Origin of the sequence: Mycolicibacterium chlorophenolicum, from assembly GCF_001044235.1 — a bacterium.
GTDB classification, from domain to species: Bacteria; Actinomycetota; Actinomycetes; order Mycobacteriales; family Mycobacteriaceae; genus Mycobacterium; species Mycobacterium chlorophenolicum.
In genome coordinates this window covers 57265-170728 of sequence record NZ_JYNL01000001.1, presented here as the reverse complement: position 1 = coordinate 170728, position 113464 = coordinate 57265, and the positions used below count along the sequence as shown (strand labels likewise).

At 70.7% G+C, this 113464-nt stretch carries 101 protein-coding genes and 1 tRNA gene (2 of these 102 running past the window's edge); 36 read left to right on the top strand and 66 right to left on the bottom strand.

Features of this window, described 5'->3' with window-relative positions:
• A protein-coding gene (gene mbp1 / locus MCHLDSM_RS00745; RefSeq protein ID WP_048468400.1) for a microaggregate-binding protein 1 crosses the window boundary here: on the top strand, positions 1–221 show its 3' portion. 22 nt of this gene lie to the left of the window's left edge; the window shows 221 of its 243 coding nt (coding positions 23–243); the start codon falls outside the window, past its left edge; it ends in the stop codon at positions 219–221.
• 73 nt (positions 222–294) lie between these two features.
• Here the strand turns inward: mbp1 and MCHLDSM_RS00740 are convergent.
• Positions 295–367 (bottom strand) — tRNA-Asn (locus MCHLDSM_RS00740).
• Between the two features lie 176 nt (positions 368–543).
• On the opposite strand from MCHLDSM_RS00740, the gene MCHLDSM_RS00735 reads away from it, so the two are divergent.
• The gene (locus MCHLDSM_RS00735) at positions 544–813 is read left to right on the top strand and encodes a hypothetical protein (protein ID WP_048468399.1); all 270 of its coding nucleotides are present in this window, start codon (positions 544–546) and stop codon (positions 811–813) included.
• On the opposite strand, the gene MCHLDSM_RS00730 is transcribed toward MCHLDSM_RS00735, so the two are convergent.
• The 3 genes from MCHLDSM_RS00730 to MCHLDSM_RS00720 all read right to left on the bottom strand — a co-directional run bounded on the left by MCHLDSM_RS00730 (position 810) and on the right by MCHLDSM_RS00720 (position 4400).
• The gene (locus MCHLDSM_RS00730; protein WP_048468460.1) at positions 810–1088 is read right to left on the bottom strand and encodes a DUF7155 family protein; all 279 of its coding nucleotides are present in this window, start codon (positions 1086–1088) and stop codon (positions 810–812) included. The genes MCHLDSM_RS00735 and MCHLDSM_RS00730 overlap by 4 nt on opposite strands.
• A gap of 77 nt (positions 1089–1165) precedes the next feature.
• Complete coding sequence (gene dnaG, locus MCHLDSM_RS00725) at positions 1166–3109, bottom strand: DNA primase (protein ID WP_048468398.1); 1944 nt, start codon at positions 3107–3109, stop codon at positions 1166–1168.
• Positions 3110–3113: 4 nt separating this feature from the next.
• Entirely contained in the window at positions 3114–4400 is a 1287-nt protein-coding gene (locus tag MCHLDSM_RS00720) for a deoxyguanosinetriphosphate triphosphohydrolase (RefSeq protein WP_048468397.1), read from the bottom strand.
• A 78-nt stretch (positions 4401–4478) separates the two neighbouring features.
• Between MCHLDSM_RS00720 and MCHLDSM_RS00715 the strand changes: the two genes are divergently transcribed.
• Entirely contained in the window at positions 4479–6476 is a 1998-nt protein-coding gene (locus MCHLDSM_RS00715) for a TPM domain-containing protein (protein ID WP_048468396.1), read from the top strand.
• Between the two features lie 150 nt (positions 6477–6626).
• The gene (locus MCHLDSM_RS00710; protein ID WP_109788710.1) at positions 6627–7511 is read left to right on the top strand and encodes a type IV toxin-antitoxin system AbiEi family antitoxin domain-containing protein; all 885 of its coding nucleotides are present in this window, start codon (positions 6627–6629) and stop codon (positions 7509–7511) included.
• Positions 7512–7600: 89 nt separating this feature from the next.
• On the opposite strand, the gene MCHLDSM_RS00705 is transcribed toward MCHLDSM_RS00710, so the two are convergent.
• Positions 7601–8995 carry a glycine--tRNA ligase gene (locus MCHLDSM_RS00705; protein WP_048468394.1) on the bottom strand — a complete coding sequence of 465 codons (1395 nt, stop codon included), beginning with the start codon at positions 8993–8995 and terminating at the stop codon, positions 7601–7603.
• Between the two features lie 87 nt (positions 8996–9082).
• On the opposite strand from MCHLDSM_RS00705, the gene MCHLDSM_RS00700 reads away from it, so the two are divergent.
• Positions 9083–9448, top strand: a complete 366-nt coding sequence (locus MCHLDSM_RS00700) for an ArsR/SmtB family transcription factor (RefSeq protein WP_048468393.1) — start codon at positions 9083–9085, stop codon at positions 9446–9448.
• Positions 9445–9843 carry a Fur family transcriptional regulator gene (locus MCHLDSM_RS00695; RefSeq protein ID WP_048468392.1) on the top strand — a complete coding sequence of 133 codons (399 nt, stop codon included), beginning with the start codon at positions 9445–9447 and terminating at the stop codon, positions 9841–9843. Before MCHLDSM_RS00700 ends, MCHLDSM_RS00695 begins: the two co-directional genes overlap by 4 nt.
• Here MCHLDSM_RS00695 and MCHLDSM_RS00690 read toward each other — a convergent pair.
• The 4 genes from MCHLDSM_RS00690 to recO are packed head-to-tail and all read right to left on the bottom strand — an operon-like array spanning position 9840 to position 12111.
• Positions 9840–10025 (bottom strand): hypothetical protein, encoded by a 186-nt coding sequence (locus MCHLDSM_RS00690; protein WP_048468391.1) that lies wholly within the window; start codon positions 10023–10025, stop codon positions 9840–9842. The genes MCHLDSM_RS00695 and MCHLDSM_RS00690 overlap by 4 nt on opposite strands.
• A 10-nt stretch (positions 10026–10035) precedes the next feature.
• The gene (locus tag MCHLDSM_RS00685) at positions 10036–10446 is read right to left on the bottom strand and encodes a hypothetical protein (protein ID WP_048468390.1); all 411 of its coding nucleotides are present in this window, start codon (positions 10444–10446) and stop codon (positions 10036–10038) included.
• A complete protein-coding gene (locus tag MCHLDSM_RS00680; protein WP_048468389.1) occupies positions 10446–11342 on the bottom strand; it encodes a decaprenyl diphosphate synthase in 897 nt (298 codons plus the stop codon). The genes MCHLDSM_RS00685 and MCHLDSM_RS00680 overlap by 1 nt, the downstream gene beginning before the upstream one ends.
• Complete coding sequence (gene recO / locus MCHLDSM_RS00675) at positions 11275–12111, bottom strand: DNA repair protein RecO (RefSeq protein ID WP_048419236.1); 837 nt, start codon at positions 12109–12111, stop codon at positions 11275–11277. Before recO ends, MCHLDSM_RS00680 begins: the two co-directional genes overlap by 68 nt.
• A 63-nt stretch (positions 12112–12174) precedes the next feature.
• Here recO and MCHLDSM_RS00670 point away from each other — a divergent pair, with 63 nt between their 5' ends.
• Positions 12175–13677 (top strand): amidase, encoded by a 1503-nt coding sequence (locus MCHLDSM_RS00670; RefSeq protein WP_048468388.1) that lies wholly within the window; start codon positions 12175–12177, stop codon positions 13675–13677.
• Between the two features lie 10 nt (positions 13678–13687).
• Entirely contained in the window at positions 13688–14173 is a 486-nt protein-coding gene (locus MCHLDSM_RS00665) for a CAP domain-containing protein (protein WP_048468387.1), read from the top strand.
• Here the strand turns inward: MCHLDSM_RS00665 and era are convergent.
• The 10 genes from era to hrcA form a co-directional block, all read right to left on the bottom strand.
• Positions 14170–15072: a GTPase Era gene (gene era / locus MCHLDSM_RS00660; protein ID WP_048468386.1), complete on the bottom strand. Its 903-nt coding sequence runs from the start codon at positions 15070–15072 to the stop codon at positions 14170–14172. The two genes, MCHLDSM_RS00665 and era, sit on opposite strands and share 4 nt — an antisense overlap.
• Positions 15069–15386: a cytidine deaminase-like protein gene (locus MCHLDSM_RS00655; RefSeq protein WP_048468385.1), complete on the bottom strand. Its 318-nt coding sequence runs from the start codon at positions 15384–15386 to the stop codon at positions 15069–15071. Before MCHLDSM_RS00655 ends, era begins: the two co-directional genes overlap by 4 nt.
• Positions 15383–16693, bottom strand: coding sequence for a hemolysin family protein (locus MCHLDSM_RS00650; RefSeq protein ID WP_048468384.1), 1311 nt, complete (start codon positions 16691–16693; stop codon positions 15383–15385). Before MCHLDSM_RS00650 ends, MCHLDSM_RS00655 begins: the two co-directional genes overlap by 4 nt.
• Positions 16690–17244 carry an rRNA maturation RNase YbeY gene (gene ybeY / locus MCHLDSM_RS00645; RefSeq protein WP_048468383.1) on the bottom strand — a complete coding sequence of 185 codons (555 nt, stop codon included), beginning with the start codon at positions 17242–17244 and terminating at the stop codon, positions 16690–16692. Before ybeY ends, MCHLDSM_RS00650 begins: the two co-directional genes overlap by 4 nt.
• A gap of 8 nt (positions 17245–17252) precedes the next feature.
• Positions 17253–18308 carry a PhoH family protein gene (locus tag MCHLDSM_RS00640; protein ID WP_048468382.1) on the bottom strand — a complete coding sequence of 352 codons (1056 nt, stop codon included), beginning with the start codon at positions 18306–18308 and terminating at the stop codon, positions 17253–17255.
• 51 nt (positions 18309–18359) lie between these two features.
• Positions 18360–21176 carry an MMPL/RND family transporter gene (locus MCHLDSM_RS00635; RefSeq protein ID WP_048468381.1) on the bottom strand — a complete coding sequence of 939 codons (2817 nt, stop codon included), beginning with the start codon at positions 21174–21176 and terminating at the stop codon, positions 18360–18362.
• On the bottom strand, positions 21173–21592 hold the full coding sequence (locus MCHLDSM_RS00630) for an MmpS family transport accessory protein (RefSeq protein WP_082168613.1): 420 nt from the start codon (positions 21590–21592) through the stop codon (positions 21173–21175). Before MCHLDSM_RS00630 ends, MCHLDSM_RS00635 begins: the two co-directional genes overlap by 4 nt.
• A 105-nt stretch (positions 21593–21697) precedes the next feature.
• Positions 21698–22438, bottom strand: a complete 741-nt coding sequence (locus MCHLDSM_RS00625; RefSeq protein ID WP_048468379.1) for a 16S rRNA (uracil(1498)-N(3))-methyltransferase — start codon at positions 22436–22438, stop codon at positions 21698–21700.
• Positions 22439–22448: 10 nt separating this feature from the next.
• On the bottom strand, positions 22449–23594 hold the full coding sequence (dnaJ, locus tag MCHLDSM_RS00620; RefSeq protein ID WP_048468378.1) for a molecular chaperone DnaJ: 1146 nt from the start codon (positions 23592–23594) through the stop codon (positions 22449–22451).
• Between the two features lie 57 nt (positions 23595–23651).
• Positions 23652–24683: a heat-inducible transcriptional repressor HrcA gene (gene hrcA / locus MCHLDSM_RS00615; protein WP_048419247.1), complete on the bottom strand. Its 1032-nt coding sequence runs from the start codon at positions 24681–24683 to the stop codon at positions 23652–23654.
• A gap of 153 nt (positions 24684–24836) precedes the next feature.
• Between hrcA and MCHLDSM_RS00610 the strand changes: the two genes are divergently transcribed.
• A complete protein-coding gene (locus MCHLDSM_RS00610; protein WP_048468377.1) occupies positions 24837–25151 on the top strand; it encodes a type II toxin-antitoxin system VapB family antitoxin in 315 nt (104 codons plus the stop codon).
• Here the strand turns inward: MCHLDSM_RS00610 and mbtG are convergent.
• The 7 genes from mbtG to MCHLDSM_RS00575 are packed head-to-tail and all read right to left on the bottom strand — an operon-like array spanning position 25143 to position 44324.
• Positions 25143–26435 (bottom strand): NADPH-dependent L-lysine N(6)-monooxygenase MbtG, encoded by a 1293-nt coding sequence (mbtG, locus tag MCHLDSM_RS00605; RefSeq protein WP_048468376.1) that lies wholly within the window; start codon positions 26433–26435, stop codon positions 25143–25145. The genes MCHLDSM_RS00610 and mbtG overlap by 9 nt on opposite strands.
• Positions 26432–30892, bottom strand: a complete 4461-nt coding sequence (locus MCHLDSM_RS00600) for a non-ribosomal peptide synthetase (protein ID WP_048468375.1) — start codon at positions 30890–30892, stop codon at positions 26432–26434. The genes mbtG and MCHLDSM_RS00600 overlap by 4 nt, the downstream gene beginning before the upstream one ends.
• Positions 30889–35955, bottom strand: a complete 5067-nt coding sequence (locus MCHLDSM_RS00595; protein ID WP_048468459.1) for a non-ribosomal peptide synthetase — start codon at positions 35953–35955, stop codon at positions 30889–30891. The genes MCHLDSM_RS00600 and MCHLDSM_RS00595 overlap by 4 nt, the downstream gene beginning before the upstream one ends.
• Positions 35943–38837 carry a mycobactin polyketide synthase MbtD gene (mbtD, locus tag MCHLDSM_RS00590; RefSeq protein WP_048468374.1) on the bottom strand — a complete coding sequence of 965 codons (2895 nt, stop codon included), beginning with the start codon at positions 38835–38837 and terminating at the stop codon, positions 35943–35945. Before mbtD ends, MCHLDSM_RS00595 begins: the two co-directional genes overlap by 13 nt.
• Entirely contained in the window at positions 38837–40138 is a 1302-nt protein-coding gene (locus MCHLDSM_RS00585; protein WP_082168611.1) for a beta-ketoacyl [acyl carrier protein] synthase domain-containing protein, read from the bottom strand. Before MCHLDSM_RS00585 ends, mbtD begins: the two co-directional genes overlap by 1 nt.
• On the bottom strand, positions 40135–40878 hold the full coding sequence (locus MCHLDSM_RS00580; protein WP_048468457.1) for a thioesterase II family protein: 744 nt from the start codon (positions 40876–40878) through the stop codon (positions 40135–40137). Before MCHLDSM_RS00580 ends, MCHLDSM_RS00585 begins: the two co-directional genes overlap by 4 nt.
• Positions 40875–44324: a non-ribosomal peptide synthetase gene (locus tag MCHLDSM_RS00575; protein WP_048468373.1), complete on the bottom strand. Its 3450-nt coding sequence runs from the start codon at positions 44322–44324 to the stop codon at positions 40875–40877. The genes MCHLDSM_RS00580 and MCHLDSM_RS00575 overlap by 4 nt, the downstream gene beginning before the upstream one ends.
• A 97-nt stretch (positions 44325–44421) precedes the next feature.
• Between MCHLDSM_RS00575 and MCHLDSM_RS00570 the strand changes: the two genes are divergently transcribed.
• Positions 44422–46068, top strand: coding sequence for a (2,3-dihydroxybenzoyl)adenylate synthase (locus tag MCHLDSM_RS00570; RefSeq protein ID WP_048468372.1), 1647 nt, complete (start codon positions 44422–44424; stop codon positions 46066–46068).
• Here MCHLDSM_RS00570 and MCHLDSM_RS00565 read toward each other — a convergent pair whose 3' ends face one another.
• From MCHLDSM_RS00565 to MCHLDSM_RS00535, 7 genes are all read right to left on the bottom strand, one after another.
• On the bottom strand, positions 46069–47280 hold the full coding sequence (locus MCHLDSM_RS00565) for a cytochrome P450 (protein WP_244889770.1): 1212 nt from the start codon (positions 47278–47280) through the stop codon (positions 46069–46071). It lies immediately after the preceding gene.
• Complete coding sequence (gene mhpA / locus MCHLDSM_RS00560; protein ID WP_048468370.1) at positions 47277–48836, bottom strand: bifunctional 3-(3-hydroxy-phenyl)propionate/3-hydroxycinnamic acid hydroxylase MhpA; 1560 nt, start codon at positions 48834–48836, stop codon at positions 47277–47279. Before mhpA ends, MCHLDSM_RS00565 begins: the two co-directional genes overlap by 4 nt.
• Positions 48833–49774, bottom strand: a complete 942-nt coding sequence (locus tag MCHLDSM_RS00555) for a fumarylacetoacetate hydrolase family protein (RefSeq protein WP_048468369.1) — start codon at positions 49772–49774, stop codon at positions 48833–48835. The genes mhpA and MCHLDSM_RS00555 overlap by 4 nt, the downstream gene beginning before the upstream one ends.
• Positions 49771–50913 (bottom strand): VOC family protein, encoded by a 1143-nt coding sequence (locus MCHLDSM_RS00550; protein ID WP_234713800.1) that lies wholly within the window; start codon positions 50911–50913, stop codon positions 49771–49773. Before MCHLDSM_RS00550 ends, MCHLDSM_RS00555 begins: the two co-directional genes overlap by 4 nt.
• A gap of 103 nt (positions 50914–51016) precedes the next feature.
• Positions 51017–51895: a lysophospholipid acyltransferase family protein gene (locus MCHLDSM_RS00545; protein ID WP_234713799.1), complete on the bottom strand. Its 879-nt coding sequence runs from the start codon at positions 51893–51895 to the stop codon at positions 51017–51019.
• Positions 51896–51922: 27 nt separating this feature from the next.
• Positions 51923–57019 carry a type I polyketide synthase gene (locus tag MCHLDSM_RS00540; RefSeq protein WP_048468367.1) on the bottom strand — a complete coding sequence of 1699 codons (5097 nt, stop codon included), beginning with the start codon at positions 57017–57019 and terminating at the stop codon, positions 51923–51925.
• An 85-nt stretch (positions 57020–57104) separates the two neighbouring features.
• Positions 57105–57491, bottom strand: coding sequence for a nuclear transport factor 2 family protein (locus MCHLDSM_RS00535; RefSeq protein ID WP_048419259.1), 387 nt, complete (start codon positions 57489–57491; stop codon positions 57105–57107).
• A gap of 47 nt (positions 57492–57538) precedes the next feature.
• Here MCHLDSM_RS00535 and MCHLDSM_RS00530 point away from each other — a divergent pair, with 47 nt between their 5' ends.
• Positions 57539–58399, top strand: coding sequence for an LLM class F420-dependent oxidoreductase (locus MCHLDSM_RS00530; RefSeq protein WP_048468455.1), 861 nt, complete (start codon positions 57539–57541; stop codon positions 58397–58399).
• On the opposite strand, the gene hemW is transcribed toward MCHLDSM_RS00530, so the two are convergent.
• Complete coding sequence (gene hemW / locus MCHLDSM_RS00525) at positions 58400–59587, bottom strand: radical SAM family heme chaperone HemW (protein WP_048468366.1); 1188 nt, start codon at positions 59585–59587, stop codon at positions 58400–58402.
• 34 nt (positions 59588–59621) lie between these two features.
• Positions 59622–60392 carry a 7-alpha-hydroxysteroid dehydrogenase gene (gene hdhA / locus MCHLDSM_RS00520; RefSeq protein WP_048468365.1) on the bottom strand — a complete coding sequence of 257 codons (771 nt, stop codon included), beginning with the start codon at positions 60390–60392 and terminating at the stop codon, positions 59622–59624.
• A gap of 333 nt (positions 60393–60725) precedes the next feature.
• Between hdhA and MCHLDSM_RS00515 the strand changes: the two genes are divergently transcribed.
• From MCHLDSM_RS00515 to MCHLDSM_RS00490, 6 genes are all read left to right on the top strand, one after another.
• A complete protein-coding gene (locus MCHLDSM_RS00515; protein ID WP_048468364.1) occupies positions 60726–62408 on the top strand; it encodes a nitrite/sulfite reductase in 1683 nt (560 codons plus the stop codon).
• 18 nt (positions 62409–62426) lie between these two features.
• Positions 62427–63122 (top strand): phosphoadenylyl-sulfate reductase, encoded by a 696-nt coding sequence (locus tag MCHLDSM_RS00510; RefSeq protein ID WP_407661915.1) that lies wholly within the window; start codon positions 62427–62429, stop codon positions 63120–63122.
• Complete coding sequence (locus tag MCHLDSM_RS00505) at positions 63101–63835, top strand: sirohydrochlorin chelatase (RefSeq protein WP_048468362.1); 735 nt, start codon at positions 63101–63103, stop codon at positions 63833–63835. Before MCHLDSM_RS00510 ends, MCHLDSM_RS00505 begins: the two co-directional genes overlap by 22 nt.
• A gap of 94 nt (positions 63836–63929) precedes the next feature.
• Positions 63930–65318: an MBL fold metallo-hydrolase gene (locus MCHLDSM_RS00500; RefSeq protein WP_048468361.1), complete on the top strand. Its 1389-nt coding sequence runs from the start codon at positions 63930–63932 to the stop codon at positions 65316–65318.
• A 3-nt stretch (positions 65319–65321) separates the two neighbouring features.
• On the top strand, positions 65322–66170 hold the full coding sequence (locus tag MCHLDSM_RS00495) for a sulfite exporter TauE/SafE family protein (protein ID WP_048468360.1): 849 nt from the start codon (positions 65322–65324) through the stop codon (positions 66168–66170).
• Between the two features lie 41 nt (positions 66171–66211).
• Positions 66212–66484, top strand: coding sequence for a metal-sensitive transcriptional regulator (locus MCHLDSM_RS00490; RefSeq protein ID WP_048468359.1), 273 nt, complete (start codon positions 66212–66214; stop codon positions 66482–66484).
• 1 nt (position 66485) lies between these two features.
• On the opposite strand, the gene MCHLDSM_RS00485 is transcribed toward MCHLDSM_RS00490, so the two are convergent.
• From MCHLDSM_RS00485 to MCHLDSM_RS00465, 6 genes are all read right to left on the bottom strand, one after another.
• On the bottom strand, positions 66486–67541 hold the full coding sequence (locus tag MCHLDSM_RS00485; RefSeq protein WP_048468358.1) for a sulfate/molybdate ABC transporter ATP-binding protein: 1056 nt from the start codon (positions 67539–67541) through the stop codon (positions 66486–66488).
• Positions 67542–67572: 31 nt separating this feature from the next.
• A complete protein-coding gene (cysW, locus tag MCHLDSM_RS00480) occupies positions 67573–68385 on the bottom strand; it encodes a sulfate ABC transporter permease subunit CysW (RefSeq protein ID WP_048468357.1) in 813 nt (270 codons plus the stop codon).
• Positions 68382–69227, bottom strand: coding sequence for a sulfate ABC transporter permease subunit CysT (cysT, locus tag MCHLDSM_RS00475; protein ID WP_048468356.1), 846 nt, complete (start codon positions 69225–69227; stop codon positions 68382–68384). The genes cysW and cysT overlap by 4 nt, the downstream gene beginning before the upstream one ends.
• On the bottom strand, positions 69224–70258 hold the full coding sequence (locus MCHLDSM_RS00470) for a sulfate ABC transporter substrate-binding protein (protein WP_048468355.1): 1035 nt from the start codon (positions 70256–70258) through the stop codon (positions 69224–69226). Before MCHLDSM_RS00470 ends, cysT begins: the two co-directional genes overlap by 4 nt.
• Before the next feature lie 128 nt (positions 70259–70386).
• Entirely contained in the window at positions 70387–70479 is a 93-nt protein-coding gene (locus MCHLDSM_RS40275) for an Ms4533A family Cys-rich leader peptide (protein WP_407661913.1), read from the bottom strand.
• Between the two features lie 107 nt (positions 70480–70586).
• Entirely contained in the window at positions 70587–70814 is a 228-nt protein-coding gene (locus MCHLDSM_RS00465) for a hypothetical protein (RefSeq protein ID WP_234713798.1), read from the bottom strand.
• 79 nt (positions 70815–70893) lie between these two features.
• Here MCHLDSM_RS00465 and MCHLDSM_RS00460 point away from each other — a divergent pair, with 79 nt between their 5' ends.
• Both MCHLDSM_RS00460 and MCHLDSM_RS00455 read left to right on the top strand, forming a co-directional pair.
• Positions 70894–72903 (top strand): glycoside hydrolase family 15 protein, encoded by a 2010-nt coding sequence (locus tag MCHLDSM_RS00460; RefSeq protein ID WP_048468353.1) that lies wholly within the window; start codon positions 70894–70896, stop codon positions 72901–72903.
• Positions 72904–72978: 75 nt separating this feature from the next.
• Positions 72979–73248 carry an ANTAR domain-containing protein gene (locus MCHLDSM_RS00455; protein ID WP_048468352.1) on the top strand — a complete coding sequence of 90 codons (270 nt, stop codon included), beginning with the start codon at positions 72979–72981 and terminating at the stop codon, positions 73246–73248.
• A gap of 23 nt (positions 73249–73271) precedes the next feature.
• On the opposite strand, the gene MCHLDSM_RS00450 is transcribed toward MCHLDSM_RS00455, so the two are convergent.
• The 4 genes from MCHLDSM_RS00450 to lepA all read right to left on the bottom strand — a co-directional run bounded on the left by MCHLDSM_RS00450 (position 73272) and on the right by lepA (position 77465).
• Positions 73272–73979, bottom strand: a complete 708-nt coding sequence (locus MCHLDSM_RS00450) for a sensor domain-containing protein (protein WP_407661914.1) — start codon at positions 73977–73979, stop codon at positions 73272–73274.
• A gap of 21 nt (positions 73980–74000) precedes the next feature.
• The gene (locus MCHLDSM_RS00445; RefSeq protein ID WP_048468351.1) at positions 74001–74735 is read right to left on the bottom strand and encodes a sensor domain-containing protein; all 735 of its coding nucleotides are present in this window, start codon (positions 74733–74735) and stop codon (positions 74001–74003) included.
• Between the two features lie 161 nt (positions 74736–74896).
• The gene (locus tag MCHLDSM_RS00440; protein ID WP_060937640.1) at positions 74897–75547 is read right to left on the bottom strand and encodes a sensor domain-containing protein; all 651 of its coding nucleotides are present in this window, start codon (positions 75545–75547) and stop codon (positions 74897–74899) included.
• 7 nt (positions 75548–75554) lie between these two features.
• Positions 75555–77465 (bottom strand): translation elongation factor 4, encoded by a 1911-nt coding sequence (gene lepA, locus MCHLDSM_RS00435; RefSeq protein ID WP_048421496.1) that lies wholly within the window; start codon positions 77463–77465, stop codon positions 75555–75557.
• A gap of 44 nt (positions 77466–77509) precedes the next feature.
• Between lepA and MCHLDSM_RS00430 the strand changes: the two genes are divergently transcribed.
• Positions 77510–78097 carry a type II toxin-antitoxin system PemK/MazF family toxin gene (locus MCHLDSM_RS00430; RefSeq protein WP_048468349.1) on the top strand — a complete coding sequence of 196 codons (588 nt, stop codon included), beginning with the start codon at positions 77510–77512 and terminating at the stop codon, positions 78095–78097.
• A gap of 12 nt (positions 78098–78109) precedes the next feature.
• On the opposite strand, the gene MCHLDSM_RS00425 is transcribed toward MCHLDSM_RS00430, so the two are convergent.
• From MCHLDSM_RS00425 to MCHLDSM_RS00415, 3 genes are read right to left on the bottom strand one after another with little or no spacing between them, the layout of a single operon-like run.
• Entirely contained in the window at positions 78110–78715 is a 606-nt protein-coding gene (locus MCHLDSM_RS00425; protein ID WP_048468348.1) for a GNAT family N-acetyltransferase, read from the bottom strand.
• A gap of 11 nt (positions 78716–78726) precedes the next feature.
• Positions 78727–79827, bottom strand: coding sequence for an LLM class flavin-dependent oxidoreductase (locus tag MCHLDSM_RS00420; RefSeq protein ID WP_048468347.1), 1101 nt, complete (start codon positions 79825–79827; stop codon positions 78727–78729).
• Positions 79824–80906, bottom strand: coding sequence for an LLM class flavin-dependent oxidoreductase (locus tag MCHLDSM_RS00415; RefSeq protein ID WP_048468346.1), 1083 nt, complete (start codon positions 80904–80906; stop codon positions 79824–79826). The genes MCHLDSM_RS00420 and MCHLDSM_RS00415 overlap by 4 nt, the downstream gene beginning before the upstream one ends.
• Before the next feature lie 147 nt (positions 80907–81053).
• Between MCHLDSM_RS00415 and MCHLDSM_RS00410 the strand changes: the two genes are divergently transcribed.
• The 4 genes from MCHLDSM_RS00410 to MCHLDSM_RS00395 are packed head-to-tail and all read left to right on the top strand — an operon-like array spanning position 81054 to position 85057.
• Positions 81054–82055 carry a methionine ABC transporter ATP-binding protein gene (locus MCHLDSM_RS00410; RefSeq protein WP_048468345.1) on the top strand — a complete coding sequence of 334 codons (1002 nt, stop codon included), beginning with the start codon at positions 81054–81056 and terminating at the stop codon, positions 82053–82055.
• Entirely contained in the window at positions 82052–82741 is a 690-nt protein-coding gene (locus MCHLDSM_RS00405; protein ID WP_048468344.1) for a methionine ABC transporter permease, read from the top strand. Before MCHLDSM_RS00410 ends, MCHLDSM_RS00405 begins: the two co-directional genes overlap by 4 nt.
• 19 nt (positions 82742–82760) lie before the next feature.
• Positions 82761–83663, top strand: a complete 903-nt coding sequence (locus tag MCHLDSM_RS00400; protein ID WP_048468343.1) for a MetQ/NlpA family ABC transporter substrate-binding protein — start codon at positions 82761–82763, stop codon at positions 83661–83663.
• 35 nt (positions 83664–83698) lie between these two features.
• The gene (locus MCHLDSM_RS00395; RefSeq protein WP_048468453.1) at positions 83699–85057 is read left to right on the top strand and encodes an NtaA/DmoA family FMN-dependent monooxygenase; all 1359 of its coding nucleotides are present in this window, start codon (positions 83699–83701) and stop codon (positions 85055–85057) included.
• Here MCHLDSM_RS00395 and MCHLDSM_RS00390 read toward each other — a convergent pair.
• On the bottom strand, positions 85044–85472 hold the full coding sequence (locus MCHLDSM_RS00390; RefSeq protein ID WP_048468452.1) for a CBS domain-containing protein: 429 nt from the start codon (positions 85470–85472) through the stop codon (positions 85044–85046). The genes MCHLDSM_RS00395 and MCHLDSM_RS00390 overlap by 14 nt on opposite strands.
• 84 nt (positions 85473–85556) lie before the next feature.
• On the opposite strand from MCHLDSM_RS00390, the gene MCHLDSM_RS00385 reads away from it, so the two are divergent.
• Complete coding sequence (locus MCHLDSM_RS00385; protein WP_048468342.1) at positions 85557–86132, top strand: mycothiol transferase; 576 nt, start codon at positions 85557–85559, stop codon at positions 86130–86132.
• 36 nt (positions 86133–86168) lie between these two features.
• Positions 86169–87029, top strand: a complete 861-nt coding sequence (locus MCHLDSM_RS00380) for a ribonuclease Z (RefSeq protein WP_048468341.1) — start codon at positions 86169–86171, stop codon at positions 87027–87029.
• On the opposite strand, the gene MCHLDSM_RS00375 is transcribed toward MCHLDSM_RS00380, so the two are convergent.
• The 3 genes from MCHLDSM_RS00375 to MCHLDSM_RS00365 are packed head-to-tail and all read right to left on the bottom strand — an operon-like array spanning position 87013 to position 90534.
• Positions 87013–87852: a transglutaminase family protein gene (locus tag MCHLDSM_RS00375; protein WP_048421485.1), complete on the bottom strand. Its 840-nt coding sequence runs from the start codon at positions 87850–87852 to the stop codon at positions 87013–87015. The genes MCHLDSM_RS00380 and MCHLDSM_RS00375 overlap by 17 nt on opposite strands.
• Positions 87853–88827, bottom strand: coding sequence for an alpha-E domain-containing protein (locus tag MCHLDSM_RS00370; RefSeq protein WP_048468340.1), 975 nt, complete (start codon positions 88825–88827; stop codon positions 87853–87855).
• Positions 88828–88839: 12 nt separating this feature from the next.
• A complete protein-coding gene (locus MCHLDSM_RS00365; RefSeq protein WP_234713797.1) occupies positions 88840–90534 on the bottom strand; it encodes a circularly permuted type 2 ATP-grasp protein in 1695 nt (564 codons plus the stop codon).
• Positions 90535–90685: 151 nt separating this feature from the next.
• Between MCHLDSM_RS00365 and rpsT the strand changes: the two genes are divergently transcribed.
• Entirely contained in the window at positions 90686–90946 is a 261-nt protein-coding gene (rpsT, locus tag MCHLDSM_RS00360) for a 30S ribosomal protein S20 (RefSeq protein WP_048421483.1), read from the top strand.
• 7 nt (positions 90947–90953) lie between these two features.
• On the opposite strand, the gene holA is transcribed toward rpsT, so the two are convergent.
• Genes holA through MCHLDSM_RS00345 form a run of 3 tightly spaced genes read right to left on the bottom strand, consistent with a single transcriptional unit; the run spans position 90954 to position 94205 of the window.
• The gene (gene holA, locus MCHLDSM_RS00355; RefSeq protein ID WP_048468338.1) at positions 90954–91907 is read right to left on the bottom strand and encodes a DNA polymerase III subunit delta; all 954 of its coding nucleotides are present in this window, start codon (positions 91905–91907) and stop codon (positions 90954–90956) included.
• Positions 91876–93384 (bottom strand): ComEC/Rec2 family competence protein, encoded by a 1509-nt coding sequence (locus MCHLDSM_RS00350; RefSeq protein ID WP_174545841.1) that lies wholly within the window; start codon positions 93382–93384, stop codon positions 91876–91878. Before MCHLDSM_RS00350 ends, holA begins: the two co-directional genes overlap by 32 nt.
• Positions 93381–94205: a ComEA family DNA-binding protein gene (locus MCHLDSM_RS00345; protein ID WP_048468337.1), complete on the bottom strand. Its 825-nt coding sequence runs from the start codon at positions 94203–94205 to the stop codon at positions 93381–93383. The genes MCHLDSM_RS00350 and MCHLDSM_RS00345 overlap by 4 nt, the downstream gene beginning before the upstream one ends.
• 108 nt (positions 94206–94313) lie before the next feature.
• On the opposite strand from MCHLDSM_RS00345, the gene MCHLDSM_RS00340 reads away from it, so the two are divergent.
• From MCHLDSM_RS00340 to MCHLDSM_RS00330, 3 genes are read left to right on the top strand one after another with little or no spacing between them, the layout of a single operon-like run.
• Positions 94314–94967, top strand: a complete 654-nt coding sequence (locus tag MCHLDSM_RS00340) for a hypothetical protein (RefSeq protein ID WP_053082788.1) — start codon at positions 94314–94316, stop codon at positions 94965–94967.
• Positions 94967–96106 carry an acyl-CoA dehydrogenase family protein gene (locus MCHLDSM_RS00335; protein ID WP_048468335.1) on the top strand — a complete coding sequence of 380 codons (1140 nt, stop codon included), beginning with the start codon at positions 94967–94969 and terminating at the stop codon, positions 96104–96106. The genes MCHLDSM_RS00340 and MCHLDSM_RS00335 overlap by 1 nt, the downstream gene beginning before the upstream one ends.
• Positions 96103–97095 carry an acyl-CoA dehydrogenase family protein gene (locus MCHLDSM_RS00330; protein ID WP_048468334.1) on the top strand — a complete coding sequence of 331 codons (993 nt, stop codon included), beginning with the start codon at positions 96103–96105 and terminating at the stop codon, positions 97093–97095. Before MCHLDSM_RS00335 ends, MCHLDSM_RS00330 begins: the two co-directional genes overlap by 4 nt.
• Before the next feature lie 3 nt (positions 97096–97098).
• Here MCHLDSM_RS00330 and MCHLDSM_RS00325 read toward each other — a convergent pair whose 3' ends face one another.
• A complete protein-coding gene (locus MCHLDSM_RS00325; RefSeq protein ID WP_048468333.1) occupies positions 97099–97905 on the bottom strand; it encodes an SDR family NAD(P)-dependent oxidoreductase in 807 nt (268 codons plus the stop codon).
• Between the two features lie 31 nt (positions 97906–97936).
• Between MCHLDSM_RS00325 and MCHLDSM_RS00320 the strand changes: the two genes are divergently transcribed.
• Complete coding sequence (locus MCHLDSM_RS00320) at positions 97937–98986, top strand: NAD(P)H-dependent amine dehydrogenase family protein (RefSeq protein WP_048468332.1); 1050 nt, start codon at positions 97937–97939, stop codon at positions 98984–98986.
• A 2-nt stretch (positions 98987–98988) separates the two neighbouring features.
• Here MCHLDSM_RS00320 and MCHLDSM_RS00315 read toward each other — a convergent pair whose 3' ends face one another.
• Genes MCHLDSM_RS00315 through MCHLDSM_RS00290 form a run of 6 tightly spaced genes read right to left on the bottom strand, consistent with a single transcriptional unit; the run spans position 98989 to position 103021 of the window.
• Positions 98989–99828 carry a DegV family protein gene (locus tag MCHLDSM_RS00315; RefSeq protein WP_048468331.1) on the bottom strand — a complete coding sequence of 280 codons (840 nt, stop codon included), beginning with the start codon at positions 99826–99828 and terminating at the stop codon, positions 98989–98991.
• 1 nt (position 99829) lies between these two features.
• Entirely contained in the window at positions 99830–100576 is a 747-nt protein-coding gene (gene octT / locus MCHLDSM_RS00310; protein WP_048468330.1) for a diglucosylglycerate octanoyltransferase, read from the bottom strand.
• Entirely contained in the window at positions 100566–101243 is a 678-nt protein-coding gene (gene gpgP / locus MCHLDSM_RS00305; RefSeq protein WP_048468329.1) for a glucosyl-3-phosphoglycerate phosphatase, read from the bottom strand. The genes octT and gpgP overlap by 11 nt, the downstream gene beginning before the upstream one ends.
• Positions 101240–101620, bottom strand: coding sequence for a ribosome silencing factor (gene rsfS, locus MCHLDSM_RS00300; protein WP_048468451.1), 381 nt, complete (start codon positions 101618–101620; stop codon positions 101240–101242). Before rsfS ends, gpgP begins: the two co-directional genes overlap by 4 nt.
• Positions 101617–102249, bottom strand: a complete 633-nt coding sequence (nadD, locus tag MCHLDSM_RS00295; RefSeq protein WP_082168607.1) for a nicotinate-nucleotide adenylyltransferase — start codon at positions 102247–102249, stop codon at positions 101617–101619. Before nadD ends, rsfS begins: the two co-directional genes overlap by 4 nt.
• 43 nt (positions 102250–102292) lie before the next feature.
• Positions 102293–103021 carry a GntR family transcriptional regulator gene (locus tag MCHLDSM_RS00290; RefSeq protein ID WP_048468327.1) on the bottom strand — a complete coding sequence of 243 codons (729 nt, stop codon included), beginning with the start codon at positions 103019–103021 and terminating at the stop codon, positions 102293–102295.
• A gap of 140 nt (positions 103022–103161) precedes the next feature.
• Between MCHLDSM_RS00290 and MCHLDSM_RS00285 the strand changes: the two genes are divergently transcribed.
• From MCHLDSM_RS00285 to MCHLDSM_RS00270, 4 genes are read left to right on the top strand one after another with little or no spacing between them, the layout of a single operon-like run.
• The gene (locus MCHLDSM_RS00285; RefSeq protein WP_048468326.1) at positions 103162–104652 is read left to right on the top strand and encodes an amino acid permease; all 1491 of its coding nucleotides are present in this window, start codon (positions 103162–103164) and stop codon (positions 104650–104652) included.
• Positions 104649–106070, top strand: a complete 1422-nt coding sequence (locus tag MCHLDSM_RS00280) for an FGGY family carbohydrate kinase (RefSeq protein WP_048468325.1) — start codon at positions 104649–104651, stop codon at positions 106068–106070. The genes MCHLDSM_RS00285 and MCHLDSM_RS00280 overlap by 4 nt, the downstream gene beginning before the upstream one ends.
• Positions 106067–107452 carry an NAD(P)/FAD-dependent oxidoreductase gene (locus MCHLDSM_RS00275; protein WP_048468324.1) on the top strand — a complete coding sequence of 462 codons (1386 nt, stop codon included), beginning with the start codon at positions 106067–106069 and terminating at the stop codon, positions 107450–107452. The genes MCHLDSM_RS00280 and MCHLDSM_RS00275 overlap by 4 nt, the downstream gene beginning before the upstream one ends.
• Positions 107449–108687, top strand: a complete 1239-nt coding sequence (locus tag MCHLDSM_RS00270; protein ID WP_048468323.1) for an NAD(P)/FAD-dependent oxidoreductase — start codon at positions 107449–107451, stop codon at positions 108685–108687. The genes MCHLDSM_RS00275 and MCHLDSM_RS00270 overlap by 4 nt, the downstream gene beginning before the upstream one ends.
• Before the next feature lie 78 nt (positions 108688–108765).
• Here the strand turns inward: MCHLDSM_RS00270 and MCHLDSM_RS00265 are convergent, their stop codons facing one another.
• The 4 genes from MCHLDSM_RS00265 to MCHLDSM_RS00250 form a co-directional block, all read right to left on the bottom strand.
• Complete coding sequence (locus MCHLDSM_RS00265; protein ID WP_048468322.1) at positions 108766–109629, bottom strand: endonuclease domain-containing protein; 864 nt, start codon at positions 109627–109629, stop codon at positions 108766–108768.
• A 135-nt stretch (positions 109630–109764) separates the two neighbouring features.
• On the bottom strand, positions 109765–111198 hold the full coding sequence (locus tag MCHLDSM_RS00260; RefSeq protein ID WP_048468321.1) for a vWA domain-containing protein: 1434 nt from the start codon (positions 111196–111198) through the stop codon (positions 109765–109767).
• Positions 111198–112073: an AAA family ATPase gene (locus tag MCHLDSM_RS00255; RefSeq protein ID WP_048468320.1), complete on the bottom strand. Its 876-nt coding sequence runs from the start codon at positions 112071–112073 to the stop codon at positions 111198–111200. Before MCHLDSM_RS00255 ends, MCHLDSM_RS00260 begins: the two co-directional genes overlap by 1 nt.
• Positions 112074–112091: 18 nt before the next feature.
• A complete protein-coding gene (locus MCHLDSM_RS00250; RefSeq protein ID WP_048468319.1) occupies positions 112092–113351 on the bottom strand; it encodes a glutamate-5-semialdehyde dehydrogenase in 1260 nt (419 codons plus the stop codon).
• A gap of 23 nt (positions 113352–113374) precedes the next feature.
• Between MCHLDSM_RS00250 and MCHLDSM_RS00245 the strand changes: the two genes are divergently transcribed.
• On the top strand, positions 113375–113464 hold the 5' end (the start) of the coding sequence (locus tag MCHLDSM_RS00245; protein WP_048468318.1) for a PfkB family carbohydrate kinase. Its footprint extends 774 nt past the window's final position; 90 of the gene's 864 nt are visible here — the first part of the coding sequence; its start codon is at positions 113375–113377; its stop codon lies beyond the right edge, outside the window.

Here is a 113464-nt window from a genome sequence, read left to right as displayed (position 1 = left end):
CGCTGGCCGCGGTGAACAGCCTGATCAACGGCGCGGTGGGCATCGTCAAGCAGGTTCTCGGAATCGTTCTCAACCGCGACCGCCTCCAGGAGGAGGGCAAGGCGCAGCAGGACAAGGCCGAGGCCCAGAAGGATGTCGCCAAGAAAGAGGCCGAGGCCGAGAAGGCTCGCGCAGAAGCAAAGGCCCAGGAGACTCGGGAGAAGGCTGCCCGCAACAGCTAAGAGCCGCATGAAAAGGGGCCACACCTACACGAGGTGTGGCCCCTGTTTCATGTTCAGGCCGGATGTATCTCGGCTCCCCCGGCTGGACTCGAACCAGCAACCCTTCGGTTAACAGCCGAATGCTCTGCCAATTGAGCTACAGGGGATTGCCCTCCCGCGGGCGCTGTGCCGCGGGCCAGAGAGCACTCTAGCCTACGTCCGGCCGCGGTCGCCAATGCGTTCCCGGCCGGGCGCGCAGCCCCTTCCGTGAGGCAGGATGGGTGGAGATGGACGGCGTGGGATTCGGTTGCGCCGTCACGCGAGACAGTTCTGGAGGAGCCCTGTGATCGGGTATGTCGCCGTTGCGGCCGTCGGCTACGTGTTGGGCACCAAGGCTGGCAGGCAGCGCTACGAGCAGCTCGCCGGAACCTACCGCGCGGTGACGGGCAGCCCGGCGGCGCGGGCCGTCATCGACGCGAGCCGCCGCAAGATCGCCGAACGGGTATCGCCGGACCCGACGATGGTGCAGGTGACGCCGATCGACGCCGGTACCGACGTGTTCGAACCGGGCCAGCCGGAGAAGAAGAGGAAAGCCGCGGGCGAGAACCGCTAGCCCATGCCCCGATTGATCGTGGTGCCCGGGAACAGCGGGCCCGTGCTGAACTCAAGCCCGTTGCCGCCGAAACCGATCGACGGTGTCCCGATCTGCCCGCCGGTGCCGTTCGAGTAGCCCAGGCACTGGCCGTCGTCCTTGTTGCCGAACCAGGCAAGGCAGCGCGGACCGGCCTGCGCCGTGGCATCGGGGCTGCTCAGCGAGGCGTACAGCGGGACGGCGACGGCCGCGGCCGCGACGGCGCCGACGATCAGCCGGGCTGCGTGAGCCCGCATGGTGTGCACCAGCATCGACAACTCGCCTTCTCCCCGACTCCCATGACAGCAGACACACCATAACCCGGCGAGCCGGTTCACGCAGTCAGGTCGTCGCCACTGGCCTGTTCGAGCAGGCTGCGCCGGTAGGCCTCCATCGCCACAAGGTCGCCGAACAGCGCGTGGTACTCGTCGCCCTGCTCCACCGGCGACATCCGCTGCAGCTTCGACTTCACCTCGGCGATCTGCCGTCCGATCCAGACCTCCTGCAGCCGGGCCAGGACGCCGCCGATGTAGCGGGGCAGTTTGTCCTCGTCGGCGTTGATCGCCTCCGCGCTCAATTCGTTGACCAGGCCGGCGGCCGACGGGCTCGCCACCTGATCGCGGACCGCCTCGATCCACTGCGCCCCGGTCAGTCCGCCGGATGTGCCGCCGGCGGCCTCGATCGCCGACCGGACCGCCGCGTACCCGGGGTGGGTGAAACTCTCGGCGGCCAGCGAGTCGAATACCGGACCGGCCAGCGCCGGGTACTGCAGCGCGGACTTGAGCGCCTCCCGCTGCGGCCACAGCGTCGGGTCGGCCGGGTTCGGCCGGTCTGCGGTGGGCGCGGCCGGTCGGGACCGGGACGCGGGTGTGGGCTCCGCCGCCGCGCGACGTCGCGTCCGGTCCGGCATGCCCCGCTTGGCGGCCTCCTCGCGCACCCGGGTCAGCACCTGGGCCTCGTCGCGCCATCCGGTCCAGCCGGCCAGCCGGCGGGCGTACTCGTCACGCAGCGCGTAGTCCCGGATCCGGGCGACCAGCGGCACACACCGGCGCAGCGCATCCACCTGAGCCTGCGGGTCGTTGTCGAGGACGTCGCCGGCCGGGATCAGGCTGCGAATCGCGAACTCGAACATCGGGATCCGTCGCGCCACCAGGTCCCGCAGCGCTCCGTCACCCGACTTCAGCCGCAGATCGCACGGGTCCATGCCGTCGGCGGCCACCGCGACGAACGACTTCCCGGACACCTGCTGGTCACCGTCGAACGCCTTGAGCGCCGCCGCCTGCCCCGCGGCGTCGCCGTCGAACACGAAGATCAACTCGCCGCGATACCAGTTGTCGTCCATCATCAGCCGCCGCAGCAGCCCGAGGTGACCGTCGCCGAATGCGGTGCCGCACGACGCGACCGCGGTGGTCTCCCCCGCCAGGTGCATGGCCATCACGTCGGTGTAGCCCTCGACGACGACGGCGCGGTGCGCCTTGGCGATGTCGCGCTTGGCCAGGTCGAGGCCGAACAGCACCGCCGATTTCTTGTACAGCACCGTCTCGGGGGTGTTGACGTACTTGGCTTCCATCTGGTCGTCGTCGAAGATCCGCCGCGCCCCGAAACCGATCACCTCACCGCCGCTGGCCCGGATCGGCCACAGCAGCCGGCGGTGGAAACGGTCCATCGGCCCGCGGCGGCCTTCCCGCGACAGACCGGCGGCCTCCAGCTCCTTGAACTCGAAACCCTTACGCAGCAAGTGTTTTGTCAGCGAGTCCCAGCCCGACGGGGCGAACCCGCACCCGAACTTCGCTGCGGCGTCGGCGTCGAAGTTGCGGTCGATCAGATACTGGCGGGCCGGCGCGGCTTCCGGGCTCTGCAGGGCCTCGGCGTAGAACTCCTGCGCTGCGGCGTTGGCGGCCAACAGCCTGCTGCGGCTGCCGCGGTCGCGCTGCACGTTGGTGGTCGAGCCGCCGGTGTAGGTGACGGTGTAGCCGACGCGGTCGGCGAGCAGCTCGACGGCCTCGACGAAGCTGACGTGTTCGATCTTCTGCAGGAACGCGTAGACGTCGCCGCCCTCACCGCACCCGAAGCAGTGGAAGTGGCCGTGGTTGGGGCGGACGTGGAATGACGGGGACTTCTCATCGTGGAAGGGGCACAACCCCTTGAGGGAATCCGCGCCGGCGCGGCGCAACTGGACGTAGTCGCCGACGACGTCGTCGATGCTGACCCGTTCCCGGATGGCGGCGATGTCGCGGTCGGGGATCCTGCCCCGTGCCCTCGTCCCGTCGCCCGCCACGCGGTCAGTCTAGAGGCCGCGGGGTGCGTGCCTCGTGCACTCGTTCCAACCGGCCCTCGGTGTAGGAGGCGATCTGATCGACCACCACGCGCAGCCGGGCGCCGTCGTCGTCGGCGGCGACGAATTCGGCGGCGAACTGGGGATCCAAGCTGCCCGGCGCCTGGCCCCACAGCGCCAGCGCGACCTCCTGGATACGGATGCGCTGATCGGCCTGGATCTGCAGGTGCCGGTGGTCGGACATGATGAAGTGCAGCGCAAGCGTCTTGAGCACCGCGACCTCGGCGCGCACCAGGGTCGGCACCTCGAGATCGGCATCGAAGCGGCGCAACGGCCCCGGCCCCGCCGCGGCCCTGGTCGCGGTGACGGCCGCATTGGCGAACCGGCCGACCAGTTCGCTGGTGAGAGTCTTGAGCGCCACCGACGCCGCGAGCGTGCCGTCGAACTTTCCGACGGCCGCCACCACGGGGACCTGCGAGAGCCGTTCGGCGGCGGCCATCAGGTCCTCGGGCGTCAACGTCGGAAACGATCCCGCGCCGACGTGCCCGAGCGCCGCGGCCGCGTCCGCGTCGGCCAGCACCCGCAGGTCGATGCGCCCGGAGATGACGCCGTCCTCGACGTCGTGCACCGAGTAGGCGACGTCGTCGGCCCAGTCCATCACCTGGGCCTCCAGGCACGGCCGCTCGGCGGGCGCGCCCGCGCGCACCCAGTCCGCCGCGGCCATGTCGTCGCCCGGGAAGCCGCCGTAGAAGCCGAACTTGCGGCGTTCCCCGACCCGCGGCCACGGATACTTGGTGACCGCGTCCAGGGCGGCCCGAGTCAGGTTCAGGCCTGCGCTGCGCCCTTGTGCGTCAAGCACTTTGGGTTCCAGCCGGGTGAGGATCCGGAAGTTCTGCGCATTGCCCTCGAAACCGCCGTACGTCTTGGCGATCTCGTCGAGGGCGCGTTCACCGTTGTGGCCGTAGGGCGGGTGGCCGATGTCGTGAGCCAGCCCGGCCAGGTCCACGAGGTCGGGATCGCAGCCGAGCCCGATGGCCATGCCGCGGCCGATCTGGGCCACCTCCAGCGAGTGCGTCAGCCGGGTCCGGGGTGTCTCGCCCTCGCGCGGGCCCACCACCTGGGTCTTGTCGGCGAGCCGGCGCAGGGCCGCGCAGTGCAGCACGCGGGCACGGTCGCGGGCGAAGTCGGAGCGGTGCTCGGTGTCTGTCCCGGGCAGGGCGGCGCTCTTCGCCGGCTCGGCCACCAGCCGCTGGCGGTCGGACGCGTCGTAGCGGTCCTGCTGTCGTGGGTTCACCGAACCACAGTCTGCCAGCACGGCGCAGCGTTCCCGACGCACGCTCGCCTCCCGGTGCAGCCCACTACATTGACGTACATGCGCAATGCCCGATGGCTCGGCCTGCTCGGCGTCCTGTGGATCGCTGCGGGCCTGCTCGCCCCCGGCGCGGCGGCCGAGCCGCCGCTGCGGCTGCCGACCTACCTCACCGACCGGGCGGGGGCGCTCGACGCCGCCGGTACCGGTGAGGTTCAGGGGGCGATCGACCGGCTGTACAACGATCGGCGCATCCGGCTGTGGGTGGTCTACGTCGACGACTTCTCCGGCCAGGACGCGCAGGCCTGGGCGCAGAGCACCCGCCAGCGCAGCGATCTGGGTGACCAGGACGCGATCCTGGCGGTGGCGACCGTGGACCGGGCCTACGCCTTCCTCGCGCCGACCGATGCGCTGGGCGGCGTCGACATCGACAAGCTCCGCCGCACCGAGGTCGAACCCCTGTTGCGCGACGGCAACTGGGCCGGCGCCGCCGTCGCCGCCGCGAACGGCCTGAACAAGACGAGCGGTTCGGGCAGCTGGCTCGGGATGGTCATCGCACTGGGCGTCATCGTGGTGGCGCTCGTGGTGCTGGTGTTCTGGCAGCGCCGTCGACGGCGGCGCCGCCGGGAGGCCGAGATCGCCGCCGCCCAGCGGGTGGACCCGTCGGATCCGGCCGCGCTGGCCGGGGTGTCCCTCGAGGCGCTCGACGAGCTGTCCCGCCGGATCGTGGTCGAGGTGGACAACGAGGTGCGCACCAGCGAGAGCGAATTGGCGCTGGCGGTCGAGGAATTCGGCGAGCAGGACACCGCGGCGTTCAGCCGCGCGGTCGCGGGCGCCAAGACCACGCTGGCGCAGGCGCTCAACGTCCGGCACATCCTCGACGACGCGGTGCCCGAGACACCGCTGCAGCGCCGCGACCTGCTGACCCGTGTGGTGGTCGCCGCCGCGAAGGCCGACCAGGAACTCGAGGCCCAGCGTGAGGCGTTCGCCCAGCTGCGCGATCTGGTGATCAATGCCCCGAGTCGGCTCGACACGCTGACCCAGCAGGTGGTGGACCTGACCGCGCGGCTGGACCCCGCCGGGCAGACATTGGCACGGCTGAAGTCGCAGTTCGCCGAGACGGCTCTCGTGTCGGTCGCCGAGAACATCGACGAGGCCCGGCAGCGGCTGACCTTCGCCGAGCAGAACATCGACACCGCCCGCGACCTGGTGGCCCGACCGGCCGACCGGCAGGGCGGCCTCGTCGACGCCATTCACGGGGCCGAGGCCGCGCTGGGGCAGGCCCGCACGCTGCTCGACGCGGTGGACAGCGCGTCGACCGACATCAACCGGGCGGTGGCCGGGCTCCCGGCCGCGATCGCCGACGCGCAGAACGGCATCACCGCCGCGGGTGCCCAACTGGCGCAGGGCAGTATCGCCGTGGCGACCCAGCTCAGCGCGGCCCGCGACGCCGCCGTGCAGGCCGTCTCGCACGCTCAGAGCCTGGGCGCCGCCGATCCACTCGGCGCGTTCACCCGGCTGACGCAGGCCGACGCCGAACTCGACCGGCTGCTCCACGACGTCGCGCAGGAGCGCGAGACCACCGAGCGGCTGACGCGCACCTACGACCAGGCGTTGTTCACCGCGCAGTCGCGGGTGCGCGCGGTGTCGGACTACATCGACACCCGCCGCGGCGTCATCGGCCCCGAGGCGCGTACGCGACTGTCCGAGGCGGTGCGCCAGCTGCAGGCCGCGCAGGACAAGCGGGCGGCCAACCTGAACGAGGCGATCGCCCACGCCAACGGCGCCGCGATGCTCGCCGCGCAGGCGCAATCGCTGGCCAACGACGACGTCGTCGCCGCCCAGCGTCACTACAGCGGACCGTACGGCGGTGGCGGCGGGGGCCAGATGGGTGCCGTCATCGGCGGCATCATCCTCGGCAACGTGCTGTCCGGCGCGATGCGCGGCGGCTTCGGCGGCGGCGGGTTCGGCGGCGGTTTCGGCGGCGGCGGCTTCGGCGGCGGAGGCGGCGGGATGAGCGGCGGCGGCGGCGGGATGAGCGGCGGCGGCGGCCGCTTCTAACCTTGTGCGCGAGCGTGCGTGTCTGCGGCCAACACGCCGCGTGAATCCCTGACTTCACGCACGTTCGTCATCCCCAACCACTCGTAGTTATCCCCAGACGACCCCGCTGGTGTCATGCGGGCGCCCGCGGGTGTGCACACGATCGTGTCCATGACCGATCTCCCGGCACTGTTCGCCGCGCAAGGCGGCGTCGCGACCACCGCTCAGCTGCTCGAGCACCTCAGCCGGAGCCGGCTCGACCGCGACATCCTCAGCGGAGAATTGATCAAGGTGTGGCCCGGCGTCTACAGCCCGCACGTGCCCGACGCGATGACCAGATTGCGGGGCCTCGACCTGCGCGCCGGTGTCCCGGTCGCCATCTGTCTGGGCACCGCCGCGGCCGCATTCGGCTTCGACGTCCAGGACACGCACGATCTCCATGTGCTCACGCCGCCGGGCCATCAGCTGCGCGACGGCGACGGACTGGTCGTACACCGGCGCGACGGCGCCCCGCTCACACTCGTCGACGGGCGGCCCGCCACCGCGGCCGCGTGGACGGCGGTCGAAGTGGCGCGGTCGCTACGTCGCCCCCGGGCCCTGGCCACCCTCGATGCCGCGCTCCGCACGGGGACCTGCGACCGGCGGGAACTACTGGCCGCCGCGGCCAGGCAGGCCGGCAGACGCGGCATCGTCGCGGTACGGGAGTTGATCCCCCTCGCCGACGCACGAGCGGAATCACCCATGGAGAGCGAGACCCGCCTGGTGATGCACGACGGCGGTCTGCCCGCCCCGGAGCTGCAGTACGAAGTCGTCGATCGCAACGGGCGCACGTGGCGCCTCGACTTCGCGTGGCCGGACCTGAACGTTGCCGTCGAGTACGACGGCTTCGACTGGCACAGCGACCAGGAGCAGTTTCGGCGCGACCGCCAGAAGCGGGCGGCGCTCAACGAGGCGGGCTGGTGGCTGCTGTCGGTGGTATTCGACGACGTGCGCGTGCGCTCGTGGGACATGGTGCGCCGCATCGAGATTGCCCTCGAGCGCGCGCAGGCGGCGTGAGCGTGCGCGAAATCGCCGAAACTCGCGGCGTGTCGGCTGCAGACACGCACGCTCGCGTGCGGGAGGTACCCCCAGCTCTCGCGGGAGCCTCAGCAGCCCTTGAGTCGCGTCGCGAGGTAGTCGCTCGCCGCATCGATCGCGACGCGCTCCTGGGTCATCGCGTCGCGCTCGCGGATCGTCACCGCATGGTCTTCGAGGGAGTCGAAGTCCACGGTCACGCAGTACGGCGTGCCGATCTCGTCCTGGCGCCGGTAGCGCCGGCCGATCGCGCCGGCGTCGTCGAACTCGACGTTCCAGGAGCGGCGCAACTCGGCGGCCAGGTCGCGGGCCTTGGGCGACAGGTCGGCGTGCCGGGACAGCGGCAGCACCGCGACCTTCACCGGCGCCAGCCGCGGATCGAGACGCAGCACGGTGCGCTTGTCGACGCCGCCCTTGGCGTTGGGCGCCTCGTCCTCGTGGTAGGCATCGACGAGGAACGCCATCAGCGAGCGGGTCAGACCCGCTGCGGGCTCGATGACATACGGCACGTACCGGGTGTCGCTGGCCTGGTCGTAGAACGACAGGTCGACACCCGAATGCTTGGAGTGCGTGGACAAGTCGAAGTTCGTCCGGTTGGCCACACCTTCGAGCTCGCCCCACGGGTTGCCCGCGAAACCGAACTTGTACTCGATGTCGACGGTGCGGTCGGAGTAGTGCGACAACTTCTCCTTGGGGTGCTCGTAGAGCCGCAGGTTGTCCCGGTCGATACCGAGATCGACGTACCAGGCCAACCGGGTGTCGATCCAGTACTGGTGCCACTCCTTGGCGGTGTCCGGCTCGACGAAGAACTCCATCTCCATCTGCTCGAACTCGCGGGTGCGGAAGATGAAGTTGCCCGGGGTGATCTCGTTGCGGAAGCTCTTGCCGATCTGGCCGATACCGAACGGCGGCTTCTTGCGCGCCGTGGTGACGACGTTGGCGAAGTTGACGAAGATGCCCTGCGCGGTCTCGGGCCGCAGATAGTGCAGGCCTTCCTCGGTCTCGATCGGCCCGAGGTAGGTCTTGAGCATCATGTTGAAGTCGCGCGGCTCGGTCCACTGGCCCTTGGTGCCGCAGTCCGGGCAGACGATCTCGCTCATCGGCACCGAGTCCGGGTCATCGAGACCCTTCTTCTCGGCGTACGCCTCCTGCATGTGGTCCTGCCGGTGCCGCTTGTGGCAGTTCAGGCACTCCACCAGCGGATCGTTGAACACCTCGACGTGGCCGGAGGCGACCCACACCTCGCGCGGCAGGATGATGGCGCTGTCCAGGCCGACGACGTCGTCGCGGCTGGTGACCACCGACCGCCACCACTGCCGCTTGATGTTCTCCTTGAGCTCGACGCCGAGTGGCCCGTAGTCCCACGCCGACCTGGTGCCGCCGTAGATCTCGCCGGACTGGAACACCAGCCCGCGCCGCTTGGCCAGGTTTGCAACGGTGTCGATTATCGAGGAAGTTCGGGCCACGGCTCCACAGCGTAGTGGGGCCGATGCACCGCCCCGCGCCTCACATGCCGATTGACATGCACAGGCACGCATGTATCGTGAGTCCTAATGAAAATCGTTTCCAGTATCGGGGAGCAGCGGCACGATCATGCCGGCGCCCCGGCGCCCGCGCTCCCGCCGCGCGCAGTCCTCGACACCGCGGGCGACCTGCTGCGCGCGCTGGCCGCGCCGGTGCGCATCGCGATCGTGCTGCAGCTGCACCAGGAAGCCCGCTGCGTGCACGAGTTGGTCGACGCGCTCGATGTGCCGCAGCCCTTAGTGAGCCAGCATCTGAGGATCCTGAAGGCGGCCGGCGTGGTCGCCGGTGAGCGATCGGGCCGGGAAGTGGTGTACCGCCTGGTCGACGATCACCTCGCCGAGATCGTCGTCGCCGCGGTGACGCACTCGGCCGAGGACGAGGAGCCACGACCGTGACCGGGGCTATCCGCGCGACCCGGCAACGCGCCGCGCTGACCGCGCTGCTGGAGAACATCGACGACTTCCGCTCCGCCCAGGAACTGCACGACGAGCTGCGCAAGCGGGGCGAGGGCGTCGGACTGACCACGGTGTACCGCACGCTGCAGCAGATGGCCGCCGCCGGCGCCGTCGACACCCTGCGCACCGACACCGGCGAATCGGTGTACCGGCTCTGCTCGGAGCAGCATCACCATCACCTGGTGTGCCGCCAATGCGGGTCGACGGTCGAGATCTCCGGCGGTGAGGTCGAGACGTGGGCGGCCGAGATCGCCCGCAATCACGGCTTCTCCGACGTCAGCCACACCATAGAGATCTTCGGGATCTGCGGGAGCTGCGGCGCGGCGAGCCGCTAGCGCCGACGGCGCCAGCCGGCGACGGCGACGACCACCCCGACGATCGCGATGATCGGGCCCAGCACCGACCAGGTGGTGGTGTTGCTCATCGGGCTGCCGCCCACCGCTCCGACGCCCTGCAGCGTGAACAGCAGGCCGAACAGCGCGACCACGATCCCGACGACGACCAGACCAATACGCACCCCAACGACCCTAGGCCACCAGCGCGCGGCGCACATCGGCGCCGGTCGCCAGCACCATCAGCACCAGGGTGCGCAGCGCGTCGTCGGCCAGCCCCGCGGCCGGGAAGTTGTATCGCAGCAGCACATCGCCGGTCTTCTTCGGCCCGCCCGAGCCTTTGGCGCCGATCTTCTCCACCATCGACACCGTCCCCAGCAGGGTGTCCTGCGCGTGCTTGGCGACTTCGGCGCGCATCGCCGCGTTGAGCGGCAGATCCCAGGCCAGCACCTGCGTCAGGGACACCATCTCCAGACCCTCGGCGATCGTCACCACCCGCAGCGAGGCGAACGTCTGCTCGTGCTGGACGGTCAGCGCGCCGTCGTCCTCGCGCTGCACCGGCAGGATCTCGGCCAGCACCGCGGGCAGACGCTCGGCGAGCTCCATCACGCCCTGCCGAAGCGCCTGTTGCGGTGCACGTACTCCTCGCACGCCGCCCACAGGTCACGGCGGTCGTAGTCGGGCCACAGCTTGTCCTGGAAGACGTACTCGGCGTAGGCGGCCTGCCACAGCAGGAAGTTGCTCGCCCGCTGCTCCCCCGAGGTGCGGATGAACAGGTCCACATCGGGGATGTCGGCGCGGTGCAGGTGTTTGGCGAAGCTCGCCTCGCTGATGCGGGCGGGATTGATCTTGCCGTCGACCGCCTCCTGGGCCAGTTGACGTGCCGCCTCGACGATCTCGGTGCGGCCGCCGTAGTTGACGCAGTAGTTGATCGTGATGACATCGTTGTCGACGGTCATCTCCTCGGCGATGTCGAATTCCTTGATGACGCTGCGCCACATCCGGGGCCGCGACCCCACCCAGCGCATCCGCACGCCCATGTCGTTGAGGTTCTCCCGGCGGCGGCGCACCACCTCGCGGTTGAAGCCCATCAGGAAGCGGACCTCGTCGGTGCTGCGCTTCCAGTTCTCGGTCGAGAACGCGTACACCGTGAGGTGCTTGATGCCGAGCTCGATCGCTCCGCAGGTGATGTCGATGAGCACCGCCTCGCCCATCTTGTGACCCTCGGTGCGGCCGAGCCCGCGCTGGGTGGCCCACCGTCCGTTGCCGTCCATCACCACCGCGACGTGCTGGGGCACCTGGTCGGCCGGGATCTGCGGCGCCGCCGCCTTGGAGGTGTGCTGCGGCGGGCGGGCGAACTTGCCGTTGGTCTTGGGCGGCAACTCCGGGAAGATCACCGGCCAGGAGGACTTGTCCGGGAACGTCGGATAGTCGTCAGGCGCCGGGGGCAGCTGAGGGTAGCTGTTCTTGCCCTTCCGCCTCCCGGTCCGTTCCGTTGCCATGCGCCACATCCTGCCTGATGGTCTGCCCGCTCTTCCGGTCCACCCGCTCCACGAGGGGCAAAGTCCGCAACTGTCGTTCCAAATGCCACTGCAGGTGCGCGGCCACCAGTCCGCTGGCCTGGCTGCGATGCGACGCAGTGGACGTCTGGGCGTGCTCCCAGTCGCCCTCGTACAGCGCCGCCATCAGATCGACCACCCCCTGGGGCGGGGTCACCGAGCCCGACGGCCGGCAGTGCACGCACACGCTGCCGCCCGCGGCGACATGAAAAGCCCGGTGCGGGCCCGGGGCGGCGCACCGGGCACACTCCGTCAGCGCCGGCGCCCATCCGGCGATCCCCATCGCGCGCAGCAGGTAGGCGTCGAGCACGAGTTCGCGGGGGCGGGCACCGTCGGCCACCGCGCGCAGCGCGGCCACGGTGAGTCGGTGCAGGGCGGGCGCGGGCGCGTGTTCCTCCCCGGCGATCCGCTCGGCGGTCTCGAGCATCGCGCAGGCGCAGGTGTAGCGGCCGTAGTCGCTGACGATGTCGGAGGCGAACGCGTCGATCGCGGCCACCTGGGTGACGATGTCGAGATTGCGGCCGGGATAGAGCTGAACATCGATGTGCGCGAACGGTTCCAGCCGCGCCCCGAACTTGCTGCGGGTGCGCCGCACCCCCTTGGCCACCGCGCGCACCAGCCCGTGATCGCGAGTGAGCAGACTCACGATCCGATCGGCTTCACCGAGCTTGTGCTGACGCAGCACCACCGCCCGGTCGCGGTACAGACGCATCTGGACAGTCTTCCACTGTTCGCGGGTGAAACCGAGTTCGCAGCGCCGATACTCTGGACAGTGATGGCCGCAACTCCCGCTCCCCGCACCCGCTTCCCCACTCTGGGAAACCAGCTCTTCGCCCTCGCCAGCGGCAGTACGACGTCCGTCGACCTGGTCCGCCGGTCCCTCGACGCGATCGAGGCGAGCCAGCCGACCCTCAACGCCTTCCGCGTGGTGCTCCGCGAGTCCGCGCTCGCCGAGGCGGCCGCCGCTGACCGCAAACGCGCTGCCGGACACAGCAATTCGGCCCTCCCCCTGCTCGGCATCCCGATCGCGGTCAAGGACGACGTCGACGTCGCCGGCGTGCCGACCCGGTTCGGCGCCGACGGTGAGGTCACCGAGGCCGGCGCCGACGCCGAGGTGGTGCGGCGCCTGCGCGCGGCCGGCGCGGTGATCGTCGGCAAGACCAACACCTGCGAGCTGGGCCAGTGGCCGTTCACCAGCGGGCCGGCGTTCGGGCACACCCGCAACCCGTGGTCGCGTGAGCACACCCCGGGCGGATCGTCGGGCGGCAGCGCCGCGGCCGTCGCGGCGGGTCTGGTGGCCGCGGCGATCGGCTCCGACGGGGCGGGCAGCGTGCGCATCCCCGCCGCGTGGACGCACCTGGTCGGCATCAAACCGCAACGCGGACGGATCTCCACGTGGCCACTTGCCGAGGCGTTCAACGGGATCACGGTCAACGGGGTGCTCGCCCGCACGGTCTCCGATGCCGCGCTGGTGCTCGATGCGGCCTCGGGCAACGCCCCGGGTGATCTGCACACCCCGCCGCCGGTGCAGGTGTCCGACCACGTGTCGCGCGCCCCCGGTCCGCTGCGGGTCGCGCTGTCGACGAAGTTCCCGTACACCGTGTTCCGGGCGACGCTGCACCCGGAGATCCGCGCGGCGCTCGAGGCGGTCGCGCAGCAACTCGAACAGCTCGGCCACACGATCGTCGCCGCAGACCCCGACTACGACCTGCGCATGTCGTGGAACTTCCTGGCCCGCTCGACGGCGGGGATCCCGCACTGGGTGGACCGGTTGGGGCACCGGGTGGTCTGGGACAAGCGCACGGTGGCCAACGCCCGGATGGGGCGGCTGCTCTCCGAGCACGTCCTGCGCAAGGCCCGCGCCCACGAGGCGGTCACCCGGCAGCGGATCGGCTGGATCTTCAACCTCGCCGACGTGGTGCTCGCCCCGACCACCGCACTGCCCCCGCCCCGGGTCGACGCGTTCGACGGGCGCAGCGGCCTGGCCACCGACCGGGCGATGATCCGCGCCTGCCCGGCCACGTGGCCGTGGAATCTGCTGGGTTGGCCGTCCATCAACGTGCCGGCGGGGTTCACCTCCGACGGGTTGCCGATCGGTGTGCAACTGATGGGCCCGGCCCACAGCGAACCGCTGCTGGTCTCGTTGGCGGCCGCCCTGGAAGCCGTCAACGGCTGGGCGGTCCATCAGCCGGAGAACTGGTGGGACACCCGCGCCGCGGCCCCGCCGGCGGAGACGAATCTGCCCGCTCCGCACTCGGTCGCCGACGAGGTCGCGTAGTCTCCCGGCTGTGACCGCCTCCTCGATCCTGCGCGCGCTGCCTGCCGCGGTGCTGGTGGCGGGCGCGATCGTCGGGACTCCGGCCGCGCACGCCGACAACAAGCGCCTCAACGAGAGCGTCGTGGTCAACGTCTTCACGATTCAGAAGCAGCACGGCTGCCCGACCGAGATCAAGATCAACCCGCAGCTGCGGCTGGCCGCGCAGTGGCACACGAACGACGTGCTCAACAACCGCGCACTCGACGGTGACATCGGCTCCGACGGCTCGACCGCACAGGACCGTGCCAACAAGGCGGGCTTCGTCGGCACGGTCTCGGAGACGGTGGCGATCAATCCGGCGCTGGCCATCAGCGGCATCGAGATCCTGAACCAGTGGTACTACCGGCCCGACTACATGGCGATCATGAGCAATTGCGCCAACACCCAGATCGGCGTGTGGTCGGAGAACAGCCTGGACCGCAGTGTGGTGGTCGCGGTGTACGGGCAGCCGACCTAGAAGCCCAGCCGGCCGAGCTGCTTGGGATCGCGCTGCCAGTTCTTCGCGATCTTCACGCGCAGGTCGAGATAGACCTTGGTGCCGAGCAGCTTCTCGATCTGCGTGCGCGCGGCGGTGCCCACCTCGCGCAGCCGGGCGCCGCCCTTGCCGATCACGATGCCCTTCTGGGAGTCGCGTTCGACGTAGAGGATGGCGTGGACGTCGATCAGATCGTCTCGGCCCTCACGGGGTTCGACCTCGTCGATCACCACCGCCAGCGAGTGCGGCAGCTCGTCGCGCACACCTTCGAGCGCGGCCTCGCGGATCAGCTCGGCCATCAGCACTTCTTCGGGTTCGTCGGTGAGTTCCCCGTCGGGGTAGAACGCGGGGCCGGGCGGCAGCTGCGCGACGATCACGTCGGTGAGGACGTCGAGCTGCGTGCCCGACGTGGCCGAGACGGGCACGATCTCGGTGTCCGGGCCGACGAGCTCGCTGACCGCCATCAACTGTTGCGCCACAGCGTCTTTGGACACCTTGTCGATCTTCGTGACGATCGCGACGAGGGTGGTCTTCGGCGCGACGGCGCGGATCTGCTCGTAGATCCAGCGGTCCCCCGGACCGATCTTCTCATCGGCGGGGATGCACAGCCCGATCACGTCGACCTCGGAGTAGGTGTCCTTGACCAGATCGTTGAGCCGCTGCCCGAGCAGGGTGCGCGGCCGGTGCAGGCCCGGGGTGTCGACGAGCACGATCTGGAAGGTGTCGCGGTGCACGATGCCCCGGATCGTGTGCCGGGTGGTCTGCGGGCGATTCGACGTGATCGCGACCTTGGCGCCGACCAGTGCGTTGGTCAGCGTGGACTTGCCGGTGTTGGGCCGTCCGACGAAACAGGCGAAGCCGGAACGGAATTCGTCGCTCATCGCGGGTTGCCGGCCCTGTCGGTGACGATGACCGCCGCATCGGCGGACAGTTCGCGCACCGCGGCGAGGCCGGGATCGTCGTCCCCGCCGCCGACGAGCACGGCAGCCTCCAGACCCGTCGCGCCGCTGGACACCGCCGCCGCGACGGCGGCCTGCAATGCGGTCAGCTCCAGCGCGGCCAGCGTCACCGGCGCACCCGCGTAGGTGCGGCCGTCGGCGTCACGCACCGCCGCCCCGCTGGCGGCCTCGGCGCGGCCCATCGCGCCACGCGCCAGCACGACGAGTTTGGCGTCCTCGGTATCGAGTTCGGTCATTCCCGTCCTTCCTGTCCGTCGCCGTCCGGCTCGGATTCGGGTTCGGTGGGACTGACCAGCACGGTGCCGACACGGACGCGGCCGCGGGGGTCCGGTCCGCCCTCGGCGCGCAGCATCAGTCCGTCCCAGGTGATCTCGGCGCCCGGCAGCGGCACCCGGCCCAGTTCGAGGGCGAGCAGGCCGCCGACGGTGTCGACGTCGAGGTCCTCGTCCTCCTCCAGGTCGTAGAGCTCGCGCAGATCCTCGATGGGCAGCCGTGCCGACACCCGGTACTGCCGGTCGCCCAGCTCCTCGACCGGGGCGACCTCGTCGGTGTCGTACTCGTCGGCGATCTCGCCGACGATCTCCTCGAGCACGTCCTCGATCGTCACCAGCCCGGCGATCGCGCCGTACTCGTCGACCAGCAGCACCATGTGCACGCGGTCGAGTTGCATCTCGCGCAGCAGCGCGTCCAGCGGCTTGGAGTCGGGCACGAACGCCGGCTTGCGCATCACGTCGGACACCTTGGTGTCCCGGCCGCCGTTCCTCGAGGAGTAGGTGCGCTGCACGAGGTCCTTGAGGTAGACCACGCCGACGACGTCGTCGACGTTCTCCCCGATCACCGGGATGCGCGAATGCCCGCTGCGCACCGCCAACGACGTGGCTTGACCCGCTGTCTTGTCACTTTCGATCCACACCATCTCGGTGCGCGGCACCATCACCTCGCGGGCCGGGGTGTCACCGAGTTCGAACACCGACTGGATCATCCGGCGTTCGTCGTCGGCCACCACGCCGCGCTGCTGGGCCAGGTCGACGACCTCGCGCAGCTCGATCTCCGAGGCGAACGGTCCGTTGCGGAACCCGCGGCCCGGCGTCAGCGCGTTACCGATGAGCACCAGCAGCCGGCTCACCGGCGCCAGCACCACCGAGATGCCCTGCAGCGGAAGGGCCGACACCAACGCGATGGTGTACGCGTTCTGCCGGCCCACGGTACGCGGGCCCACACCGATGGCCACGAAGCTGATCACCGTCATGATCGCCGCGGCGGTCATCAGGCCGCCACTGACACCGAGGAAGTCGTCGAGGTAGGCCGCCAGCAGCACCGTCGCGCTGACTTCACACGCGATACGCAGCAGCACAACGAGATTGATGTATCTCGGCCGGTCGACCATCACCTGCGCCAGCCGGACGGCGCCGGGGCGCTCGTCGCGCACCAGCTCCTCGACCCGGGCGATCGACACCGTGCTGATGGCGGCGTCGATCGCGGCGAAGAGACCGGCGAAGCCGATCAGGAAGATCGCGCCGATCAGCTGTCCGAGCCCGGTCACAGAGTGTCGCCGTGGTTCAGATCATCGAAATATCGGGACTTGTCCAGCAGCCTGCGGTCCTTCTCGTTCTGCCTGTCCTGGTGGTAGGCCTCGACCTGCTCGGCCACCCACTCCTCGAGCAGCTGCCGCTGCAGCGCGAACATCTCTTTTTCCTCGTCGGGTTCGGCGTGGTCGTAGCCCAGCAGATGCAGCACGCCGTGCACGGTCAGCAAGGCCAGTTCCTGACCGAGGGTATGCCCGGCGTCGGCGGCCTGGCCGGCGGCGAACTCGGGACACAGCACGATGTCGCCGAGCATCTCCGGGCCCGGCTCGGGGGCGTCGGGCCGCCCGCCGGGTTCGAGCTCGTCCATCGGGAAGCTCATCACGTCGGTGGGGCCCGGCAGATCCATCCAGCGCATGTGCAGATCGGCCATGGCCGCGGAGTCGAGCAGCACCATGGACAGCTCGGCGGCGGGGTTGACGTCCATCTTCCGGATCACGAAGCGCGCGACGCTGACGAGTTCGGACTCGGAGACGTCGATGCCCGACTCGTTGGACACCTCGATGGTCATGGGTCGCGTTACCGCCTCGGCCGGTTCCCGTTGCCCGATGCGCGTCGCTGCGCCCGGTTCATCAGGCTCGGCTCCTCGGCCCGGGCATAGGCGTCCACGATCTCGGACACCAGCCGGTGCCGGACCACGTCGGCACTGGTGAGTTCGGCGAAGTGGATGTCGTCGATGCCGGCGAGAATGCGTGTCGCGGCGTTCAGCCCCGACGGCGCCCCACCGGGCAGGTCGACCTGCGTGATATCGCCTGTGACAACGATTTTCGAGTTGAAACCCAGCCGGGTGAGGAACATCTTCATCTGCTCGGCGGTGGTGTTCTGCGCCTCGTCGAGGATGATGAACGCATCGGAGATCGTGCGGCCGCGCATGTAGGCCAGCGGCGCGACCTCGATGACCCCGGCGCTCATCAGCTTCGGGATCAGCTCGGGGTCCATCATGTCGTGCAGCGCGTCGTACAGCGGGCGCAGGTACGGGTCGATCTTCTCGCTCAGCGTGCCGGGCAGGAAGCCGAGACGCTCCCCCGCTTCCACCGCGGGCCGGGTCAGGATGATGCGACTGACCTGCTTGGTCTGCAGGGCGCTGACCGCCTTGGCCATGGCCAGATACGTCTTGCCGGTGCCGGCGGGGCCGATGCCGAACACGATGGTGTGGTTGTCGATCGCGTCGACGTAGCGCTTCTGGTTGAGCGTCTTGGGCCGGATCGTCTTGCCGCGCCGGTTGAGGATGTCCAGCGTCAGCACCTCGGCCGGCGACTCGTCGACCGTGCCGTCCTGCATACCGGTGAGCATCGCGACGCTGTGGCGCACCGCGTCGGGCGTCAGCCGCTGGCCACTGCCGGCGATCTCGATCAGCTCGGAGATCGCCCGCTCGGCCAGCGCGACGTCGGCCGGTTCACCGGACAGGGTCACGGCGTTGCCGCGGGCATGGATGTCGGCGGAGAGCAGAGTCTCGAGTGCCCGCAGATTCTCGTCGGAGCGGCCCAGCAGGCCCACGACCAGGTCGGGCGGAACGGTGATGGTGCTGCGGACCTGTGATGCGTCCGAGCCTGCGTTCGTCTCGCGGGGCGTCACGTGGGCTTTTCTGCCTGCTTCCTGTGCTGATCGAGTCTTTGACGTCCCAGTTTAGCGCCGCGGCGAAACAGGTCCAGTCGATATGCGGGCCGGCCGGGAGCGGACCGGCACCGGCCACCAGAACCAGCGGCCCAGCAGGGTGGCGATCGCCGGCATCATGAAGGCCCGCACGACGAACGTGTCGAACAGCAGTCCCAGCCCGATCGTGGTCCCGACCTGCGCCATGATCCGCAGGTCGCTGACCACCATCGATGCCATGGTCAGCGCGAACACCACCCCGGCGACGGTGACCACCGAACCGGTCCCCCCGATGGCGCGGATGATGCCGGTCCTGATGCCCGCGCCGACCTCCTCCTTGAACCGGGACACCAGCAGCAGGTTGTAGTCCGATCCGACCGCGATCAGCGCGATGATCGACAGTGCGAGCACCATCCAGTGCAGCTCGATGCCGACGATGTGTTGCCAGATCAGGATCGAGATGCCGAACGACGCGCCCAGCGACAGCGTGACGGTGCCGACGATCACCAGAGCCGCGACCAGGCTGCGGGTGAGCACCAGCATGATCGTCAGCACCAGGCCCAGCGCCGAGACGACCGCGATCATCAGGTCGTACCGGGAGCCGTCCGACATGTCCTTGAACGTGGCCGCGGTGCCGCCGAGCTGGATCGTCGCGTCTTCGAGCGGGGTGCCCTTGAGCGCCTCGATCGCCGCGATCTTGATGGGTTCGACGCGGCGCAGCGCCTCCTCGGTGGTCGGGTTGCCGCGGTGCGCGACGAGCATCCGCACGGTCCTGCCGTCGGGTGAGAAGAAGCTCTCCATCGCCCGCTGGAAGTCCTTGTTGTCGAACACCTCGGGCGGCAGATAGAACGAGTCGTCATTGCGGGCGGCGTCGAACGCCTTGCCCATCTCGGTCGAGTTGCGGGTGAGTTCGTCCATCTGGTCGTAGAACCCACCCATCGTGGCGTAGGTGGTCAGCATCATCTGCCGCATGCTCTCCATGGTCTGGATCATCGGCGGGAACGTCGCGAGCATCTGCGGCAGCAGGGTTTTCATCTCGTCCATGTTCACCACGGCCTTGTCGAACGTGTCGGTCATCGTGCCGATGCCGTCCATCGAGTCGAACAGCGAGCGGAACGACCAGCACAGCGGGATGTTGTAGCATCGCGGTTCCCAGTAGAAGTAGTTGCGGATCGGCCGGAACTGATCGTCGAAATTCGCCACCATGTCCCTCAATTGGTGCACGGTGTCGCGCATCTCGGCCATGTCGTCGATCATCTCGGTGGTGATGCCGGAGAACCTCGACATCAGCCCGTACATCGTCTTCATCGTGTCGATCGTCTTCGCGATGTCGTCGGCCTGCGTGCGCATGTCGGTGATGCGGTCCTTCATCAGCTTCATGTTCTGCTGCTGACCGACGCCCTGCATGCTGATCAGGAAAGGGATCGACGTGTGCGCGATCGGGGCGCCGTCGGGCCGGCTCGGCGCCTGCACCCGGGCCACGCCCTCCACGGCGAAGACGCGCTTGGCCAGGCGGTCGAGGATCAGGAAGTCCGACGGGTTGCGCAGATCGCGGTCGGCCTCGACGATCAGGACCTCCGGGCTCATCCGGGACAGGGAGAAATGCTGCGTGGCGGCCTGCAATCCGGCGTTGGCGGGAATGGACGCCGGGATGTAGCGCGTGTCGTCATAGCTGGTCTGATAGCCCGGCAGCGCCACCAGTCCGATCAGCGCCAGCGCCAGCGAGGCGACCAGGATGGGGCCGGGCCAGCGGACCACCGTGGTGCCGACCCGCCGCCAGGCGCGGATCCGCAACGCGCGCTTGGGTTCCAGCATGCCGAAGCGGCTCGCCACGGTGATGATCGCCGGGCCGAGTGTCAGCGCGACCGCCACACCGGCGACGATGCCCACCGCACACGGGATGCCCATGCTCTGGAAGTACGGCATCCGGGTGAAGCTCAGGCAGAACATCGCCCCGGCGATGGTCAGCCCCGATCCGAGCACCACATGCGCTGTGCCGCCGAACATCTCGTCGTAGGCCTGCCCGGGGTCGGCGCCCGAGGCGCGCGCCTCCTGGTAGCGCCCGACCAGGAAGATCGCGTAGTCGGTGCCCGCAGCGACGGCCAGCGACACCAGCAGGTTCACCGCGAACGTGGACAGCCCGATGATCTGGGCGTTGCCCAACGCGGCGACGACGCCGCGCGCGACCGACATCTGGACCCCGACCATGATCAGCAGCAGCACGACGGTGGTGACGGAGCGGTAGAAGAACAGCAGCAGCACCACGATGACGGCGAACGTGACGGCCAGGATCCGCGCCATGCTGCTCTCGCCGGCGATGTTGACGTCGGCGGTCAGCGCCGCGGGCCCGGTGACGTGGATGCGCACGCCCGGCGGGGGCGCCAGGTCGCCGACGATGTCCCGCACCGCCTGCACCGATTCGTTGGACGCGGTCTCGCCCATGTTGCCGGCCAGATACAGCGTGACGTAGGCGGCCCGGCCGTCGGAGCTCTGGGCCGCGGCCTCGGTGAGCGGGTCGCCCCAGGTGTCCTGGACGTCGCGGACGTGGGTGCGGTCGGCTTCGAGCCGGTCGACGAGGGTGTCGTAGTAGGCGTGCGCGTCCTCGCCGAGCGGCTGGTCGGCGTCGAGCACGACCAGCGCGATCGAATCGGATTCGGACTCGCCGAACAGCCGACCCATGTCGGCCATCGCCTGCATCGACGGCGCATCGCTGGGGCTCATCGACACCGCGTTGCGCGCGGCCACCACCTCGAGCTGGGGCACCAGCAGCGTCAGCGCGACGACGACCAGCAGCCAGGCCAGGATGATCGGGACCGCCAGCCGGCGGATCCACCGCGCAGCGACCGTCATGCCGACTTGGTGAAGCAGTAGACGTAGGCGGTCACGTTCGACGCCGCGCGCTCGTCCTTGACGACGCCGTCGGCCAGGATGCGGCAGCCGAGGAAGTCGCTGTCACCCTGGGCGACAACGTTTCCCACCATCGCCGGGGACGTGGTCTGCACCTCGATGGCCCACGGCAGGGCGGCGCCGACGATCTGGTTCGGGTCGCCCTCGTCGTCGATGTAGTTGATGTCGGCCGTCGCGCCCGGGTTGCCGAAGATCTCGTAGCGCACGACCTTGGGGTCGGACCTGTTCGCATCGGAGGAGGCGCTGCCCGCGTACGTCGGCAGGGTGTGCGAGCCAAAGATGCCGCGGATGCGCCACACCGCCAACCCTGCGACGGCGACGACGATCACCAGCACGAGCGGGATCCACGCTCGGGTCAGACGGGTGAGAATCGGGAGTCCTTCGATCGGCGCCGCGGGCAGTCTGTTGTAGGGCAGGCTAACCTACCTCGACGGCCGGGTGGGGCCTACCTCGTCACTGACGGGTCACGCCCAGCGAGCCGTCAGCACCCCGAGTGCCCCGAGCGCGACCGCGGCCGCCGTCGACGTGCGCAGCACCGTCGGGCCCAACCGAACCACCACCGCGCCCGCGTCGGTCAACGTGGCCAGTTCGGCGTCGGTGAGGCCGCCCTCCGGTCCCACGACCAGCGTCACCGCGTCGGTGCCCGACAGCGGCACCTCGCTCAGCGGGCGGGTGGCCGACTCGTGCAGCACCAGCACGGTGCCCGGACGCGCCGCCCGCACCCGGTCGGCCAGTTCGGCGGTCGACACCACGCCGTCGACGGTGGGGATGTGGGGACGCCGCGACTGCCGCGCGGCCGCGCGTGCCACCGCGCTCCACCGGCGCAGACCCTTGTCGATCTTCGCGGCGCCGTCCCAGCGCGCCACACAGCGGGCGGCCTGCCACGCGACGAAGGCGTCGGCACCCACTTCGGTGGCCAGCTCGACGGCCAGTTCTGCGCGCTCGGACTTGGGCAGCGCCTGCACCACCGTCACCGTCGGCGTGGGGCGGTCGATGTGCCGGCGCTCCTGTACGCGTGCCGTCAGCCGGCCCTTGGCGACGTCCTCGACGACGCAGTGCGCGACGGTTCCCGCCCCGTCACCGAGGTCGAGTTCCTCGCCGGGACGGATGCGGCGCACGGTGGCGGCGTGGAAGCCCTCGTCTCCCTCGACGACGGCCACGTCACCGGCGCCGGGAACGATGTCGATGTAGAAGAGGGTCCGCACCCGTCGCGACCTAGCGGCCGGTGAACGTCTCGCGCAGCCGGGAGAACAGCCCGCCGCCGTTGTTCGACGCCGCGGCCGCCGAACTGCGCACCTGGGCGGTGTCGCGGTGGCGTTCCTTGTAGGCGCGCAGAAGTTCCACGTCATCGTGGTCGAGCCGGGACGGCACCACGACGTCGATGTGCGCGTGCAGGTCACCGCGTACGCCGGAGCGCAGGTGGGGCATGCCGTGGCCGCGCAGCGTGGTCACCGACCCGGGCTGCGTGCCCGCTCCGATGGTGATCTCGGTCGGACCGTCCAGGATCGCGTCGACGGTGACCGAGGTGCCCAGTGCGGCGTCGACCATCGGCACCGAGATCGTGAAGTGCAGGTCGTCGCCGTCGCGGACGAAGACGTCGTGGGGCTTCTCGTGCACCTCCACGTAGAGGTCGCCCGCCGGCCCGCCGCCGGGCCCGACCTCGCCCTGGGCCGCCAACCGCACCCGCATGCCCTCGCCGACACCGGCCGGGATCTTCACGCTGATCTCGCGACGGGCCCGGACGCGGCCGTCGCCGGCGCACCGGTTGCACGGGTCGGGGATCACCTCGCCGACGCCGCCGCACACCGGGCAGGGTCGCGACGTCATGACCTGGCCCAGCAGCGACCGCTGCACGGTCTGCACCTCACCGCGCCCGTGGCAGGTGTCGCAGGTGACCGGCGTCGAGTTGCCGTGGGTGCCCTTGCCGTGGCACAGGTCGCACAGCACCGCGGTGTCGACGGTGACCTGCTTGGTGACCCCGGTCGCGCACTCCTCGAGGTCGAGGCGCATCCGCAGCAGCGAGTCCGAGCCCGGCCGGACCCGGCCGATCGGGCCGCGTGACGTCGCGCCGCCGCCGAAGAACGCTTCGAAGACGTCGCCGAGGCCACCGAACCCGCCGAAGCCACCGCCGGCGGCGCCGGCGGATTCCAGCGGGTCGCCGCCGAGGTCCACGATCCGGCGCTTCTCCGGGTCGCTGAGCACCTCGTAGGCGGCGCTGACCTCCTTGAAGCGCGCCTGCGCCTCTTCGTCGGGGTTGACGTCGGGGTGCAGCTCGCGGGCGAGCTTGCGATAGGCGCGCTTGATCTCCGTCTCACTGGCGCCCTTGCTCACTCCGAGCAAGCCGTAATAGTCGCGTGCCACGCTCAACCTCTCCTACCCGTCGCTCCGCGCGGTATACCCCGATCGGGGCCGCACGGATCAGCGGTTACCTAGGACTTCGCCAATATAAAGAGCAACTGCGGCGACGTTGGCGATGGTTCCCGGATAGTCCATCCGTGTGGGACCCAACACACCCATGCCGCCGAAGACCTTGCCAGAACTACCGTAGGCGGTGCTCACCACCGAGGTGCCGGCCATCTGTTCGGCCTCGGTCTCGTGCCCGATGCGCACCGTCACCTTGCCCGCCTCCTGCTGTTTGGCCAGCAGTCGCAGCACCACCACCTGCTCCTCGAGCGCCTCGAGCACCGAGCGCAGCGAGCCGCCGAAGTCGGCGGTGTTGCGGGTCAGGTTCGCCGTCCCGCCGAGCAGCAGCCGCTCCTCGGTGTGCTCGACCAGGGTTTCGACCAGCACGGTCGCCGCCCTGCCGACCGCGTTGGCCAGGCCGCCCTGCCCGTTGAGGTGGGAGGCCAGGTCGGACACCGCGATCGAGGCCGCGGCCAGCGGCTTGCCTTCGAGTGCCTGCCCGAGCAGTTCGCGCAGCTGCGCGAGCTGACCGTCGTCGATGCCGTCGCCGAGTTCGACGATGCGCTGGTCGACCCGGCCCGAGTCGGTGATCACGACCAGCAGCAGCCGCGCAGGGGTCAGCGCGACGACCTCGAGCCGTCGCACCGACGAGGTGGACAGCGTCGGGTACTGCACGACCGCGACCTGGCGGGTCAGTTGGGCGAGCAGCCGGACCGCCCGGCGCAGCACGTCGTCGAGGTCGACACCGGATTCGAGGAACGTCAGGATCGCGCGCCGCTCCGCGCTCGACATCGGCTTGACGTCGTCGAGGCGGTCGACGAACTCCCGGTAGCCCTTCTCGGTGGGCACCCGGCCGGAGCTGGTGTGGGGCTGGGTGATGTAACCCTCGGCCTCCAGCACCGCCATGTCGTTGCGGACCGTCGCGCTGGACACCCCGAGGTTGTGCCGCTCCACCAGGGTCTTGGACCCGATGGGCTCCTTGGTCGCGACGAAATCGGCGACAATCGCGCGGAGAACTTCGAATCGACGCTCGTCGGCGCTGCCCATTGTTCACCCCACCTCATCGAGATCGTGACCGTCGGGTCCAGTTTACGGTGCTCAGCAGCGGTGTTCTCGACCGAGCGGCCCTGGGCGGGAGGCCGGGTTAACCTTGCAGGGCTGGGGGTGTGCGGGGGTACGGGGCAAAGCAAAGGCGCGTCGATGATCTTCAAGGGTGTCCGCGATGGCAGACCCTATCCTGACCACGGCTTGTCGCACCGCCAGTGGGCGCAGATCCCGCCGCGCCAGATCCGCCTCGACGAACTGGTGATGACGACGACGGTGCTCGCGCTGGACCGGCTGTTGTCGGAGGACTCGACGTTCTACGGCGACCTGTTCCCGCACGCGGTGAAGTGGCGCGGCAACATCTACCTCGAGGACGGGCTGCACCGCGCGGTGCGGGCCGCGCTGCGCAACCGCACGGTGCTGCACGCGCGGGTGTTCGACATGGACGAGCCGCTGACGCAATCAGGCTGACAGCCGTCCCGCGTGCTCGCCGGGGCTCGTCGAGGATCGGGGCGCGTAGCGGGCGGCGAGCACGCGGTCGGACAGCAGTCCCAGACAGCTCAGGTTCGGGAATCCGGGGCCCTGCATCAGACCGGAGAGGTTGGGCAGGAACAGTTTCGGGGCCAGACCGGTGACGGCCAGGTCGTGACCGACGGCCTCCTGCAGCACCCCTGCGGTCATCGGCGCGCCGAGGGCGAGCTCGATCAGGTCGCGCGCGTCCTGGCTCAGCAGCGAGGCGAACCACATCGGGTCCGCACCCGAGCCGTCGATCACCAGGTCGAAGCCGTGCACCGTCTCCAGCGCGGCACCGCCGCGGTTCGTGTTGAGCGTCAACCGGATTCGTTCGTCGCGGGCGACCGCGTGGGCGACCCTGCCCCGCAGGTGACGGATGCGGTCGTCGGCCAGCAGCGCGTCCTGCACGCGGGCGGAGAACACGCCGCGGTCGGTGCGGGCCAGCGCGTCGCGCCGTTCGGCGATCGTCAGCCCGGCCCAGTCGGTCGGGTCGGAGAACAGCGTGTTCTCGAAGAAGCTCTCGCCGCGGGTGAACAGCGTGACCTGCGGTGAGATCACGGTGATCGTCGAGACCCGGTGCCGGAACAGCTCGTTGAGCATCGACGCCGCGGTCTCTCCCCCGCCGATCACGGCGACGCGTTCCGCCACGATCAGCTGGTGGCGGGCGGCACGTTGCCAGAACTGCGCGATCGACAGCACCCGCGGATCCTGCGGCAGGATCGAGCGTCTTGCCTGCCCCGGGCCCGTGATCATCACCCCGTCGGCGGACACGGTCCCCGCGGACGTCCGCACCGCCCACCGGTGTTCGTCGACCGCGATCTGTTCGGCCTCGGCGGTGAGCACGGTCATCCCGACGGTGTCGGCGACCCAGCGCAGATAGCGGCTCCACCCGGTGTGGGTGGGGGCCGGACGGCCCCGGTCCACCCATTCGGCGAACTGCCCGGCGGCGATCAGGTGCGCCTGCCAGCTGTGCCGGGTCATCCGCTCGTCGAGTTCGGCGTTGCGGCGCGCGACGAGCGAGGACCGGTACGGGAAGCCGACGTCCTTCTCGGGACTCGTGCCCAGCCGCTGGGCGCCGTCGGTCCACCCGCCGATCGGCTGCCAGTTGGCGCCGACGCTCGCGCGTTCGATCGCCACCACCTCCGGCGCCGCCACCCCCATCGCCCGCAGCTCGGCGGCTTTGGCTGCGACCGCGACCGCCTTGGGGCCTGCACCGATGACGGCCAGCGTCGGGGTGCTCACAGTGCGCCACCCAGTGCGGTGACGGCCCGCGACCAGAGCGCGGTGAGCTGCTCGAGCTCGTCGGCGGTGGACAGCCGGTCGCTCCAGCGCCAGCTGGTCCGCAGCTGTGGTCCGTCGGGGCCCGGCAGGACGACCGCGATGACGTCGAAGGTGTAGCGCAGCGGCAGATCCGGTTCGGCGGCGACGGGCAGCTGCGCGTTGAGCGTCTCGTCGGTGACGAGCGTCCAGTCTGCGGCGGCCCGGTCGGGTTGCAGGTCGTAGCGGCCGACGTAGTTGAACTCCACCTGCGGGCCCGGGTGCGACGCGAGCGCGGGGTCCTTGCGCAGCCAGCGCAACAGCCCGTAGTCCAGGCCCCGGTTCGGCACGGCGGCAAGGGTTTCGGTGACTGCGCCCAGCAGTGTCCGGGCGGCGGCGGGATCGCCCGCGGCGGTGTCGACGTCGATCACGGCCGGGCCCGCCCCGAGGCGCACCGGGTAGACCGAGGTGAACCACCCGACCGTGGCGGAGGTGTCGACGGAAGCCTCGCCCACGAGTCCGTCCTCGCGACCGTGCCCTTCGAGCGCGATCAGCGCGCCGTGCTGCGCCGGTTCACCGCGCGACAGACGCCACGACGCGATCGTCACCGTGAGTGCGGCGAGCAGGAAGTCGCGGACGTCGATGCGCGCGGTGTCGAGGCCGTGCAGGATCGTGCGGGTGGTGGCGGTGTCGGTGACGACGTCGGTGAGTCGTTGCGATGCCCAGGTGTCGCGGGTCGGGTCGGGCAGCCTGCTCCCCAGTACCGGATCCGGGCCGGCGAGCTGGGCCGCCCAGTAGGCCCGCTGACCGGACACGTCGGCCGTGTGGCTGCGCTGCTCCAGCAGCCGGGTCCAGTGCCGGTACGGGGTGTACTCCACCTCGGGGGCCGGGGTCCGTCCTGCGGCGAGTTCGTCGGCCAGCCTGCGCAGTTCGGACAGCATGACGTACCAGGACACCACGTCGGTGGCGAGGTGGTGTACGCAGAGCAGCAGCACCGACGGCGGCCCGGTGAACCACACCGCCTGCACCATCGCGCCTGTGCGCGGGTCGATACGGTCCAGCGCGGCAACGGCTTCCGCCGCCACGACGGCCGGCGGGCACCCGGGGACGGTGGTGAGCACGTCGCGCGCGGAGACGTTGCCCGGGGGGCGGGTGGTCAGCCGGTTGCGGGCGTCGAGCACCGAACGCAGCATGTCGTGCCGGTCGAGCAGGGCCTGCAGGATGGCGTCGAGCCGGTGCCCCTCCATGTCGGCGGGCAGCGCGACGAGCACGTTCTGGGTGAAGCGACGGAAGTTCCCGTACTCGGACAGCCAGGCCATGATCGGGGCGGGGGCGACCTCGCCGAAGCGCTCCTGAGTGACGGTCGCGGGCTCGGCAGCGTCGCCCGCCGCGTCGATCGCGGCGGCGAGTTCGCGCACCGTGGCGCACTCCACCATCAGCCGGGCGCGCATGTCGATGCCGCGCCGCCGCGCCGCCTGTACGACGCTGAGGGCGGCGATGCTGTCGAGGCCGATCTCCACGAAGTCGGTGGTGACCCCGACCCGCTGTCCGTCGAGCACGTCGGCGAGCAGATCGACCAGCGCCTGCTCGGTGGGGGTCGCGGCGGCGCTCGCCGCCTCGTCCGCGACGGGAATCGCGGCCAGCGCCGCCTCGTCGATCTTGCCGTGCGCGGTCAGCGGCAGCTCGTCGACGCAGACGAGGTGCTGCGGAATCATGTAGCGCGGCAACCGTTTCGCCATCACTGCGCGCAGATCGGCCACGGTGGGCGGCGACGCACCGACCGCGATGTAGGCGGTCAGGCGGGGTCCTCGCGGATGCCGGGTGACGGTCACATGGGCGGCCCGCACGTCCGGGTGGGCGCTGAGCACGCCGGCGATCTCGCCCGGTTCCACCCGGAAACCGCGGATCTTCACCTGGTCGTCGGCGCGGCCGAGGAACTGCAGTTCGCCGTCGGGTCCGCGCCGGACCACGTCGGAGGTGCGGTACATCCGTTGCCCGGCGGCGAACGGGTCGGCGACGAACCGGCCGGCGGTCTCGGCGGCGCGCCCGAGATAGCCGCGTGTCACCTGCGCCCCGGACAGGTACAGCTCCCCCGCGACGCCGTCGGGCACGGGGCGCAGCCAGGCGTCGAGAACGTGGGCGGTGGTGGGCCCGGTCGGACGGCCGATGGCCGGGTGCGGATGCCCGTCGATGCGGGCCACCACCGCTTCGACCGTGGTCTCGGTCGGCCCGTAACAGTTCACAGCGGTCATCGACGTGCGGGCGCATACGTCGCGCAACAGCCGCCACATCGACGTACTCACCGCCTCCCCGCCCAGCGCCAGCACCGCGAGCGGCACGGTGCTCAGCAGCCCGGCCGAGGACAGCTGCGCGAACATCGACGGCGTCGTGTCGAGCATGTCGATGCCGTACCGGTCGATCGTCTGCACGAGCGCCTCCGCGTCACCCCGGGTCTGGTCGTCCACCAGATGCACCGTGTGACCGTCGAGCAGCGCGGCGAGCGGCTGCCAGGCCGCGTCGAACGTGAACGACCATGCATGGGCGACGCGCAGCGGCCGGCCGAGACGGGCACGGGCGGGACGCAACAGGTGCGCGGCGTGGTCCTCGGCGTAGGCCAGCACCGCGCCGTGGGTGCCGACGACCCCCTTGGGCCGGCCGGTGGTGCCGGAGGTGAACACCACGTAGGCGGCCCGGGCGGGGTGCGTGGGCGCGGGCCGGTAGCCGGCGGGTGGTGGTGTCGATGCCGCGGCCAGGAACGCCGCATCGACCACCACGCGGGGTCGGCACTGGCCGAGGATGTCGTCGATGCGGTCGGCCGGCATCGAGGGGTCGAGCGGAACGATGACGCCGCCCGCCTTGAGCACGGCCAGCATCGCGGTCACGTAGTCCGCGCCGCGCGGAAGCAGCACGGCCACTGCGTCTTCGGTGTCGACCCCGGCCTCGAGCAGCACCCTGGCGAGCCGGTCGGCGGCGGTGTCGAGCTCCCGGTAGGTCAGTGCCCCGCCGTCCCACGTCAGCGCCTCCGCATCGGGCACCCGGGTGGCGACCGCCGTGAAGCGCTCGTGAATCCCACCGTGCGTCGCGGCCGCCAACGGGGCCGCACCGTGGTGTTCCTCGTCGGGGAGCAGCACCCCGGCCTGCCGGAGTGGGCGCTCCCAGCAGTCGATCAGGCGCGCCACGGTGTGCAACACGCGCCGGCCGAGCCGCTCGGGATCGAGCGGCCCGAGTGCGCCGTCGATCACCTCGACGAGCACGGTGAGTTCGTCATCGGCCAGGTGCGCGGCCAGGGTCACCGGGAAGTGCGACAGGCTCTCCAGCGCCCGGGGGACGAAGGTCGCGGCGCCGGCGGCGAATTCGGTCTGGTCGACGATGCCGCCGGGCGGGAAGTTCTCGTACACGACCAGGCTGTCGAACAGCTCCCCGACGCCGCCGAGCGCGCGGAGCTCGGCGTGGCTGAGGTAGCCGTGATCGCGCAGCGCCGCCGCCTCGCGTTGCAGCGTCAGGCACTGATCGCGGGTGGGTGCGGCGGGGTCGAGCCGGACCCGGAGCGGGACGGTGTTGATGAACAGTCCGATCATGCGTTCCACGCCGGCCAGCTCGGCGGGCCGCCCGGAGACGGTGACGCCGAAGACGACGTCGTCGCGGTCGGTGATCACCGACAGGACTGTCGTCCAGGCCATCTGGACGAGCGTGTTGAGGGTGACGCCGCGGTGGCGGGCCGCGTCGGTCAGCGCGCGGGTGGCCGACGCGTCGATCCTCACCTCGGTCTGGCGGGGACGGCCCGGTGGCACCGCGGCGGTGGTCAGCGCCGGGGTGACCAGTGTCGGGGCGTCGAGGCAGTCGAGGTGGCGCCGCCACCGCGCCCGGCTGGTGTCGGGGTCGCGCCGGCCGAGCCAGCCGATGTAGTCCCGGTACGGCCGGGGCGGCGGTAGCGCGGCCGGATCGCCGCCCGCCCGGTACAGCGTGAGCAACTCGCCCATGAACAACGGCAGCGACCAGCCGTCGATGACGATGTGGTGCGCGGTGACGACGAACCGCCACCCGTGCGGGGCTTCGATCAGCAGGAACCGGAGCACCGGCCCGCAAGCGAGGTCGAATCCCGTTGCGCGCTCGGCCTTCTCGACCGACTCCATCTCGGCCGGCGAGGCCACCCTGACGTGCCGCCAGGGCGTCTCGACGTGGGCGGGGATGACCTGCACGGCCCGGCTGAGATCACCCTGGACGAAGCTCGCGCGCAGGTTGGCGTGCCGGTCGAGCAGGTGGGCCGCGCAGCGGCGCAGCAGATCGGCGTCCAGGGCGCCGGTGGCGTCGGCGGCCATCGCGATGAGGTAGGGGTCGTCACCGTCGGGGCTCAGCGCGGCCATCGAGAACAGGCCCTGCTGAAGGGGGCTCAGCGCCAGCACGTCCTCCACAGCGGCCGCGCGGGGGGCGGTCCTCGTCATCCGGGCGTCCCCCAGGACGCGGTCAGCGCCGCCAGTTCGTCGGCCGGCAGTCCGGACGCCGTCATCGGCGCGTGCCGCACATCGTGCACCTCGTGCTCGGCGTCACCGGTGTCGACCGCCGCGGCCAGTCCGGCCAGGTCGGGGTGTTCGAAGACCATGCGAGCGGTCAGCGGGAGTCCGGCGTCACGGGCCCGGGCGGCGAGTTGGACGGCGAGCACGCTGTCGCCCCCCAGGCCGAAGAAGTCGTCGTGACGGCCGACGTTCTCGGCGCCCAGCAACGCGGTGAGCAGGCCGGCCAGCGTCTGCTCGGTGCCCGGTTGCGGCGCCTCCCAGACGACCTCGGCCACCGGTGCCGGGGCGCCTGCGCCGTCGGCGAGGATGTCGAGCGTACCGTCCTCGTTCCACCGCGCCCGGTGACCGGTGGAATGCGGCCGGCTCAATGCCGCTCCGCGCAACCACAATTCGCCCACTACGCCGACGGTGACAGGTCGCTGGTCGTCGTCGAGCACCTGCACCTCGACACGTCCGCCCCCTTCGGGATCGAGCTGCTGCGGGGCGCCGATCGCGAGGTCACCCAGCCTGCGGTCGGGATCGTCGGCCAGTGCGCCGACGATCCGTGTCAGCCATCCGGCGAGGCGTTCGACGGTGCGGCGGCTGTACAGCTCGGGCCGGTAGATCAGGTAGCCGCGGTAGCCGTTGCCATCGGTGGCCAGGAAGTTCACCGACAGGTCGGCCGCGGCGATGTCGAATGTCGGCTCCAGCGCGATGAACTCGGTGTCGGCGTCGATGCGCTGGCGCTGCGGCATCTGCTCGCGGACGTGCACCACCACCTGGAACAGCGGGTTGCGGGCGAGCGTGCGCGGCGGGTTGACGGTCTCGACGATCTGCTCGAACGGCACGTCGGCGTGCGAGTAGGCCGACAGCGCCGTCTCCCGGGCGCGCAGCAGGAGCTCGCGCACGGTCGGGTCGCCGCGAAGGTCGTTGCGCAGCACCACGAAGTTCACGAAGAACCCGACCAGGTGCTCGAGTGCGGCGTCGCTGCGGCCGGCGACCGGTGTGCCCAGCGGGATGTCGCGTCCGCCGCCGGCCTTGTGCAGGACGACGGCGACAGCGGCCTGCAGGAACATGAATTCGGTCACCCCGAGGTGGCGGCACAGCGTCGCCATCGCATGACGGGTCGGGCCGTCGATGCTGAACTCGACGGCGTCGCCGTCGCCGCTGGGGATCCGCGGCCGCGGAAAGTCCAGCGGTAGCCCCGCTTCGGCGGGCGCGCCCCGCAGCCGGTCGACCCAGTGGTCCCGCTGGGGTCCGACGACGCCGGTCTCCTCCCGCAGGAGTTCGGCCTGCCACGCCGCGTAGTCGGTGTACTGCACCGTCAGCGGCGCCCAGGCGGGCCGCTGCCCGGCGCACCGGGCCCGGTAGGCGGTGACGAGGTCGGTGAACAGGATGCCGCCCGACCAGTGGTCGCCGGCGATGTGGTGGATCACCAGCGACAGCACCTGATCGCCGTCCACCCCGAAGACCGCGGCCCGCAGCGGCCATTCGCGCTCGAGGTCGAAGGCGTACCGGCGTTCGCGGTCGAGTTCGGTCTGCAGCCAGTCCTCGCCCGTGCCGCCGGCCCGGCGCACCGGGAGGTCGTCGACGTCGCCGACGATCTGGTGGGGTACGCCGTCGATCTCGCGGTAGGTGGTGCGCAGCACCGCGTGGCGGTCCACGACGTCGCCGATCGCGGCGACGAACGCGTCGACGTCGCAGGGGCCGGTCAGCCGCGCCGCGAACGGGATGTTGCTGACCGGGCTGGGCCCCTCGATGCGGTAGCCGAACCACGACCGCAGCTGCGACGAGGACAGCGGGGCCGGCCCGTCCTGTCCCCTCGGGACCAGCGGTGGGCGTGCGCTGGGGTGGGAGTCGCCGGCCAGGGTGTCGAGGTGCGCGGCCAGCGCCGCGACGGTGCCCCGTTCGAAGACGTCCCGCACCGCGACGTCGACCCCGAACCGGGCGCGCACCTCCGCGACGAGCTTGGTGGCCAGCAGGGAGTGTCCGCCGAGGTCGAAGAACGAGTCGTCGGCACCGACATGGTCGTGGTCGAGCAGGTCGGCGTACAGGTCGGCGAGCAGCCGTTCGGTACCGGGGCCGGGCTCACGGAAGGTGTTGCGCGGCGACATCTCCGGGGCCGGCAGCGCCGCCCGGTCGATCTTGCCGTGGCTGGTGATGGGGATCTCGCCGACCACCACATACGCCGCCGGGATCATGTACTCGGGCAGCGCCGCCGCCACCCGCGCCGTGACGCGCTCGAGGGCGACATCGTCGCCGTCGGCGGGCGTCAGATAGGCCACCAGGCTCCTGCCCAGCGTGGGCAGGTCGCTGACGACCACGACGGCCTGACCGACGCTCGGGTCGACGGTGATCGCGGCGGCGACGTCGCCGAGTTCGATCCGGAAGCCGCGGATCTTGACCTGTTCGTCCGCCCGGCCGACGAACTCGAGGTCACCGTCGGCGTTGCGGCGGGCCAGATCGCCGGTCCGGTACATCCGCGCCCCGCAGGTGTTCGGGTCGGCGACGAACCGTTCGGCGGTCAGCGCGGGTCGGCGGTGATAGCCGTCGGCGACATGGCCGCCACCGATGTAGATCTCGCCGATCGATCCGATCGGCACCGGTTGCAGGGCGTCGTCGAGCAGGTGCATCTGCGTGTTGATCTTGGGGGTGCCGATCGGGACGATCCGGGTGCCCTGGCGCCCTTCGACCCGGTAGCGGCTGGCGTTGATGACGGTCTCGGTGGGCCCGTAGAAGTTGTGCAGCAGCGCGTCGAACGTGGCGTGGAACTTGTCGGCGACCTCGCCGGGAAGTGCCTCGCCACCGATCGGCACCCGCTGCAGCGTGCGCCACTGGCTGACGCCGGGCAGCGACAGGAACAGCGCGAGCAGTGACGGCACGAAATGCATGGCGGTGATGCCCTCGGTGTGCAGCAGATCGGTCAGGTAACCGATGTCGCGCAGTCCGTCCGGGCGGTGGATCACCAGGCGCGCACCGCAGGCCAGCGTGCCGAACACCTCGGCGATCGACACGTCGAAACTGGGTGAGGCCACCTGCAGGAGCCGGTCGTCGGCGTCGACCCGGTAGTCACCTTTGAACCAGACGAAGTACTCGGCCACGGGCCGGTGCGGCACCGGCACACCCTTGGGCAGGCCCGTCGAGCCCGATGTGTAGATCAGGTAGGCGGTGTTGGCGGGCCGCAGCGGCCGCACCCGGTCGGCGTCGGTGGGATCGTGGGCGGGCACGTCGTCCAGTGCGGTGAGTGGTTCCCGGAGAACGACTTTCGGATCGCAGTCGCCGAGGATGAAGTCCAGCCGGTCGGTCGGGTAGGTGGGATCGATCGGCACGTACACCGCACCGGCCTTGAGCACACCCAGCGCGGTGACGACGAGCTCGGGTGACTTGTCGAGCAGCACCGCGACCCGGTCCTGCGCGCCGACGCCGTCGGCGATCAGCCGGTGCGCGACCCGGTTGGCGGCCTCGTTGATCTCCCGGTAGCTGTGGTGACGGCCCTCGTAGACCACGGCGGTGGTGTCCGGGGTGGTCCGGACCTGCGTCTCGATCAGGTCCACGATCGTCGCGGGCGCGGTGTCGAACGTCGGTCCGTGCGACATCTCCGTCAGCCGTGCGCGGTCGGCGTCGGTCAGCAGCGGAAGCCGGCTCAGCGGAGTGTCCGGGGCGTTCAGCGCACCGTCGAGCAGCACCGTGAAGTGGTCGAGGAGCTGTTGCGCGAGGCGGGCGTCGATGATCTCGACGAGGTGCTCGAGTTCGACGAGCACACCGGTGGTGTCGAATTCGGCCATGATGCCCAGCGGCAGGTTGGTCAGGTGTGAGCGCAGCTCGGCGCGGTGGCAGGTGACGCCCGGGGGCGTGAAGCCGTAGCGATCGGGTCCGCGCAGGCCGAAGCTGACCCGGGTCATCCGCTCGGTGCCGTGCCGCCGGTCGGGGTTGAGGTCGCGGACCATGCGGTCCAGCGCGACTCGCTGGTGGGCGAAGGCGCCGATCGCGGTCTCCCGGGTCTCGGCGAGGAACTCCCGGAACGTCATCGCCGGCCGTGGCCGCAACCGCATCGCGACCGTGTTGCCGTGGTAGCCGATGCGGCCGTCGGTGTCCCCGGTGCGGTTGAGCACCGGTGTGGCGACCAGGAAGTCGTCGACGTGGCTGTAACGGTGCACCAGCGCCCCGACCACGGCGAGCAGCACCGTGTACGGGGTGGCGCCGGCCTCGTCGGCCAGCGCGGTGACCCGGGCGGCGGTGTCGGGGCCGAGGCGCACCGCGGCGCGCCGGCAGCGCCAGCTGGTGGGGACGGCCGATCCGTGGGGGCCCGGCAGCTCCAGGGGTTCGGGCGGGTCGGCCAGCACGGTGCGCCAGTAGGCGACGTCGTCGGCCTCGGTGTCGGTGGCGGCGGGGGCGGCGGGCGGCAGCGGCTTCAGCGGGTGTCCGGCGTACGCCCGGGTGAGGTCGGCGAAGAACACCTCCCACGAGGCGTCGTCCCAGGCGATGTGGTGGGCCACCAGCAGCATGACGAGCTCGTCGGGTCCCGTGCGGGCGACCGTGATGCGCAGCGGCGAGTCCACCGCGAGGTCGAACGGTGCGGCGAACTCCCGTTGCGCGAGCACCTCAAGCCGCAGCGTTCGGGCACGGTCGGAGAGGTCGGACAGGTCGTGCTCGGCCCACCCCGGACGCAGCTCCGATTCGGTCGTGGCCACCGGCAGCCCGTCGTCGGCGGCGCGGTAGGTGGTCCGCAGTACGCGGTGGCGGACCGCCACCGCGTCGACAGCCGCGCGCAGCCGCGCGATGTCGACGTCCCCGGTGATCCGGTAGGACAGGCAGATGTTGAGCAGCGCGGCGCTGGGGTCGGCCGCGTGCACGAACCACATGCGCAGCTGCCCGTCCGTCATCGCGGGCGGCGCCGCGGGTGCGGGCGGTGCCGAAGCGGGTGGTGTGAGACCTCGTTGAGACAGTCTGCGCCGCAACAGTTCCAGGCGGCGTTCGTCGAGTCCGGTGTCGATGTCGGTCACGCGGGAGATTCCCTTTCTCGCTGCAGGGCGGCGATGAGGTCGGTGCCGGTGATGCCACCGAGCAGGCTGGCCAGTGCAACGGTGTGTCCGGTGGTGCGGGTCAGTCGTCGGCGCAGGTCGAGTGCGAGCAGCGAGTCCACGCCGAGGTCGAACAGCGACTCCTCGAGATCCAGCGTCGCCGCGTCGACGTTCAGCACCAGGGCGAGCTGGCTGCGCACCGCCTCCGACGCGGTGACCGGTCCGTCGGCGACCGGCGGGGGTGGCTCCTGGTCGGCCGCGGCGAGGAAGCTCTGCATGCGACGCGGGTCGGCGGCGAAGATCAACGGATCGATCGGATGGTCGGCCAGGCTCGCCGCCACCGCGTCTGCCGGGGTCAGCGGGCGCAGGCCGGTGCGCTGCACACGCGCGGTCTCGGTGGCGTCGACGATGGTGCTGCCCTCCCATAGTCCCCACCGGATGGCGACAGCGTGGCGTCCCGCGGAACGCAGGCGCGCGGCCGCGACGTCGAGCATGCGGTTGGCTGCCGCGTAGGCGGCCGCTCCCCTGCCACCCCACACCGCAGTCACCGACGAGCACAACAGGATTCGGGTGTCGGCGGTCATCGGCCAGGTGGCGGTGAGGTGGTCGAGACCGGCGAGCCGTGCGGCCGCCATCTCGGTCAGCGCGGCGCCGGTGATCCCCGTGCGCTCGGCGAAGGCGGCCGTTCCGGCGGCGTGCACGACGAGGGTGGCCTCGCCGGCGGTCCGCGCGGCCGCGGCCACCGCGGCGGGGTCGGTGATGTCGCAGGCTCGCGACACGATCTCGGTGCCGTGCGCGCCGGCGAAGTCGTCGCGTTCCCCGCGGCGGCTGAGCAGGGTGATGCGCCGGGCGCCGAGGGCGGGGAGCGCCCGTGCATAGGCCGAGCCGATCGTCCCGTGACCACCGGTGATTACGACGTCGTCGAGCACTCCGGCGTCGAATCGGTGCGCAGGCGGCGCCTCGCGGTCGAGTGTCCGCCGGTAGCAGACCCTTTCGCGCAATGCGATCTCACCGGTCGTGCCGAGCAGGATGTCGAGGATGTCCGCCGCCGCGGCGCGGTCGCTCGACGCGAGGTCGAGGTGGTGGAAGCCCTGGTCGGGATGTTCGTGGGCGACGCTGCGATGCATCGCGGCGAGCGCGGCCGAAGCCAGGTGCGGCGCGGCGTCGTCGGGGTTGATCTGCTCGGCGCCGTCGGTCACCAGCCAGACGTCACGGCAGCGCGCGCCGATCGCGTCGGCGTAGTCGAGCAGGCCGCGATCGAGGGCGGTGCTCAGCGCGCCGACCGACGCGGCGGCGTCCGCGTCGGGAAACGACGGAGCGAGCACCACGAGCACCTCGGCCTCGGACGCCGCGGTCGGCACCGCCGCGCGGTGCCGGCGGATCGCCTCTGCCCATGCCGGGTCCGGGCGGCGACCCGGCCCCGCGCCGAGGACGGCCACTGAACGCGGGGCGGGAACGACGTTGCCGCGCACGACACACGGTTCCCAGCGCTCGCCGGTGACAGTGAGCGTGGGCTGCGCGGGGGGTGACGCTGACACCGCCCAGAGGTGCTCGGCCCGCATCGGGGCGCCGGGAAACCGTCGGAGCCGGTGGGGCCGGGTGGCGAGCAGATCGGCCCAGCGGAACCCTGGATCGGCGACGGCCGCGGCGGCGATGTTCGCGGCCAGGCTGTCGGCGATCGGCTGGTCGCGGTGACCCGACCCCAGGACCAGTGCCTGCCGCGGCGGCACGCTGCGGTCGACGCCGTCCTCCACGGCGAACAGCAGCGAGGGGTGCCCGGACATCTCGAGGAAAGCGTCGGCGTGGTGCGCGATGCCGGTGTCGACGGCACGGTCGAAGCGAATGGTGTTGCGCAGGTTGGCAAGCCAGTAGGAGCGAAGGTCGGTGCCGGCCGCGACGACGTCACCGGTCGCGGAGCCGATGAACGGCACGGCCGATTCGGTGAACTCTCCGGCCGGCAGGGCGTCGGTCACGCCGCGTCCGCACGCGTCCATCGCGCTGGTGTGCGCGGGGAAGCTCATCGCCAGCGGCCGGGCGAAACGCCCTGTCCCCGCGACCGCGTCGACCAAGGCGGTGACCGCACGGCGCTCCCCCGAGACGGCGACGGAGGTGCTGGCGTTGATCGCCGAGAGTTCCAGCCAGCCGGGAGCACGTGTGATCAGCTCGGCCGCCTCGACCGCGTCCATGCCGAGAACGGCCACCCCGTGGTCGCCGGGGATGGCCTCGATCGCGGCGGCGCGTGCGGCGAGCACGGCGATCGCATCGTCGAGCGACAGGCATTCGGCCACATGGGCGGCCGCGACCTCGCCGAGGCTGTGGCCGATCGTCAGGTCGGGCAGGATGCCGCAGGAGCGCCACACTGCGGCCAGTGCGACGGCGTGGACGAACTGGGCGCCCTGCAGTTCCAGGTGCGACACCGACTCGCCCGCCGGCGGGTTGGTGAGGAAGCGCAGCGGCGAGGTCAGCCCGGCACTGCGGAACGCCGCGTCGATCCGGTCGGCCGTCTCCCGATACACCCGCAGCCCGCGGTACGCCTCGGCGCCCATTCCCGGCCACTGCGTGCCCTGGCCGGGGAACACGAACGCTCGGCGGCTGGTGGCGCTACCTGTCGAGCGGGCGACCAGCGGGTGGTCGCGGCCGGCCACGACGGCACGCAGACCGTCGGCCAGCTCGGCGGTGTCGCGCGCGCGCAGCACGATCCGGTGCCGGCGTAGCCGTCGGGTGCCGAGCAGATGGGCGGCGATCTGCGCGACCTCGCCCGGCTCGCGACCGAGGTAGTCCAGCACGTCCCGCGCGGCGTCGGGCAGCAGGTCCGCCTCGTGTGCGGTGAGCAGGACGGGGAGGCGCCCGTCCGGCAGTTCGGAGAACGGCATCAGGCGGCCTCACCGTCGGGGACGGACACCACGATGTGCGTGTTGGTCCCACTCATGCCGAAGGCGGACACCGCGCCCCACCGCGCGGCGCCGGTGGCCGGCCACGGCGTCGCCTCGGCCGCCAGCCGCAGACCGGTGGCGGCCCAGTCGATCTCGTCGCTGGGTTGCTCGGCGTGGAGAGTCGCGGGCACCACGCCGTGTTCGGCGGCCAGCAGCACCTTGGCCAGGCCGAGCGCCCCGGCGGCGGCCTGGGTGTGGCCGAGGTTCGATTTCACCGAGCCCAGCAGCGGACCGCGGCCGGGCGCGCCGGCACCGTAGGTGGCGGCCAGGGACCGCAGTTCGGTGCGGTCGCCGAGACGGGTGCCGGTGCCGTGGCCTTCGACCATGCCGATCATCTCGATGTCGGCGGCCGCCGTGTCGAGCGCGCGCCGGAACAGGCGCGTCTGGGCGTCCTGGCTCGGCGCCGTCAGCCCCACCGACCGGCCATCGCTGTTGACGCAGCTCGCCTGGACCACGCCGAGCACGGGTCGATGGTCGCGGCGCGCCGCGGATCGGCGCTGCAGCACGAACATCCCGGCGCCCTCACCCCAGACGGTGCCGCTGGCGTGCGCGCTGTAGGGGCGGCAGTGGCCGTCGTCGGACAGCGCGTGCTGCCGGGCGAATTCGACGAAGTAGCCGGGTGATCCCATCACGCAGACACCTCCGGCGAGTGCGAGGTCGCAGTCACCGGCGCGCAGTGCCTGCACGGCCAGGTGCACCGCCGAGAGCGCCGAGGAGCAGGAGGTGTCGACGGTCATCGCCGGCCCGGCCAGCCCCAGGGTGTAGGCGATCCGGCCGGAGATGACGCCGAGCGAGGTTCCGGTGATCAGATGCCCTGTGTGCTCGCCGAACTCGTCCATGGCGGGCCCGTATCGCATGTCGGACGCACCGACGTAGCAGCCGACGTCGTGGCCGGCCAGGTCGTCGGGGTTGATCGCGGCGTCCTCGAGCGCACGCCAGGCCATCCGCAGCCCGACGCGCTGCTGCGGATCCATCGCGAGAGCCTCTCGGCGGGAGATGCCGAAGAACTCGGGGTCGAATGTACCTGCGGTGGAGAGGAATCCGCCGAGGTCGCGGATCGGCGTCGCGCCGCCCCGGCGCGAGGCGTCGATGAGTTCGTGCACCGGCCAACCCCGGTCGGCGGGGAACGGGGTCAGCGCCTCGCGTCCCTCGGTGAGCAGCGTCCAGAAGTCGTCGGGGGTGGCCACCCCGCCCGGCGCCTCCACCGCCATTCCGACGATCGCGATCGGGTCGTCGGTCACGTGCAGCTGACCAAGTCCGCGACGGTAATCAGGTGGTCGTCCAGATAGAAGTGGCCGCCGGCGAACTCGGTGAAGGTGAAGGCACCGTCGGTGTGAATCACCCACTGTCGCAACAGTTCCTGATCGACACGGTGGTCGTCGCGGCCACCGAGGGCGTGGACGTCGGCCGTGATGCGCACGTCACGCCCGCAGGTGTAAGCGTTGAAGGCCCGGTAGTCGGCGCGGACGGCCGGCAGCAGCAGGGCCAGGAAGTCGTCGTCGTCGAGCAGAGCGGCGTCGGTGCCGCCGAGATCGGCGATGTCGGTGAGCAACCCGGCGTCGGTGGTGGGCACCGGCCGCGAGCCCGCGACCGTCGACGGCGCCTGGCTCGCCGATGCCCACAGCTCGCGCACCATGATCCCGCGCCGCACGGCCTGCCGGGCGAACTCGAATCCGACCAGGGCACCCATGCAGTGCCCGAAGAGTCGCAGCGGTCCGAGCGCCGCCCAGTCCGCGGCGCCGAGCATGTCGGTGGCGAGGTCGCCGACGGTGGCGACGGCCGGATGCGTGAGCCGTTCACCGCGCTGCGGATATTGCAGGAGAAAGGTGTCGACGCCGCGGGCCGCCAGCGCCATGCCGAAACGGCGGTAGGCCGCGGCGGCGCCGCCGGCGTGCGGGAACACGAGGGTCGCGGTGCCCGGCCGGCCCGGGAACCGTTTGATCCACGGTGTCAGTTCGATGCGATCGAGGTCGAGACTCATCCCGCCGAAGCACATTCCAGCGCCGCACTGACCTCGGCGCCGTCCATGGCGGCCACCTCCAGGTACAGCTGCGCCACCTCCGTGAGCCGGTGACTGTCGGGTTCGCGCGCCAGCAGTCGCGTCGCCAGGTCCGCGACCGTGCGGGCGGCGAAGATGTCGGCGACCGCCACCGAGGGGGTGTCCAGCCACGTGCGCACCCGGCCGACCACCGCGGTGGCGAGCACGGAATCCCCTCCGCTGGCGAAGAAGTCGTCGTCGACGCCGATCCGGCTGCGGCCGAGGACCTCGCCGGCCATCGCGGCCAGCGCTGTCTCGAGCGGGGTGCTCGGCGCGCGGTAGCCGCGGCCGGCGCGCACCTCGGCTCCCGCGCGGAGCATCCGCGCGACGGCGACGCGGTCCACCTTGCCGCCGACGGTGAACGGCACGTGGTCGGTGACGACGACGATCTGGGGGATCATGTGCGGCGCGACGATCTCCGACAGCGCGGCGGTGACGCTCTGCGGGTCCCGGTCCGTGCACACCGCAGCGCCGAGCACGTCGCGGCCGCCGTCGGTCGGCACGATCGCGGCCACGGCCGCGTCGACGCCGGGTACCCGGCGCAGGGCGGCTTCGACGTCGCCGAGTTCGACCCGGTAGCCGCTGATCTTCACCCGGTGGTCGGCACGGCCGACGAACTCGATGAGCCCGCCCGGCCGGTAACGGACCAGATCGCCGGTGCGGTACCACCGTCGGCCCTCATGGGTGACGAAGCGCTCCGCCGTCAGCTCCGGGCGCGCGCAGTAGCCGCGGGCGATGCCGCGGCCGCCGACCCACAGTTCGCCGGGCACCCAGTCCGGGCAGTCCAGCCCGTCGGGTCCGACGACGCGACACATGTTGCCGGGCAAAGGAACCCCCAGCGGTACCGACGTCCAGTCCTCGGGAAGCAGGTCGACGTCGCAGATCGTGTTGTGGGTGGCCGTCTCGGTGGCACCGCCCAGTCCGGCGAAGCGCATCCGCGGCGCCCGGCGGCGCAGCGCGCGAACCAGTTCGGGGCGGACCCAGTCGCCGCCGGTCGGGACCACCCGCACCGTGGACAGGTCCCCGTCGACTCCGGTCAGCATCTCCAGCCAGCCGGGCATGAAGTGCAGCACCGTCACGCCGTGCCGTTCGATCAGCCGCGCCCAGGTGTCCGGGTCGCGGCGGTGCGCTTCGTCGACCGCCACGACGGTGCCGCCGGCGCCGAGCATGCCGAACACGTCGAGCACGGACAGATCGCATTCGAGCGTCGACAGCGCGAGACAGCGGTCGGCCGGTCCGATGTCGAAGTGGGCGTTGATGAATCCGACGGTATTCATGGCCGCGTCGTGGGTGATCTCGACGCCCTTGGGTTCTCCGGTCGACCCCGAGGTGAACAGGATGTAGGCCGGCTCGCCGGCGGCGACGGCGGGCGGGCTGAAGCCGGTCTCCCGACGTCCCACCCGCAGCGCCTCGGTGACGGTCAGACCGCACCGGGTGGGCGGCTGGTCACCGCACGCCAGCACCATCCGCACGCCGGCGCTGTCGAGCATGCGGTCCGCCCGCTCGGCGGGATGGTCGATGCCCACCGGGACGTAGACCGCTCCGGCTGTCGAGATCGCCAGCAGCGCAACGATCTGCTCGACGTTCTTGGGCCCGGTCACCGCCACGGTGTCCCCCGGCCGGACCCCGGCGACGTGCAGCGCGGCCGCGACGGCGAGCACCTGCTCACGCACCTGCGCATAGGTCAGCGCACCGTCGCCGTCGAGCACCGCGGTCGCCTCCGGCTGCACCTCGGCCTGCCGGAGAAAGCCGTCGTGCAGGGCCTCGCGGGGCGCGGCGGACGCGGTGGTCACGGCGTCGCGGCGGGCCTGCTGATCGGGCGGCACGGCGCTGACATCGACGGCGTCCCAGGCGCCGTCGTCGGCGGCGAGACGCTCGAGTTCGGCCAGGTGATGGGCGAACATCGCGTCGGCGACGCCGGGCCGGAAGGCGTCCTCACGGACGTCCCAGTTGATCATCAACCCGTCGGCCACCGGTGTCGCCTGCGCGTCGAGCAGCACCTGCGGGCCCTGCGAGATCGTCCACACCGGCGTGCCGAACTGCTCGGTCACGATGCCGGCGAACAGATCTCCGAGACCCAGCGCACTGGTGTAGACGAAAGGCGCGAGCACGGGCGTGCCGTGGAGACGGGTCAGGTCACGCAACACCGACAGGCCCGAGTAGCTCGCGTGCCGTGCGCTGGCGTGCAGGGAGTCCTGCAGCACCTGGGCGCGCGCGGTCGGTGTGCGGGCCTCGCCGAGGTCCACGTCGAGCATCAGCGACGAGGTGAAGTCGCCCACCAGCTTGTCGACGTCGGGATGGAACTGTTCGCGCCCGAACATCGGCAAATTCAAAAGGAATCTGCGGTGGGTCGCCCAGCGGGCCAGCGTGCCGGCGTAGGAGGCGGCGATCGCCATCGCCGGGGTGATGCCGCGCCGGTGCGCCGCGGCGAACAGCGCGTCGCGCGTGGCGACGTCGAAGGTGTGCCAGCGCCGGGTGCCGCGGCGCGGGTTCGCCTGCTCGGCGCGCGGAACCAGCGGCAGCGCAGGGCCTTCCGGCAGGTCCGGGAGTCGGTCGGCCCACCAGCGCCGGTCCTCGTCGCTGAGCGGGACCGCCGCGGTGAGCGCCGCCCGGTACTGCCGGTAGGTGTAGCCCAGCGCGGGAAGCGTTCCGCCGGCGTAGAACTCGGCGAGGTCGGCCATGAAGGTGCGGTAGCTGACGGCGTCGGCGGCCTGCATGTCGAGGTCGACGTGCAGGCGGGTGCGGCCGGCCGGCAGCAGGGACAGCGAGAACTCGACGACCTCGCCGTGCAGCAGCTGATGGGATTTCTCGTCTCTGATCTGCTCGAGGTGTCGGTCGGCAGCGGCGAGGTCGGCGTCGCGCAGGTCGTACACCATGACGGGAAGGCTGCGGTCGCCGATGCGCTGGGTGCCGTCGGGCAGGATGTCGACGCGCAGCATCGGATGCCGCTCGGCCAGCCGGGCCGTCGCGGCGCGCAGCCGGTCGGGGTCGACGCCGGTGCCGTCGAACTCCACGTAGAGGTGCGCGGCGACCCCACCGAGCTGCTGGTCGTCGTTGCGGCCGACCCACAGCGCATGCTGAATCGGGGCCAGCGGGAACGGTCCGTCGTCCTCCGCGGCAATCATGGACTGCGCGGGCTCCCCGAGCGCGGACATCTCGCGGCCGGCCAGCAGCTCCGCCCACGCCTGCACCGTGGGTCGGGCGGCCAGCGCCGCGAAGCTCACGTCGATGCCCTGTCGCCGCCAGCGCCCGGACAGGGTCATCATCCGAATCGAGTCCAGACCCGAGGCGATCAGATCGGTGTGCGGATCGAGATCGTCGGGAGCGATCCCGAGCAGCTCGGCCACCTCGTCACGAATCGACAGGACACTCGTCGTCGCTGATCCCACCAAGCCTCCAGCATTAGTACAGGCTGCCCTAACTTTGTGGAGGCTACCCTATATTCGGGTCACCGAGAACTCCTACCCAGAGCGGTGACACCCACAGATGAGCTCCCCCGCAACCGACCATCCGGACCTGCTGAACGGCTTCGTGCCATTTACTCCCGAGCGCGCACGGCTGTACCGCGACGCCGGATACTGGACCGGCCGGCCGCTCGACTCCGTCCTCACCCGGGCCGCCGCCCAGTGGCCCGAACACACCGCGATCATCGAAGCGGCGCAGAACTATTCATTCGCCGAGCTCGACCGGGCAGCGGATCGGGTCGCCGCCGGGGTGGCGGCACTCGGCATCGCCGACGGCGACCGCGTGCTGGTGCAACTGCCCAATTCGTGCCGGTTCGCCGTCACCCTGTTCGGGCTGCTGCGCGCAGGCGCGGTGCCCGTGCTGTGTCTGCCCGGCCACCGGGCCGCCGAACTCGGACATTTCGCCCGGGTCAGCGGCGCCGTCGCGCTGATCATCGCCGATCGGATCGCCGGCTTCGACCACGTCGAGATGGCGCGTGGGCTCGTCGCCGGCCATCCGAACCTCCGCCACGTCGTCGTCGACGGCGACTGCGGACCCTTCCTCCCGTGGTCGACGCTGACCGACGCCGGGGCGGCGATCGCGCCTCGCCCACCGATCGATCCGTCGCGTCCCGCGGTCCTGCTGGTCTCCGGCGGCACCACCGGGCTGCCGAAACTGATCGCCCGCACGCACGACGACTACCTCTACACCGCCACGGCCAGTGCCGCCGCGTACGGGATGACGGCGCAGGACACCTATCTGGTGGCGCTGCCCGCGGGCCACAACTTTCCGCTGGCGTGCCCCGGGCTGCTCGGGTCGATGACGGTCGGCGCCGCGACCGTGTTCACAGCAGATCCCAGTCCGGAGAACGCTTTCGCGCTGATCGGCCGCCATCGCGTCACCGTGACCGGACTGGTCAACGCGCTGGCCAAGATGTGGGCGCAGGCCTGCGCCTGGGAGCCGGTGCTGCCCACCTCGCTGCGCGTCGTGCAGGTGGGCGGATCCCGGATGAGTCCGGACGACGCCCGCTTCCTGCTGGAGCGGTTGTCGCCGGGCATCTCGCAGATCTTCGGAATGGCCGAGGGCATGCTCAATTTCACGCGGCCCGGCGATCCGCTGGACGTGGTGATCCACACCCAGGGACGGCCGATGTCGCCGCACGACGAGATGCGGGTGGTCGACGAGAACGGCGCCGAGGTGGCTCCCGGTGAGGACGGTGAACTCCTGGTCCGCGGGCCCTACACGCTCAACGGCTACTACCGCGCCGAGGACGCCAACGCGCGGTCGTTCTCCCCCGACGGCTTCTACCGCACCGGGGATCGGGTGCGCGTCTTCACCGACGGGCCCCGGGCCGGCTACCTGGAGGTGACGGGCCGGATCAAGGACGTCATCCACCGCGGCGGCGAAACCGTCTCGGCCACCGACCTGGAAGATCACCTGCACACCCATCCGGCGATCCGCGCCGCGGCGGCGGTTCCGCTGCCCGACGCCTTTCTCGGCGAGAAAATCTGCGCCGCCGTGGTATTCGCGGGACAGCCGATCACCGTGAGCGAGCTGAACGCATACCTGGACGGCCGCGGGGTCTCCGTGCACCTGCGGCCCGACGTGCTGGTGGCGCTGCCGTCGTTGCCGATGACAGCGGTCGGCAAGGTCGACAAGCAGCGGGTGGTGAGGTCGGTGACGGGCTGATCACCCGGCGATCAGGCGGACCGGCGCGTGTTCGAGACGACGAATGATGTTGTTCACCGCCCAGATCGGCTCTCCGACCGTCTCGATGCGCTCCACACGGTCGAGCAGCGCTCGGAGCACGGCGGCGGTCTCCAGCCGCGCCAGCCCCTGCCCCGCGCACGCGTGCGCGCCGTTGCCGAATCCGACGTGCCGCCCAGCATCCCGACGAATGTCGAAGAGCCACGGATCTTTCCACTCGTGTTCGTCACGGTTGGCCGAGGCGTACACCGCGAGCACCCGCGCACCGGCCGGGATGCCAGCCCCGGCGACGGTGCAGTTCCGGCCGACCTTCCTGGTGAACGCCCGCAGCGGCGACTCGAAGCGCACCACCTCGTTGATCGCGTTGGGCAGCAACGCCGGGTCCGCCCGGAGCAGCTCCCACTGCTCCGGATGGGCGGCGAAGAGGTGGATCGCACTGGAGATGGCGCTGATCGTGGTGTCCAACGACGGTGCGATGTAGTCGATCAGCAGGGCCGGCACCTCGTCGAGGTCGATGACGCCGTCGTCGGCGGCGGAGAGCAGTTCGTGCGCCATGCTGTCCGGCAGCACGGTGCGCTCCCGGACGACGCGCCGGGCGAAGCGCAGCATCTGCAGGGTGGCGGGCACGGCCGTGAGGGCCTGCCGGTTGGCCGTCCCCAGCATGTCGAACGTCGCCGCGCCCCATCCGAGGAGGTGGTCGCGCTGATCGTGCGGCCATCCGACGAGATCGGGCACCACCGCGAGCGGAAGCGCGGTCGCCACGTCGGTCACCGCGTCGACGGTGCCCCGGCGCACAGCGGTGTCGACGATGCGGTGAGCCTGTTCGTCGACGGCATCGCCGAGGCCGCGCAGGGCCCGCGGCATCAGCCGGTGGGCGACGAGTCTGCGGCGCCGCTCGTGCTCGGCGCCGTCGCTGTTGAGCGTCGTGCCGCGCGCGAGACGATTGGTCAGCGCGTTGGCCGCCACCCCGTCGCCGGACAGGTACGTGTCGTCGTCGCGCAGGGTCGCTTTGCATTCGGCGTAGCGCGGAAGGGCGTAGAGCCGATGCCGGGCCAACCACACGACGGGTCCGAGCGCCCGCATCGCGCGATAGTGGGGATAGGGGTCCAGGATCGCCGACCTGCTGTAGATGTTGGACCGGTAGACCGGGACGTGCCGGGAGCGACGGAATACGTGCACCATTGCTGCCGTCATCGACCGACCTCGGGCGCGCAGCCGGCGTGCGCGGGGAACGACGGCAGCGTGCGGCACAGCGCGGTGATGTCGCGGCCGGCCGCCATCACGGTGCGGTCGGGCCGGACGACAGCGGCGGACACGCGGCGGCTCTCCAGCCAGCGGGCCAGCTCGGAGTCCGGTGCGGCACGGATCGCCCGCGCACCGCGATCCGCCACGACGGTCTGGTGCACCGCAGTCAGCGCCTCCGTGGTGAGCAGGCCGAAACCGGGGCCCAGCTCGTCGTCGAGGCGGCGTCCGTCGTCCAGTAGCGGGTTCGGGCACAGTCGCCCCGCGATGCGACGGGTGCGGAGGCTGCGCCGAATCAACGGCGACGCCGACAGCGGCGGGGTCTCGGAGTCGACCACCTTGGCGCGCAGGCCCGGCACCAGATGCAGACGCGGCAGGACGAATCGCCGTATCGCAGCGCCGAGTTCACCGCCGGCGGTCATCGCGCGTCCGATGTTGAGCGCCAGCGCGATCATGTGCCGGGCATGGGGTCGGCGTTCCTGTTCGTAGCTGTCCAGCGCGCTGGGCGGCACAGCGCCCGAGTGGACGGCGGCGATCTTCCACGTCAGGTTCATCGCGTCCCGCAGCCCCGCGCCCATGCCCTGGCCGACGAACGGGGGTGTCAGGTGCGCCGCATCGCCGAGCAGGAAGATGTTCCCCCGTCGCCAGCGATCGGCGATCTGAGCGCGGAAGGTGTACTCGGCCACCCGGATCAGCTCCAACTCGGCGTCACCGGCGGTCCGCGTCCACGGCGCGATCAACGGCCGCAGCGCGTCCAGCGTCTGAAATTCGGCGGCCGACTCGTGCTGCAGGAGCGCGAATTCCCACCGGTACCGGGTGTGTCCGATCCGCATGTAGGTGGCGGCCCGGTACGGATCGCAGACCTGGTGCACGCCCTCCCACTGGCCCAGATCGGCGTCGGTCGCGATGTCGACCACCAGCCAGCGTTGCTCGAAGTTCAGGTTCCGCATGGTCGCGCCCAGGGCGCCGCGCACCATGCTGTTGGCGCCGTCGCAGCCCAGGACGTAGTCGGCGGTGAGGGTGAATTCGCGACCGCTCACCCGATCGGCCGCGCGGAGCCGGAGTCCGCCGCCGGATTCCTCGCTGACGTCGAGTACCTCGGTGTCGCCGCGGAACTCGGCGTGCCGGTGGCGGGTCAGGTTGCGACGCAGCAGCTCTTCCAGCTCGGGCTGGTCGAACATGTTCGCGGCGGGAAAACCGTTGCGGGTCAGCGCGGTATCGCGGCGGAACTCACCGAGCACCGTCAGGTGCCGGTCGAGCAGGCGCAGACCGCAGGCCGGGCGGGAGATCGCCGCGAACTCCTCGGCGATCCCGAGCCGGGCCACGATCCGGCAGATCTCGTCGTCGAGGTGCACGGCCCGGGGCTGCGGGTAGACCTGCGGCCAGCGATCCAGCACCACGGTGTCGACTCCGTACTGCGCGAGCAGGGTAGCGGCGGTGACGCCGGTGGGTCCACCGCCGACGACGGCGACCGTGACGTGCCGGACGGCCGGATCCGCCTCGCTCATCGCGCGTAGCGCACCGTGAGACGTTGGGTGCCGAGGTCGAGGGCACCGTCGTCGGTGGCGACGGACGCCTCGACGACGTCACCGTGCTGCAGGTATTTCGGGTTCTTGGCCTGCCGAGCGAAGAACGCCTTCCATTTGACGGCCGGGGGCAGGAGATTGCCGATGATCTCGATCGGCTTGGGCGGCGCGCTGAGCGCGGTGCCGACGGGTGTGCCGGTGAGGATGAGATCACCCGCAGCCAGGTCCTGGAACCGCGTCAGTGCCTGCAGCGCCTGCAGCGGGCGGTAGAGCATGTCGCCGTCGACGAGTGCGTTCTGCCGCTCCTGCCCACCGACACTCAGTCGCAGACGCAGGTCCCCGAAGCGGGCCAGCTCGTCGTCCTCGAGGAGGACCAGTGCCGGCCCCACCGGGGTGAAGGTCGGGTAGGACTTCGCCTCGTAGAACTGCGTCTGCGGGAGCTGGATGTCGCGCGCCGAGACGTCGTTGGTGATCGTCAGCGCCGCAATGTGATCGGCGAGGTTCGTATCGGTGATCGTCGTCCCGACCGGGATGTCGCGCCCGATGACCAGACCGATCTCGACCTCGTAGTCGAGCAGCCGGACATGGGCGGGCCGCACGATCTCACCGTGGGGCCCGGTGATCGAGGCCGACGACTTGCGGAAGAAGGTGAGCGGCACCGTCGTCGGGTCCATGCCCGCGTCCTTGACGTGGGACTCGAAGTTCGTCATCTGGGCGACCACCCGGCACGGCGCGGTCACCGGCGATATCAGCTCCAGTTCGTCGACCGGGACGGAGCCGCCGGCGGCGGCCGCGGCGGCCACCGCCGCCCGATCGGCCAGCAGGTCGCCGGTGCTGACCGCGTTCGTCGCGATCTCGGCCGCGCCGGTCGGGGTCTGCACCCACCAGGCGTCGGAGGTGCGGAGGACGGACATGCTCATGAGGTGGCAACTTTCAGCAGGCCCCGGAGGCGGTGGAGGTCGAACTCGTTGTCGTCGCGCAGCGCGTGGAACATCGACACGGCCTGCCGGCCTGCCGATCTCGGGCCGGCATCGAGGAAGTCCCTCGTCACCGGCGGGCCCCACTGCGCCAGTCCGGTGGCGGTGAACGGCGCCCATCCCGGTTCGAGCGTGTTGTCGAACAGGTCGCCGTCGGCGAAGTGCTCGACGAGGAAGCCGTCGGGGTCGCGCCAGTAGTCGAACAGTTGGCTGCCCTGGATGTGGCGGCCGATTCCCCAGGAGCGGACGTAGCCGCGCTCGAGCAGATACTCACCGCCGGCGGCGAGCGCGTCGAGATCGCTGACCTGATAGGCCGAGTGCACGTACCGGTTGGCCGGACCCAGCGCCAGCGCCAGGGTGTGGTGGTCGGCGGGGGTGGCGCCGCGGTCGCAGCGGATGAAACTCATCGCCGGCCCGCGGTCGCGCTGCCCGGGGAAGTACAGGAAGTCGCTGACGATCATGCCGAGGGTGTCCAGGTACCAGTCGAGCGTCTTCAGGTAGGTGGTCGACTGCAGGACGACGTGGCCGAGCCGTTGGACACGGGCCGGCACGCGCGGCGGGCGCACCGTGGCGTTGATCCGCGCGCCGGCGCGCGCCGTGTTCGCCACCTGCGGCACCTGCACCGGCTGGGCGGGCGGTTGCTGCAGCCCGCCGACGACCTTCACCGGCGTGCCGCTCGGATCGGTCAACTGCACCGCCACTCCCCCGATCACCTCGGGCAGGGCATGCACCGCGGCGCCGGTCTTGTCGGCCAGCCGCAGCACGTCCACCTCGTCGGCGGCACGGAACGCGACGCCGCCGAAGCGGCTGCGGGCGCCACTGCGCAGGATCACGCACGGCCCCCCGGCGTCGGTGCCGCGCAGATGCAGCTGCTGCGGAGTGCGCTGTGCCACGCCGAAGCCGAAGGCGCGGGCGAAGGCCTCGGCCTTGCCCAGGTCGGGCTTGTCGAACTCGAGCCAGGCGATGTCGGCCACGCGGATGAGCGGGTTCGCCGCGCGGCCGGGATGCTCGCCGCGCACGCCACCCTGCTCGCTGTGCAGATCTTTGTGCCCGTCGCGCACGGGCGCGGAGGGGTCCGCCACCTTGCCACCTTTCACCATTACTGATGAAATCGTCACATGCGATGCTGACCTCAGTCAAGAGGTTCTGACGAAAGCCTCAGAATCGACGTGCTCGTGCTCCGCTTCAGCCCAGCAGGGGGCGGCGTCCGCTGGTGAGTTCGGTCAAGGCGTCCTGCATCGCGCGCTCTACCCGGGCCGCGAACTGCTGCGCCGTCTCGTCCTGATCCTGCGTCATCGGCGGGAGCACCCGGGTGACGAGCTTGGTGGGCATCGGAAGATACGGCAGCAGCCCCACAGCACCGACGTTGAAGCCCCACGGCAGCGACACGCTCACCGGCAACGTCTTGAGGCGCGCGATCTTGTCGAGCCGCAGCGCACGGGCGAGCCCCTCCCCGCTCGACAGCACCAGCAGCGACTCCCCCGCCCCGGCGGTCACCACCGGGACGATCGGCACGTTCTGCTCGATCGCCAGATCGGCGAAACCCGAACGGCCGTCGAAGATCACGCGGTTGCGGTCCGCGAAGGTCTTCCCGGCGTCCTTGTCGCCGCCGGGAAACACCAACACGTGGTGCCCGGCGTCGAACGCCTCGACGGCGCTGTCGCGGCCCGCCGGCCGCGCGCCCAACGGCTCGAGCAGCCGCCCCACCCCGAGCGTCCACGCCAGCTGGTGGGTCAACACCGTGACCGGACGGTCCAGCTCCAACGCGTCCAATGCCGCGCGCACGGCGAACACGTTCAGGTCGATGACGCCGCCGAAACCGTGGTTGGCGACGAAGAGGACGGGCTGCTGCGGCGCGGTCGTGTCGGCGTCGATCTCGAGCCGGTGATACCGACGCACGAATTCCCCGCCGGCCGCGGCGATCCCCGACATGGCGCGGGCGATCGCATCGTCGACGATTCCGTCGGCGCCGAGGTTCTGCGCGATGTCCTCGAGCGCGGCCAGCGCCGTCTCGGTGAGTTTCTCGAGCCCTTGTCGTGCGCCACCGTCGGAACCGTCACCCATGCCGTCAGTGTGGCAAACCCCCGGGCGTCAGGACACCTCGGCGCTCCGACGCTGCGGCGGTGCCTGCAGCAGTTCAACGATCCGCGCGGTGACCTCCGCGGCGGTGGGGTGCTCCCACAGCAGCGTCGGGGGCAGCGCCAGGCCGGTTCGCTTCTCCAGCGAGCGGCGCAGCGCCACCGTCATGATCGAGTCGACGCCCGATTCGATCAAGGGCGCTGCCGGATCGACCTCCACGGCGGGCAGTCCGAGTTCGGCGGCCACCGCCTCGACGACCTGCTGCGCGGCCCACAGGGCGACATCCTCGTCTCCCGGCCCGGTCGCGGCGGCGAGGTCGGGGTCACCCGTGCCGCGTGGCGCGACATCGGCGAGCACCGGCACCGCCGTTGCCCGTGCAAGCACCGGCAGCACCACCGGATTGGGATCGTCGCCGCGCATCACCGTATCCAGCGCGCGTAGCGCGTCGTCGGCGGCGACGGTGCCCATTCCCAGCGCGTCGAGCTGGGCCGCCACGAACTGCGACGACGACCCCATGCCGAGTCCCCGCCAGGCCGTCCACGCGACACTGACCGTGCGGTCACCCCGTGCACTGCGGTGCCGCGCCACGGCGTCGAGGAACGCGTTGGCGCACGCGTAAGCCCCCTGACCGGGAAAGCCGGCCAGGTACCCGCACGAGGAGAACAGCACCATCCAGTCCAGCGCCCCGGGCGGGAACAGGTCGTGCAGGGTCAGCGTGCCCGCGACTTTGGGCCGCATCACGGCCTGCAGGTCAGCCGGCGTCGTCTCGGTCAGCAGCGCACCGGCTTCCACACCCGCGGCGTGCACCACCCCGCGCACCGGCGGCAGGTCGGCGAGCACGGCGCGCAACCGTTCACCCGCGCCGTCGGCGCCGATGTCGAGCGCCGCGACGCGGACGAACACGCCCCGCTCCTCCAGCTCCGCGATGACGCGCACGACCTCGCTGCCGGCGGTCCACCGGTCCCGTGGCGGCGCACCGGCCCTCGACAGCAGCACCAGTCGGCGAGCTCCGAGATCGGCCAGCCGCCGGGCCATCACCAGTCCCAAGGCGCCGGTGCCGCCGGTGATCACGTAGACACCGCCGGGTGTACAGCTCATCGGGGTGTGCGTTCCGGGGCGGGCCGGTGCCAACCGCGCGGTGAGGGCGACCCCGTCGCGCACGACGACCACACCGTGACCGTGCAGCGACGCCGGCACCGCCACCGGAAGCTCTCCGTCCGCGAGGTCGAGGACACCGCCCCACAGCTGCGGATGCTCGGCGGCGGCGATCCTGGCCAGCCCCCACAGCGGGGCGTGCTCGAGGTGATCACCCTCGCGCACCCGGTGGGTCAGCACCCAGAGCCGGGCCTGAGAACCGTTGTCGTGCAACGTCGTCAGCGCACGGAGGACGTCTCCGGTGAGGACTTCGGGCGCATCGCCGGCCTGCGGCACCGCCAGCACCACCGATCCACGCTGCAGATCGCGCGGCAGCAGCGCCGGATCCGCGCATCGGCGGTGCGGGATGCCGGCCGCCGTCAGGGCGGGCCCGACGGCCGCGACGGCGTCGTCACCACCGACGAGCACCACCTCGCGCGGGGCAGCATCCTGCGGATACGGGGTCGGGTGCCATGCCATCCGGTGCAGCATCGGTGACACGTCACCGCCGGCGGGTTCCAGTTCGGCGAACCGCATTCCGGTCAGCGTGGCGCGGACCGCCCCCGAGTCGTCGGCGATCGCCACGTCGGTGACGGTCTGGCCGCGGTGCCGCACGTGCAGAAGCGCCACCGCGGGCGGCGCGCCCCGCACGTGCACCGCCTCGATGTGCGCGGGCATCCGCAGACGCATCGGGCCGGGCAGCGCCGTCGACGCCGTCGAGGTCGCGGCGTCGAGTAGACCGGCCCAGCTCGTCGGCGCCGACCCATCGGACTCCGCGGTCACCCGGGCCAGCACTTCCCCTTCCGCGCAATGCATCTCGCGGATGCGCCAGCCGAAGCCCATTCCTGCCACTCCGACCTCGGCCAACGCGTCGACGACGTGACTCGCCGGCCGCGATTGTCGGCACCGGTGCCGGACGTCCGCATCGAGGGTGCCGAGGTCTGCGTCGTCGTCGCCGTCGGCCGCTGTGGCGCCGCAGTGCGTCACCCAGCCCTCGGTCTCGGCGCCCACCGGCCGCGACGACAACCGCAGAGCCCGGTCCTGGCGCACCACCTGGACGTCGCGGGCCCGACCCGGCGGTACCGGTGTACGGAGCCGCACGTCGGTCAATCCGCCTCCCGCAGCGGCCATCAGCGTGTTCACCAGCACCGCGGCGGGGACGATCTCGGTGTCGCGGACCGGATGGTCGCCCGGATACGGCCGGGTGTCCATGCCCAGCCGGGTCTGCCAGACGCGCGCGGGCACGGGGCCGGTCACGTCCATCGCGCCGCCCAGCAGGGTGTGGGCGGCGGGGTCGTGCAGCGCCTGCATGCTCGGGGGCGGCGTCGGGGTGCGCCAGAATCGGCGGTGTCGCCACTGTGTGGCGGGCAGGTCGGTCGCCCACCGGTCGGCGGGTCGCAGCCCGTGCTCGATCGGGACGCCGTGGCAGTACAGCGCGGCCGCGGCAGCGCCGATGGACCGTCGCTCCGGTTGGTCGCGGCGCAACACCGGGACCACGGCATGGTCGCCGACGCGGTTCCCGGACTCGTCGTGCAGCAGGGTCTCCGCGATCGAATGCGCGACGACGGGGTGGGCGGACACCTCGAGGTACACCCGGTAGCCGTCCTGCGCGGCGGCCTGCACCGCCTCGGCGAACCGGACGCGGCCGCGCAGATTGGCCACCCAGTAGTCCCCGTCGCGCGGGGCGCACGATCGGGGGTCGCCGAGTGCCGTGGTGTACAACGGGATTCGCGGTGCTGCGGGTGCCGGCAGGGCCGCCACCGCGCGGGCCAACTCGCCGGTCAGCGCGTCCATCGCGGGGCTGTGGAAGGCCACGTCGGTGTTGACCCGCCGCACGGTGATGCCCTCGGCGGCCCACGCCGCGGCCAGCGCCTCGACGGCCGCGGTCGTCCCCGACACGACGGTCGAGGCCGGGGACGCGCTGATCGCCGCGACCACATCGCTGCGTCCCCGCAACCGGTGCGCCGCGTCGTCGAACGGCAACCCGGCCAGTGCCATCGCACCCCTGCCCGCCACCGTTCGGAAGCCCCGGGCGCGGTAGCACGCGATCGCGGCGCCGTGTGCGAGGCCGAACACTCCCGCCTCGACGCACGCGGCCACCTCGCCGACCGAGTGCCCGATGATCGCCGCCGGCGCGACCCCCCGCGCGCGCAGCACCGCAGCGAGACCCACCTGCATCGCGAAGGTCAGCGCCTGGACGCGGTCGGTGCCGCCCAGCTCCTCGGCCGTCAGCGCGGCGCGTGCGGAAAACCCCATCTCCCTGGTGAAGACGTCATCGATCTCATCGATGGTCGCGGCGAAGCGTGGTTCAGTGGCCAGTAGCTCCCGGCCCATCCCGGCCCAGTGGGAACCGTGTCCGGAGAACACCCACACGGCACCGGCCTCGGCCCCGTCGACCACGGCGCCCGTCACCAGGCGGGGGTGCCGTGCGCCCTGCGCGGCGGCGGACAGAGCCTCCACGACGCCGGTGGGGTCACGCAGTGCGTCGGTGACGACGGCGGCGCGGACCGGCTCGTGGGCGCGCCGGGTCCACAGCGTGGTCGCCAGCTCGTCGGTGCGGACCTCGACGCGGCGGAGGTGCTCGGCCAGCGCCGCGGCCTGCCGGGTCAGCCGGTCGGCCGATCGCGCGGAGAACGGGACGAACGATGTTGTTCGAGAACCTCTCTCAGAGACATTTGCGATCGGTGCCTCGTCGAGCAGGACGTGCGCGAGGGTGCCGCCGTACCCGTAGCTGCAGACCGCGGCGCGGCGCGGCACGGTCCCGCGGGGCCACGGTTCGGCCACCGTCGGCACCCGCAGCCCGCTGGCCGCCCAGTCGACGGCGGGGGTCAGGGTCTCGATGCCCGCGGTGGGCGGCAGTGTCTCGTGGTGCAGCGCCAGCGCCGCCTTGATCAGCCCGATGACGCCGGCGCCGCCTTCGAGGTGGCCGACGTTCGGCTTGACCGATCCGACGGCGCACGGGGCATCTCCGCGGCTCGCGCCGTACACCGCCGACAGCGCGGCGATCTCGACGGGATCGCCTGTCGGAGTGCCGGTTCCGTGCGCCTCGACGTAGCCGACCTCGGCGGGGCGTAGGCCCGCCGCCCGGCACGCGGTCTCGAACAGCCGGCGCTGGGCATCGCCGTTCGGTGACATGATGCCGACGGTGCGGCCGTCCTGTGCCACCGCCCCGCCCCGCACCACCGCGAGGATCCGATCGCCGTCGCGGGTTGCGTCGTCGAGCCGTTTGAGGACCACCACCCCGGCGCCCTCGCCGCGGCCGTAGCCGTCGGCAGCCGCGTCGAACGTCTTGCACCGGCCGTCCGGTGCCGTCGCACCCGCCACGTCGAGCACCCGGGTGAGCCCCGGACCGATCAGTGCGCTGACACCGCCGGCCAGCGCCAGCGAGGTCTCACCGTCGGCGAGCAGCTGACAGGCCTGGTGCACCGCGACCAGCGATGCCGCGCAGGCCGCGTCGAGCGCGACGCTGGGACCGCGCAGGTCCAGCAGGTGCGACACCCGGTTGGCCACCCCGCACAGCGATGTGCCGATCCCGGTCCACGCCTCGATGCCGGCCAGGTCCTCCATCAGCAGCTTGCCGTAGTCGTCGGAGTTGACCCCCATCAGCACCGCGGTGTCGCTGCCGGCCAGGGCGCGCGGCGGAATTCCCGCGTGTTCCAACGCTTCCCAGGACAACTCGACCGCCAGCCGCTGCTGCGGATCCATCAGTTCGGCTTCGCGGGGGGAGACCCCGAAGAACTCGGCGTCGAAACCGGGCAGGTCGTCGAGGAAGGTGCCGAAGCGGGTCGTCTCCCGAAGCACCGCCGCGTGCCGGGGGTCGCGGTGCAGGTAGGGCGCCCAGCGCTCGGCGGGCACCTCCCGGACCGCGCTGCCGCCGGCCAGCAGGAAGGACCAGAAGCCCTCCGGCGTGGTGATGTCGCCCGCGAGCCGGCAGCCGACGCCGACGATCGCGATCGGCGCGCGGGTCACCGCCACCGGCGGACGTGAATGTGGTTAGCCTGCCCTAATACGAAGTCCGGCATGCGGTGCATCCTGGCACAGCAGGCCCGCGCGCAGGGGGCTACCTGTGCTGCGGCGGCGGCTGCGCGCCCGGGTCGCCCGGATCGATCTCGACCGCGTACGAGGTGATCGTCCGGATCTTCTCGTCGGCGAACTCGTAGATGGCGCAGCTGGCCACCGCGGTCACCCCGTCGGGGCGCAGGTAGCGCACCACGGTGTCGACGGCGACCACGTCGGCGCCGACGGCGGTGACGCAGCGGTCGAACTCCCGTCGGGTGCCCTCGAGGCTCTCGAGGGTGTCCCGGCACGTGCGGCGCACCGCGTCGGCGCCCTCGAGAACCATGCCTCCGACGATGGTCCACCTCACGTCCGTGGCGAGGTGGTCCAGCGCGTCGTCGAAGCGGTGCTCGGAGAACGCGAGGCCGACCGCGCCGGGATCGAATGTCATGTGTTGACGGTAGCGCCCGCGCCCGCAGGCACGGTATGAGTGGACACATGAAATTGACAGGTGTCGGGTTGTGGAGTTCGCAGTTGCGCTACGGGAATCCGGGTGAGGCGGCCGATGCCGCCGCGGAACTCGACGAGCTCGGTTTCCCCGCCCTGTGGATTCCCGACGTCGGCGGACCGGTCCTCGACGCGGTCGACAACCTGTTGTCGGCCACCAGCAAGACGGTGATCGCGACGGGCATCCTGAACCTCTGGATGCACGACCCGGCCGAGGTCGCCACCCGCTACGCCACCCTGAGCCAGACCCACGGGGAACGTTTCCTGCTCGGCATCGGCGTCAGCCACGCCCCGCTGATCGACTCGCAGGAGCCGGGCCGCTACCGCAAGCCGCTCGCGGCCACCAAGGCGTTCCTCGACGGTATCGACGCCTCGCCGCAACCGGTGCCGACCGGCAACCGGGTGCTGGCCGCGCTCGGACCGAAGATGCTCGAACTGTCGGTGACCCGTGCCGCCGGAGCGCACCCCTACCTGACCTCGCCCGAGCACACCCATCAGGCGCGTGAGGTGCTCGGCGAGGGTCCGCTGCTGCTGCCCGAGCAGAGCGTGCTGCTCACCGACAGCAGGGAGCAGGCCCGCGAGATCGGCACGGACTGGCTGAAGTCCTATCTGGCGCTGCCGAACTACGCCAACAACATCCTGCGCACGGGCTTCACCGAGGAGGACATCAGCACGGTCAGCGACCGTCTGTTCGACGCGCTGATCGCCTGGGGCGACGAGGAGACCGTGCTGCGCCGCGTCACCGAACACCGCGACGCGGGCGCCGACCACGTGTGCGTGCAGGTCCTCACCGCCGACCCGCGGGAGTTCCCGCGCGAGCAGTGGCGCCGGCTCGCGGCCGCGCTCGGGTAGTCACGCCAGCAGCGTGCGGACCACCGCGTCGGCGAGCAGTCGCCCGCGGTCGGTCAGCACCAGCCGGTCCGCGTTGGCGCGCAGCAGGCCGTCGGCGACCACCTGCGCCGCCGCGTCCCGCTCGGCGCCGGTGAGCAGCGCGGTCGGCAGCCCCGAGCGCAACCGCACCCGCAGCATGACGTCCTCGACGTGCGAGGTGTTCTCGTCGAGGCTCTCGAAATCGGCGACGGGAAGGCGCCGTTCACCAAGCGCGAGGGCATAGGCGTTGGGGTGCTTGACATTCCACCACCGGGTGGCACCGACGAAGCCGTGCGCGCCGGGTCCCGCGCCCCACCACTGACCGCCGGCCCAGTACCCGATGTTGTGCCGGCACTCGGCGCCGGGCCGGCTCCAGTTCGACACCTCGTACCAGTCCAGCCCGGCGTCGGCGAGCCGCCGGTCGAGTAGTTCGTAGCGACGTGCCAGCACGTCGTCGTCGGGGGCGGGCATCTCGCCGCGGCGTACCTTGCGGGCCAGCGCCGTGCCGTCCTCGACGATCAGCGCGTACGCGGACACGTGGTCGACCCCCGCACCGATCGCCGCGTCGGCCGACCGCAGCAGGTCGTCGTCGCTCTCCCCCGGCGTGCCGTAGATCAGGTCGATGTTGACGTGCTCGAAGCCGGCGGCCCTGGCCTCCCGGGCGGCGTCGATCGCCCGGCCGGGCGAGTGCACCCGGTCCAAGGCCACCAGCACGTGAGCGGCCGTGGACTGCATGCCGAGCGAGACCCGGGTGTAGCCAGCGGACCGCAATCCGGCGAAGAACGCCGGCGACGTCGACTCCGGGTTGGATTCCGTCGTCACCTCGGCCCCGGGCGCCAGCGCGAAGTGGTCCCGCACCGCGTCGAGCACCTCGGCCAGGCCCTCGGCGCCGAGCAGCGACGGTGTGCCGCCTCCGACGAAGACGGTCGACACGTCCGGGACGGCGTCGAGGCGGGCGGCGGCCAGCGCGAGTTCGGTGCGCAGCGCCGTCAGCCACCCGGCCGGGGTCGCACCGCCCAGCTCGGCCGGGGTGTAGGTGTTGAAATCGCAGTACCCGCAGCGGGTGGCGCAGAACGGGACGTGGATGTAGAGGCCGAACGGCGCCCCGGGCCTGACCGTGAGGTCGGGCAGCGGCACGGGTGCCGGACGGACGGACGCGGAACCGGACATCCCGCCATTGTCCCAGCAGAATCCGTCGCGGCCGTCAGTCGAGCTCCTGCACCCCGCCGCCGCTGACGGTCAGCACCTGGCCGCTCACCCACGACGAGCAGGGCGCGCACAGGAACAGGCAGGCATAGGCGATGTCCTGGGGGGTGCCCAGCCGCCCGATCGGGGTCCCGGCCAGCATCCCCTGCTCGATCTCCGGCGTGAGCACGCTCGCCAGCGCCTGCGTGCGGATGGCGCCCGGAGCGATCGCGTTGACCCGTATCCCGGACGGCCCCAGGTCGAATGCGATGTTGCGGGTCAGGTGGTTCACCGCGGCCTTCGACGAGGAGTAGGAGGCCATGTCGCGGTTGGTGTTCTCCCCCGCCATCGAGCTGATGGTGACCACCGCGCCGCCGCCCCGGGCACGCATGTGCGGGGCGGCGAGCTGCGTCAGCCGGAACACCGAGAAGACGTTCAGGCGGAACGCCCGCTCGAAGTCGGCCATCGGCATGTCGAACGGCTTCGGACCGCCGCCGCCGGCGTTGTTGACCAGGATGTCGACCCCGCCGTAGGTCGACACGGCCACTGCGATCAGGCCTTCGAGGTCGGTGTCGCAGGTGACGTCGCAACGCGCCCCGGTCGCCCGGCCACCGGCCGCGGTGATGGCGGCGGCAGCAGCGACGGCCCCGTCCCCGTCGAGGTCGCCGAGCACGACCTCGGCACCGGCGTCGGCCAGCAGGGTGGCGATCGCGTTGCCGATACCGGCCGCGGCCCCGGTGACGACGGCGACCCGGCCGTCCACCCGGAACGCGCTCACATCGAAGGTCATGGCGTCAGCGTCACGGACCGAGGCTGCGCCGGGAAAGGGCCGTTGTCCCCTTTTGCTCAACGTGAGCACAAATATGGGCCGGTTGGAGGTGGTGCCCCTATCCGTGGCACAATGGCCCACGTGATCGACGCCGGCATCGTGCCCACCCGCGTATCGCTGGTGATCCGTCGTCACGTCGACTTCAAGCGCGTGTGTAGCTGCTGTTGTTGTCCTTCGTGACCCCGTAGACCCTGCCCACCTGCACTTTCAGCTGGCCGCCGGATCTGCGCCGCCGGACAGCCCCCCGGTGAGAACGCGCGGTGACGAACGCTGGCTTCGATCCAGGAGCCCACCATGACGACAGCGACACCCAAGCCCGCCAAGCGCCCCCGCGGCGAAGGACAGTGGGCGCTCGGCTACCGCGAGCCCCTCAACGCCAACGAGCAGGCCAAGAAGGACGACAACCCGCTCAACGTGCGGGCGCGCATCGAGAACATCTACGCCAAGGGTGGCTTCGAGTCCATCGACAAGGGCGACCTGCGCGGCCGTTTCCGGTGGTGGGGCCTCTACACCCAGCGCAAGCCCGGTTACGACGGCACGTGGACCGGTGACGAGAACACCGACATGCTCGAGGACTCGTACTTCATGCTGCGGGTGCGCTGTGACGGTGGCGCGCTGTCGGCGGCGGCGCTGCGCACCCTCGGCGAGATCTCGACCGAGTTCGCGCGCGACACCGCCGACATCTCCGACCGGCAGAACGTCCAGTACCACTGGATCCGGGTCGAGGACATGCCCGAGATCTGGCAGCGGCTCGACGCGGTCGGTCTGCAGACCACCGAGGCCTGCGGCGACTGCCCGCGCGTGGTGCTCGGCTCCCCCCTGGCCGGCGAGTCGCTCGACGAGGTCATCGACGGCACGCCTGCGGTCGACGAGATCGTGCGGCGCTACGTCGGCAAGCCGGAGTACTCGAACCTGCCGCGCAAGTTCAAGACCGCGATCTCGGGCCTGCAGGATGTCGTGCACGAGGTCAACGACGTCGCCTTCATCGGGGTGAACCATCCCGAGCACGGGCCCGGATTCGATCTGTGGGTCGGCGGCGGCCTGTCGACCAACCCGATGCTCGCTCAGCGGGTCGGGGTCTGGGTGCCGCTGGACGAGGTGCCGGACGTGTGGGAGGGCGTGGTCAGCATCTTCCGCGACTACGGCTACCGCCGGCTGCGGTCCAAGGCGCGGCTGAAGTTCCTGATCAAGGACTGGGGTGTCGAGAAGTTCCGCGAAGTTCTCCAAGACGAGTACCTCAAGCGCCCCCTCATCGACGGGCCCGCGCCGGATCCGGTGAGCCGGCCCATCGACCACGTGGGTGTGCAGCGGCTGAAGAACGGCCTCAACGCCGTCGGGGTCGCCCCGATCGCGGGCCGGGTGTCGGGCACCATCCTGTCCAAGGTCGCCGACCTCGCCGAGTCGGTCGGCAGTGATCGGATCCGGTTCACGCCGTACCAGAAGCTCATCGTGCTCGACGTCCCCGACGACAAGCTCGACGAGTTGCGTTCCGGCCTGGACGCCCTGGGTCTGCCGTCGACGCCGTCGCACTGGCGGCGCAATCTGATGGCCTGCACCGGCATCGAGTTCTGCAAGTTGAGCTTCGCCGAGACCCGCAAGCGTTCGCAGGTGCTGGTGCCCGAGCTGGAGAAGCGGCTCGAGGACCTCAACGCCCAGCTCGACGTGCCGGTGACCGTCAACATCAACGGCTGCCCGAACTCGTGCGCGCGGATCCAGGTGGCCGATATCGGCTTCAAGGGCCAGATGGTCAGCGAAGACGGAGCCGGTGATCCTCCGGTCGAAGGCTTCCAGGTTCACCTCGGGGGAAGCCTCGGCCTGGACAGCGGCTTCGGCCGCAAGCTGCGCCAGCACAAGGTGCTCTCCAGCGAGCTCGGTGACTACATCGAGCGGGTGGTGCGCAACTTCGTGAAACAACGAGAGCACGGCGAGCGTTTCGCTACGTGGGCTCTACGAGCAGACGACGCGGACTTGAGGTGATGTGACGTGACCGACGTGATGACGGAGACGGATCTGCAGCAGCTGGCCGAGCGCGGTGCGGCGGAACTCGGGCCGAACGCCTCGGCCGAGGACTTGCTGCGCTGGACCGACGAGAACTTCGGCGGCGAGTACATCGTCGCCTCGAACATGCAGGACGCGGTGCTGGTCGACCTGGCCGCGAAGGTGCGCCCCGGGGTGGACGTGCTGTTCCTCGACACCGGCTACCACTTCGTCGAGACCATCGGCACCCGCGACGCCGTGGAAGCGGTCTACGACGTGAACGTGGTGAACGTGCGGCCGGAGAAGTCGGTCCCCGAGCAGGACGCCCTGTTCGGCAAGAACCTGTTCGAGCGCAGCCCCAACGAGTGCTGCCGGATGCGCAAGGTGGAACCGCTGTCGAAGGCGCTGCGCGGCTACTCGGCGTGGGTGACCGGCATCCGCCGGGTCGAGGCCCCCACTCGCGCCAACGCTCCGCTGATCAGCTGGGACAAGGCGTTCGGGTTGGTGAAGATCAACCCGCTGGCGGCCTGGTCCGACGACGACATGCAGGACTACATCGATACCCACGGTGTGCTGGTCAATCCCCTTGTCGACGAAGGCTATCCGTCGATCGGATGCGCGCCGTGCACCGCCAAGCCGATTGTCGGCGCCGACCCGCGCAGTGGACGCTGGGCCGGGCAGTCCAAGACGGAGTGCGGGCTGCACGCATCGTGAACGCGGGGGTGGGCACGCTGGTGCTGACGGCGCACGGCAGCGCCGATCCCCGCTCGGCCGCCACCGCGCGGGCGATCGTCGCGTGCATCGGGCGCCTGCGGCCCGCGCTGGACGCCCGCGTCGCGTTCTGTGAGCAGAACGAACCGAACCTGGCCGACGTCCTCACCACCGTCGGGCGAGGCGCGGTGGTCGTGCCGCTGCTGCTCGCCGATGCCTACCACGCCCGTGTCGACATCCCCGCGATGATCGCGGAGTCCGGGTCCGACGCGCGCCGGGCGGCCGTTCTCGGTGAGGACGATCGGCTGATCCACGTGCTGCGCCAACGGCTCGAACATGCCGGGGTGTCCCGGCTCGACCCGGATGTCGGCGTGCTGGTCACCGCGGTCGGTTCGTCGCACGCGCAGGCCAATGCCCGCATCGCCACGGTGGCCCGGGAACTGACGCTGACCACACGGTGGACAGCGACCACCGCGTTCGCCACCGGCCCGGCGCCCTCGTTGGCGGACGCGGCCGCCGTCCTGCGGGAGCGTGGCGCTTCCCGGCTCGTCATCGCCCCCTGGTTCCTGGCGCCCGGGCGTATCACCGACCGCGTCGCGGAATTCGGACGCGCACAGGGCATTTCGATGTCGGCACCACTGGGCGCGCATCGCCAGGTGGCCGAGACGGTGCTCGACCGGTACGACGCCGCGCTGATCGCCCGCGCCGCGGCTTAGATCACATCTCGTTCCCTTGACCCCTATACCTATAGGGGTATACCCTCGCCGTATGTGTTAGATACCCCCCCGGGTATATGAAGGAGTGGGAACAGTGAAGTTCATCCAGTACTACCTCGACTGTCTGTCGCACGCGTCGTACCTCATCGCCGACGAGGAGTCCGGTCGCGCGGTCGTCATCGACCCCCAGCGGGACGTGTCGGAGTACGTGGCCGACGCCGAGGAGCTCGGCCTGCGCATCGAGCTCGTGATCGAGACGCACTTCCACGCCGACTTCCTGTCCGGCCATCTCGAGCTCGCCGACGCGACCGGGGCCACGATCGTGTACTCGTCGGTGGCCAAGACCGAGTTCGACGTGATGGGCGTCGAGGACGGACAGCGGTACTCGCTGGGCGCCGACAACGGAGTCACGCTGGAATTCCGCCACACGCCCGGACACACACCAGAGTCCATGAGCGTGGTGGTTTACGAACACGCGGACGACGCCGTCCCGTACGGCGTGCTCACCGGAGACACCTTGTTCATCGGCGACGTCGGCAGGCCCGATCTGCTGGCCTCCATCGGCTTCTCGCGTGACGAGCTGGCCGACATGCTCTACGACTCGCTGCACGACAAGCTGATGACGCTGCCCGATGCGACGCGCGTCTATCCCGCCCACGGCGCCGGCTCGGCCTGCGGCAAGAATCTCTCCACCGAGCTGTGGTCGACCATCGGCGATCAGAAGCAGAGCAACTACGCCCTGCGGGCACCGGACAAGGTGGCGTTCGTCGCGCTCGTCACCGAGGGTCAGCCGCCCGCGCCCGGGTATTTCGTCTACGACGCGATCCTCAACCGCAAGGACCGCGCCCTGCTCGACGAAACGCAGATGCCGGCGGCGATGACCTATGCCGGGGTGCTGGACGCGCTGCAGGCGGGCGCCGTGCTCGTTGATGGCCGCGCGCCCGAGGAGTTCGCGCTCGGGCACTTCCGCCAGGCCGTCAACATCGGGCTCGGCGGCCGCTACGCCGAGTTCGCCGGCTCGGTGGTCACACCGGACACCGACATCGTGTTGATGACCGAGCCGGGTCACGAACTCGAGGGCAAGAACCGGTTGGCGCGCATCGGCTTCGACCGGGTGATCGGCTATCTCGCCGATCCCGAGCAGGCGATGTTGGAACACCCCGAGCAGGTGCAGATCGCTTCGCGGTTGTCGGCCAAGGCTTTCGACGAACGCGCGACGGCCGTCGCCGGCCTGCAGATCGTCGACGTCCGCAACCCGGGCGAGGCCGCCGCGGGCATGATCCCCGGCGCGGTCAACATTCCCGTGGGCCAATTGCCGGACCGGCTGGACGAATTGAATCCCGCCGCACCCACAGTGGTCTACTGCGCGGGCGGATATCGATCATCGGTGGCGGCAAGTGTGCTGCGCCGCAACGGTTTCACCGACGTCAGCGACATCCTGGGCGGTTACCACGCCTGGGACGAGATCACGCAGAACGCCTGAGCGATGATCGCGCTGACGGTGGTCCTCGCTGTGGCGGTCGGGCTGTCGCTGGGCTTGCTCGGCGGCGGTGGGTCGATCCTCATGGTGCCGCTGCTGGCCTATGTGGCCGGTCTCGACGCCGCACACGCGATCGCGACGTCGCTGCTGGTGGTCGGCGTGACGAGTGTGGTCGGTGCGGTGTCGCACGCCCGGGCCGGCCATGTGCGGTGGCGGACCGGCCTCGAATTCGGGACGGCGGGCATGCTCGGCGCGTACGCGGGCGGTTGGGCGAGCCAGTTCCTCCCCGGCTCGCTGCTGCTGGTGGGGCTGGCCGCGGTGATGATCACCGCGGCGATCGCGATGCTGCGCGGACGCCGCGCCCCCACCGGCGCCGAGCGGCCCGGACGCCACGTCGCGCTACTGGCGCAGGGCCTGGCGGTCGGCGCTGTGACGGGCCTGGTCGGTGCCGGCGGTGGATTCCTCGTGGTGCCCGCGCTGGCGTTGCTGGCCGGGTTGCCGATGGGCGCCGCGATCGGCACCTCGCTGGTGGTCATCGCGATGAACTCGTTCGCCGGGCTGGCGGGACACCTGACCGCCGGCGCGATCGACTGGCGGCTTGCGGCGATGGTGACCGCCGCCGCGGTGGCCGGTGCGCTGGCCGGATCGCGGTTGACCGCTCTGATCAGCGTGGACGCTCTGCGCGTCGGCTTCGGCTGGTTCATCCTGGGCATGGCATCGGTGATCCTGGCCGAGGAGATTCATCCGGCCGTCGGCGCGCTGGCGGCAACGCTGACCGCGGTGGGCGGCCTGATGTATGCGTCCTGCAGGGCGGGATACTTCTGCCCGCTTCGTGCGTTATACCCCCGTGGGTAACATGCAGATCATCGTCCGAAGAGTGGTGGAAGGGAGCCGTCGTGGTTGGTGATGAGGAGGCCATCAGCGCCGTTCTGAACCGGCTCCGCCGGGCCCAGGGGCAGCTGGCCGGCGTGATCTCGATGATCGAGCAGGGCCGCGACTGCAAGGACGTCGTGACCCAACTGGCCGCGGTGTCCCGAGCGCTGGACCGCGCCGGCTTCAAGATCGTCGCGACGGGGCTGCGGGAGTGCGTCGCCGACGGGAGCGCGGCGGACGGCAAGCGCGAGATGAGCGTCGACGAACTCGAGAAACTGTTCCTCGCGCTGGCCTGAGCTACCGGAGTCGGGCGGGTTCGCCGTCGGTGACCGCAGCCTGGTCCCCCGGCGCCTCGTCGGGCAACGTCGGCACCCGGGTGGCCCGCACGTAGACGGTGTCGCCCTGCTTCAGGCCGAGCGCCTCGGCGTCGCCGCGGGTGATCTGCGCGGTGAACGGCGTGTGCGTGGCTGCGTTGGTCAGTTCGACGCGCACCTCGAAGCCGAGCATCACGATCCGATCGATCACCGCCTTCGTCACGCCGGTGGCCTGAATCGAATTGTCACCGTTGGCGATAGCCATGTCTGGGTTGCGGCCGACGCGGATGTCGTGCGGGCGCACCAGCGCGCCGTTCAGCGGCGACACCGCACCCAGGAACGACATCACGAACGCGTTGGCCGGGCTGTCGTACACCTCGGTGGGCGAGCCGACCTGCTCGATGCGGCCCTTGTTGAGCACCGCGATCCGGTCGGCGACGTCGAGCGCCTCCTGCTGGTCGTGGGTGACCAGGACCGTGGTGACGTGCACCTCGTCGTGCAGACGGCGCAGCCACGCCCGCAGGTCCTCGCGCACCTTGGCGTCGAGCGCGCCGAACGGCTCGTCGAGCAGTAGTACCTGCGGGTCGACGGCGAGCGCGCGGGCCAGGGCCATGCGCTGGCGCTGCCCGCCGGAGAGCTGGTTAGGGTAGCGGGTCTGGAAACCGGCCAACCCGACCACCTCGAGGAGGTTGTCGACCTTCTCGGTGACCTCGGCCTTCGGCCGTTTCCGGATCTTGAGCCCGAATGCGACGTTCTCGCGCACCGTGAGGTGCTTGAAGGCGGCGTAGTGCTGGAACACGAACCCGATGCCGCGCTTCTGCGGCGGCACGTCGGTGACGTCCCGGCCGTTGATCGTGATCGTGCCCGAGTCCGGCTCGTCGAGCCCGGCGATGGCCCGCAACAGCGTCGACTTGCCCGACCCGCTGGGCCCGAGGAGCGCAGTCAACGAACCGGCGGGGACAACGAAGTCGACGTTGTCGAGCGCGGCGAAGTCGCCGTAGCGCTTGTTGGCGCCGGTCACGGTGATCGCGTGGGTCATGATCGTCGGACTCCCGAGTCGTAGTCGGTCTTCATTTTGCGGCCTTGGCCCGGCGAGCGTCGAGGATCACCTGGGCGACGAGGACGAGAACCGCCACACTCATCAGCAGGGTGGCGATCGCATAGGCGCCGTACTCGGCGCCACGGTTGTACCGGTCGGCGACCAGCAGCGTCAGGGTCTGCGACTGGCCGGGCAGGTTGGACGACACCATGATGACCGCGCCGAACTCGCCCAGTGTGCGCGCGACGGTGAGCACGATGCCGTACGTCAGCCCCCACCGGATGGACGGCAGCGTGATGCGCCAGAACGTCTGCCACCACTGCGCGCCCAGGGTGGCCGATGCCTCTTCCTGATCGGTGCCGATTTCGTGCAGCACCGGCTCCACCTCGCGAATCACGAACGGCACCGTGACGAACACGCTCGCCAGCACGATTCCGGGAAAGCTGAAGATGATCCCCAGCCCCAGGTCGTTCTGCACGAACCCGAACAGCCCCGCCGAACCCCACAACAGGATCAGCGCGACACCGACCACCACCGGGGACACCGCGAACGGCAGGTCGATGATCGCCTGCAGGACGCTCTTGCCGCGAAACCGGTTGCGCGCCAACACCAATGCCGTCGGCACTCCGAACAGGACGTTGAGCGGCACCACGATGGCGACCACCAGCAGGGAGAGCTGCAGCGCCGAGATCGCGGCGGGGGTACCGACGGAGGCGAAGAAGGCGCCGACGCCCGGGGAGAACGTGCGCCACAGGATCAGGCCGACGGGGACGAGGACCAGGATCGCGATGTAGCCGATCGCGACCCACCTCAGCAGGAGCCGGACGGCCGGGGAGAGGATCACGTCGCGAGCTCCTCCCGCTTGGCGGCCCGGGCGCCGACGGCCCGCAGAATGAACAGCACGACGAACGAGATGACCAACAGCACGATCGAGATCGCGGCGGCACCCACCCTGTCGTCGTTCTCGATCAGCGTGCGGATCCACTGCGAGGACACCTCGGTCTCGCCGGGCACCGCGCCGCCGATCAGAACGACGGAGCCGAACTCCCCGATCGCCCGCGAGAACGCCAGGCCGGCGCCCGACAGCAGGGACGGCAGCAGCGCGGGCAGGATCACCTTGGTGAAGATCAGGTGGTTGTCGGCGCCCAACGATGCGGCCGCCTCCTCGACCTCGCGGTCGAGCTCGAGCAGCACGGGCTGCACCGATCGGACCACGAACGGCAGCGTGACGAACAGCAGCGCGATGCCGACACCCCACTTGGTGTGCTGCAGGTGCAGCCCGACCGGACTGTTGGGACCGTAGAGCGCCAGCATCACCAGGCTCGCCACGATGGTCGGCAGTGCGAACGGCAGGTCGATCACCGAATCGACCAGCCGCTTGCCCGGGAAGTCGTCGCGGGTGAGCACCCACGCGACGATGAGTCCGAACACCGCGTTGATCAGCGTCACACCGATCGAGATCGTCAGAGTGACACGGAACGACTCCAGCGCGGCGTTGGACGTGACCGCCCGCCAGAACGCGTCCCATCCGCCGGTCGCGGACTGCCACACGATCGCGGCGAGCGGGAGCAGCACGATCACCGACAGCCACAGCGTCGCGGCGCCGACCCGCAGCGAGGTGCTGCCGTGGCGGTTGCGCCCCCGGAGGCGCGTCGTCGGGTCGACCTCCGCGACGGTCGAGGTCATCCCGTGGCCTGCTTGTAGATCTTGGTGATCGAGCCGTTCTCCTTGTCGAACAGCGCAGGGTCGACGTCGCCCCATCCGCCCATGTCGGCGATGGTCCACAGCTTCTGCGGCGCCGGGTAGTCCTTGGTGAACTGGGCGGCCACGGCCGGATCGACCGGCCGGAAGCCCGCCTCGGCCCACAGCTTCTGGCCCTCGGGGGTGTAGAGGAAGTTCTTCAGCGCGGTGGCCTGCTCCTGATGCTGTGACGACGACACCACGGCGACCGGATTCTCGATCTTGAAGGTCTGCGGCGGGTTGACGTGCTCGACGGGCTTGCCCTGGCGCTCGACGTTGATCGCCTCGTTCTCATAGGAGATCAGCACGTCGCCGGTGCCCTGCAGGAACACGTCGGTGGCCTCGCGACCCGAACCGGGCCGGGTCTTGACGTGCTCGGTCACCAACTTGTTGACGAAGTCCAGACCGGCCTGGGGGTTCTTGCCGCCGTCGCTCTTGGCCGCGTACGGCGCGAGCAGGTTCCACTTCGCCGATCCCGAACTCAGCGGGCTCGGTGTGACGACCTCGAGGCCGGGCTGCAGCAGGTCGTCCCAGTCCCGGATGTTCTTGGGATTGCCCTGGCGCACGACGAGCGACACGACCGACCCGAACGGGATGCCCTTGGTGGCGCCGGCGTTCCAGTCCGCGGAGACCTTGTCGGCCTTGACCAGGCGGGTGATGTCGGGCTCGACCGAGAAGTTGACGATGTCGGCCGGCTTGCCGTCGACGACGGCCCGGGACTGGTCGCCCGAGGCACCGTAGGAGGTCGTCACCGCGACACCCTTGCCCTCGGGCGTGGCCGCAAACGCCGGGATGATCTTGCTCCACCCGGGCTCGGGCACTGCGTACGCGACCAGCGTCAGCGTGGTCTCGGCGTTCGACCCGCCACCTTCACCGGCGACGTCGCTGGATCCGCCGCCGCACGCGGCGACCAGCGACGTGGTGAGGGCCAGCGCTGCTGCCGCGCGCCACCGCGCGCCCGGCTTGGTGAGATTCATGGGTGACCTTTCCGTGGGGGAACGAACCTGTCGGGGAGTCCGGTCACGCGGAAGGTGGTGGCGTCGCCGCGCATAGTCGGCACGGGACCATCGTTGCCGAACACCTGACCGCCGATCGGGGTGAGGAGTCAGCAACAACAACAAACATCAGCAACGGCGGAGAAACCGACGGCAATGAGCGCCACAATGTGGCCGCCCGTGGTGCCGCACGCCGTCTGCATGCGCGAACAATAACACCCGTCTCGTCAGCGGGTGAGAAGCCACATCAGGATCACCAGCACGACCAGTGCGATCAGCGCCAGCGTCACCCGGGAGCGAGGCATCCCACTCATCGGTCACTCCCCTCGGTGTCGTCCGCCGCCTCATCGGGCGAATGGCGCAGGCGGTGCTGCAGCTGGATGCCGCGGTCGAGCACCGCGTCCAGGACGACCGCCACGGCGTAGGCCAGAGCAAGCACGACGGGGATCACCACCACCGACTGCGCGACGAACGGCAGCCCCGAGAGCCAGAGCTCTACTCCGTCCCACCAGCTCAGGAATCCGCCCACCCGGCCCACACTAGGCGCACGCCCCGGCCGGCGAGGCGCAGGCGTGTTCGGGTAGACGCCGAGGTACCCGGCAGTCGATGATGAGCAAATGGTTCTGCAGCCCACCCAGGCCGCCTCCAGCGCGGTGAGCGCCAACGGCGAATCGTCGGCATTCGCGCTGGCAACGACGCCTTCGTATGCGAACACGGGTCCGCTGCGCAACCCGTTCCCGCCGATCGCGGACTACGCGTTCCTGTCGGACTGCGAGAACACCTGCCTGATCTCCTCGGCCGGGTCGGTGGAGTGGCTGTGCGTGCCGCGGCCGGACTCACCGAGCGTCTTCGGCGCGATCCTCGACCGCGGCGCCGGTCACTTCCGGCTCGGCCCGTACGGGGTGTCGGTGCCGGCCGCCCGGCGGTATCTGCCCGGCAGCCTGATCCTCGAGACCACGTGGCAGACCCACACCGGCTGGGTGATCGTGCGCGACGCGCTGGTGATGGGTCCGTGGCATGACCTCGAGACCCGGTCACGCACCCACCGGCGCACCCCGATGGACTGGGACGCCGAACACATCCTGCTGCGCACCGTGCGCTGCGTGTCCGGCACCGTCGAACTCGTGATGAGCTGCGAGCCGTCGTTCGACTACCACCGCACCAGCGCCAGCTGGGAGTACTCCGCGCAGGCCTACGGGGAGGCGATCGCCCGGGCGACGAAGAACCCGGACTCCCATCCGACGCTGCGGCTGACCACGAACCTGCGCATCGGCCTGGAGGGCCGCGAAGCCCGCGCCCGGACCCGGCTGTCGGAGGGCGACAACGTGTTCGTCGCGCTGAGCTGGTCGAAGCATCCGGCGCCGCAGACCTTCGACGAGGCCGCCGACAAGATGTGGAAGACCAGTGAGTGCTGGCGGCAGTGGATCAACGTCGGTGATTTCCCCGACCATCCGTGGCGGTCGTATCTGCAGCGCAGCGCGCTGACCCTCAAGGGCCTGACCTACTCCCCCACCGGTGCGCTGCTCGCCGCGCCCACCACATCGCTGCCCGAAACGCCTCAGGGCGAACGCAATTGGGACTACCGCTATGCGTGGGTGCGCGATTCGACGTTCGCACTGTGGGGCCTCTACACCCTGGGCCTGGACCGCGAGGCCGACGACTTCTTCGCGTTCATCGCCGACGTGTCCGGCGCCAACAACGGCCAGCGCCATCCGCTGCAGGTGATGTACGGCGTGGGCGGGGAACGCAGCCTGGTCGAGGAGGAACTGCACCACCTGTCGGGGTACGACAACGCCCGGCCGGTGCGTATCGGCAACGGCGCCTACAACCAGATGCAACACGACATCTGGGGCACGATGCTCGATTCGGTGTATCTGCACACCAAGTCCCGCGAGCAGATTCCCGAGACGCTGTGGCCGGTGCTCAAGGAACAGGTCGAGGAGGCCATCAAGCACTGGCGCGAACCCGACCGCGGCATCTGGGAGGTGCGCGGCGAACCGCAGCACTTCACCTCCAGCAAGATCATGTGCTGGGTGGCGCTGGACCGCGGGGCCAAACTGGCCGACCTGGAGGGTGAGAAGTCCTACGCCCAGCAGTGGCGCGCCATCGCCGAGGAGATCAAGGACGACATCCTGGCCCACGGCGTCGACAACCGCGGCGTGCTCACCCAGCGCTACGGCGACGACGCGCTCGACGCGTCGCTGCTGCTGGCCGTGCTGACCCGGTTCCTGCCGTCCGACGATCCGCGGATCCGCGCGACGGTGCTGGCGATCGCCGACGAGTTGACCGAGAACGGCCTGGTGCTGCGTTACCGCACCGAGGAGACCGACGACGGATTGTCCGGCGAGGAGGGCACGTTCACGATCTGCTCGTTCTGGCTGGTGTCGGCACTGGTGGAGATCGGTGAGATCCACCGGGCGCGGCACCTGTGCGAACGCCTGCTGTCCTTCGCCAGCCCGCTGCATCTGTACGCCGAGGAGATCGAGCCCCGCACGGGCAGGCACCTGGGCAACTTCCCGCAGGCGTTCACCCACCTGGCGCTGATCAACGCGGTCGTGCACGTGATCCGCGCCGAAGAGGAAGCCGACAGCTCCGGCGGATTCCAGCCGGCGAACGCGCCCGTGTAACAGGAACGTTCCGGTTTTGCGTCTGCCTGCGCGCAATGCTGGCAGCACACAGGTTGGCGGCCGACCATCGAACGCATGAACTTTCGTGCCGTAGACGACACGTCTCGTCAGGTCATCGACATCGCCGTGGGCATCCTGATCGGTCTGCGGGGCTGCTCGCGTCGCGAGGCGTTCGACGAACTGGTGCGCGTCGTGCACCAGACCGGCGTCGGGTTGGGCAGCCTCGCCGCGGGACTGGTCGCCGTGGCCACCGGCTCGTCGTCGGCGGACCACGCCGAGGCGTTCGCCGCGTGGGGTGAGCTTCTCGGGCCGCGGCACCGGGCGGCGCTGTCCGCCACGGCCTGACCTCGAGTTCCGTTTACGCGCCGCTACTTCCGAGCCTTGCCGACCATCGCCGTGGCGATCTCGGCGGCCTCACCGGTGATGTTGTAGCCGCACGCCCACGCCTCGACCGTCGCGTTCGACACCGCCGACAGCGCGTGCTGGCACTCCCACCCGTCGGCGCCCTGCTGCGTGGTCATCTGGGTGATCAGGTCGACGCCGCCCGTGTCGGTGGCGTCGACATCCCCCAGCTGCCAGGAGTACTCGCCGTCACCGACGTCGATCGACTCGCCGGCGCAGCCCTGCCAGGTGGTGAAGGATGTATCCAGAAACATCGTGGCCGCCTGCGCCGTCGGATAGAGCACCGCCGTCTGCTCGACCCAGTGGTCGTTGTCGTCGTCGGGTTCGCGGGCCACTTGATCGCGCACCGCCGTCCACCCAGTGCGGGCGTACACCGGCTCCTCGGCGCCGTACACCGCGCCGAGGCAGTCGGGATCCGACACCTCGTCGGAGTGGTCGGTCATCTGGTCGAGTTCGCCGGTGACCTTCATCTGGGTGCTGCCCATGATCCCGTTGACCTCGCCGATCGTGAGTATCAAGCGGCCCAGGGCGGCCTCGTCGAGCACACCGACATCCACCGGGGCGGCCCCCTGGGCACGCACGGCGGCGCCCTCGACGGTGCTCACGCAGCCGCAGAGCAGCCCGGACGCCGCCAGCAGCAGACCGCAGACGCGACGCGTCGGCACAGGTTTCACCGCGCCATTGTCCACCGACGCTCAGCGCTGTGTCGTGATCTTGTTCAGAATCAGGTCGGCGACGCCGACGGCGGGCCGGGCAGCCTGGTCGGCGGGGCGGGGGTCGGCGAGGTCGACCTCGACGATGCAGTCGCCGGCCAGCCCGATCGCACGCTGCGCGGTCGGCGATGCGGTGCCCGCGGCGGTGTGCAGGACGTTCGCCGACACCACCTGTCGCTCGAAGCTGACGTCGGCGATCCTGCTGAGCTCGTCGCCGCCGTCGCCGGCCTCGTGCCGCGTCACCGTCGCTCCGTTGCACCGGCGCCATCGCTCGGTCGCGGCGACGAAGAATTCCTGCGCGGCAGCCGCACTCGTCATCTGCACCACGCCAAAGAAGCCGGTCACCGGTGGACCGTCGAACCCACCTCCTGCCCAGGAGTTCGTGGCGACCGACTGCACCGGACTGCCGTCATAGACGGCCTGCTGCAGCCGGTATGCGGCCCCGGCACAGTCGGGAGGGCTGGTCTCGCCGGCCCCGACGCTGCGCAGCAGCATGTCCGCGCCGCCTTCGACGAGTTGTCCGGCGAAGCCGTTGGGTCCGGTGCCCAGCGTCGTCGACAACTCCTGCGCCGTCGGCAGGAAGTGCCCGAGCGGTATCGCCGCCGTCGGCTGGGCGGCCTCGACGATCCGGACGACAGGTCGGTCGTCCACCGGAGCCCCGGCGCAGCCGGCCAGGACGACGCACGCACCGGCGAGCGCCGCGAGTTTGGTGGACACCCCCCTTCGATAGCATGCCGCGGCCGTGCGCGCGACCGCTTCGGCGAGAACCAGCGGGCACGCTGACGACCCCCAACCCGACATTCGGGCGCCCGAATACGGCGTGTCGTCACCCAAACCGACGTTTGGGCGCAGGATCGCGCTGCGCGGATCTCTTCCTGTCAGGCCGAACCGGCGTTGGTGATCATCGCGGCGACCACCGCCGCGCCCTGGTTGCGCACGTTCGCGCCACACACCAGCGCCTCCACGACCCGGGCGGCCGCCGCTCCCATCGCATGCTGGCAGCGCCCGTGCACCGAGTTCGCGGACGACTGGCTGACGATGCCGTCGCGAACGTCGACCGGTTCGAGATTCCAGGTCGACGGGGTGGCCCCACCCTGCCTGATCGGGGTGCCGGCACACGCGCTCCACGACAGCTTGGCGAGCTCCAGAAGGTGCTGCGCCTGCTGCGGTGAGCCCACGACCACCACGCTCTGGGCGATCGAGTCGCCGTCGCCGGGCTCCTCGGACACCCGGGTCAGCGCCGCGGTGGTCCCGGCGTCCCGGTAGACGTTGGACTCTGCGGCGCGCACCGTACCCACGCAGCCTGGAGGCACCGTGCCGGCCGCGAGCTCGTCGGTCATCTCCCCCGTGTCGGGCTCACTCTGAATTCCCTTGCTGCCCAACACGTCATCGAGATCGACGTCGCTGAGCAGGATCGAATCCAGACCGCCCGCCGGGGCGGCGACGGGCGTGCCCTCGACCCGGGCACCGCATCCCGCCACGACCGCGGCCAGCAGGACAACGACTCCGCGGCTCCCCCTCCGCAGCATGACGGCCCTACTTCTTGGCCTTGTCCGAGGCGGCCTCGGTCGACAGCGCCGCCACGAACGCCTCCTGCGGGACGTCGACCCGGCCGATCGTCTTCATCCGCTTCTTGCCTTCCTTCTGCTTCTCCAGCAGTTTGCGCTTACGCGTGATGTCACCGCCGTAGCACTTGGACAGCACGTCCTTGCGGATGGCCCGAATGTTCTCGCGCGCAATGATCTTCGAGCCGATCGCCGCCTGCACCGGCACCTCGAACTGCTGGCGCGGGATGAGTTCCTTGAGCTTGGTGGTCATCTTGTTGCCGTACGCCGAGGCGCTGTCCCGGTGGACGATCGCACTGAATGCGTCGACGGCCTCGCCCTGCAGCAGGATGTCGACCTTGACCAGCGCGGCCTCCTGCTCGCCCGCCTCCTCGTAGTCGAGGCTGGCGTAGCCGCGGGTGCGCGACTTCAGCGAGTCGAAGAAGTCGAAGATGATCTCGCCCAGCGGCATCGTGTAGCGCAGCTCCACCCGTTCGGGCGACAGATAGTCCATCCCGCCGAGCTCCCCGCGTCGGGACTGGCACAGCTCCATGATCGTGCCGATGAACTCGCTGGGCGCGATGATCGTCGTCTTCACCACGGGCTCGTAGACCTCACGGACCTTGCCCTCGGGCCAGTCCGACGGGTTGGTGACGACCATCTCCGTGCCATCGTCTTTGACCACGCGGTAGACGACGTTGGGCGAGGTGGAGATCAGGTCGAGATTGAACTCCCGCTCGAGCCGCTCGCGGGTGATCTCCATGTGCAGCAGACCGAGGAAGCCGCAGCGGAAGCCGAAGCCCAACGCCACCGACGTCTCCGGCTCGTAGGTCAGCGCCGCGTCGTTGAGTTGCAGTTTGTCCAGAGCGTCGCGCAGCACCGGGTAGTCGGATCCGTCGACCGGGTACAGACCCGAGTAGACCATCGGCCGGGGTTCGCGGTATCCGGTCAGCGGTTCGGTGGCGCCATGGCGGGCTGCGGTGACCGTGTCACCGACCTTGGACTGGCGGACGTCCTTCACGCCGGTGATCAGGTAACCCACCTCGCCGACACCCAGCCCGTCGGAGGCCTTGGGATCGGGTGAGACGATGCCCACCTCGAGCAGCTCGTGGACGGCGCCGGTGGACATCATCTTGATGCGTTCGCGCGGCACGATCTTGCCGTCGACGACACGGACGTAGGTGACCACGCCGCGGTAGGTGTCGTACACCGAGTCGAAGATCATCGCCCGCGCCGGGGCGTCGGCGTCGCCGATGGGGGCCGGCACCTGGCGGACCACCTCGTCGAGCAGTTCGCGCACACCCTCGCCCGTCTTGCCGGACACCCGCAGCACGTCCGACGGCTCGCAGCCGATGATGTGCGCGATCTCTCCGGCGTAGCGGTCCGGGTCGGCGGCGGGCAGATCGATCTTGTTGAGCACCGGGATGATCGTCAGGTCGCGATCGAGCGCCAGGTAGAGGTTCGCCAGCGTCTGCGCCTCGATGCCCTGCGCGGCGTCGACGAGCAACACCGCGCCTTCGCAGGCCTCCAGCGCGCGAGACACCTCATAGGTGAAGTCGACGTGGCCGGGCGTGTCGATCAGGTGCAGGACGTGCTCTTCGTCACCGACTTTCCAGGGCAAACGCACGTTCTGCGCTTTGATCGTGATGCCCCGTTCCCGCTCGATGTCCATCCGGTCGAGGTACTGCGCCCGCATGTCGCGGTCGGCGACCACGCCGGTGAGCTGCAGCATCCGGTCGGCCAGGGTGGATTTGCCGTGGTCGATGTGGGCGATGATGCAGAAGTTCCGAATCAGCGCCGGCGGGGTGAAGGTCTTGTCGGCGAAACTGCTAATCGGGAATCTCCTGGTGAGCGCGGTACGGGTACCGGAAACGGCCAGTCCAGAGTAACGAGCCCACCCCATCGGGACACAATCGACCGATTCGGCGACGCCTAGACTTGGCGGCTATGGCGTCGTCGTCCTCGCCCTTCAAGACCTTCCAGAGGTTGGTGTTCTCCGAAGCGCCCAAGCTCGTACGGCACCTCCAGCGCTCGGAGACCCTGCAGCGCGGGATCGCCCAGGGCATCCGCATCGGTCTGGACGCGATCGCCGGCGCCTCCACCACACCCCAGCCCGCCCTCCCCGCCGGCCGCCCGGTGTCCAACACCTTCGTCCCGACCGCGCACCGGGCCCGCAGGGTCGTCTACGCCCCCGACCTGGACGGCCGCGCCGACCCGGGCGAGATCGTGTGGACGTGGGTGGTCTACGAGGACGACCCCACCCGCGGCAAGGACCGGCCGGTGCTGGTGGTCGGACGTGACCGCAGCGTGCTGCTGGGCCTGATGCTGTCCAGTCAGGACCACCACCGCGACGACCCGAACTGGGTCGGCATCGGCTCCGGATCCTGGGACTACGAGGGCCGGGCCAGTTGGGTGCGCCTGGATCGCGTGCTCGACGTGCCCGAGGAGGGCATCCGGCGCGAGGGCGCGATCCTCGAGCGCGCCACGTTCGAAGCCGTCGCGACCCGTCTGCGGGCCGAATACAGCTGGAGTTAGCCCGGGGTCAGCTCAGCGCGGCGCGCGCCACATCTGCCACATCGTGGGGCCGCCGCCGGGCACGGTGAGCTCGCCGGTCACCTCGAAGCCGAACCGCAGGTAGTACGGCACGTTCGACTCCTTGGTCGACTCCAGGTACGCCGGGGCGCCCTCGGCGTCGCAGCGGTCCAGCCGCGACGCCATCAGCGCCTGACCGAACCCCGCGCCCCGCACGTCAGGGTCGCTGCCGATGACCGCGAGATACCAGTGCGGCTCCTCGGGGTGGTGGCGCTTCATCAGCTCGGAAACCTCCATCCCGCGCTTGGCCTCGCCGCGCATCGCCAGCAGGAAGCTCGGCATCATCGCGAGGTCCTCCCGCGTGGTCGTCTTCCACCGGCCCGGCGGATCCCACAGTGCCGCGGCACCCACCTCGCCGGCGCGGGCGGCCACCTCCACGGCCTCCCCGGCGAGGAAGTGGTGCCGCGTCATCGCGGCGAAGATCCGCGGCAGCGCGCTGGCCCGCCGCGCGTCGTCGGGCACCATCCACATCATCACCGGATCGTCGAAGAACGCCCGCCCCAGCACCCGCGACAGCGCCTTGACGTCCGGTCGGCGGGCCGCGGCGACATCGATGGTCACGCGGAAAAACCCTACGCCGCGGAGCCGATCCGCAGAAGCGGCACCACGCCCTCGCCGACGTGGCGGATCTCGTCGATCTGCGGATACCCGGACAGGATGAACTCGGTCGCTCCGACATCGACGTAGCGGCCGAGCACAGCGGCGACGTCGGTGTAGCTGCCGACGGCCGCGGTGCCCGCACCGTCGCGGACCAGGCTGGGTCCCGCCCACAGGCCCGGCTCGATCTCGAGGCTGCGGGCGTCGCGCAGCACCCCGTCGGTCAGCGCCGCCATCCGCCGCTGCCCCTCCGACACGCTCGCGGTGTAGCGGGCATGGGCCTGCGCCACCTGCTCGGGTGTCAGGTCGGCGAGCAGTTCCTCGGCCCGCTGCCACGCCTGCTCGGTGGTGGGCCGGGCCACGGTGTGCAGGCGCACCCCGAACCGCAGCGTGCGGCCGTGCTCGGCGGCGGCCGCGCGGACCCGGTCGAACTTCTCGGCGACCTGCTCGGGAGTCTCACCCCAGGTGAGGTAGACGTCGGCGTGCTCGGCGGCCACCGCGATGGCCTCCGGCGACGAGCCGCCGAAGTAGACGGTTGGCCGGGTGGTGACCGGGTAGGCGGTCTTGGCGCGCTCCACGGTGTAGAACTCGCCGTCGAACGAGAACTCGCCACCGGACAGGATGCCGCGCACGATGGTGAGGAACTCACCGGTGCGCCGGTACCGCGCCGACTTGTCGACGTCGTCACCGAAGCGGCGCATCTCGGCGTCATCCCCGCCGGTAACGACGTTGAGCGCCAACCGGTTTCCGGTGAACCGCTGGTAGGTGCTGACCTGCTGGGCCGCCAGGGTCGGGGAGAGCACCCCCGGCCGGAAGGCGACCAGGAACTTCAGCGCGCGGGTGTGCTGGGCCAGCGCCGCGGTGGCCAGCCAGGAATCCTCACAGTAGGAACCGGTCGGGGTCAGGGCGGCCTCGAATCCGAGATCCTCGGCGGTGCGCGCCAGCGTGGTCAGGTTCTCCAGCGACGGCTCCAGGTAGGACGGCACCCGGGCCCCGGCGCCGGCCTGGTTGTCCGCGATCGTGGCGGTGTCCCCGTGGGTGGGCAGATACCAGTGCATCCGCGGTGCGCCGCTCATGACGCCGCCCGGTTGCGGGTCGTGAGGCGCTCGACGCGCGGGATGATCTCGGCGGCAAAGCGTTCCATCTCCGCTTCGAAGGGTTGAAAGGCCAACATGAAGGTCTCGATCCCGTCGCCGTGCCAGTCCACGATGCGCTGCGCGACGGTGTCGTAGTCGCCGACGAGACCGGCGGCGGTGCCGCCGTTGGGTCCGATGTGCGGACGCTCCCGCAGCCGCTGCCACATCACCGAGGCCGGATCGGTGTCGGTGCTGAAGCGTTCGATCGTGTCGCCGTCGCCTGCCTTGTCCGCGGCGTTGAGTTCCCAGTGGTGGCGCAGCAGGTCCTCGGCCTCACGACCGGTGGGCGCGGTGACGACGAACGCCGCCAACCCGAAGCGGATCGGGTCGAGACCGGTTCGCGGGCGCCGCCGCACATCGGCGAGGAGATCTCCGGCCTCGGCCCGGGACTGCCCGTTGAGGAACAGCACGTCGGCCTCGGCCGCGGCCAGGTCGCGCGCCGGTGCGGACTCGCCGCCGAGGTAGATCCGGGGCCGGCGCCGGTAGGTGCCGGTGGGGTGCAGCACGAAGTCGTCGACGTGAAAGTACTTGCCGTGAAACGTCGTCCGCTCCCCCGCGAGCAGGCGGCGGACGATGTGCAGCCACTCCGACCCGTACACGTAGCGCTCGCCGTGCGCGAGCATGCCGATGCCGGAGCGCTCGAGATCGGGGATCCACCATGCGTTGACGACGTTGACGGCGAACCGCCCGCCGCTGATCTCCTCGATGCCCTGGGCCTGCTTGGCCAGGATCGTCGGGTGGATGATCGACGGCTTGACCGCCGCGATGATCTCGATGGACTCCGTCAAGGCGGCCGCGGCGGCCGCCGCGCTCCATGCGTCGAGTTGGTCGAGCGACTCGTCGAGCGGGTTCATGGTGTGCTGCGCGATCAGCGTGGAGTCGAACCCCAGCCGCTCGGCGAGCAGGATCTGATCGCGCACCCGCCGCCACGACGCGTCGACCGGATCGTCCGGATGACAGAGGGCGGCCATCGTGCCGTGGACGTTGGCCCACACCCCGAACCGGGGACGGTCAGTCATGAGTCGAACGTCGCATCTTCGGCGGCGCGCACGCCAGGGTTACGGCCACGGTGATCCGAATTGTGCTGCGCCCGTTCGAATACAAGTTCAGATCACGGCGATCCCTAGCCTGGGCGCACTCCCGTCGGCACCGTAGCTTCGTCAGCCGTGATCGAGATAGAGAACCTGACGAAACGGTTCGGCGACCGCACCGTCCTCGACGGCATCAGCCTGTCGGTGGCCGACGGTGAGATCCTGGCCGTCGTCGGCCCCAGCGGTGCGGGCAAGAGCACGCTGTCCCGTTGCATCAGCTTCCTGGAACGGCCCACCAGCGGCACCGTGCGCGTCAACGGCAAGGACTTCACCACACTCTCGGCCGAGGACCTCGTGGCGGCCCGACGCAACATCGGGGTCATCTTCCAGACCGCACCCCTGTTGCGCCGCCGCACCGTCGCCCAGAACGTCGCACTGCCGCTGGAGTACCTCGGCGCCACCGCCGCGTCGGTCGACCGGCGCGTCGGCGAACTCCTCGAGCGTGTCGGCCTGACCGACCGCAGTGCCGCGTTCCCCGGGCAGCTCTCCGGCGGGCAGAAGCAGCGGGTGGGCATCGCGCGCGCCCTTGCCCTCGGTCCGTCGCTGCTGCTCTCCGACGAGGCGACATCGGGACTCGACCCGGCCACCACCAAGTCGATCCTGGCGCTGCTCAGTCACCTTCGCGACGAGTACGGCCTGTCGATCATCCTGATCACCCACGAGATGGAGGTGGTGCGCGAGATCGCCGACTCGGTGGCCAGGATCGCCGACGGACGCATCATCGAGAGCGGGTCGGTCGAGGACATCATCCTCGACCCGGAATCGGTTCTGGCCCATGAACTCCTACCCGACCGGCCGAGTGTGCCGCTGCGCGGCGACGGCGAAGTGTGGGAGGTCTCGTATGCCTCGCGCGACGTTCCGCTCGACTGGCTCACCTCGATTCAGGACGCGCCCGGCCTGTCGGGCACCCGGGTCAGCGTGCTGAGCGCCAGCGTGGAGTCGATCCGCGGAATCGCCGTCGGCCGAGCGGTGCTGGCGCTCTCGCCGGGCGCGCCGTCCGGTTTCGCGCGCTACCTGACCGAGCGCGGGCTGCACGTCCGGACGGCCGCACGCCCGTCCGCGGAGGCCGCGACATGACCACGTCCCTGTTCGCGCAGGAGGACTTCAGCACGCCGTGGCACAAGGTGCCCGAGTTGCTGCTGCCCGCCTACGTGGAAACCTGGCTGATGGTCGGCATCACGATGCTGCTGGTGGTGCTGATCGGCATCCCGGTCGGGGTGATCCTGCACAACACCTCCGATCTGGGGCTGCACCCCAACCCGCGGGTGTTCGCGGTTCTCAACACGGTCGTCAACATCGGCCGCTCGCTGCCCTTCCTGATCCTGATGGCGGCCATCATCCCGGTGACCCGCTTCCTGGTGGGTACCACGATCGGTATCCCCGCGGCGATCGTGCCGATGACCACCGCCGGCGTGCCGTTCTTCGCGCGCCTGGTGCAGAACGCCCTGCGGGAAGTGCGTTCCGACGTCACGGACATGGGGCAGGTGTCGGGCGGCTCCACGTTGCAGGTGATCCGAACCGTGCAGCTGTCCGAGGCGCTGCCCGCCCTGGCGGGCGCCCTGACCGTGAACACCATCGCGATGATCGACTACTCCGCCATCGCCGGATCCATCGGCGCCGGCGGCGTCGGCAACCTCGCAATCACCTATGGCTACAACCGTTTCGACGACAACATCATGATCGCCACCGCGGTCTCGCTGATCATCACCATCGCCGTCGTCCAATTCGTCGGCGACCGCGTGGTCAAAGCCCTCACCCCGTAACAGGCACGGAAGGAAACCCATGACCGACCAGATCAGCCCGCCCTCAGGGTCGGGTCTCGACATCGAGATCAAGAAGAAGAAGCGCTGGCCGTGGATCGCGGCCGCGGCGGTGGTCGTCCTGGCCGTCGCCGGCGGCATCTCGTATGCCCAGTTCTCCAACAAGGACAAGCCGTTCGGCACCAACCTGCCGGTGGCGACGTGGAGCACCGACATCGCCGCCGAGAACCTGCTCAGCTACATCGCCACCAACATCGCGCCCGACCACGGGATCACCATCGAACCCGTCAAGATCGACAACCTCATCGAGATCAACCGTGCCGTCGACGCCGGCACGGTCGCGGGCAACTTCTTCGAACACCAGCCGTTCCTCAACGACGCGATCGCCGCCAACGGGTTCCAGCTGACGCTGGCCGCGCCGACGTTCACCTGGGATCAGGCCACCTACTCCGACAAGTACCGCAGCTGGGACCAGGTGCCGAGCGGCGCCAAGATCGCGCTGCGCGACGATCCCGCCGGACAGGCCATCGCGCTGCTGGACCTCGCCCACGATCAACAGATCACGCTCAAGCCCGGCAAGGACACGCTCGCGGGACTGCCCCAACTCGACGACATCGCCACCAACCCGAAGAACTACCAGTTCGTTCAGGTGCCGATCGGCCAGCTGGCCCGCAGCCTCGCCGACGTCGACGCCGTCGTGGTGCACATCTCCGACGTCTACGCCGCGGGGCTGACCGAAGAGCAGATCCTCGCCCGCGAGCCCGCACCGAAAGGCAGCGAGGGCGGCCTGGTGGTCAGCAACAAGCACATCGACGACCCCAACGTGCAGAAGCTCATCGACACGTTCAAAGATCCCCGCATCGCCGAGTTCCTCGAGACCACCGACAACAAGCTGATCCGGGACACGCTGGGCCCGATCTCGTGAGCGCGCAACGGCCGCTGTTCTACTCGGCCTTCGTGATGAACACCGCATCCCATGTGCTGCACGGGTTGTGGCGGGCACCCGAGGCACGCAACCACGAGTTCAACAAGCTGCGGCACTGGACATCACTGGCCGCCGGCGTCGAGAAGGCCGGCTACGATCTGCTGTTCTTCGCCGACGTGTTCGGATTGCGGGCGCCGTGGAACGGCAACTGGCGCAAAGCCGTCGAGGGCGGCATCCAGGTGCCGGTCAACGATCCGTCGTCACTGGCGTCGGCGTTGGCGGTGGTCACCGAGAACCTCGGCATCGTGTTCACCAGCTCGATCGTGCAGGACCACCCGTTCAACTTCGCGCGCAAGATGTCCTCCCTCGACCACTACACCGACGGGCGGCTCGGCTGGAACGTCGTGACGAGTTTCAACGCCAACATGTTCCGCAGCTTCGGGTACGAGGGCACCCTGAGCCACGACGAACGCTACGAGTGGGCCTACGAGTACGTCGACGTCGCCTACAAGCTGTGGGAGGGCTCCTGGGACGAGGATGCGCTGGTTCAGGACAAGGAACGCGGTGTGCACTCCGATCCGGCCGGCATCCATCGGATCAACCACGTCGGCAAGCGCTACTCGGTCGAGGGTCCACATTTCTCGTCTCCGTCGCCGCAGCGCACCCCGGTGCTGTTCCAGGCCGGTGCTTCGCCTGCGGGACAGCTGTTCTCGGCGCGCAACGCCGAGGGTGTGTACATCAGCAGCCCCGACCCGGCGGCCGCGTACGCGCTGACGTCCGAGACGCGCGCGCTGGCCGCCGAGCACGGCCGAGACCCCGATGACATCGCGTTCGCGCAGGGGTTGTCCTTCGTCGTCGGCGACACCCACCGCGACGCGGTGCGGCGTCATGACGAGATCAAGCGGTATCTCGATCTGGAAGGCGTTGCGCTGCACGCGCTCGGCGATGCCGGCGTCGACGCCGGCCACCTGCCCCTGGACACGCCGATCAGCCGGCTCGGCGAGTTCACCGGCGTGCAGGGCTTCGCGCGGTGGGCGGCCGAGGCGTCCGGCAATGCGGAGCCGACGATCCGCGACCCGGCCTGGGTGCTCGAGGGCGCCAACCGGGTGGTCGGCACCGCCGAGGAGATCGCCGACCGCCTGGAAGAGTGGCGGGAGGCCGGCGTCAACGGCATCAACGTCTACCACGCGACGGTGCCGGGCTCCTTCCAGGAGACGGCCGACCGCCTGTTCCCGACGCTGCGGGAACGCGGCCTCATCGCCACCGACAAGTCGGGGACGTTGCGCCACAAGCTGCTCGGGCGCGGCGACCGGCTGCCGGCATCGCACCCGGCCGCGGCCTACCGCGGCGCGTTCAGCGACAACACGCTGCTCGACCCCGTCATCCCTGGGTGATGTAGGCCTGCAGGCGCTGCTGCTCGGTCTCCAGCTCCTCCATCCGCGTCTTGACGACGTCCCCGATGCTGACGATGCCGCGCAGCCGCCCGTCGACCACGACGGGGACGTGGCGCACCCGGTTCGTCGTCATCAGCGCGCTGAGGCTGTCCACCGTGTCGTCCGGGGAGCACGTCGCCACCAGCGTGGTCATGATGTCGGCCACCGGGCGGCGCAGCAGGTCGGCGCCGACCTCGTGCAGTCCCCGCACCACGTCGCGCTCGGACACGATCCCTTCCAGTCCGTCGGCCGAGACCACGACCATCGCGCCGATGTTGTGCACGGCCAGTTCCGTGAGCAGGCCTGCCACCGATGTCTCTGGGGTGATCGTCGCCACGGACGCCCCCTTGGTGCGCAGCACGTCGGATATCCGCATCACGACCTCCTTGTGATGCGGCTCACAATACGCCGGGACGGATCGCCGCAGACCGAAACCGGTGGCCACCTATAGTCCGGTGCGATGACCGACACGCCCTGGGAGCCGCCGCTGGCGGGTTCGGAACTCGAGCACCTCGTCGGCGCGCTCGAGCGGCTGCGCACCACGTTCCGCTGGAAGGCCGACGATCTCGACACCGCGGGACTTCAGGCACGCGTCGGCGCCTCGACGCTGACGCTCGGCGGTCTGCTCAAGCACCTGGCGTTCGCCGAGGACATGCTGTTCACGGACAAGCTGACCGGAGAACCGATCGGCGACCCGTGGCAGTCGGAGTGGGCCGGCCTCGACGAGGTGCCGGAGGACTGGGAGTTCACCTCCGCGGCGGGCGACCCGCCGGACCGTCTGTACGCGTACTGGGACGGGGCGGTACAGCGGTCCCGACGCCGGCTGCAGAACGCGCTGACCCGGGGCGGGCTCGACCAGCTGGTGGACATCAGCGGACCCGACGGCCGGCACGCGAGCCTGCGACGCCTGCTCTGCGATCTGATCGAGGAGTACGGCAGGCACACCGGGCACGCCGACCTTCTGCGTGAAGCCGTGGACGGGCGCACCGGCGAAGATCCGCCGCCGGGATGGACGCCCGTCTCCGGCACCGTTTAGGCCGCACCGGATCACCGGTCGCGGTATACCTGGCCCATGATCGAAGTGACGCTGCTCGGCACGGGCAGCCCCATTCCGGATCCGCGGCGCGCCGGACCGTCGACGCTGGTACGCGCCGGCGGGCAGACCTTCCTGGTGGACTGCGGCCGCGGCGTGCTGCAGCGCGCCGCCGCGGTCGGCGTCAGCGCCAACAACCTGACCGCGCTGCTGCTGACGCATCTGCACAGCGACCACATCACCGACCTGGGCGACGTGCTGATCACCCGATGGGTCGGCAACTTCGCCCCCGACCTGACCCCGCTGCCGATCATCGGGCCGCCCGGTACCGCGGAGGTGGTCGAGAACACGCTCAAGGCACTGCAGTTCGACATCGGGTACCGCATCGCTCACCACGCCGACCTGACGACGCCCCCACCGGTCGAGGTGGAAGAGGTCACCGAAGGGGTGGTGTGGGGCCGTGACGGCGTCCGCATCCTGGTCGCGCCGACCGACCATCGGCCCGTCGCACCCACCATCGGTTTCCGCGTCGAACACAACGGGGCGTCGGTGGTGCTGGCCGGGGACACCGTCCCGTGCCCGACGCTGGACGAACTGGCCGCAGGCGCAGGGGCGTTGGTGCACACGGTGATCCGTAAGGACCTCATCGACCCGATGCCGATGCAGCGCATCCGCGACATCTGCGACTACCACTCGTCGGTGCAGCAGGCCGCCGAGACCGCGACGCGGGCCGGGGTCGGCATCCTGATCCTGACCCACTACGTGCCGGCGCTGGTGCCCGGGCAGGAGGAGGACTGGCGCGCGCTGGCGGCGACGGCGTTCGACCGTCAGATCGAGCTCGGCGACGACCTGCACCGGGTCGAGGTGCACCCGGGGGTGTGCGTCAAGCCAGCCGGGTGATCTCGACGACGACGTCGAGGTCGGTGGACCCCTCCCCGGAGTAGATGCCCTTGAGCGGCGTGACGTCGGAGTAGTCCCGTCCCACCCCGACGCTGATGTACTGCTCGTTGATCTCCGCGTCGTTGGTGGGGTCGTAATGCCACCACTCGCCCGTCCACGCCTGGATCCACGCGTGGCTCTGCCCGTCGATGGTGTCCCCGATCTTCGCGTTGCGCTTCGGATGCAGGTAACCCGACACATATCGGGACGGAATCCCCATGCCGCGCAACAACATCAGCGTCAGATGCGCGAAGTCCTGGCACACCCCCTTGCCTTCCCGCAGCGCGTCCACCCCGGAGGTGTGCACTCCGGTGGTGCCGGGGACGTACTGCAACTCCCCCTGCACCCAGCGTGCCGCCTCGATCACGGCCTCGGCCGGATCGTGGTACTTCGCGATGCGACGGCCGACCCGCTCGATGCGCTTGCTCGACGGGACGTAGTGGGTGGGCGCGAGCACCTCGTCATACCGGTCGATGACCGCCTCGCCGGCCAGGTCGGCCCACGACACCTTGTCCTTGGGCGCCTCGGGGCGGTCGGTCTCCACCACCGAGGACGACGTCACCTCCAGCTCGGTGTGCGGGGCGTGCAGGTCGAACGCGGTGACCGCGGTTCCCCAGTAGTCGACATAGCGGTAGGACCGGGTGGCCGGCACCGTCTCGACACGGTTGAGGATGACGTTCTGGCGCGAGTCCGAGCGCGGGGTCAACCGGGCCTCGTTGAACGACGCGGTGACCGGCGATTTGTAGGCGTATCCCGTCGCGTGCACCACGCGCATCCGCCACATCTAGATCTCCCCTTCTTCGATCACCAGAGCATTGCGTCCCGCATCGGTCCACGCGACCCACGGAGCGGAGTGGAAGTACTGCAGTGCCAACGACTCTCCCACATCGAAGACCGTCGTCTGCAGCGACGCGAGCCGCTGCTCCAGCGACTCGAGCAGCACCCCCGGCCGGAGGAACTCCAGCTCGCTGCGGGCCCGGCCGAGCAGGCGCTGCGCTTCCGCGGTGGCCCCGAGGCGGCCGTGCGGACGGTTCATCAGCTCGTCGAGGCTGTGCTCGGCGAGCTTGAGCGAGTAGAAGATGGACCGCGGGAAAAGCCGGTCCAGCAACATGAATTCGACCACCCGGCCGGCATCGAGCACACCGCGGTAGGTCCGCAGATAGGTGTCGTGGGCGCCGGCCGACCGCAGCAGCGTCACCCACGCCGGCGACGACGCACTGTCCCCGACGCGGGACAGCAGCAGGCGCACGGTCATGTCCACCCGCTCCAGCGCGCGGCCCAGCACCATGAAGCGATAGCCGTCGTCACGCGACAACGTGGAGTCCGCCAGCCCGGCGAACATCGCCGCGCGCCCCTCCACGTAGGACAGGAACTCGTGCGGACCCAGGCGTTTGGCGGCCCGCTCCCGCTCGGGCAGGGCGTTGTAGGTGGTGTTGAGACACTCCCAGATCTCGGTGGAGGTGACTTCGCGTGCGCCGCGGGCGTTTTCGCGGGCCGCGGAGATGGCCTCGACGATCGAGCACGCACCGTAGGTCTCGCGGCTGAACGCCACGATGTCGGTCAGCGACCACACGTCGAGGTACTCGTCGGGCGGCTCGATCCCGAGCACCCGCAGCAGCGTGCGCGACGCCTGGTCGGGGTCGACGCTCGAGTCCTCGAGCAACTGGTGCACCGTGACGTCGAGGATCCGGGCCGTATCGTCGGCACGTTCGACGTAGCGCCCGATCCAGTAGAGCGATTCCGCGTTTCTCGCCAGCATCGTCGAAGCCCCCTACTGCTGCTGCTGTTGCTGTTGCTGATCCAGGGTGGCTGCCTCGGCCTTGCCACTGCGGCTGCCGTTCTTGCTCGCGGCGGCCTTCGGCAGCGAGCGCACCACCTCCGCCGCGCCGAGCTCGCGGTCGGCCACCGACGTGCGCGAGGCGAGCACCCACGTGTCCTTCGATCCGCCGCCCTGGCTGGAGTTGACCACCAGCGAGCCTTCCGGCAGCGCCACCCGGCTGAGTCCGCCGGGCAACACCCAGACGTCGTCGCCGTCGTTGACCGCGAACGGACGCAGGTCGACGTGCCGGGGCGCCAGTTCGTCGCCGATCTGGGTCGGCACCGTCGAGAGCTGGACGACCGGCTGGGCGATCCAGCCGCGCGGATCGGCGTTGATCTTCTTGGTGATCGTCGCCAGCTCCTTGGCCGATGCGTCGGGGCCGAACACGATGCCGTAGCCGCCGGACCCCTCCACGGGCTTGATGACCAGTTCGTCGACCCGGTCGAGCACCTCCTCGCGTTCCTCGTCGAGCCAGCACCGGTAGGTGTCGACGTTGGCCAGCAGCGGCTTCTCGCCGAGGTAGTACTCGATGATCGTCGGCACGTAGGTGTAGACGAGTTTGTCGTCGCCGACCCCGTTGCCGACGGCGCTGGAGATCACCACGTTGCCGGCGCGGGCGGCGTTGAGGATGCCGGCTACTCCGAGCACCGAGTCCGGCTTGAACTGCATCGGATCCAGGTAGTCGTCGTCGATGCGCCGGTAGATGACGTCGACCTGACGCTCCCCCTCGGTGGTGCGCATGTAGACGGTGTTGTCGCGGCAGAACAGGTCGCGGCCCTCGACGAGTTCCACACCCATCTGCCGGGCCAGCAGCGAGTGCTCGAAGTAGGCCGAGTTGTAGACGCCCGGGGTGAGCACCACCACGGTCGGATCGGCGACGTTGTTGGCGGCGGCGTTGCGCAGTGCCCGCACCAGGTGCGACGCGTAATCCCCGACCGCGCGCACCCGGTGGGTGGCGAACAGGTTCGGGAAGACCCGCGCCATGGTGCGGCGGTTCTCCATCACGTAGGAGACCCCCGACGGCGACCGCAAATTGTCCTCGAGCACCCGGAAGCTGCCCTGCGCATCGCGGATCAGGTCGATGCCGGCGACGTGGATGCGGACCCCGTTGGGCGGGACGATGCCGACGGCCTCCCGGTGGAAGTGCTCGCAGGAGGTGACCAGGCGACGCGGGATGACTCCGTCGCGCAGGATCTCCTGCTCGCCGTAGATGTCGTCGAGGTACATCTCCAGCGCCTGCACACGCTGCCGGATCCCGCGCTCCAGCCGCGTCCACTCGGCGGCCGAGATGACCCGCGGCACGAGGTCCAGGGGGAACGGCCGTTCCTGACCGGACAGCGAGAACGTGATGCCCTGGTCGGTGAACGCACGGCCCAGAGCGTCGGCGCGGGCCTCGAGGTCGGCCACATCGGCGGGGGCCAGCTCGGCGTGGATGCCCTTGTACGGGCCGCGGACGTTGCCGTGCGCATCGAACATCTCATCGAAAGCCTGGGCGTACGTGCCGAGCTTGTTGTAGCCCCCGAAGATCCCCTCGTGGCGCCGGCCCGCCTTGGCGGTGCTGCGTGTGGTTCGTGCGGTTTCTGTCGGCAAAGGTCTCGTGCTCCTCCCGTACGCGTGCGTGCGCTCTGTGAACTCAGGCGCACGCATGCCATGCTGCAGCATTCCTGTCGTTTCGGCAGGCCAGTGGGCTCCGCTTTGGTCGATTTACCCGCTCGCTGCTAACCTGAACAGTCGCTGCCCCCGATAGGGCGCCCACAGACTCATCCCATTCAGCCGAGATCGTCGAAGGAATACACGCGTGGCCAACATCAAGTCGCAGGAGAAGCGGAACCGCACCAACGAGCGCCGCAGACTGCGCAACAAGTCCGTGAAGTCGTCGCTTCACACGGCGGTCCGTGGTTTCCGTGCGGCCGTCGACTCCGGCGACAAGGACAAGGCCGGCGAGCTGCTGGTCGCCACCAGCCGCAAGCTGGACAAGGCCGCCAGCAAGGGTGTCATCCACAAGAATCAGGCCGCCAACCGCAAGTCGGCGCTGGCCCGGGCGTTCAACAAGATCTGACCGCCCTTCAGTCGCCGACCAGCGACGCCACCTTGCGCACCGCGCTTTCCAACGCGTAGTCGGCATCGGCCGCCGCGCCCTTGACGTCGGCGTTGAGCGCCGCGACCAGGCGCAGCGCCTCGGCCACCGAATCACGCGACCACCGCCGCGCCTGTTTCTGCGCCTTCTGGACGCGCCACGGCGGCATCCCGAGCTCTCCGGCCAGCCGGTAGGGGTCGCCCGTCAACGGCGCGACCCGCGCGATCGTGTGCACGGCCTCGGCCAGCGCGTCGGCCAGCACCACGTGCGGTTCGCCGGCCATCATCGCCCACCGCAACGCCTCGGCGGCCCCTGCCACGTCGCCGACGACCGCCTTGTCCGCGATGTCGAAGCCCTTCACCTCCGCCTTGCCGGAGTGATACCTGCGCACCGCGGCGGCGTCGACCGCGCCGCCGGTGTCGGCGACCAGCTGAGAGCACGCTGACGCCAGCTCGCGCAGATCCGAGCCGATCGCGTCGATGACCGCCGTGACGGTGTCGTCGTCGGCCTTGATCTTCAGCGCCCGGAACTCCTTGCGCACGAAGTCGGCACGCTCGCCCGCCTTGGTGATGCGGGCACATGGGTGGACCTCGGCGCCGAGCTTCTTGAGCCGGTCGGCCAGCGCCTTGGCGCGGCCGCCGCCGGAGTGCACCACAGCCAGCAGCGTTCCCTCGGGAAGGTCGGCCGCCGCGTTCTCGATGACGGCCACGGCCTCCTTACCGGCCTCCGCGGCTGACTCGAGCACCACCACGCGTTCGTCGGCGAACAGCGAGGGACTGAGCAACTCGGCGAGCTCGCTGACGCTCACCTCCCCGGCGCGCAGGCGGTCGACGGGGACGTCGGCGGTACCCGCCGAGGCGCGCGCCTGGCGCAGGATGGCCGCGACAGCGCGTTCGACGAGCAGCTCCTCGTCACCGAGGATGAGGTGCAGACCGGTGCTCACCGGACGATGGTGTCACGCCCGCCCGACAGCGCCCAACGCCACATGCCCAGTGCCACACCAGGGCCACGAGCACCGCCACGGCCGCGACGATCCCGACGCCCGCCAGACCCGACGGAACCGGAACCGACGCCGCGGGCATCGCGGCGGCCCAGCCCGAGACCGCGGTCAGCCACCACACTTCCGGGCCGGTGAAGCGGATGAGCAGCTGCGCACCTGCGGGCCACAGCGGACCCAGCGCCGCGGCGGCCGTGCCCACCACCGTGATCGGCGGGATCACCGGCGCGACGAGGAGGTTGGCCGCCACCGAGACCAGGCTCACCGAGCCCGACAGACCGGCCACCAGCGGGGCGGTGACCAGCTGCGCGGCCAGCGCGACGCTGACCGCGTCGGCCAGCGGGCGCGGCCAGCCCCGACCGGTCAGCCGCCGCGACCACACCGGCGCGACGAGAACCAGCCCGGCGGTGGCCGACACCGAGAGCGCGAACCCGACGTCGACGGCGAGTTCGGGGGCACCGATCATCAGCACGACCACCGCTGCCGCCAGCGCCGGAAGCGCCTGCCTGCGCCGGTGGGTCAGGACGGCGAGCAGGGTGATCGCGCCCATCACCGCGGCGCGCAGCACGCTGGCCGACGGCTGCACGACGACGACGAAACCCGCCAGCGTCAGCGCGGCGACCACGACCGCGGCGCGCGGCCCGATCAGCGCGGCGGTGAGCAGCACCGCCCCGCACACGATCGTCACGTTGGCCCCCGACACCGCGGTCAGGTGCGTCAGCCCGGCGACCCGGAACTCCCGGGTGACCTCCGGCGGCACCGCCGACGTGTCACCCAGCACCAGCGCGGGCAGCAGCGCGGCCTGCCCGGCGGGCAGCACCAGGCGCACCGCGTCCGCGAATTCCGACCGCACGTGATGTGCGGCGCGGTGGATCAGCGCCGCCTCCCCGAGGTGCGGCCGGCCCGTCGCGGACAGCACTGCCACGCTCAGGTCCCGCCGGGTGGGCGGACGGACATGCGCCCGGAACCCCGCGGGCCGGCCGGCCTGCAGTCCCGCAAAGTCGGCACCGGAGGCGAACACCAGCACCGAGCCCGACGACGGCCGGCCATCGAGGCGCGCCAGCGTCGCACGGAACATCACCCGCCCGCCGGCGAGCACTCGCGGTGTCTCATCGGGCGTCACGACGACCGCGGTCGCCGACCCGGCGTAGCTCGACACCGGATGGTCACGGACCTGGTCGACCCGCAGGCAGACCGCCACCCCGAAGCCGCCTCCGACCAGCGCGACCGCTGTCACGGCACCGAGCAGCGCCCGGCGGTCCGTCCCCCCGGCGCGTCGGCTGCCCGCCCACCACCCCGTCGCGACGGTCACGGCGATCGCGCCGGCCAGCGCGGCCAGCACGCCCACGACCGCCCACAGGATCCCCGCCGCGGTCACCGCCCACGCCGTCACCGCCGCGGGCACCAACCGCAGGTCGGTCATCCCGCGGTCACGAGGGTGCGCAGCTTGTCCAGGCGTGCCGGACCGATTCCGTCCACATCGCCGAGTTGGTCGACACCGGTGAAGCGTCCGTTGGCGTCGCGCCACGCCACGATCGCGGCGGCCGTCACCGGCCCGATGCCCGGCAGCGTGTCGAGCTGCTCGACGGTCGCGGTGTTCAGATCGATGACACCGGTTGCGCCCGAGGCTGTTTCGTCCGTCGGTGGGCCGGGTGCGGGCGCCGAGCCGGACACCACCGAACTGCCCATCTGCGTCGGCCGGCCCGGCTCCGCCCCGATGCCCACCACGATCTGCTCACCGTCGGCGACCCGGCGGGCCATGTTCAGGCCCACGACATCCGCGCCGTCCACCGCCCCACCCGCGGCTTCGAGGGCATCGGCGATCCTGGCGCCCGGTTCGAGGGTGACCAGACCGGGGCGGTGCACCAGCCCGACCACGCTGACGATCACGGGTCCCGCGGCCTGCGGCGCGCCCGACGGCGCAGGTACAGCCGACGACACCATCTCCACCGGCGGGAGCTTTGCCGAGACGACCGCCGGTGGCCGGTCCCGGACCAGGCTCACCACGGTCACCAGCACGGCGATGAGCCCGACGACGCCCAGCGCGAGGACACCCGCCCTGCCGGGATCGCCCCGGATCCGGGACAACCAGGCCGCGGAGCGCCCCGGCCCGGGCTCGGGAAGCCAGCGCGACAGCGACGTCTCGGTGGCCTCGTCGTCCTCGGCGCCGGCGGCCTGACCCTCGCGGCCCGCGTCGGTCCCGAGGCGGCGCCGGAGCAGTTCGGCGGGCGGTTCGCTCGACATATCGCGACGGTAAGCACCCGGGCCGACGCGCCGGCGCACACAGCGGCTGCGCCGACGCGGTCTGTGGATGAACTCGGCTCTGGGGACAGCGGGATAGCATGACCGCATATGAACGGTCGAGCCCCGATGATCGCCGGTGCAGCGTTCGCGGTGCTGTACGCCACGGCCGTGGTCTTCCTGCACGCCCTGCCGGGCTCCGATCCCGCCGTGACGCGCGTCCAGGCGCTGCTGCTGACCTTCGCCACGCTGGCGCTCGTCGTCGTCCTCGCGGTCGCCCGCGACCGGCTCACCGGACCACCCGCGCACCTCTTCACGATCGGCTCCGCGCTGCTGGTCGCCCAGCTCTGCGTCGCGATCTGGTTCGCCGGCGGCCCGTCGCTGCGTCCCGGTCAGGCCACCGCCGGGACCGCCCGCGCCATCGAGGACGTCGGCGCCATGTGGCTGCCGGTCGCCACCATCGCCAACATCGCCGTGGCCGCACCGATCCTGTTGAGCGCCAACGAGGGGCGGCTGCCGCGGTGGCTCGGGATCATCGCCGCGGTGTTCACCGTCGAGCAGCTCATCGAGACGATCACCCTGATCGGACCGCCCGGCAGCTTCATCTCCCCCGGCGGGCCGATGAACCACTACCTCGGCGGCACGCTGACGGTGGCGTTCGTCCTCGCCCTGGGCATCGCCCTGGCGACGCCGCCCGGAGAGCCCACCGACGACGCAGCGACCGACACCGTCGCCGAGAGCACCGAAGAACCCGTAGGAGACTGATGGCGCTCCCCCGCCTGGTACCCCGATCCGGCACCGACCCGTCGGGCCACGACGAGCTGCGGGCCGAGGTTCGCCGGTTCCTCGCCGAGCAACGCGCCGCGGGTGCCTTCACCCCGTCGGTCGACGCGTGGCTGTCCGGCTGGGACGAAGCGTTCACCGCGGCACTGGCCGAGCGCGGATGGCTGGGCATGACGGTGCCCGTCGAGTACGGCGGGCACGGCCGCTCCTTCCTCGAACGGTTCGTCGTCACCGAGGAACTGCTCGCCGCAGGCGCCCCCGTGGCGGCGCACTGGATCGCCGACCGGCAGATCGTGCCGTCGCTGCTCAAGTACGGCACCGAGGCGCAGCGGCGGCATTTCCTGCCGAGAATCGTTGCCGGGGAATGCTTTTTCGGCATCGGCATGAGCGAGCCGGACTCCGGTTCCGATCTGGCGAGTGTGCGTACCCGCGCCGTGCAGGTCGACGGCGGATGGCGGCTCACCGGGGCGAAGGTCTGGACCTCGGGTGCCCACCTGGCGCACGCGTTCATCGCGCTGGTCCGCACTGCGCCGGTCGACCCGGCGCACCGGCATGCCGGTCTGAGCCAGTTCATCGTCGATCTGCGCGGCCCGGGCGTCGAGATCCGGCCGATCCGGTCGATGAACGGGGCGCACCACTTCAACGAAGTGATCCTCGACGACGTCTTCGTGCCCGACGACATGGTGTTCGGTGAGATCGGCGACGGCTGGCGGCAGTGCACCTCGGAGTTGGCCTTCGAGCGCAGCGGCCCGGAGCGGGTGCTGTCGACCTTCATGCTGTTGCAGGCCGCCTCCGACGCGATGGCTGCCGGACGGCTGCCGCGGGACGCAAATCTGGGCCGGTTGGTGGGCAGGGTCGCCGGGCTGCACCAGATGTCGTCGGCGGTGGCCGATGCGCTGCAGCGTCACGAACCCGCGGAGGTTCCCGCCGCCGTCGTCAAGGTGCTGGGCACCACCACCGAGGGCGACATCGCCGAATTCGCGCATCTGGCAACCGATCACACGACCGACTTCGCGGAGCTGGCCGCGGCCGCGGTGGACCAGCGACCCGGCTTCACGATCCGCGGCGGCACCAACGAGGTGCTGCGCGGCGTGATCGCCCGCGGGCTGGGGATGCGATGAGCGCCCCGCACATCGAGCCCGCGCTCGTCGAGATGATGGACGCGGTGTTCGCCGAGCACGGCCGCGACGCCGACCTGTGGAGCCGGCTCGACGACCTGGGTCTGGTCCGGCTCACCGGCACCGAGGACAGCGGCGGAAGCGGCGCGGGGTGGCTGGAGGCCGCCGAACTCGTCTCCGCCGCGGCACGCCACGGCGCCCGGATCCCGCTGGCCGAACACGATCTGCTGGCCTGCTGGCTGCTGGACAGCGCCGGGATACCGGTCGACGGCGCGCGGCGCACCGTGTGCCTGCTCGACGCGCAGGGCCGGGCCACCGGCGTGCCGTGGGCGTCGAGCGCAGACCGGGTGGTCACGGTGTGGCAGCGCGGCGAGGACCACGTCGTCGCCGACGTCGACCCCGCGGAACTGTCGATTACCACCGGCGCCAACATGATCGGCGAGCCGCGCGACACCGTCACCGCCGACCTCGCCACCCTGTCCGGCGCCACCGTCACGGCCGGGCACGTCGCGACGCTGCGACTCAAGGCGGCGCTGATTCGGGCGCTGCAGATCTGCGCGGCGCTGGACCGGGCGCTGGAGCTGTCGATCGAGCACGCGACGACGCGGGAGCAGTTCGGGCGTGCGCTGTCGAAGTTCCAGGCCGTGCAGCATCTGGTCTCCGACATCGCGTGCGAGGCCGCGCTCGCGCGCTCGGCCACCGAGGCGGCGCTGTCGGCCGCCGTCGGCTCCGACTGGTCGGCGCCGAACCTGGAATTCCTTGTCGCATCGGCCCGGTCGTGCGCCGGCCACGCGACGTCGGTGGTGGTGCGCAACGCCCATCAGGTGCACGGCGCCATCGGCACCACCAGCGAGCACCGACTGCACGCCTTCACCCGGGCGGCGTTGGCCTGGCGTTCGGAGTTCGGCTCGATGCGGCACTGGGACGACGTGCTCACCGACATGACGCTGCACGCCGGCCCGGACGGGCTCTGGGCGCTGATCGCGCCCTGACCCTCAACGCACGATCACCGAACTGGGTTCGCGCGGCGCGCCGAGCATCTCCCGGTGCGACGGCGGGATGCGACCGTCGGCATCGGTGAGTCCGTAGGTGCGGGCCAGTTCGGCGCCGATCACGGTGCGCCCGCTCAGTTCGTCGAGACCGGGATCGGCGAACAGTGCATCGATGAGATAGCCGGTGAACTCCGGGGTTTCGGCCTGCCCGGCGAAGTCTGCGAGGGCATCGGGCTTTCCGTCGAAGGCGCGGCGCAGCCGCTCGGTGAGCAGGATGCCCATCCAGATCGACACCGTCGCGACCCCGGTGCCGCGAAAGTCGACCGCCATGTCCGCGGCCATCTTGTCCACGCCGGCCTTCTGGGCGCCGTAGGCCGGCCCGTGCATGTAGCACACCGACCCCGGTGAGGAGGTGAACGCGATCAGCGCCCGCTCCCGCGCCGTCAGCAGCGGGGCGGCGTACCACGACGCGATATAGGAGGACCGCAACCCGACGTCGAGCACGTCGGCCAGGCCACGCGGCTTCCGCCAGAACGGTTCCGGCCCCACCAGGTCATCGGAGATCACCGCGGCATTGTTGACCAGCAGGTCCAGCCGGCCGGCCTCGTCCCCGACCCGCTCGAACAGCGCCCCGACGGCGTCGTCGTCGTGATGATCCACCCGCACCCCGACGCCCCAGCCCGGGTCCTCGTCGATGCTGCGGCCGGTGCCGTACACCCGCCATCCGCGGGCGGCCAGGGCGGTGGCGATGCCGCGGCCCGCGCCGCGACTGGCACCGGTCACGACAGCCACGAGTGTCGAGTCAGTCATCTGGCCACCTTAGAGGCGGTAGGTTGACGCCATGCCGACCCAGCAACCTCTGCGCGTCATCCAGTGGACCACCGGCAACATCGGCCGCCGCTCGCTGCACGCGATCATCGGCCGCGACGACATGGAGCTCGTCGGGGTCTATGCGCACGGCGCGGACAAGGTCGGAGTCGACGCGGCCGAACTCGCCGGCTGGCCGGAACCGACCGGGGTGCGCGCGACGAACGACATCGAGGAGCTCGTCGCGCTGAAGCCCGACGCGTGCTGCTACAACCCGCTGTGGCCGAGCATCGACGAGCTGGTCCGCCTGCTGGAGTCCGGCGTCAACGTGTGTTCGTCGGCCGCGTGGATCACCGGCGGCAAGCAGTCACCCGAGGATCTGCACCGCATCCGAACCGCTTGCGAGCGAGGTGATTCGACGATCTTCGGCAGCGGCGCGCATCCGGGCATGTCGAACCTGGTGGGCATGGTCCTCAGCGGCGCCTGCGAGCGCGTCGACGAGATCCGCATCACCGAGTCGGTGGACTGCTCGACCTACGAGTCGGCCGGGACCCAGACCGCGATGGGTTTCTCCCAGGACCCCGACACCCCGGGCCTGGCCGAGAGCGTGCGCCGCGAGAGCGAGGTGTTCGCCGAATCGGCCGCCATGATGGCCGACGCCATCGGCGCGACGCTGGACCGGATGACCTTCGACGTGACGTTCACCGCCGCGACCGGGGACAGCGACCTCGGTTTCATGACGATCCCCGAGGGCACCGTCGCCGGGGTGATGGGCTATCACCGCGGCTGGGTCGGCGAACGCAACGTGGTCAGCGTCGGGTTCAACTGGATCATGGGTGAGCACGTGAGCCCGCCCAAGCCGCTCGAGCACGGCCACGTCGTGCAGGTGTTCGGGATACCCAACATGCGCACGGTCGTGCACTGCCTGCCGCCCAGGGACTGGACCGAGCCGGGGTTCATGGGGTTGGGCATGATCTACACCGCGATGCCGGTGACCAACGCGGTGCCCGCCGTCGTCGCCGCGCCGCCGGGCATCGTCACGCTGGCCGACCTGCCGCCGATCACCGGCCGCGCGGCGGTCTGACCTCAGCGCGCGGCGACCTGCACGGCCACCCCGACCGCTCCGGAACCCACGTGGACCGACAGCACCGGACCCATGTCGGCGACGGTCAGCGAGGTCAACTGCGGAAGCCGTTGTGTCAGTGCGGCTCCCAGCTCGTCGGCGGCGTCGTGGTTGTCGACGTGGTGCACCACCAGGTCGGCAGGCGCCTCACCCACGACATCGACCACCCGGTCCACCAGCGCGGCGTGTGCCTTGCTCACGGTGCGGATGCGCTGATCGAGCACCAACCGGCCGTCGACATCCAGGCGCAGCAGCGGTTTGAGCGACAGTGCGGTGCCCAGCCACGACGATGCGGTGCCGATACGCCCGCTGCGGCGCAGATTGTCCAGCCGGTGCACGACGAGGAACACGTGCGAGCGCGCCCGGGCGGCGCGGGCGGCCGCCTCCACGGCGTCGACGTCCCCGCCCGCGGCCGCGCAGCGGGCCGCCTCGCCGGCGATGAACCCGACGCCCATCGCCGCCGAGCGCGAGTTCACCACGCGCACCGACGATCCGAACTCTCGCGCGGCCGTGACCGCCGCACTGTAGGTGCTCGACAGCGCGGCCGACAGATGCACCGCGACCACGCCGTCGCCGCCGCTGTCGGCCAGCGCCTGCCGGTACGTCTCCTCCAGGTCGACCGGGCTGGCCCCCGCCGTGGTCACCTTGGCTCGGTCCTGGATGTCGTAGGGGATCTCGTCGACGCCGTCGCGCAGATCGTCGCCGTCGACGAGGACGTGCAACGGCACCTCGCGGATGTTCCAGCGCTTCTCGTCATCGGTGCCCAGCCGCGACGACGAGTCGCTGACCACCACCACCGGCACGTCAGCTCCGCGAATCCGACACGGACACACCGGCTTCGGCGAGAGCCTTGATCATCAGCCCGGCGACCGCCTCGTGGGCCTCGAAGTTCCAGTGGATGCCGTCGGGGTTCCCGCGCCCGCTCAGCACGTGTTCGGCGACCGCGGCCTTGAGGTCCACGAGCGGCACGTCGTGCTCGCCGGCCCAGCGGGTGAGGGCCGCGACGGTGCCGGCCCTGCCGTGGTGGGCCTTGCCGTAGGTCGCGGCGATGTGCACCGAGGGCAAAGACGCCACGACGGGAATCCCGGGCCGGTTGAAATCGATGGCCGCCCTGGTCATCTCGAGGTACTCGACCGTCAGATGCGGGGGTAGCGCGGCGCGGGCGATCGGCGAGAGCCGGGGTTGCGCCCAGGCGTAGCCGTCGCGCACCCAGCGCCGCACCCACGGCGGCCGCACGTACCGGATCAGTTCCCTCAGCGCCGTCGGCAGTGGCGAGGGCAGCGAGTCCATCCCCGAAGTCGCGAAGATCACCGCTCCGGCGCGTGGCAGCGCCGCCCACGACCGCGGGTCCTGCGTGGCCGCCCACCACACGTCGCGGCTGGTCCAGCCGATCCGGCCGATCAGCTCGACGTCCCAATCCAGGTGTTCGGCAACGATGTTCGGCCAGATACGCGGATCGTCGGCGGGCAGCCCACCGGTCGGACCGTAGTAGGACAGCGAATCGCAGAAGATCAGCAGGGTTCTGCGGCCGGAGTCCGCCTCAGAGGACATCGTTGGCGACCTGCGCCGAGGCGTTCCACACGTCGAGGCGCCAGCGGATGTCGTCGAACTGGCCGGCCACCCCGCCGGCACGGGTGTGCCCGGCCAGCTGCACCCAGCTCGCGTTGCCCATGCCGCCCAGCACGGGCCAGTTGTCGACCGGCAGGTGCAGCAGCGCCGCGGTCAGCGCCGCGATGAGGCCGCCGTGCGCCACCAGCACGACCGGTCGATCCGGATCCTCGACGCCCCACTCCGGTTGACCGGCGACGAGTTCGCGCACCAGCGGCAGGCTGCGGTCGGCGACGTCGACCCGGCTCTCGCCGCCGTGCGGGGCCCAGCGCGCGTCCTCCCGCCAGGCCAACCGGGCGCCGGGGGCGACGTCGTCGACCTCCAGGTGCGTCATCCCCTGCCAGTCCCCGAGATGTGTCTCACGCAGCCGGGCGTCGATGTTCACCGGTTGACCACAGCGGTCACCGAGGGCGACCGCGGTGTCCAGCGCACGCCGCAGATCCGACGAGATGATCAGCAGCGGTTGCCGTTTGGCGAGTACCTCGGCGGCGGCCACGGCCTGCTCACGACCCAGATCGGAGAGCTCGGTGTCCAGCTGACCCTGCATCCGGCTGCCGGCGTTGAACTCGGTCTGGCCGTGCCGCAGCATCACCAGCCTGCGGATCGTCACAGGCCGTCCTCGGCCGCGCCGTCCAGATCGACGGGCACCAGCGGGCAGTCGCGCCACAACCGGTCCAGGGCGTAGAAATTGCGCTCGTCCTGATGCTGGATGTGCACCACCACGTCGACGTAGTCCAGGAGGGTCCACCGGCCTTCGCGGGTGCCCTCACGCCGCGCCGGCTTGTACCCGGCCCGGCGCATCTTCTCTTCGACCTCGTCGACGATCGCGTTGACCTGGCGTTCGTTGGACGCCGAGGCGATGACGAAGCAGTCGGTGATGACGAGCTGGTCGGACACGTCGATGACGACGACGTCGTCGGCCAGCTTGGCCGCGGCCGCGCGCGCGGCGACCTCGGCCATACGGATGGCTTCTGCTGTGGCGGTCAGGGGCGGTCTCCTTCGGTGGGGCGGTGATAGAGGTTTCTCTTCGAGACGTACTGCACGACGCCGTCGGGCACCAGATACCAGATCGGGCGCGACGACTCGGCGCGCTCGCGGCAGTCGGTGGACGAGATGGCCAGCGCGGGCACTTCCACCAGGTGCAGCGCGTCGGCGGGCAGCTCGGCCATGGCGGCGGAGATGTGCTTGCCGTCGAGCTCGTAGCCGGGCCTGCTGACCCCGACGAAGCGCGCGATGGAGAACATCTCCTCCCAGTTCTGCCACGACAGGATCGACGCCAGCGCGTCCGCGCCGGTGATGAAGTACAGATCGGCATCGGGATTGAGCGTCCGCAGGTCCCGCAGCGTGTCCTTGGTGTAGGTGGCCCCGCCGCGGTCGATGTCGACGCGGCTGACCGAGAAGCGGGGATTGGAGGCGGTGGCGATGACGGTCATCAGGTAGCGGTCCTCGGCGGCCGTCACCGGCCGGCTGCGCTTCTGCCACGGCTGCCCGGTCGGGACGAACACCACCTCGTCGAGGTCGAACAGGTCCGCCACCTCGCTGGCCGCGACCAGGTGCCCGTTGTGGATGGGGTCGAAGGTCCCGCCCATCACCCCGAGACGCCGTCGCGACTGCACGAATAGCGAGCTTACGGGACCGAAAACGAGCCCGCGGGTGCGCTCAGACCGAGGACAGCCGGACCGCGCCCAGATCCTCCGAGACCTCGAACGCCGCCCGGTCGGCCCGGTAGACGTCGCGCGCGTACTCCACGCACCGGCCCTGCACGTCGCGGGTACTGCGCGTGAGCAGGGTGCCGGCCGACCCGGCGCGCACGCCCAACTGCACACTCGACGCGTCGTCGAGCACGATCGACTCCAGCACGGCTGTGGACCGGGCCAGCTCGATGCCGTAGCGCGAACGCAGCAGCGCCCACAGCGATCCGTCGTCGGGCTCGGTGAGGATCCCGGGGGTCAGCTCGGCCGGCAAAAACGTGGTCTCCAGCGCGAACGGCACGTCGTCGACGCTGCGAAGCCGGTGGAAGACGTGCACGGCAGCACCCTCGGGCAGGTCCAGCGCGCGGCGGACGGCGGGCTTGGCGATCTGATGCTCGGCCCACAGCAGCTTGGCGGCCGGCCGTCGGCCCATCCGGGCGACCTCCTCGGAGAAGCTGCCGACGTGGAAGCGGACCCGCGGCTCGGCGACGAACGTGCCGCGCGGCGGCTTGCGGTACACCGCACCTTCGCTCTCCAACAGGGACAGCGCCTGCCGCGCGGTCATCCGGCTGACGCCGTGCTGTTCGGCGAGCTCACGCTCCGACGGCAACAGCGTGTGCGGGCCCAACTGCTCGGTGGCGATCCGGTCGCGGACGTCCGCGGCGATCGACATGTAGAGCGGCGTGCCCGAAGCCATCCCAGCAGCGTAGTCGCGCGGACGGACCGCAGGCGTGCATGACGGCCAGGTAAAAGATGCCCGCGTGGCGTTGACGGGCCCGGCCCGCACCCCGATACTTTGGTTCAACCACATGGTCTATACCAACTCCAGGAGGCCCCGTGCCCGATCCGTCGCCGCGCAGCGATTCCCGCGATTCGGCAGAGCTCGCCCAGTTCGGCTATGCGCAGTCGCTGGAACGCAGAACCGGCCGGTTCGCGTCGTTCGCGGTCGCGTTCGCGTTCGTCTCGATCGCCACGGGCATCTTCACCACCTACGGGGCGGTGCTCAACAGCTCCGGGCCGGTCGGGATCTGGACGTGGCCCATCGCGGTGGTCGGGCAGCTGGCGGTGGCGTTCGTGCTCGGCGCGCTGGCCTCCCGGATCCCGGTCACCGGCTACCACTACCAGTGGATGTCGCGGCTGGCGAACCCGATCCTGGGCTGGATCATCGGGTGGATCTCGTTCACGTTCCTGGCGATCGTCGTCGTGGCGGTCGACTACACGATCGCCTCGACGATCCTGCCCGTGCTGCTCGACTACGAGAGCACCGCGACGATCGCGTGGGTGATGACGGCCGCCGTGCTGGTCATCCAGGCGCTGCTGGTGGGGTTCTCGACGCCGTGGGCCGAGCGGGTCAACAACAGCCTGGTCACCCTCGAGCTCGTGGGTATGGCGCTGCTGACCGTGCTGCTGCTCGTCGTCGCCGCGGTGCGCGGCGACATGGACATCTCGAACCTGTTCAGCAAGGGCGCCGTGCCCGCCGAGGGGTTCTGGAGCTTCGGGGACTGGACGTCGGCCGGGCCGTGGATGCTCGGCTTCCTGCTCGGCGCGTTCACGATCGTCGGCTTCGAATCCGCGGCCAACCTGGCCGAGGAGACCCACGACCCGGAGCGGGTGGTGCCGCGCGCGATGTGCAACGCGGTGCTCGCCTCGGGCGTGCTGGGCTTCGTGTTCCTGATCGCGGTGACGCTGGCCGCCGGGGATCCCGTCGCGCTGGCCGAGTCGGGCACCCCGATCGCGGACGTGATCAACACGACGCTCGGATCGGTGGTGGCCACACTGCTGTTGCTGATGGTGGTGCTCGCGATCTTCGCCTGCGGGCTGGTCATCATGATCACCGGCGTGCGGCTGACGTGGGCCATGTCCCGCGACGAACGGTTCCCGGGCTGGCAGCAGTGGAGCCAGATCTCGCCGCGCTTCCACACCCCGTTCAAGGCCACGCTGCTCTACCTCGCTCTGGCCCAGCTGATCCTGGCGATCTTCGCGCATTCGGAGACCGCGCTGTTCACACTGTTCAGTGCCGCGACACTGCTCCCGGCAGTGATGTACGCCTCGACCGTGGTGCTCTACTTGGTCAAGCGCACGTCGCTTCCCGTAAACGGCAAGTTCGACCTCGGAAAGTGGGAGATCCCGATCCTGGTGGTGGCGGTCGTCTGGCTGGCCTTCGAGCTGGCGCTGTTCCGTGACGCCGCCTTCAAGCAGGCCTGGGCCTACGTGCTGGTCATGGTCGCCATCGGCGCCGCCTACCTGGGCTACCTGCTGATCCGGCGCGGCCGGGACGGCCTGACGATGCCCGCCATGGCTTCCATCGACGCCGAGCTGCGGGAGTGACCGGACACATCCTGGCGATCGACCAGGGCACCTCGGGCACCAAGGCGGTCGTCGTCGACGACCGCGGCCGGGTGTGCGCTCTGGCCGAGGTGGCCCTGCGCCCGCAGTACCTGCCCGGCGGCGGCGTCGAGCAGGACCCCGACGCGCTGTTCGACAGCGTCGTCACCGCGGGGCGGCGGGCGCTGGCCGACGCGGGCGTACCCGTGCTCGCCGTGGCGCTGGCCAACCAGGGCGAGACCGTGCTGGCCTGGGACCGCGACAGCGGGCGCGCGCTCAGCCCGGCGATCGTCTGGCAGGACCGCCGCGCCGAGGCACTGTGCGCGCCGCTGGCCGACCACGCCGCCGACGTCGCCCAGCGGACCGGGCTCGTGCTGGACCCCTACTTCTCGGCGCCCAAGATGGCCTGGCTGCGGGCGAACCTCACCCGCGACGGCGTCGTGACGACGACCGACACCTGGCTGGTGCACCGGCTGTGCGGCGCGTTCGTCACCGACGTCTCGACCGCCAGCCGATCCTTGCTGACGACGCTCGACGACCCGGGGTGGGACGAAGACCTCGTCGCCCTGTTCGGCCTGTCCGGAGAGGCCCTGCCCGAGATCGTGGCCTGCGACCAGATCGTCGGCCAAACCGACGTTTTCGGGCCGACGCTGCCCGTGGGCGGACTCATCGTCGACCAGCAGGCCGCGCTGCTCGCCGAGAGCTGCCTGGAGGCGGGCTCGGCGAAATGCACGTACGGCACCGGGGCGTTCCTGCTGGCTCAGCTCGGCAACAGGCCGGTGCGCTCCCAGTGGGGACTCACCACATCGGTGGCCTGGCGGCTGCGCGACCAGACGGCCTACTGCGTCGACGGCCAGGTCTACACCGCGGCCTCGGCCGTCCGGTGGGCCGTCGACCTCGGCCTGGTGCCCGCCGCCGACCAGGTCGACGCGGTGGCCGCCCCCTCGAGCGACGGCGTGCTCTGCGTGCCCGCGCTGGCCGGACTGGCCGCGCCGTGGTGGAACGCCGCAGCCACCGCCAGCTTCACCGGCATGACCCTGTCCAGCGAGCGGGGGCACCTGGTCCGCGCGCTGCTCGAGGGAATCGCCGCCCAGGTGACCGCGCTGACCGACCTGGTGTCCGCCGACCTCGGGCGGCCGCTCACCCGGCTGCGGGTCGACGGCGGCCTCACCCGGTCGGCGGCGCTGATGCAGGCGCAGGCCGACCTCGCCCGGATGCCCGTCGACGTCTATCCGTCCCCGCACGCCACCGCGCTCGGCGCCGCGGCCTGCGCCCGACTCGCCGTCGAACCCGGTCTGGCCGTCGCGGACGCGGTCGGCACCTGGGCGCCGCACCACACCTACCACCCGGAATGGCCGGCCGAACAGGCCGCCGAGTTCCTGGCGCGTTGGCGCCACGCCGTAGAGGAGAGCACGCCATGAGTTCCGACGTCACCGCCGACGTCGTCGTCGTGGGGGCCGGGATCGTCGGATGCGCGATCGCCCGGGCCCTGGCCGGCACCCATCTGACCGTCACGCTGGTGGAGGCACGCGACGACGTGGGTGACGGCACCAGCAAGGCCAACACCGCCCTGCTGCACACCGGTTTCGACGCCACGCCGGACACGCTGGAGTCCCGGCTGGTGGCCCGCGGGTACGACCTGCTCGGCGCGTACGCCGAGCAGACCGGCATCCCGGTCGAGCGCACCGGCGCGATGTTGGTGGCCTGGACCGAGGAGGAGGCCGACGCGCTGCCCGGCCTGATGGTCAAGGCCGAACGCAACGGCTACCGCGACTGCGGCCTGGTGCAGACCGAGGAGATCTACCGCCGGGTGCCCGATCTCGGGCCGGGCGCGCTGGCCGGACTGACCGTGCCCGGTGAGTCGATCATCTGCACCTGGACCACCAACCTGGCGCTGGCCACCGACGCCGTCGCCCGGGGCGCCATCCTGCTGCGCGGCGCCCGGGTGACCGGCGCGACCGTGGGACCCGAGCACACCACCCTGCACACCACGCGCGGCGACGTGCGGGGCCGGTGGGTGATCAATGCGGCCGGCCTGGGCGCCGACCTCCTCGACGCCGAGTTCGGCCACCAGCGCTTCACCGTCACACCGCGGCGCGGTGAGCTGCTGGTGTTCGACAAGCTCGCCCGGCCGATGGTGCCGGTGATCGTGCTGGCGGTGCCGTCGTCGCGGGGCAAGGGTGTGCTGGTCAGCCCGACCATCTATGGCAACGTGATGGTGGGTCCGACATCGGAGAACCTGACCGACCGCACCGCGACCGGCACCTCCGAGAGCGGTTTCGAGTTCCTGGTGTCGAAGGGGCGTGCATTGATGCCCGCCCTGTTCGACGAGGAGATCACCGCGACCTACGCCGGGCTGCGCGCCGCCAGCGATCACGACGACTACCTGATCGACGTCGACGCCGCCGCCCGCTATCTGCTGGTCGGCGGCATCCGGTCCACGGGCCTGACCTCGGGGATGGCGGTGGCCGAGTACGTCACCGGACTGCTCGCCGAGGCCGGCGTGGACGTCACCGAACGCGACGGACTGCCCCCGCCGCCGCGGATGCCGAACATCGGCGAGGTCGGTGTGCGGCCGTACCAGGATGCCGAACGCGTCGCCGACGACCCGGAGTACGGCCGCATCGTGTGCTTCTGCGAACGGGTCAGCGCCGGCGAGATCCGCGACGCGTTCGCCTCGCCGATCCCGCCCGCCGACCTGGACGGCCTGCGCCGGCGCACCCGGGTGATGAACGGCCGGTGCCAGGGCTTCTACTGCGGCGCGCACACCGCGCAGCTGCTGGCCGCCGGGACGGCGCGATGAACCGCGTCGCGGTCGCGATCGTCGGCGGCGGACCGTCCGGGCTGACCGCCGCGGCGGCGCTGGCACCGGAGGTCGACGGCGAGGTGCTGGTGCTCGAGCGGGAGGCCGAGACCGGCGGAATCCCCCGGCACAGTGACCATCCCGGATACGGCCTGCGCGATTTGCGGCGGTTCGTCTCCGGGCCGGCGTACGCGCGGCGGCTCACCGCGATGGCCACCGATGCGGGTGCACGCCTGGAGACCGAGGCGATGGTCACCGGGTGGGCGGGTGAGCGGACGCTGCAGATCACCTCGCCCCGCGGCGTGCGCACGGTCGTCGCCGACGCAGTGATCCTGGCGACCGGCGCGCGGGAACGGCCGCGTCCGGCCCGGTTGGTCCCCGGCGACCGGCCCGACGGCGTCTACACCACCGGTCAGTTGCAGAACCTCGTCCACCTGCACCACGGCCGCGTCGGCAGCCGCGCCGTCATCGTCGGCGCGGAACTGGTCAGCTGGTCGGCCGTGCTGACCCTGCGCGAGGCCGGGTGCGCCACGGTGGCGATGGTCAGCGGTTATCCCCGCGCCGAGGCGTACGCCGCGTTCCGCGTGGCGGGCCGCGCGCTGCTCGAGGGCCCGGTGCTGACCGACGCCCGGCTGGTCGCCGTGCACGGTAGGGGCCGGGTGCGTTCGGTCACCGTGGAACGCGGCGGCGAACGCCACGAGATCGCCTGCGACACCGTGATTTTCACCGGCGACTGGATTCCCGACCACGAACTGGCCCGGACCGCGGGGCTGCAGATGGACCCGGCGACCCGCGGCCCGGCCGTCGACGCCGCGCTGCGGACCAGTCACCCCGGTGTGTTCGCGGTCGGCAACCTGCTGCACCCGGTGGACACCGCCGACGGGGCGGCGCTGGACGGGCGCCATGTCGCGACCGCGGTGCGGCACTGGCTGCGCACCGGCGACGCCGCGGAGCCGGAACCTGCCGCCGCCCGCATCCGGGTCACGGCACCCTTGAGATGGGCTGCGCCCCAACTCGTCTCGATGGACGGCGGGACTGCGGCGCGCGGCGATCTGCTGCTGTGGACCGACGAGTACCGACGGCTGCCGGTGCTGCGGGCCGTGCAGGACAGCCGGGTGCTGGGCACCGCGCGTACGCTGTGGCCCGCGGCGCCGGGGCGGGTCTACCGGGCGCCGTGGTCGCTGGTCGCCGACGCCGATCCCAAGGGCGGCGACGTCACGGTCTCGTTCGCCTAGCGCCCAGCGCCTCGGCGCGAGTGTGCCGTTTCGTCCGCGACTCGCCGCACGGGGCGTATCGATCCGCACACTCGCGTCCTAACCGGGCCAGCCGCGGGCCTGCAACGCCCTGCGCACCCGATCGGTGGTCGCAGCGGAGCGGGCCAGCATGGCAGAACTCACCCGGATGACCAGCCATCCCGCGGCCTCGAGCTCCGCCAAGCGCTCGATGTCCCAGGCTCTTTGGCGAGCATCGGTCCAATGCTGCGCGCCGTCGTATTCGACCGCGACCTTCCACTCGGGCCATCCCATGTCGAGGCGCGCGAACACTCGACCGACGGCGTTTCGAACCTCGATTTGTGTCTGCGGCACCGGCAAGCCGGCGCGGATCAACGTCAGACGCGTCAACGACTCATACGGGGACTCCGCTCCGCCGTCGACGAGCTCGAGCGCCCTGCGGAGCCGACGCAGCCCACGCGCTCCCGGGTGACGACTCCCGATGCACTCGATGTCGGCCGCCTTGACGTGCGTGGCGTTCATCAACGCATCGATCCGCTGCACCGCCTCTGTCGTCGGCAGCCGTCGGCCCAGATCGAACGCCGTTCGTGCCGGCGTGGTGAGTACGAGGTCACCGCGGGCGACGACCTCGTCGGACTCCAGTACGCAGGTGTGCACGATGATGCCCGCCGGCGGTCGCCGATTGTCGTGAACCAGTTCAGCGGCCGCCTCACCCTCGATCCACCGGGTTCCCAGCGTCGCTGCGGCAGAGAGACCACCAAGCACTCCCCGTCGAGACGACCACAACCACGCAGCCCGGGCGCGACCGGCGGCATCGAGTTCCGCGCCACGCGGAATCCACACGCCCGGATAGACCGCTTGATAGTGCCGGCGTAGTTGGCGGATGGTCAGCGCACCCGCGGCGAGTTGCTCAGATGCCCGGAAGGGCCAGTCGATCGCATCCATGGCCGCAGAGTGCCGGGACCCCACGACGAATCAGTCGGTGTCGACTCGGTTATCCACAAGCAATTCCGCCGAGTGTGCCGATCAGTCCGCGCGCGACGGCGCGTCGCGGATGAAACCGCACACTCGGCGGAGTCCCTAGACGGGGAGCAGCGCGTCGATGACCGAGGCCAGCTGCTTGGCCGAGCGGCACTCGTGCATCGTGATGACGTCTTCGTAGCGCGGCACCGCCGAATCGCCGCTGCCCCACAGATGCCGCGGCTCGGGGTTCAGCCAGTGCGCGTGGCGGCTGGCGTTGACCATGTGGGCGAGCAGGTCGGTCTCGGGATTGCGGTAGTTGTTGCGAGCATCGCCGAGCACCAGCAGGGAGCTGCGGGGCGACAGCACGTTCGGGAACTTGTCGAGGAACGAGACGAACGCGTGGCCGTAATCGGAATGCCCGTCGCGGGTGTAGACGCCCGCCTCCCGCGTGATGCGCTGCACCGCGACAGCCAGGTCGGCGTCGGGGCCGAACAGTTCGGTCACCTCGTCGGTGGTGTCGATGAAGGCGAACACCCGCACGCGCGAGAACTGTTGGCGCAGTGCGTGCACCAGCAGCAGCGTGAAGTGGCTGAAGCCGGCCACCGACCCCGAGACGTCGCACAGCACCACGAGTTCCGGCCGGGCCGGGTGCGGCTTCTTGAGCACCACATCGATCGGTACGCCGCCCGTCGACATCGACTTGCGCAGCGTCTTGCGCAGATCGATCTCCCCGGCACGTGAGCGTCGCCGGCGGGCGGCCAGCCGGGTCGCGAGCGTGCGCGCCAGCGGCGCCACCACCCGGCGCATCTGCCGCAGTTGCTCCCCCGAGGCCCGCAGGAACTCGACGTTCTCGGCCAGCTGGGGTACCCCGTAGGTCTGCACGTGCTCACGGCCGAGCTGCTCGGCGGTGCGTCGCTTGGTCTCCGCCTCGACCATCCGGCGAAGCTGCGCGATCCGTTGCGCGGCAAGCGCTTTGGCGATCTGCTCCTGCGTCGGACTCGGCTGTTCGCCGTAGGGCGCCAGCAGACCGGCCAGCAGCCGGCCCTCGAGGTCGTCCAGGCTCATCGCCTTGAGCGCCTGATACGACGAATACGACGGTCCGCGGCTGGAGTTGTACCGGCCGTACGCCTCCACGATCTGCGCGATCATCGCGGCCAGCCGCTCGTCGAGGTTGGCCAGTTCCTCGTTGTCGGAGAGCATGTCGACGAGCGCCTGACGCAGCGCCTCGACGTCGTCGGGCGGCAGACCCTCGCCGTCCTCCGCGTCGGCCAGCACGGTCCTGGCACCCAGCGCGGCCGGGAAGTACAGATCGAACAGCGCGTCGTAGGTGTCCCGGTGATCCGGTCGGCGCAGCACCGCGCACGCGATGCCCTCCCGCAGCGCAAGCCGGTCGCCCAGACCGAGCACACTCATCACCCGGCCGGCGTCCACCGTTTCCGACGGACCCACCGCGATCCCGGACCCGCGCAGCGCCTCGACGAATTCGACCAGGTGGCCTGGGATTCCGTGCGGCGCCAGGGGCTGGGGCGGGCGGATGCGTCGGGGCGCCATCAGTTGAGCCTCAGCTCCCCCGACGCCTTGACCTGATCGGACTGGTGCTTGAGCACCACTCCGAGCGTCGCGGCGATCAGCTCGTCGTCGATGGTGTCCAGACCCAGCGCCAGCACCGTGCGCGCCCAGTCGATCGTCTCCGCCACCGACGGCACCTTCTTCAGCGCCATGCCGCGCAGCACCCCGACGATGCGCACCAGCTCGTCGGCCAGGTGCTCGGGCAGCTCGGGCACCCGCGACAGCAGAATGCGCCGCTCCAGATCCGGGTCGGGGAAATCGATGTGCAGGAACAGGCAGCGCCGCTTGAGCGCCTCGGACAGCTCGCGGGTCGCGTTGGAGGTCAGCACGACCAGGGGTTTGCGCTCGGCGACGATCGTGCCCAATTCGGGCACGGTGACCGCGAAGTCGCTGAGGACCTCGAGCAGCAGGCCCTCGATCTCGATGTCGGCCTTGTCGGTCTCGTCGATCAGCAGCACCGTCGGGTCGGTGCGCCGGATCGCGGTGAGCAGGGGCCGGGACAGCAGGAACTCTTCGGAGAAGACGTCCATCTTGGTCTGATCCCAGTCCCCCGACCCGGCCTGGATCCGCAGGATCTGCTTGGCGTGGTTCCACTCGTAGAGCGCGCGGGCCTCGTCGACGCCCTCGTAGCACTGCAGCCGCACCAGCCCCGAGCCGGTGGCCTGGGCGATGGCGCGGGCCAGTTCGGTCTTGCCCACGCCCGCCGGACCCTCGACCAGCAGCGGCTTGCCGAGCCGGTCGGCGAGGAACACCGCGGTCGCGGTGGCGGTGGCGGGCAGATAGCCGGTCTCGGCCAGCCGGCGCGCGACATCGTCGATGTCGGCGAACAGCGGCGCCGGGCGTGCGGGGACGCTCACGTGGTGTTTTCTCCTGACTCAGGCCGGACGGGTGTGGCCGTCACCCCAGACGATCCATTTGGTCGACGTCAATTCGGGCAGCCCCATCGGGCCGCGGGCGTGCAGCTTCTGGGTGGAGATGCCGATCTCGGCGCCGAAACCGAACTGCTCTCCGTCGGTGAACGCCGTCGACGCGTTCACCATCACCGCCGCGGCATCCACCCGTTCGGTGAACCGTTGCGCGGCAGCGAGATCCGTGGTGACGATGGCCTCGGTGTGGCCCGTCCCGTAGGTGTTGATGTGGTCGATCGCCGCGTCGATGCCGTCGACCACCGCCAGCGCGATGTCCATCGACAGGAACTCGGCGCGCAACTCCTCTTCGGTCGGGTCGGCGTGCACCGCCACCCCGGCCGCCTGCAGCGCGCCGGTCAGCCGCGGCACCGCGACGTCGGCGACGGCCGCGTCGATCAACAGCGATTCGGCGGCGTTGCAGACGCTGGGCCGCCGCGTCTTGGCGTTGAGCAGGATGGCCTCGGCCATGTCGAGATCGGCCGAGGAGTGAACGTACACATGGCAATTGCCGACGCCGGTCTCGATCGTGGGCACCTGGGCGTCGCGCACGACCGCGTCGATCAGCCCGGCTCCACCGCGCGGGATCACCACGTCGACGAGGCCGCGCGCCTGGATCAGGTGGGTGACGCTGGCCCGGTCCTCGCTCGGCAGCAGCTGCACCGCGTCGACGTCGAGTCCCTCGGTGGCCAGCGCGGCGCGCAGCGCGTCGACCAGCGCGGCGTTCGACCGCGCCGCCGACGAACTTCCGCGCAGCAGAACGGCGTTGCCGGATTTCAGCGTGAGCCCGAAGGCGTCGACGGTGACGTTGGGCCGGCCCTCGTAGACGATGCCGATCACGCCGAGTGGGACGCGCTGCTGACGCAGCTGCAGTCCGTTGGGCAGCGTCCGCCCGCGCAGCACCTCACCGATCGGGTCGGGCAGGCCGGCGACCTGGCGCAATCCGTCGGCGATGCCCTCGACCCGGGTCGGGGTCAGCGCGAGCCGGTCCAGCATCGCCTCCGGGGTGCCCGCCTCCCGCGCCGCGGCCAGATCCGCCGCGTTGGCCTCCAGGATGGCGCGGGTGTTCATCAGGACGTGGTCGGCGGCCGTCCGGAGCGCCTGGTTCTTGGCCTCGGTGCTCAGCGTCGCCAGCCCGCGCGATGCGACGCGGGCGCGGCGGGCGGCGTCGTGCACCTGCCCGCGCAGATCGTCGGCCGCCGCGCTCCGCTCCGGTGCGTGCAGACTCATTAGCCCAGCGTAGCGTTGCCGCGATGGCGAGGATCTGCGTGGTCGGCAGTGTCAATGCCGACCTCTCTTTCACGGTCGCGTCGCTGCCCCGGCCGGGTCAGACGGTGCTGGCG

What these genes read in the sequence shown, in the direction of transcription:
- MCHLDSM_RS00730 (WP_048468460.1), bottom strand. Translation starts at nt 1,088, where the DNA reads ATGCGGGCTCACGCAGCCCGGCTGATCGTCGGCGCCGTCGCGGCCGCG.
- MCHLDSM_RS00715 (WP_048468396.1), top strand. Translation starts at nt 4,479, where the DNA reads ATGCGCAATGCCCGATGGCTCGGCCTGCTCGGCGTCCTGTGGATCGCT.
- MCHLDSM_RS00710 (WP_109788710.1), top strand. Translation starts at nt 6,627, where the DNA reads ATGACCGATCTCCCGGCACTGTTCGCCGCGCAAGGCGGCGTCGCGACC.
- MCHLDSM_RS00700 (WP_048468393.1), top strand. Translation starts at nt 9,083, where the DNA reads ATGAAAATCGTTTCCAGTATCGGGGAGCAGCGGCACGATCATGCCGGC.
- MCHLDSM_RS00685 (WP_048468390.1), bottom strand. Translation starts at nt 10,446, where the DNA reads ATGGAGCTCGCCGAGCGTCTGCCCGCGGTGCTGGCCGAGATCCTGCCG.
- MCHLDSM_RS00680 (WP_048468389.1), bottom strand. Translation starts at nt 11,342, where the DNA reads ATGGCAACGGAACGGACCGGGAGGCGGAAGGGCAAGAACAGCTACCCT.
- recO (WP_048419236.1), bottom strand. Translation starts at nt 12,111, where the DNA reads ATGCGTCTGTACCGCGACCGGGCGGTGGTGCTGCGTCAGCACAAGCTC.
- MCHLDSM_RS00670 (WP_048468388.1), top strand. Translation starts at nt 12,175, where the DNA reads ATGGCCGCAACTCCCGCTCCCCGCACCCGCTTCCCCACTCTGGGAAAC.
- era (WP_048468386.1), bottom strand. Translation starts at nt 15,072, where the DNA reads ATGAGCGACGAATTCCGTTCCGGCTTCGCCTGTTTCGTCGGACGGCCC.
- MCHLDSM_RS00655 (WP_048468385.1), bottom strand. Translation starts at nt 15,386, where the DNA reads ATGACCGAACTCGATACCGAGGACGCCAAACTCGTCGTGCTGGCGCGT.
- ybeY (WP_048468383.1), bottom strand. Translation starts at nt 17,244, where the DNA reads ATGACCATCGAGGTGTCCAACGAGTCGGGCATCGACGTCTCCGAGTCC.
- MCHLDSM_RS00635 (WP_048468381.1), bottom strand. Translation starts at nt 21,176, where the DNA reads ATGACGGTCGCTGCGCGGTGGATCCGCCGGCTGGCGGTCCCGATCATC.
- hrcA (WP_048419247.1), bottom strand. Translation starts at nt 24,683, where the DNA reads ATGGGCAGCGCCGACGAGCGTCGATTCGAAGTTCTCCGCGCGATTGTC.
- MCHLDSM_RS00610 (WP_048468377.1), top strand. Translation starts at nt 24,837, where the DNA reads ATGATCTTCAAGGGTGTCCGCGATGGCAGACCCTATCCTGACCACGGC.
- MCHLDSM_RS00600 (WP_048468375.1), bottom strand. Translation starts at nt 30,892, where the DNA reads ATGACGAGGACCGCCCCCCGCGCGGCCGCTGTGGAGGACGTGCTGGCG.
- mbtD (WP_048468374.1), bottom strand. Translation starts at nt 38,837, where the DNA reads ATGCCGTTCTCCGAACTGCCGGACGGGCGCCTCCCCGTCCTGCTCACC.
- MCHLDSM_RS00580 (WP_048468457.1), bottom strand. Translation starts at nt 40,878, where the DNA reads ATGAGTCTCGACCTCGATCGCATCGAACTGACACCGTGGATCAAACGG.
- MCHLDSM_RS00570 (WP_048468372.1), top strand. Translation starts at nt 44,422, where the DNA reads ATGAGCTCCCCCGCAACCGACCATCCGGACCTGCTGAACGGCTTCGTG.
- MCHLDSM_RS00565 (WP_244889770.1), bottom strand. Translation starts at nt 47,280, where the DNA reads ATGACGGCAGCAATGGTGCACGTATTCCGTCGCTCCCGGCACGTCCCG.
- mhpA (WP_048468370.1), bottom strand. Translation starts at nt 48,836, where the DNA reads ATGAGCGAGGCGGATCCGGCCGTCCGGCACGTCACGGTCGCCGTCGTC.
- MCHLDSM_RS00555 (WP_048468369.1), bottom strand. Translation starts at nt 49,774, where the DNA reads ATGAGCATGTCCGTCCTCCGCACCTCCGACGCCTGGTGGGTGCAGACC.
- MCHLDSM_RS00545 (WP_234713799.1), bottom strand. Translation starts at nt 51,895, where the DNA reads ATGGGTGACGGTTCCGACGGTGGCGCACGACAAGGGCTCGAGAAACTC.
- MCHLDSM_RS00535 (WP_048419259.1), bottom strand. Translation starts at nt 57,491, where the DNA reads ATGACATTCGATCCCGGCGCGGTCGGCCTCGCGTTCTCCGAGCACCGC.
- MCHLDSM_RS00530 (WP_048468455.1), top strand. Translation starts at nt 57,539, where the DNA reads ATGAAATTGACAGGTGTCGGGTTGTGGAGTTCGCAGTTGCGCTACGGG.
- hemW (WP_048468366.1), bottom strand. Translation starts at nt 59,587, where the DNA reads ATGTCCGGTTCCGCGTCCGTCCGTCCGGCACCCGTGCCGCTGCCCGAC.
- hdhA (WP_048468365.1), bottom strand. Translation starts at nt 60,392, where the DNA reads ATGACCTTCGATGTGAGCGCGTTCCGGGTGGACGGCCGGGTCGCCGTC.
- MCHLDSM_RS00515 (WP_048468364.1), top strand. Translation starts at nt 60,726, where the DNA reads ATGACGACAGCGACACCCAAGCCCGCCAAGCGCCCCCGCGGCGAAGGA.
- MCHLDSM_RS00510 (WP_407661915.1), top strand. Translation starts at nt 62,427, where the DNA reads ATGACGGAGACGGATCTGCAGCAGCTGGCCGAGCGCGGTGCGGCGGAA.
- MCHLDSM_RS00495 (WP_048468360.1), top strand. Translation starts at nt 65,322, where the DNA reads ATGATCGCGCTGACGGTGGTCCTCGCTGTGGCGGTCGGGCTGTCGCTG.
- MCHLDSM_RS00485 (WP_048468358.1), bottom strand. Translation starts at nt 67,541, where the DNA reads ATGACCCACGCGATCACCGTGACCGGCGCCAACAAGCGCTACGGCGAC.
- cysT (WP_048468356.1), bottom strand. Translation starts at nt 69,227, where the DNA reads ATGACCTCGACCGTCGCGGAGGTCGACCCGACGACGCGCCTCCGGGGG.
- MCHLDSM_RS00470 (WP_048468355.1), bottom strand. Translation starts at nt 70,258, where the DNA reads ATGAATCTCACCAAGCCGGGCGCGCGGTGGCGCGCGGCAGCAGCGCTG.
- MCHLDSM_RS40275 (WP_407661913.1), bottom strand. Translation starts at nt 70,479, where the DNA reads ATGCAGACGGCGTGCGGCACCACGGGCGGCCACATTGTGGCGCTCATT.
- MCHLDSM_RS00460 (WP_048468353.1), top strand. Translation starts at nt 70,894, where the DNA reads ATGGTTCTGCAGCCCACCCAGGCCGCCTCCAGCGCGGTGAGCGCCAAC.
- MCHLDSM_RS00455 (WP_048468352.1), top strand. Translation starts at nt 72,979, where the DNA reads ATGAACTTTCGTGCCGTAGACGACACGTCTCGTCAGGTCATCGACATC.
- MCHLDSM_RS00440 (WP_060937640.1), bottom strand. Translation starts at nt 75,547, where the DNA reads ATGCTGCGGAGGGGGAGCCGCGGAGTCGTTGTCCTGCTGGCCGCGGTC.
- lepA (WP_048421496.1), bottom strand. Translation starts at nt 77,465, where the DNA reads ATGGGGTGGGCTCGTTACTCTGGACTGGCCGTTTCCGGTACCCGTACC.
- MCHLDSM_RS00430 (WP_048468349.1), top strand. Translation starts at nt 77,510, where the DNA reads ATGGCGTCGTCGTCCTCGCCCTTCAAGACCTTCCAGAGGTTGGTGTTC.
- MCHLDSM_RS00420 (WP_048468347.1), bottom strand. Translation starts at nt 79,827, where the DNA reads ATGAGCGGCGCACCGCGGATGCACTGGTATCTGCCCACCCACGGGGAC.
- MCHLDSM_RS00415 (WP_048468346.1), bottom strand. Translation starts at nt 80,906, where the DNA reads ATGACTGACCGTCCCCGGTTCGGGGTGTGGGCCAACGTCCACGGCACG.
- MCHLDSM_RS00405 (WP_048468344.1), top strand. Translation starts at nt 82,052, where the DNA reads ATGACCACGTCCCTGTTCGCGCAGGAGGACTTCAGCACGCCGTGGCAC.
- MCHLDSM_RS00400 (WP_048468343.1), top strand. Translation starts at nt 82,761, where the DNA reads ATGACCGACCAGATCAGCCCGCCCTCAGGGTCGGGTCTCGACATCGAG.
- MCHLDSM_RS00395 (WP_048468453.1), top strand. Translation starts at nt 83,699, where the DNA reads ATGAACACCGCATCCCATGTGCTGCACGGGTTGTGGCGGGCACCCGAG.
- MCHLDSM_RS00390 (WP_048468452.1), bottom strand. Translation starts at nt 85,472, where the DNA reads ATGCGGATATCCGACGTGCTGCGCACCAAGGGGGCGTCCGTGGCGACG.
- MCHLDSM_RS00385 (WP_048468342.1), top strand. Translation starts at nt 85,557, where the DNA reads ATGACCGACACGCCCTGGGAGCCGCCGCTGGCGGGTTCGGAACTCGAG.
- MCHLDSM_RS00380 (WP_048468341.1), top strand. Translation starts at nt 86,169, where the DNA reads ATGATCGAAGTGACGCTGCTCGGCACGGGCAGCCCCATTCCGGATCCG.
- MCHLDSM_RS00375 (WP_048421485.1), bottom strand. Translation starts at nt 87,852, where the DNA reads ATGTGGCGGATGCGCGTGGTGCACGCGACGGGATACGCCTACAAATCG.
- MCHLDSM_RS00370 (WP_048468340.1), bottom strand. Translation starts at nt 88,827, where the DNA reads ATGCTGGCGAGAAACGCGGAATCGCTCTACTGGATCGGGCGCTACGTC.
- MCHLDSM_RS00365 (WP_234713797.1), bottom strand. Translation starts at nt 90,534, where the DNA reads ATGCGTGCGCCTGAGTTCACAGAGCGCACGCACGCGTACGGGAGGAGC.
- MCHLDSM_RS00350 (WP_174545841.1), bottom strand. Translation starts at nt 93,384, where the DNA reads ATGACCGACCTGCGGTTGGTGCCCGCGGCGGTGACGGCGTGGGCGGTG.
- MCHLDSM_RS00345 (WP_048468337.1), bottom strand. Translation starts at nt 94,205, where the DNA reads ATGTCGAGCGAACCGCCCGCCGAACTGCTCCGGCGCCGCCTCGGGACC.
- MCHLDSM_RS00340 (WP_053082788.1), top strand. Translation starts at nt 94,314, where the DNA reads ATGAACGGTCGAGCCCCGATGATCGCCGGTGCAGCGTTCGCGGTGCTG.
- MCHLDSM_RS00335 (WP_048468335.1), top strand. Translation starts at nt 94,967, where the DNA reads ATGGCGCTCCCCCGCCTGGTACCCCGATCCGGCACCGACCCGTCGGGC.
- MCHLDSM_RS00330 (WP_048468334.1), top strand. Translation starts at nt 96,103, where the DNA reads ATGAGCGCCCCGCACATCGAGCCCGCGCTCGTCGAGATGATGGACGCG.
- MCHLDSM_RS00325 (WP_048468333.1), bottom strand. Translation starts at nt 97,905, where the DNA reads ATGACTGACTCGACACTCGTGGCTGTCGTGACCGGTGCCAGTCGCGGC.
- MCHLDSM_RS00320 (WP_048468332.1), top strand. Translation starts at nt 97,937, where the DNA reads ATGCCGACCCAGCAACCTCTGCGCGTCATCCAGTGGACCACCGGCAAC.
- octT (WP_048468330.1), bottom strand. Translation starts at nt 100,576, where the DNA reads ATGTCCTCTGAGGCGGACTCCGGCCGCAGAACCCTGCTGATCTTCTGC.
- MCHLDSM_RS00290 (WP_048468327.1), bottom strand. Translation starts at nt 103,021, where the DNA reads ATGGCTTCGGGCACGCCGCTCTACATGTCGATCGCCGCGGACGTCCGC.
- MCHLDSM_RS00275 (WP_048468324.1), top strand. Translation starts at nt 106,067, where the DNA reads ATGAGTTCCGACGTCACCGCCGACGTCGTCGTCGTGGGGGCCGGGATC.
- MCHLDSM_RS00270 (WP_048468323.1), top strand. Translation starts at nt 107,449, where the DNA reads ATGAACCGCGTCGCGGTCGCGATCGTCGGCGGCGGACCGTCCGGGCTG.
- MCHLDSM_RS00265 (WP_048468322.1), bottom strand. Translation starts at nt 109,629, where the DNA reads ATGGATGCGATCGACTGGCCCTTCCGGGCATCTGAGCAACTCGCCGCG.
- MCHLDSM_RS00260 (WP_048468321.1), bottom strand. Translation starts at nt 111,198, where the DNA reads ATGGCGCCCCGACGCATCCGCCCGCCCCAGCCCCTGGCGCCGCACGGA.
- MCHLDSM_RS00250 (WP_048468319.1), bottom strand. Translation starts at nt 113,351, where the DNA reads ATGAGTCTGCACGCACCGGAGCGGAGCGCGGCGGCCGACGATCTGCGC.